Raw genomic sequence first — 115,343 nt, 5'->3', positions numbered from 1 at the left:
CGATAGCCTGTCTGTTTTTCGATAACCGGCAGTAATGATTTACGAACTTCAATTACCTGCGACATGTCAATTTCACTTGTTAGCGTGACATGCGGAATACTCTGCGTACTTTCCAGCATCTTGTCTGCAACAGCTTTACGCAAGCCTTTCAGCTTAACGCGTTCAGGCTCTTCAGTTGGTTCCGTTTGAGCAGCAGCATATCCTGTGACATCTGCTTTTTCTATCTTCCCACGAGCTCCAGATCCTTGTACCTGAGTAAGATCCACACCTTTGTCAGCAGCTATTTTTTCAGCAAGCGGTGTAGCACGGTTTGTATTGATCGCTTTAACAACATCTTGTTCGTGTACACGGCTCTTAGGACCTGAACACGATACACTGGACAATTCAATATTATTTTCCCGGGCAACACGCCTTGCTGCTGGCGTAGCACGTACTTTATCAGTTGCAGATTCTTCTGGCTGTTCAGCTGCTGGCTGCTCAGCTTCCTTAGCAGATTCACCAGCATCAGAAGACTCTTCCTCATCTGCTAATTCTGGCGGTTCGTCCGGTACCTCTTCGTTTTCCTCACCAACATACCCAATAACCGCATTTACAGGTATCTCATCATCCACTTGATAATATTTTTTTAAAAAGACGCCTTCTTCATATGACTCAACTTCAATATTGATTTTGTCAGTCATGATTTCAAATAAAGGCTCACCGATTTCAACAGGATCGCCTTCTTCTTTCAACCATTGAAGCAACGTACCAACTTCCATCGTACTGCTTAGCTTTGGCATGAAAACTTCTTTAGCCATTACGATCCCCCCTTACGCATTATTTAACGTTTTCTTAACGGATTGAACAATGTCAGGAACCTGTGGAACCGATGCTTTTTCCAAATCTGGATTATATGGAACTGGCACAGGTAGTGCGCCCAGGCGCTGAATTGGTGCATCAAGATAATCGAATGCATCACTTTCCGCTATCATACTGGCGATCTCACCGCCGACTCCACCGCGTTTAACTGCCTCATGGACAACAACAACGCGTCCTGTTTTTGAGACGGATTGGACAATTGTTTCTTCATCTAATGGCACGATTGTTCGCGGATCTACCACTTCGACACTAATGCCCTCTTTTTCAAGTTCTTCAGCTGCCTCTAAAGCACGATGCACCATAACCGCTGTAGCAACGATTGTCACATCAGTACCTTCACGTTTCACATCTGCTTTTCCTAAAGGAATGCTGTATTGATCCTCAGGAACATCGGATTTTGTTTTGTATAATACTTTATGCTCGTAAAATACAACCGGGTTATCGTCATCCATCGCCGCTTTTAACAAGCCTTTTGCATCATAAGCTGTTGATGGCTGTACAACCTTTAGACCCGGAACGTGTGCCACCCAAGCTTCCAGACTTTGTGAGTGCTGTGCGGCTGCACCAGTTCCAGAACCACTTGGCGTACGCAATACCATCGGCACTGTAGCTTTACCGCCGTACATATAGCGCATTTTGGCTGCCTGGTTAACCATTTGGTCCATCGCGATGGTAATAAAATCGGAGAACTGCAATTCCAAAATCGGACGCATTCCGGTTAATGCTGAACCAACAGCCGCCCCGGAGATCCCTGACTCACTAATTGGTGTGTTTCTGACACGTTCAGGACCGAATTCCTCAATCATGCCGCGAGTTACACCAAAGGCACCGCCATATACTCCAATATCTTCACCAAGTATAAATACATCATCATTCTTTCTCATTTCCTGTTCCATTGCTTCACGAACTGCTTCTGAATAGGTTATCTCTCTCATGATTATTCCCTCCTATGCGTAAACGTCACTTAATAGGTCTTCGTTAGCTGGCATCGGTCCTTCTTTTGCGAAATCAACTGATTCCTCGACAGCTTGTTTTGCTTCACTTCTTAGTGATTTTGATTCTTCTTCGGTGAAAATTCCCGCTTCAATCAATACACCAGCAAAACGTTTGATTGGATCTTTATCTTTCCATTCTTTCTCTTCTTCACGTGTACGATATTTCTTCGCATCACTCTTTGAATGACCTTTCCAGCGGTATGTTTTCGCTTCGATTAACGTTGGGCCATTCCCGTTTCTGGCGTTTTCAACTGCTTCATGTGTTGTATTCATCATTTCAACAATGTCGTTTCCATCAACCGTAACACCAGGGAAACCGTATGACTGAGCACGCTCAGAAATGTCCTTTACATTGACCATATTTTTAATGGGGCCAGACATGCCGTATTGGTTATTCTCACAGATGAACACAATAGGCAGGTTCCAGATAGAAGCAAGGTTTAATGCTTCATGAAAGCTTCCCTCGTTTGATGCACCATCACCAAAGAAACACAGTGTCACATAATCCTGTTTTTTCATGTGGGCTGTTAATGCTGAACCGACTGCCAATGGAATACCACCACCAACAATCCCGTTTGCACCTAGATTCCCTCGTTCAACATCGGCAATATGCATTGATCCGCCTTTACCTTTGCAGTAACCGTTTTCACGACCAAACAGTTCCGCCATCATTTTGTTTACATCCGCACCTTTGGCGATACAATGTCCATGGCCGCGGTGAGTACTTGTAATTTTATCCTGGTCCTGTATAACAGCACATGCGCCGGACGCACTAGCTTCTTGCCCTACGCATAGATGTGTCGTTCCATGAATTTCACCTTTCGCAAAAAATTCATCAACCTTCTCTTCAAAAAAACGTATTGTCCACATTTGTTTATATAAATCTACCAATTTGTCCTTGCCAACATCAGGTACTAATTTTACGTTATTTAATTCCATTTATTTCACTCCTTTTACATTTGTTCATTATAATTACGTTTGTAACAATAATAAAATTTTCTGGCTCTTTCGTCAAGTGATTTGCTAGAAAATTTGGCTTATCGCCAAAGCTTTAGTTGCACTTATGCAGGTATTTATACTTGCTTAATTGTTAAAAAACCTCCCCACATGAAGAGTGAAGAGGTATTTATTTAATTAGGCTGTTTTAAAAGATTGTTGTTTTAATACAAAGATATAAACTGCAATACACTGAAAATTTCTTTTGTGAACTATGACACCGCTTCGGAAATACACTTCGCTTTCCGTGGGCAACGCTTCAGCTTCCTCGGAAGCAAAAAACCGCTTCCTGCGGGATCTTCAGCTGTTGCTTTTCCCACAGGAGTCTACTTGTATTTCCTACGCTGGATTTTGCTCACTAAATATTAACAAATGTATATTGCGTTAGATAAAAACAAATTTCAGACTATTTAAACCTGCAGTTGGAATATGCGAGACTCCTGTGGGACAGCGATCCTAAGAGACCCCACAGTGAGCGTTCTTTTCGAGCGGAGGCTCATGGTGAGCCCACGGCTAAGGAAGACACTGTGAAAGCTTCAGCTTGAGCAGATGTCGCCTTTGTACCCGGATCGGTGAAAGCGACTATATTCCAACTGCGTGGTTAGACAGCTATACTAAATACTTCGAACAGGTTACTCTTAATCTACATCGTAGTTCATTTCAACTAAAAGCAACAATAGTCTTTATCCCTTATCCTGCATTGAGCGCAGTTTCCAGATGGTAGATTCGTTCGTTTGCTCGATATCACCGTAAGTAATTATATCGCCTTTTTTAATCGCATTCTTCAGCTTCACGTTTTTATCAACCAACCCAATTGGCAGAGCACCTTGTTCTTTTGCCTCATCCGCTTTTAAAAGTTTCCCATAAACAGTAAATCCGCCGATACTATCGAGGAACTCACCTTCAGCCAAGTCTTTTTTAGCTACTGCAACAGTTTCTCCTTGTCCCCCGAAATATGGAGTGATCGTAGGCTCGTTGTCAAAGTAAGCTTTAGCAATCGATAATGGTGTCTCAAGACTTGTTAAGTGGTATGGACGATATAAGACATAGTTTGGTCCGTCTCCCATTTTCAAGTATTTCATTTCAGCATTTACCTCTTCTTTATCAGAGGTAATAATAGCAAATACTCCTGGGGCAACACCGTTAACAAAATCTACTATTCTTCTTCCATTAAGCTTTCCGCCTTGTGACTTATCTTTAAAAATATTCGGAAGATCTGCTACTGAGCCTTCAAATCCATGCATGCCTGGCTGATCTGGTGCAAAACCAATTGCATTAGCAACAGCGTTCATTTCAACCATTGTCTTGGTTCCATCCTGGAATGAGGCAAGCATTTTTGGGCTTGATCCTTTCGCTTTAGCTTCGTCTGCTGCTGTGTCAGGATTTGCTTCCAAATTCAGTGGGTTGTTCTTTCCTTTTCCGACTGCAACAATTTCAAAGCCCATTGCATCTGCAAAATCATATAATTCCATAATTGCACCTGGTTCGTCACCAGCAGTACCTGTATAAACAACACCAGCGGAATCCGCCATCTTCTTCAATAGTGGCCCAACAGTAACATCGGCTTCCACGTTAAGCATGACAATATGTTTCTTATTCAGAATGGTATCCCAGGCGATTTCAGCTCCAAGATTCGGAATGCCTGTAGCATCAACCACTACATCAACATCAGGTAACGATGTAACAAGTTTGACGTTTGTTGTGGCGACCACTTGATTCTGATTTATCGCTGATTCAGCTTTTGTTAAATCATCAGTAACAGCAATAGTTAAAGTACTGATTCCAGCATTTTTATAGGCATTTTCCACATTTTCTATTGCAAGGTCCGCGGTGGCAACTACACGCATTCCTTTCATTCCTTCAATCTGAGAAATCATGCCTCTTCCCATTTGTCCTGCACCTATAAGGCCTACCTTGATATAAGAACCTTCATTTTCTAATTTCTGCAGTTTTCTATTAATATTAAGCATTTGCTTCACTCCATTTCTGCGTTGTAATTATCTTCTGAATGATATAATCATTTTTTCATTTACTTCAGGTATTTGTTTTTGCTCCAAGCACACAGTCCCTGGTAATTCTGAATGTGAATCGCCATTAAAATTAAATGTAGCGTGACCAAGCTCTTTCATTGTTTCGTTAGCTTTTTTACCGACAAACAAAATTTTAAAAGGTTCATCGTTAATGACCATTTCGTCCCCTGCTTTTATATCCTGAGTCAATGAATCGCCATCATGAACAACTGAAATACTTTTCAAATCTGCTGGAACTGTATCATTAAAAAGAATCATCATTTTTTCTTCAAACATTAGTGGAGCATCTTCTCCAACTTCAACAACCTTTACTTCATAAAAAGAATTAGACATATCAATACATCTCCTCACCTGTGTTAAGATCATTTCTAAGATGAATGTTACACGAAACAAGTGTGATATTCAATTACTTTTTTACAATTGTAACAATTGATTACATTTGTAAAAACACAATCATTTTTATACCCTCCTTCACTGGAAAAGAGGGTATAAATTTGTGTCGTCTTAAATACTCTTAGCTGTATAGCCCAAAGCTTGCAAAGTATGCAATTACAACTGCAGCTGGTCCTGTAACTAATCTGGAAAAGAGTACTGCTGGTACACCGACTTCAATCGTTTCTGGCTCAGCCTCTCCAAGTGTTAAGCCAACAGGAACAAAGTCTGTCCCTACTTGTGGGTTGATGGCGAATAATGCCGGTAATGTCATCTGTGGCGGGATATTCCCCTTACCAACTTCAACCCCGATCAGAACACCTACAACCTGAGCAATTACAGCGCCTGGTGCAAGTAAAGGTGAAATGATTGGTATGGAACAAATAAGGGAGAGTATTAACATCCCCAGTAATGAAGTTGCCAATGGTGTTACGGTATTAGCGATGAAATCACCAATTCCTGTATAGTTGATAATCCCCATTAACACACTGACAAAGGCCATGAACGGTAGAATGTTCTTAATAACTGTATCAATTGTATCTCTACCAGCTTGGAAGAATGTGCTGACAACGTTCCCAACCTTATCACCGAGCACTTCAATTACTCGATTGATTATATTCTTCTTCTTGCCTTTTCTTTCCTCTTGTGCTGCAACTTTTCCTTTTGCTTCTTCTTTCTTCTGTTTTGCAACATTTTTATCCAATAACGATTCATCATTCCCTGATCCCTGGTGCTTACTTTCTTCTTGCTGGTTTCCTTCAGAAGAACCGTCAGCCTGGCCAATATTTTCTGTGGTAACACCTGAAACAAAATTTTCTTCATTGATGAATTTGGCAAGCGGACCTGAAGGTGAATTACTAAATACATTTATAGTCTTAATTCCCATTTTCGGGTACACACCACTTCTGGCTGTCCCTCCGCAGTTGATAACGGCGCAGACCATTTCTTCTTTTGCTACTGACTTTTGGAAGCCGTCAATCGCAATACCGCCTGTCCGATCTGCTATTTCCTGTGCAACTGGGTGAATCCCACCACCAGTTACGGATATAATATATTTTTTATCGTCAGACGGATGGATAATAAGTGGACCTCCCCATCCAGATGAACCTTTTGAAACTTTTACAGCTTGATATTCACTCATAGATTATCCTCCTCACCATTATTGCTATGCCGCAATATTTTCAGATTCCTGTTGTCTGTTTTTAATCATTCGATTCGTAATAAGCTCTGTAACAAAGCCTCTCAATAACATTACTACTATTCCGACAAGTAAAAACCGAAGTGCTAGTGGACCGGTAGATAGCCCTAGTTCTGTTATACCAGCTGCTATCCCTGTATAAACAAACAATTCAGCCGGATTCGCATGTGGAAATAAACCGGTAATTGGGTGAACAAATGAAACCGCAGAGTCATAAAAAGCTGGTTTTTGTTTTTCAGGCAAGAAACGACCGAACGTATAGCACATTGGATTTGTTAGGAAAAACACTGCTAAAAATGGAAAGATCGTATACCGTAAAATAAAATACTTCGTACAATATTGAGCGAATTTAAATACCCTTTCTTCCCCGATAAATTTAATTAAAGCGTTTACAGCTGTAATCAAAACAATTAACAATGGAATGATGCCCGTTACAAGGCCCATAAATGTATCTCCGCCAGCCTGAAACATTCCAATAAAGCCTTCTGCAAGCGTGATTAAGAAATCCATGCTTTATTCTCCTTTCCTTTGTTTAATTCTTTTTTAATCATATCAACGGCATTGGAAAGAGCGTGATATTCTTTTTTTGATAAGAAATCTACAAATCTCGTCTCCTCCAACTTCATACCTACTAATTGTTTAATATCATTGAATCTAGCAAAAACTGTTATACCTTTCATAACTTTTGCATCAATAATATGTGACTTTTCATCACAGACAAGTACAATGATTGCGCCATTACCTAATCTTTTCTTGTAATAGCCTGTTCCTAAATATCCAGAGTCTCTTCTGCTCAGTTTTTTAATTTCAGACTTATAATGCTTGACCTGAAAATGAGTCATCAAAAACTGTAATCCCCAAATAAAAGCAAATATGAAAATAAAAGTTCCCCACATTGTATCGGCCCCCTTTTCTTTACATTTGTATTCATGTGAAACTTTTGTAAATACAATAGTAAAACGCTTTCATCTTCATGTCAATATATTTTTTAATTTTTTTGTTTTTTCATAATACTAATCGTATTCCAGCAATGATTCCGCGGTTTTGTCATCTGTTACCAGTACATCCAAGTATTTACTTTTTAGGGCTACATGAAGACCTTCAGCCTTATAAGCTCCTTCAGCAATAGCTAAAACTTCAGGTATTTCTTTTATTTCTTCCAAATCTAATCCTATTACTCTATCATTTATTGGATGCTGGACAAGTTGACCATCCCTATTATAAAAACATGAATTAATATCGCCAACTGCCCCTGAGTCTTTTAATGTCCTTACATCCTGTTCATTTAAATAGCCCATTCCAACCATTGTTGATTCACACGAAGGGCTACTAACACCAACGATTGCTATATCGACTTTTCTTCCCTCTTCCAGCACAGCAGCTACATCCTTAGAATTTTTAATAGCGTGTTTCAAATCAGCAGTTTCAGCCACTGCGGGAGCATACAAATAGGAAGAACTAGTATTTAACTGTTGAGCAAGCTGAAACGATAAATGATTGGAGTGATATTGCACAAACCCCTGCCCCATTCCTCCGATCAATGGGACTAAATGAATATGACTCTGCTGCTGACTTTGAAATTCTTCTACAAAAGTAGATACAGATTTACCCCAGGAAACCCCTATTGTGTTAAGTTGATTTATTTTTTTAGATAGATAGGCAGTTGCCGCTTGACCCAAACGACGTCTCACCATTTCCGGACCCTTATTAGAGACGGAAACTACTACCGCTTCATGCAGACCATACTTTTTTTCCAGCTTTCGTTCCAGTTCTACGGTATGAACCGTTTCATCCTTCATATAAACTTCTACAATATTTTTCTCTCTAGCTTGCTGAAGTATTTTAGAAATAATAGGTCTGGACAAGCCTACTTTCTTGCAAATTTCGTTTTGCGTCCATCCTTCTAAATAATATAATTTTGAGACCTTCGCAATTAAATTCCGCTCTTTTGCATCCAATCTATAATCCCCCTTGTTACATTCGTAAAATTCGATGTCTTTAATATTAACAACAAATCAAGAAATCAGAAAGCGATTTCATACCCTTATTGACTAAGGATAATAAAAAAGATATACTAAATTCAAATAAATTTACAATTGAAAATATAAAGAACATATGTAAAAAAACAGCTTAATTGGAGGACCTACTATGAGCACTAAAACTTTTTCTGCATTGGACCGGAATTCTACCATTAAACAAATGGAGAACGAGCATTTTGATTTGTTGGTTATTGGTGGAGGCATAACGGGAAGTGGTATCGTATTAGATGCAGTAAACCGTGGGTTAAAGGTTGGATTGATTGAAAGAAATGATTTTGCGTCAGGAACAAGCAGCCGCTCAGGTAAATTGATACACGGAGGTCTAAAATATTTACAGAAATTGGACTTCAACGTTATCAAAGAAATCGGAAGCGAACGTGATATTGTCTACAATAATGCTCGTCATTTAGTCTATCCGATTAAGATGAATTTTCCATTGATTAAAAGGGAATCTTATAATCTATTAACATTAAAAGCTGGACTTTCATTATATGATCGACTGGCTGGCGTAAAGAAGGACGAACGTCATACCATTTACGGTAAGAAAAAAACATTGCAATACGAGCCATTATTTAATGAGAAAACCGTTACTGGAAGCGGGGCGTATGTTGAGTATCGTACAGATGACAGCCGTCTAACATTAGAAGTGGCAAAAACAGCATCTGAGAAAGGTGCAACTGTCCTGAATTACGCTGAGATGACAGACTTTCTTCAAGATGAGAACAATCATGTCAAAGGTGTAATAGCTAAGGACCTTATCCAAGGTCAGAACATCCGAGTCACTGCAACACATGTCGTTAATGCGGCAGGCCCATGGGTCGATGAGGTTCGAAAAAAAGATCGCCCAATAACAGGAAAATACATGGTACTTGCTAAAGGCATTCACATTGTTTTTGACCATCAATCACTGCCAGTCAAATCTTCAATCTATTTTCAGCATAAAGGGCGCATGATTGCAGTAATACCACGAGGTAACCGCACCTATGTTGGATCAACTGAATCTATCTACAAACAGGATATGGATGATATTCACGTTAAATCCTCAGAAGTAGACTATTTAATTGACTGTCTGCATGCTATATTCCCATCGCTGGACTTAGGAAAAAATGATGTCGTCTCAAGCTGGGCAGGGATTCGCCCGCTTATCGGAGAAGATGGAAATTCACCTTCTGAGTTATCAAGACACGATGAAATTTTCGAATCGGATACTGGACTGATTACGATTGCAGGCGGAAAGCTAACAGGCTACCGAAAAATGGCAGAACGGGTATTACAGCATATTGAGAAAAAAGACAGTTCAATCAAATCCAAAAAAACAACTGACCAACTTAAATTATCTGGCGGGCATTTTAATTCTCAGGAAGCAATTACTGCACATGTCCCGTATTTACACGGCAAATTCAAACATTTGAATCTATCCATTGATGAGGTTAACGACTATGTTTTCCGGTATGGCTCAAACACTGAAAACCTGCTTAAACTAATTGACCGGTATGATGACCGTTTTGAGGATAAAGAACTTAGAAATATCGCAGCGGAAGTGAGATATACGGTTGAACATGAAATGGCAGCATCATTAGCTGATTTCTATGATCGCCGTACAAGCTATCTTTTATTTGACCTTGATAAAGTAATACGCACACTGACTATTGTTGCAGAGGAAATGGCGCAATTACTGGAATGGACGGAGGCAAGAACGGCTGATGAAATAGAAAAAATGAATTACGAGATAAAAAAAGCATTAACATTTGTTGAATAACAAGGAGGAACCAATATGTATTCAGTTGCTCTTACTGATAAACAAACATTGGAATTACTGGAACGGAAATATCCTCAGATTACTAGTGATGAAGTATTACTCAAGGTTCATGCGATTGGCGTATGCGGATCAGACCTTCGAGTATACCAGCATGGTGATGCCAGGGTTGACTTCCCACGCGTTATCGGACATGAAATTGCCGGTGAAGTGGTCGAATCAGGCAGCAATCTTTCCAGGTTTCAAACCGGCGACAGAGTAACCCTCGGCGCGCATATCCCATGTGGCGAATGTGTTTTTTGCCAAAAAAATGAGGGACATCAATGCGTAGAAGGAAAATCAATGGGATATCACGTTGATGGCGGATTTGCTGAATATGTTGTTTTGCCAAAGAAATTTGTTGAAAATGGCTCCATTCAAAAAATAGCTGATACAACCTCATATGAATTAGCCAGTTTGTCCGAACCTTTTTCATGCGTATTAAGTGGTTTATATGAAGTCGATGTAAAACCTGGAGAGAATGTAGTAGTTTACGGGGCTGGAGCGATTGGGTGCATGTATATTGCTGCATTAAAAAAAATGGGTGCTGCCAAGGTAATTGCTGTGCAAAGATCTGCACCAAGACGACAAAAAGCATTAGAATGCGGCGCCGACATTGTCATTGATCCTAATTCAGCAGACACCGCACTTGAAATTAGTGACGCAACACGAGGACTAGGCGCTGACACTGTCATTGTCACGGCACCTTCAACCGAAGTGCAGAAGGAAGCATTGGAAGTTGTGAAGAAAACAGGGAAAGTACTATTCTTTGCCGGTATAAAAAATGTTACCGAAGTTCCGATTAATACAAATCACTTCATCTACAAACAGTTGAAGGTCGTTGGTACGCACGGTGCACCACGTCATCTGCATATCGAGGCGGTAAAATGGATTGATGAAGGACTGCTTGATTTTTCATCCTTTATAACCCATACCTTTCCGCTAAAAGAAACGGACAAGGCCTTTGAAACAGCGGTAAGTAAAGAAGGACTCAAATGTGTTGTGAAGCCAACTGAATAAAAATTAGAAAACTTGGCATTCGCCCAAGCTTTAATGGCGGAATGCCTTAGTTGCTCTTATGCAGTAAGAAAGTATTTACACTTTCTTAACTGCCAAAAAAGGAATGAAATTGGTTTTGCGGCCAACTTCATTCCTTTTATTATTCTTCAAGTAATTCCTGAGCAGTTCGGTCATCGGTAATTAATACGTTTAAATACCCACCTTTTAGCGCAGCCTCAATACTCTCCAGTTTGTATGAGCCTTCGACAATTCCTATTACTTCAGGAATATTTCTGATCTCATCTAAATTCAGCCCAATTACCCGATTATTTAATGGGTGATCAACTTCTTTTCCAACCGCATCAAAAAAACGTGAGCTAATGTCGCCAACAGCACCGGCCTTGCGGAGAGATGCTAAATCACTTTCCTCCAAATAACCTATCGTCTCCATTGTTGAACTTTTAAACGGATTCCCTAGCCCAACTAAAGCCATGTCCACATTGCGCCCTCGTTCTAAAACATGTGCAATATCCTTTGAGTTTACAAGCCGCTCCTTCAGCTCATCACTCTCAACCATTGCTGGCGCATAAAGATATGAACAGGATGTATTCATTTTCTGAGCCAGATTAAATGCAAGCTGATTGGAATGAAGGTGAACATAATCGCTCCCCATCCCCCCAACAATTGGAACAATATTAATATCATCCCTACGTTCATAAGGATATTCTTCAATCAAGGAAAGGAGCGTCGTACCCCAGGAAATCCCAAGACTTTTGATACCTTTTAAATTCTTAGCTATATACGAAGCTGCCGTCTTGCCAAGCTGCCGCTTAGCCATATCCGGCGCAAATCCAGCAGTCGAAACAACAATAACCTCGCTCAATCCATATTTCTTTTCAAGCGTTTGCTCCAGTTCAACCGTTTGAACTGTCTCATCTTTAATATATATCTCAACAATTCCTTCTTTTTTGGCATTGTTTAACAGCTTAGAGATAACCGGCCGGGAGACATTATTTCGTGCCGCAATCTGGGCCTGTGTCCAACCCTCAAAATAATACAACTTGGCCACCTTTACCATCAAGCGGCGTTCTTCCCAATTCAACATAATATCGCTCTTTTCCTCTTAATTTCTATTCTAAGTATAACATTATATTCGAGTACGCGCGCGTGTCGTTACATCCGTTCCAAATAATTACCCTTGTAACGAGTTTAATGGGGATGATGCGTTGTGTCAAGCGTATTGTAAGTGGGGTGCTGATTGATTTAAGGGGAGGCTCGCTCGAGTTTGCGCGCTATTCGCTCGAGTTTGGGCGCTGCTCGCTCGAGTTTGGGCGCTGCTCGCTCGAGTTTAAGGGCTGCTCGCTCGAGTTTGAGCGCTACTCGCTCGAGTTTGAGCGCTGCTCGCTCGAGTTTGGATGCTGCTCGCTCGAGTTTGGGTGCTACTCGCTCGAGTTTGGGTGCTACTCGCTCGAGTTTAAGGGCTGCTCGCTCGAGTTTGAGCGCTACTCGCTCGAGTTTAAGGGCCGCTCGCTCGAGTTTGAGCGCTGCTCGCTCGAGTTTGGGGGCTACTCGCTCGAGTTTAGGCGCTGCTCGCTCGAAACCCAGTCCCGCTCACTAGATCCCAAACCATAAAAAGGAGTAAGCAACATAAAATTGCTTACTCTTCCATAAAACATTATTCCTCTAAGAACGATTCTTTTATCAATGCTATGTTACTCTCAAGCAAACTCTTTAACTCTTCCTCGACACTGCTATTCTCTAGGTGCTTCAGGAAATCTTCTAGATGCTTGATTGCTTGGTCTTTATCCTCGTTTTCATAATGATGGTTGGCTTGTGCTAGGCGATTTATAAGCTATTGGGCTACTGAATGTTCAACATCTCCTGCTTCTTCAAGTGACTGCACTTGTTCTGTAAGAGATACAGTTGTGGCTTGAACAGTAATCTTATCTTTATTGGAAGCGATGGTATCACCGTTATAGGAAACTTTCGCCTGTATCTCAGTACTTCCTGCATTTTTGACAGTAATTTTTCCATTTTCTATTGTTGCCACTTGTGGAGCACTGTTCGTCCATTCTACGTCTGCTCCAGCTAAGTCAACGGTATTGCCGTTAGCCAGTGTGACAGTAAGATTTGCACTTGTTTCTTCGCCCTGAACGATCCGTCACCTCTTCAGCAGTTACGGAAGCCGTTTCTAATGGAACAGGTAATTTAAATAGATTTTCTCCATTGGCATAGTAGATGTTACCTTCACTATCCAATTCAGTTAAGTGCACATTGTTTCCGATAAGTTGTTTGCTCTTCTGTATCTGCACTATAGGCAAACACCTTTGCTTCTTGGGCGGTCGGTTCAAGTTCAAGTCCGCCAGCGTTGGATGAACCTCCATAAACCATTCCGTTTAGATATGTTAGTCCGATAATACTTTAATTCTGTATTATATTGCGAATACTATTCCATTCCGCTTTTCTGGGTCTATCTCGTAAATGCGGGCACCACCATAAGTTTCCATATATACATTTCCATTACAAAAAATATTTAACTGTGAAAAAAATTCAAATTAACGATTCTTGGTCTATCTATACCTGGAATTCCATCCCATCATACGCTACATCAATTCCAAATGGGACTAGCAATTTTTCTAAATCATCATGCAACAATCCGCAATTATGGGAAAAATGTGTTGCTACAACCCTGGATTTCTCATGAAGTACACCTAATTCAGCAAATTTTGCTTTCGTATCCTTAACTGCTTCTATATTCATGTGGATTGTCTTTCTATCTATTAACCCATTTGTGCAATCAAGTATAGCAATATCTATGACACGTTGAGCTAACCAATTAAAGGTTTCTTCAGGGAATACTCCTGTATCATGACCATACAGACAAGTCTTTCCTTCTTTTTCTATAAAATAAATAAAACTATTTTCGTCCGGTTTATGGTCTGCCGGCAAAGGTGTTATTAACTTGCCACCTATTTCATTTGTTGTAAAAGCCTGGACCGGCGCAATATTAAAATACTCCTTCTCATTCTCAAGTGTTTCATGACAACGTTGAACGACGTTCTCATTTCCGTAAATATTAAGAACATCCCCGAAATCTTTAGCAAAATCGGGGGTACGCATTCTTATATCTTCCGGGTAAAAGTGATCATGATGTGTATGGGTAATGATTAAATGTTCAAAATCAGAGATCATATCTCCGTCACGCAATACATGCATGAAAGTATCAGGTGGAAAATCAATCTTTAAATTATCATCTACTAATGCTGACGTTCTCGTTCGAATGTCTTTCCCACCAAGCTCCTTTGCCTTTTGACAAAGCTCACACCGGCAAAAGATTGCTGGAATACCTTCAGCTGCAGCACTGCCTAGCAAGCGAATTTTCATTTTATATCACCTCATTGGAAAATTTGATTATATTTTGTTCATACATAGTACAATCCTTCTGTACTAGGTATTGGAATAGGAAACAATGTCTTTAAATTACCTAGTTCAACATTAACCTGAAAATCAAATAACACCTTTACCAAATCTGCCGGTAGCAATGTGACTTGTGATTCGTTATACTGCAGGGTTACATTCCCGTCTTTTGAAGTTATCGTCAACTTCTCAACCACAGCAAGATTTTTCTCCATTAAATACGGCATTACCTGCTCTATTAATCTCTCAGCATTAACAATATGTACGGTGCCACCATTTTGCTCAACCTTAAATGGAAGATCACTTAACTTATCATGAAGCGAATCCTGCCAAGGGACAGTTAAATCTATTTTTGGAACAACATTGTTGGCCAATAACTCCGTTAATATCCCGCGGATTGCTTCTGGATTACCACCCCAGTCCGTTACAATAGCAGATTCATTCTCCGGTACTCCAATTACCACATATGCTTCGATTGTCCCGTGATTCTCAGCAACATATAACGCTTGTTTCTGCTTAAAAATACTTGCATAACCGCCTGCATCAAGAAGCATTGCCCACTCCCATATATTAGTTTCATAGCGAACTTCTTTTGCTTTTATTAAATCATCAACTTGAAAGAGATCTGTCGCAGAACCTTTCCTTACCGATCCTTTATAATTTTGTTCGTCAGGAATATTATCGATTTTATAATTGTACACTTTTCCAAAATGATAACAGTCATTTCGCCTATACAATCCGCGATCACCAGACACAAACAACAGTGACGCTCCGGCCTGATTAATGAATTCATATACTTTTTTTAGAATAGCAGTTGATATGCCCTGCCCCTGGTAATCAGAATGAGTACAAACAGACCCAATCGAAAAAGTATTTAATGCAGCATTTCCAATAATCATTTTCGATGGAACTAATCCAATAAAACTCACCAATTGATCACCATCAAAGGCAGCGAATGACTGGTTTAATTGCTTAGAGAAAACCTGCGGGAATGCATCTCCCATTGACGTATGATCCTTTTCTCGAAACGTTTGATTGGATAATTCTATCGCCTGTTCAAATTCCTGTTCTTTTAAATGGCGAATATCCATTTATCATGCACCTCCAGAGTAAACTGTTTCCCCATTAACAATTGTTTTCTCAACAGTTAAATTGTTGTCTAAAATCATGATGTCTGCTTTATATCCTGAAGCAATTCTACCTCTATTTTCTCCTTGAGCTATTGTATTCAGTGGTGTCTGTGTTGCCATGTAAACAGCTTTTTCCAATGGAATATTGCACTCTTCCACAACATACTTAATCCCTTTATCCAAGGTAATTGCGCTTCCTGCTAATTGACCGTTATCCAATGTTACTTTATTGCCGGTCTTTATAAGGTTCTTTTCCCGGAAAAAATATTCTCCATCAGCTAACTCATTATATCCTGTACAATCAGATATCATAACCATTCGTTCACTTCCCTTCACCTTATATAAAAGCTCAATCATTCTGGGATGTATATGAATACCATCTGTAATAATTTCGCATGTTAGGTTATCATAATACAAAGAAGCAGCAGCGGTCCCGGGTGTTCGATGGTGCACGGGACTCATCGCATTGAATGTATGCGTTATTTGTGTCAGCCCAGACTCTATTGCTAATCCGATTTCCTCAATTGTTGCGTTTGTATGTCCAGCTGAAACGTATATGCCGTTTGTATGTAAGTGATTTAGTATCACATAATCTTCCATTTCCTCTGGAGCCAATGTAATAATAGAAATGGTATCTAAAAAAGGATCCAAAACATTATCGACATCATTCCAGGTGAGCTGCCTTATATAGGACTTACTTTGTGCTCCACTATACTTCGGACTAATCCAAGGTCCTTCCAGATGAACGCCAAGGCAGTTAGCACCAACAGCCGGATTATCCTGATACGACTTGGCACCCTCAAGAAACTTCTTCACATCGGTAACTGTACCTGTTCTGGAAGTAGCTAAAAAAGATGTTACCCCGTAACACGGCAGGCATTTTGAGATTTCAGCAAATGCTTCCTGATTGTCCATAAAATCAAACCCATTTACACCATGAATGTGAATATCTGTTAATCCAGGGCAGATAAAACCATTCACTTCATATACGGCACCATTATTAGCTGCTTTCTCGTTGCCAACGCAGGTTATTTCGCCATCCGTTATTTCAACAAAACAATCCTTTATCATACGCCCATCCGTGATGACATCACCTTTTAAATAGTACATTTTAATCCCTCACTTACCTTGTTTGACTAACGAACTGGCTCCAATCATGCTTGCATTATTTTTTAGATGTGCCTGCTGTAATACTATCGGAACAGATGCTGTTGCTGCCATTTTTTCTTCCAATTCACTCCACCAATACTTGCTGGAATCAATCACACCACCACCAATTACAATCATTTCCGGATCAAATAAATATTGCAGGTTAATAAGTCCAATTGACAGGTATTCTAAATATTGATCAACAACGCTTTTACAGGATGCATCTTTCGTATAGTTTTTAAATACATCTTCTGGCTGATAATTTTTCGAAGCTAAATCAGATTCAATTGAAATCATTCTTTCCAATGCTTTGCCTGATGCGTATGCCTCCCAACAGCCTTTACGCCCACATCCACAAACCAATCCATCTGGAACAATTGTCATGTGACCAACTTCGCCGCCGTACCCGCTATTTCCATGAACCAATTCATTATTAAGGATTATTCCACCACCGATACCTGTTCCTAGTGTGACACAAATATAACTGCTGACGGCTCTTGCCGCCCCTGCAGTTCCTTCTGCCAAAGCTGCGCAATTCGCATCATTTCCCACTACAACCGAAACATGAAAGGCATCTTCCAGCATATCCTGTATTGGAACATTTGCTAAGGCATGTAAATTAGGACAGCTTTTTATTACGCCATTATGAAAATCAACTATCCCAGCTGAAGCAACCCCAATACCTTGAATTTTTTCATCCTGGACAAGTTCTTTTAGCGCATCAATCATATTTTCAACAATTGCTTCCTTAGGCGTTTTTATTTGATTCTCTTTAACAAGTTGACTATTTCCATCAAACATGCCGAATTTAATTTTGGTACCGCCGATATCAATTCCAATCGTGTACACTGGCTGTTACCTCCTTCTTATAAAAGTGGACACCTTATACAGGTGCCCGCAATGTTTATAAATTTACTGCTGATTTCTTTTCACTCGATTTATACGCTGCTAAAGCAACTTCCAGCGCCTTTAAACCGTCCCTTCCCGTTATGGATGGTTTTCTTCCCTCTTCTACACAGTTAACAAAATCTCGAATTAGGCCAAGATCCATATCATTTCCATAGAAAACATGACTTAGCGATTTGGATCCGCTTGTAAACATTCTAAAATGTTCTTTAAATGCATCAGCCTTCACTGTCTTCTTTGTGCCGACGACTTCAATTGTTGCATCACCCCAGATTGGATATTCTGTAAATCTTGACCAACTCGCGTCATGTGAAGCAACAACACCATTTTCAAATTCCAATGTGAGCAGCCCTGCATCATCAATAGCGATGTCATGAAAATAAGAGTCTACAATCGCATGTACTTCGGTAATTTCCTTTCCTAAATACCAGCGCATAATGTCAACCATATGTACTGTATGATCTAATACAGCACCTCCACCAGATTGCTCTTTATCGATAAACCAGCCACCGGGATTTTGACCTCTGTTTGTGGTACGAAAAGCAACAATGTCACCAAGTTCTCCATCATCAATCATATTCTTTAGCTTACGCATCGGGGAGCTGAATCTTACCGGAAATGCTGTTTGTAAAACTACGTCATTCTTGTCACAAACGTTAATCATTTCTTGTGCATCTTCTACTGTTGTGGCAATTGGCTTTTCGCATAAAATATGTTTATTGGCTTTGGCAGCATTTATGACCATTTCTTTATGGCGGAAGTTTTCACTGCAAATAATGACAGCATCCATATCCATCGCAAGAAACGATTCCTGATCGTTGAAATGCTTTGTTAGATACTTTTCAGCCACTTCTTTTCCTCTATCTGAATCATCATCAAAGATTCCAACTAATTCAACATTGGGCAGTTTCATCAAACCGTCCGCATAACTGTGTGCATGCATATGCGCGAAACTCATCATTCCAATTTTCATTAATTAGCACCTCCATTTACAAGCTGACTGAAATTGTTCAAACGTTTGATCAATCTTTGATCTGCTGTATGAGCAGACTCAATGATGGAGTCTACTGAATAAACTAACGATGGGTCAGTTGGATTCATCGTTTCACTATTGAATTCCAGGATAGTTTTTATCCCGCTCCACTCGAGTTCAATGCTTTCATCCTGATCAGAAAATGTATATTCCAAATGTGCCATTGTTCCACCGCCAAAATTGACAGTAACGATCACATGGTAAGGAGGAACTGTCTGATTTGTATGCTTCACTTGAATATCCTGCGTTTCACCTAACAGTGAGGAAAGAACATATAAATCACCAGCAATCAGCTCATTGCTTTCATCATTACCATTGATTCTTCTTAAACGAAAAACACCCTTTGGCTTATTTTCTTTTTCAATAACCTCTTTTATTTTTTGGAAAAACGGATAGTTTTCCAAATCAAAATAAACATTTACCCCTTCTGCAGCGTTATCCAGTAAGGTCGACGGAATAAATATGTTATTATTTTCGTGTAAAACAGCATCCAGTTTAGTCTTGCTTAAAGATAATAATGCCGTTTCATCTTGTTCTGCCTGTCGTTCAACCGACTCTACGATGGTTCGTAATGTAGCTTGATAATCGATTTTATCTAACCTTGCAAATACAATATTCCCCATTCTTCTCCCTCCTACTGAAGTAAATTCCTTAGACGATTGACCGCTTCTTCATTGGCATCCTTAGCATCGTCCTTACCTTCGTATTCGATTGAAAGCCATCCTTGATAATCCATTTCTTTTAGACCTTGAACAATGTAAGCTAAATCCACCTGTCCATCTCCAGGAATGGTACCAATCAATTCCGTACCTTGTGTTGAGCGGAATCCTTTGATATCTTCACTGGCTTCTTTTTCCCGGAAATCCTTAAAGTGGACATGGACAATTTTATCTTTCAGTCGATCAAAAGCATTTTGAGGTTTCTCATGTACTAATAAAAAGTTACCTGTATCAAATGTGGATTTCACATACGGGCTATTGACTTTTTCAATGATTTCTTCAACCTGCTCACTCTTTCCAGCTAATAGACCATGGTTTTCAATTGCTAAATAAATCTGCTCTTTTTCAGCTGCTTCAGCACATTGCCTCAAGCCATCAACTATCCAGCCCTGACCATCCTCATATGTTAAGTCATCATGTATGTCCCCGCAAAACACACGGATTATATTTGTATTTAACTGCTTAGCTACTTGAATAGCATCTATTACTTTAGTGACTTCCTTTGCACGTTCTTCACTTGATTCTTTTACAAAATTATTCGTGACGTCATAGGCGGAAACCTTTAAATTATGTTTCTTCAGTGCTTTTGTCACTTGCTCGAGTTCGTTGCTAATATCGTCTTTATTTTGCCAAAAAATATCAAGCAGCTCGACGCCGTCCAATGAAATATGATTGGCATAATCAATGAAATCTACAGTAGACCAATTTTCCTTTTTGACGGTTGAAATTAAACTGTACATGCTGACACTAATATTCATATTCATAATTATCCTCCTTGTATTTAGGTACTTTATATTGGGCTTTAAGTTCTTTTTTCGTAAAGGCTCTTTTCGTAAGTTGTGGCTTATTAAGCTTTGCAGTTGATATAAACTACGACACTGGAGTATGTTTATTTCCGCTTCGGGCAGTCGCTTTCCGCGGGCAACGCTTCAGCTTTCTCGGAAGCAAAAACCGCTTCCTGCGGGATCTTCAGCTGTTGCTATTCCCGCAGGAGTCGACAGCCCTACGCTCCAATAAACTGCCATGCTAGCGAAGAAAATACACGAAGACTCCTGCGGGACAGTGAGACAGCCGAGACCCCACAGCCAGTGAACAATGAACAGGCGAGTAGGCTTGGCACGAGCCCGCGGAAAGCGAAGTGTATATCCTGAGCGGTGTCATAGCACTCAAATTGCTTTTTATATTGATATAGCTCAGTTACGTCCCAGTAATTGTACCTTACAAATCAAACAGTTCTTGTTTATTTATTCCTGGTATGTCATGGTGCTTATTTTCTAATTGTCTGCTCAAGAATTCGAGCTTTTTTTCATCATGAAATGGGTTAAGCTCATGGGTGAATTGTGGATATATCTCGATTTTTTTGTTGGCTGACTGAATATGGTTAAAGGCTGCAAATACTGTTGATGGTGGTGTAATTGCATCCTCTAATCCTGCTGCCAATAAAGTTGGGCAGTTAATAGATTCACAGAAATGAACACTATCAATATAGCCCAATGTCTCAGCAACCTGATCGTAAGTATTGTACTGTGGGTCATTCCACTTAAAATAGTTTACAATTTCCATGTAGGGACCAGACAAAGCAATATCTAATGCCCTTTCAAAATGTGCAAGAAATGGCCAATCAGCTAACACAAAGTCCATTTCTCCATCTAATCCTGCAACACTAAGTGCCAGCCCGCCACCCTGCGAAGAGCCCATAACCCCCAGTTTCGTTGGCGTAATGGGAGACTCCTCAGACCTGATCCACCTTAATTGTATTAAAATATCACGGTATACGTTGGTAAAATAATAGTTTTCAGGCTCATAAATCCCAAGTAACATCCAGCCAGGAATTCTGCTTCCATTATGATATTTCCCATAGTCAGGTGATGATCCTTGCCCACGAACATCAAATGCATAGACCGCAAATCCAAGTGATACCCATTTCAGGTAATCAACAACCAACCCGCAACTTCCTGTATACCCTGGAAAGCATACAATTACCGGACATTCCTCCCTGGACTTTGGCTTTACCAGCATTCCATTCAGCGGCGTATCATCCCAGCTTTTAAAGACAATATCCAATACCTCTATAGATGGAACAGGATATTTTCTTAAATCTGTTTCAACCTGTGAATGCTTATTTTTTAATTTATTCTTTTGCTCAGTCCAAAATCCGTCAAAATCGTGTGGTTTATTCCCTAATGCCGGACGGTAATCACGAAGCTTTTCGAGTGGAAAGTCCCCAACTTGCCTTCCCATAACAGCTCACCTCATTACTCTTTATAAAATTCATCAGGCCATTCAAGCTCAAACCCGCTTTCCCTTAACTCATCCTGAAATGCTGCTAACAAATTATCGTTTTTACGGACTGTTTTTGGATTTGTATCATTGTTAATACAGAATCCAGCCAATGCACCGCATGCCTCACCAATATTCCATTCCACCGGGTGTAGACGGTAGCAGCCATTCGTAATATGAGTCGTACCGAGGTTTTTACACCCGGCCAAAACGTTATCTGCATCTTTTGGAATAAGTGCGCCCAACGGTATATGAAAAGGAAGCGCTTTAATATCAAGATAGGTTTTTCCTGCCATACTAGGATGTAAGTCAATACTATATGATCCGACCCCGACACTATCTTTGTATCGTTTACCAGCCTGACCGTTGTTAAAATTTGGCGACACATCCTGCTCGGTAACGGTATATTCTGCCTTTATCCTTCTTGATTCTCTGATATAGGCAGCTTTTGCCAACCCATCTTCTGTTGCAAAAATGTCTTTTCGAAGCTTTAATCCTGGATATCCCTGGGCCCCATCAGATCTTGGTGCCTCGGTTTGCAGCCAGTACAATAGTGAAAGACTCAGTTGTTTTGCCTGATATAGATGCTTTGCTTTTTCTGACTCTGAAACATCATATATATTCCCTAAAAAGTAATCATTTTGCGGCCAATTCATTAATGAGACATCGCCTGCCTTAGAAGGAATGTCGTATTGGTCCTTATCGAATATCCGGCGATACTCCCATAAAGGAAATCCTGTTTCTTCACGAAATAATGTATATTCACGCTTTTCTTTTGTAATAGGATGTGGTGCAAAGAAACTTAATAGTCTATCTGGCCAAATAGCTGGTTGGAACTCCTTCCAGAATTCATACATCTCAGGCTTTGGGATGGTATGGTCTTCTCCTTCTCGATACTCCATACCTAAAACATAAGTGAACGCTTGAATATCATCCGGATCAGCAGCATCTAATGCGTGTGGTTCACCAGTATCCTTCTTTGCTTCTGCTCCTGTTATATATTCCATTTTAGCTAAAGGCAGTACGTCTCCCGCTTCGGTTGCATCGATAAAATATGGTGCAGTAACCTGTTTCTCAGCACCTGTTTGCACATGTTCAAACGTCATGGATCGAACCGTTTTTCCGGCTTTTTTTACAGAAGTGACCTTTGTGTTTAAGTCGAGTGTTAGCTGATTCGTCAGTACATAAGTCATTAACATTTCATTTAACACATGCAGTGTCACACGCGGATCATGGCAAATGTTGCTCACTAACCCGTTTCCAGGATTTAAGATGGCTTCACCTGACTTTACCGTCATATTACACGAATAGGTTTCTCTTACTTTATTACGGTAATCACGATATCTCTTTGTTGAACCAAACTCCTCTATCCACTTATGTTCATCGGGAGGAACCCCTTGTGATGTCACCTGGCCGCCTATCCATTCTGTTTCTTCTGTTAACATAACGTTTAGTCCACTTTCGCAGGCGGAGAGTGCTGCTGCACAGCCACCCAATCCGCCTCCAACAATTACAAGCTCTGCATTCGTACTATTCATCTACAAGTAAACCTCTTTGCCGTTTTCTGCTGACTCATAAACAGCATTGAGCATTTTCATCACCTGGACACCATCTGCAACAGGCGCGATTGTTTCTTTTCCATCTTTACAGCACGTAACAAAATGGTTGATCTCATTCACGAATGCTTTATGAACATCAAATTTAAGTGTATCCAGCTGTGGGGTAACATTTAAAATGGTATTATGCTTCTCCGTAACTAAAGATAGCTCGGGTTCAATTTCCGCTCCGCCCTTATCGCCATATAGCTTAACATTTACTTCATCTTTTTTTGCTTGCAAGGTAAAGCTAACATCTACTAAAAGGGATGCACCATTTTCAAAACGGATTAATGCATTTGTTAAATCTTCTACATCATTCAACGTCGGATCGTAATCAGCAGCCTGGTAGAATGATAGATTCTCAATGTGACTGCGATTTCCTAATTTTGAATACGTATTTCCGCTTACTGATACCGGGCGCGGTTTCCCCATCATGTACCAGCAAATATCAATCATATGAACACCTAAGTCGATTAATGGACCGCCACCAGATTTTGAAATGTCGCTAAACCAGCCTCCAGGATTGCCAAGTCTTCTTAAGCATGAGGCTTTGGCATAATAAATTTCACCTAACTCATCATTATCAATAAATGTTTTTAATAGTTTTGCATTATCGCCATGCCGTCTAACAAAACCAACCTGCAATACCTTTCCTGACTTTTTGGCTGCCGCTTCGATTGCTAATGCTTCCTCGGTTGTCATGCTTAACGGCTTTTCCACCAATACATGCTTGCCAGCTTCCAATGCTGCGATAGCAATTCTTGCATGGGTGTTATTCCATGTACAAATACTGACAGCGTCAATTTCGTCATTGTGCAATAACTGCTGATAGTCACTGTACAACTGGGTCACTCCATACAATTCACCTTTTTCATTCAGACGGTTTTGATTGCTGTCACATAGCGCAACTAAATCCGCTTCCTCGCTTTCAAGATACGGCTTAATATGAAATTCAGATATCGACCCTACCCCAATAACTCCAACTTTCAACATTTAGACAAGCCCCTTTCTTTTATTAAAAAAATTAATCGAAACTGACTTCCTTATTCTGATCTGATGAATCATAAATTCCATGAATCATTTTCAAAATTTCATACCCATCATTTCCATCAATTAATGGAGTTGTGTTTGTTTGCACACATTCAATAAAATGCTCGATTTCAGCTTTAAATGGTATGCTGCTCTCGTATAATGGACTTGACTTGCTGAGCAACCCGTTCTCTTCCTTAAAAATAGTAAGTGGTGATAAGGTTGCACCACCTTTATTGCCAAATAATTCAATATCAATATTACCGTCCTGCTCCCCATTCACGGCCCAAGCGATCTCAAGTGATAAAACTGAGCCGTTTTTAAAGCGGATCCAGGCAGAACTGAAATCCTCTACATCAAATACATGTTCTGCATTTAATTTTTTGTTTTTCGATTCCCAGCTTGAGGTGTACTTTGTTTGATAATTCCCCAATCCGTTAAGCGTTTTTCCTGTAATCGAATGAACCTGTGGATTTCCCATAAGCCACCATGCCAAATCAAGTGCATGGACGCCTATATCCATCATCGCACCACCGCCAGCTAACGCTTTATTGGTAAACCAGCCCTTTGGTGTCCCGCGGCGTCTGAACAGTTTTGCTTTTGCATAGTAAACATCTCCAAATGCTTGCTGTTCTGCATATTCTTTTAAAATACCCGTATCACGACGAAAACGATGGGTCATTCCAACCATCGTCAATACTTTCTTTGCTTTAGCTAATTCCAAATAGTCGTTTACATCCTGTAAATCAGTACCGATTGGTTTTTCCATAAATACATGTATTCCCTTTTGGGCCGCCAGTGTAGCAATCGGAATATGGGTTTGGTTTGGTGTACAGATAATAACTGCATCGATTGCAACCTGTTTAAACATCTCTTCAGCTTCTTGAAAAGAATGTGGGATTTGAAATTTTTCAGCTATTTCCTGCGCCTTATTGATATCCAAATCCGCAACAGCAGCTATCGTTACATTTTCAGAGTCGTTTAAATGCAGGATATGGCTCGTTTCCGCAATTGCACCAAGTCCAATTATCCCTATGTTGACATTTTCCACTTTTGATCATCACCTTATTTTGAGAAATTTATTACCTTTGTTAACGTGGTTGATTTTTTATCTACTAGTTCATCAAAGGCAGCAGATACATCGCTGAAGTTAATTTCTTCTTTAATGAAAGAGCTTACATTAATTCGTTTTTCACTTACTAGTCTGATATATTCTTCTATATTTCTTCCTTCTGTCCAGCGAACAAATCCATATGGATAGTCATTGGCCCCTGCTTCGTAAGTCTTGTCGTACCTGCCTGGGCCTCCCGCTCTGGAAATAAGAATTTGCGCTTCTTTGCTGAACATCCGGTTTCTTGGGAAATCAGGCTCGATGTCACCGACAATAACAACTTTCCCTTTATTTCTTATCCATTCAAGACTTTGTGCTGTTAGTGGCGATTTCTTACCACCCGCACATAGAAGTACAGCATCTGCACCATTCCCGTTGGTATCATTTTTTATCGTATTTTCCATTGCGTTAACAGCAGAAAATGACTTGATATTCGTTTCTTCCTGCAGCATTGATGCTCGTTCTTCATGAAAGTCATAAGCAATAACATTGTAGGCTGCAGCGTCTGCAATTTTAGCAATCATTTGACCGAGTAATCCTAATCCTACTACAGATACTGTTTCACCAAATTGAAGATTTGCAACCCGCAGTGCATGAATAGCAATCGCACCAATACCAGCAAGCGCCGCCTCCTTTGGTTTAACATTCGAAGGAACTTTAGCATAAAGAGTTTTCGGAACTAATAAGTACTCGGAATGCTGGACATACGGAGCGCCATAAACCGCAACCAAATCCCCGGGCTTCACATCTGTAATATCACTTCCGCACTCCTCGACTACTCCCATCGCGCTGTAGCCTAACGTAATTTGTTTATCAGTACTATTTTCGATAATTGTTAATTCAGTACCTGGTGAAATAATCGAGTACATTGTCTTTATTAATAAGTGGGAAGGTTTTACTGCAGGTGAATCATCCTCAACTATTTCAACCTGTTTGTTGTTGGCAATAATTTTTTGCATTTTTCCTTTACTCCTTCCATAAAACTCTTACATTACTAGCTGAACCACTTTGAAAGATTCTTTTTCACGAATTCATCATCATGTAAATGCGGGTATGCTGCATATACACGATTTATTTCTTCCATTTGATTAGGTCCTAATTCTTCTTTTTCCAGTAGGCACCATCTTCCTTGAAGCAGGCCTTGTCTGGCTAACACTTCATTAATCCCGGCAATACTCCCTTTAAATTGATTTTTAGCATCAAAGAAGGCAGCATTTGCATCTGTGATCTCCTGTGCTGATGTTAACAACTTACTTGGGATATGATCGTTATGCTGTAACTTTTTTATGTCATCAAATACTTCTACTGCTTTCTTTGTCCATACTGACCAATGCCCCAGTAAACCTCCGACAATCTTCTTTTCTACCTTTTCCCCATCGACATCTACATTGTAAGTAGTCAATAGGTCATTAACGATATTGTCATCATTCCCGGTATATAAAGCAATGTCCTCATTTCTTCGGGAGTTGCATACTGCCCTTACCACATCAAGCGAAAGATAGCGGTTAAACGGAGCAATCTTAATCGCATGCACATTAGGAATATCCGCAAATTTTCTCCAGAAATCATACGAAAATACTCTTCCACCAACAGCTGGCTGCAGGTAAAACCCGAAAACAGGGATAATTTCAGCTACCTTTTTTGTTCTATCAAGTAATTCTTCCTCTGTATGAGACTGTAAACCTCCCATACTTAATAATCCAAGATCATAACCGATTTCTTTAGCAAATTCTGCTTCTTTAACTGCTTGATCTTGAGGTCCACAAATCCCAGCAATCTTAATAAATGAATCTGGTACCTGGGCCTTTTCCATCTCTTCAATCGCAAGTGCTAACACCTTTTCAAACAAATTAAACGCAGGATCACGGATCTCAAACTGGGTTGTATGGACCCCAACTGCCAGCCCCCCTACTCCCGCATCAATATAATATCGGGTAAGTGCTCGCTGACTTCGCTCGTCAAGTTCTCTTTCTTCTGTTAAGGCTAATGGATGTGCTGGAATAAACGCGCCTTCATGCAAATAATTTTTTACTGGACTTTTTAACATTTAAAATGCCCCTTGCCGTTCTTGGAAATGAGTTGGTTTGTCGTATGTAGAGCCATCATTCTTCAGCCATTCTGCCGTCATGTCAATCATTTGCTGTATCGTTACTTTTGGATATCCAAATAATTTATGTGCTTGAGAAGCATTATTTAATAGGGCAGTAGGGTTTTCCTCGTTATAAAAGTTGACATCTTTATCAAATCGTTTAGCAAATTCCTCAGCAAGCCAGCGAACGGATACTGTTTCTGGGCCAGTGGCATTTAATATCTTGGGTGGGGCTTCCGTATATAATAAGGAGCGAACAGCATATTCATTTGCATCACCTTGCCAAATGACATTGACATTTCCCATTTCAAGATCAATAGACTGATCATTATATACTTGTTTGGCAATTTCCAGTAACACACCATATCGGAGATCAATTGCATAATTTAATCTGAATAGCAGCATCGGTGTTTTATTTTTATGTGAGAAATGGGTGAGTACACGTTCCCTTCCTAAACAGGATTGTGCATACTCTCCAACTGGACTAACAGGTGTGTCCTCAGAGCAATTGCTGCTTAATACATTTACAAGGGGGTATACATTCCCAGTTGAGAAAGCGACCATACGTGAATCAGCAAATTTTTCAGCAAGCCTACCTGGTAAATACGCATTCATAGCCCAGGTGAAATGCTCATTTCCAACAGTTCCGAACTTATTCCCAGCCATATAAATGACATTTTTAGCAGTTGGAAGTGATTGGAGGTCGGACTCATTTAGCAAATCAGCTGAGATTGTTTCAATACCAAAGTCCTCCAATTCTTTTTTTAACGTTCCGGAAGAAAACCTTGATACACCAATTACCTTTTTATTCAGGCCACCATCATCTATAGCTCTTTTCGTTAATTTTGCCATTGAAGGTCCCATTTTCCCGCCAATACCTAATATCATAATATCACCTTCCAATTTTGAAAGGTCTTCAATTAATTCTTCAGATGGTTCTGTCATAAACTTTTCTAACTCTGAGATCGTTTTCATTTAACCACTCCTACTTATTTTATGTTTTTTCTCTTTTCGATTGAAATTTCAGATAATATACTTATTATTCTATGAACAATTCCATTAAAAGACAAGTCTTGAATGTGTCTTTATTAGATAGACTCTGGAAATTCATCAAGGTATTGAATTTTGACAATTCTAATTATAAAAAGTATTATAAATATAATGATGACTAAAAGACATGTCTATACATTTGTCTTTCTAAGGGAGATGATTTTATGCAAATTAATAAACGAGTTGATGATAGTTCAGAAATTAATATTGGCATTATCGGATCAAAGTCCCTCCTAGACCAAACAAAAGAAACGTTAAAATCTTTTCCAAACTTTAAACCAGTCTTTGGTGTTGTTGAAGCTGACACTGCAATTACAGATTTAGCAATAGAGTTAATGCATGATGTTGATGTTCTAGTGTTTACAGAGTTCCATTTATACAATCTCGCCAAGCAATCGTTAGATTTCTCAATCCCTGTTCATCATGTTCCATTAATGGGTACCGGACTGTACAGGTCACTATTTCTTATTAAAAGCAACTATGGTTTAAAACGTTTATCAGTCGATACGATTGAAGAAAAATATGTCGAAAAAATACTCGTCGAATTAGGTGAAGAAAACTATGAGTTTAAAGTATTTCCTAACCACTCCAAACCAAAATTGATTGAAGACATTATGAATTTCCACATTGAAAACTATAAGTCTGATGGATCAATTGTACTTACAGGAATACAGGAGGTTTCTATTAGATTGTCAGAAATGAATATTCCAAACGAGTGGGTAACACCTACACAACAGGACATGATTGTTTCCTTAGAACGTGCTTTACTTGCAACAAATACCCGCCGGAACAAAGAATCACAAATTGTTTTTGGGTTAATAAACGTTGATGACTTTAAAAGAGTCACTGAAAAATATAAATCAGAACATGATATACAATTACTAAAATTAAACATCCAGCAAATTCTCCTCGATTACATAAAACAGCTTGATGGACATTTAATAAATCTCGGCGGAGAAGAATATTCATTCATCACTACACGCGGCATTTTTGAACGTGAAACCAGAGGATATAAGTTCATACCCTTACTTCAAGATACAAATAATGCTATTGGAATCACGCTAAGTATTGGTGTCGGCTTTGGAAGTTCTGCTGCCGAGGCAGGCACTCACGCACGGTTAGCATTACGTCAGTCAAAAGAACTGGGCGGCGATGTTTGTTATATTGTCCGCGAAGATAAAAGTGTCTTAGGCCCGGTCGATATTACTACCAACACACAATACGAAAGATATGATTTAGCTATTACGGATGCACAACTGCTGGAGCGAGCTGAAAAAGCTGGTATGTCTGCATCCTATATGACAAAGCTAATGGCACGTGTTGCCCGCTACGGAATCATCGATTATACTGCACAAGAACTGGCTACAACTCTTAAAATAACGATTAGAAGTGCACACCGGATCTTGTTAAAATGGATGGATGCTGAACTAGTCGAGATTATTGGTGAGGAAAAAGTAACCTATAAAGGCAGACCCCGCCGAATCTATCGTCTTACTTTTATAATGGATGAACAGCTGAAATAAGTCCTTTTAATGTATGTTGTCGCTCGAGTTTGAAGCGCTGTCGCTCGAGTTTGCGCGCTGTTCGCTCGAGTTTGAGTGCTCCTCGTTCGAGTTTGAGTGCTCCTCGTTCGAGTTTGAGTGCTCCTCGTTCGAGTTTGGCGCGCTGTCGCTCGAGTTTGATGCGCTCCTCGCTCGAGTTTGCGCGCTGTTCGCTCGACTTTGGCCTACTGTCGCTCGAGTTTGGGTGCTGCTCGCTCGAGTTTGATGCGCTGTCGCTCGAGTTTGCGCGCTGTTCGCTCGAGTTTGATGCGCTGTCGCTCGACTTTGGGCGCTGCTCGCTCGAGTTTGCGCGCTGCTCGCTCGAGTTTGGCGCGTTGTCGCTCGAGTTTGCGCGCTCCTTGCCCGAGTTTGGGCGCTGCTCGCTCGAGTTCAACGCACAGTCGCTCGAGTTCAGCATGCTCTCGCTCGGCTAAGCCACTTTCTCCCAACTCTAGTACACTGCTATACTGATAGCCTCTCTAGCTTAGCAGTATCAACTTCCCATCCTATTCCAAATCCATCAGGCAGTGTAACTTCGCCATGTTCAATCTCAGCTTTTACCTTAGAGGGATCATCTGCTAAAAATAGTGGGCCGTTCAGATCGACTGGTGATGTAATCCCTAACGCCTGAAACAGCTGTGCACTCGCATAGAGTCCTAATGATGATTCCGTTAACCCTCCACCGATTAATTCCATTCCAGCAGCTTGAGCAATTTCACCACATTGTTTCGCTCGTGAGAGGCCACTCATTTTCGTCACTTTAATGACAATAGCGTCACATGCCTCTAATCGGACAGCTCGAACGACGTCTTCAGGCGTCCATATACTCTCATCTAAAGCGATAGGAATGGTTGTAAATCCCCGAAGCTTTGCATGTCCTAGTAAATCGCCAGCCTCTAATGGCTGCTCAAATACATTGACTCCAATCTTCTCCATTTCCCTGCTTAAACGCATCGCCTCTTTTAACCGGTAAGCTTGATTAGCATCTACACGAAAATAAGCTTCAGGTATTACTTCCTTTACAGCTTTTATTATTTCAATATCTTTTTCAGGGTTTAATCCTATTTTTACGTCAACACCTGTATATCCCTGGTCCTTCGCAATTCGTGCCTTTTTTGCAGCATCTTCAACGTTTGTGACACTAATTAAATAGGAAAGGGCAATTTTCCTTTGCTGTGGTGACAGCCATACATGCGCAAGTGGTTGTTTGGAACTTTTTCCGACAGCATCCATAACAGCCATGTCAATTGCCGCCTTCGCTATCGGCTGACCGCGTGTTATTCCTGATGATATCTGCTGATCCATTACACTGTGAATTTCCTCCAGATCAACTAATTCCATACCCATTAATGACTCAGCAAAATAGTTTTGAATCGTACTTACCACTGTTTCCAATGTTTCATAACTCCAGCGATGACTTGGCCGTGCTTCTCCCCAGCCTTCCGTGCCGTCATCAGTCGTTATACGTACATAAACATGTGGCGCACCAGCATTCTTGCTCCCAACCTGCCCACCAGAAATGGAGAAGTTTTGCAGCATCGGTAAATTTAAAGGAAAAACATCGATAGCTGTTATTCGCATAAATTGATTACTCCTTCAAAAGTTGACATTATGATCCAACCATTTATCTAAAAACTGATATGCAGATTCTCGTATGTGCGGTGGGAAATCATGTCCTTCAGCACCAAGCAACGATGTAAAGCGGTCATGATAACCCAGCTTTTCATATAACTGGTACACATTATGCAATCCGCTGGCAATCGATTTCCAATGCGGAAAAATTGGATCACTTTGTCCGCTCCAATTAAACATTGGCTTCGGTGCAACAAGAGCCAAAATCTCGTGAAACTCAAAAGGGATATCCCCTTCTGCTATCATTGGTGTTAATTTTGGAAAATGTGTATACCAATCGCGGTCAGCCCAGCGTTGCGGGCGATAATCCCCAGTGAACATAGAAAATCCGCAGCTGGTCACAACAGCCTTAACCCTGGCATCTATTCCAGCCAAGTAATAAGCATTATAGCCACCGAATGAATGACCAATAGCTCCGATACGATTCCTGTCAACAAACCGATGGGATTCGAGTAAATCTATTCCATGCCGATGATCGGTAAGATTCTTGGCAGTAATCGATGAATACTGCGGGAAATCACGATAAAAATAAGCATTATGAAACGGTTTTTCACCTGTTTTAATCCGTTCTCCCGCAGTTAAAGCGTCTGGAGCTAATACGACATAGCCTCTTTTGACCAGTTCAGTCGCATAATTTTTAAAATGTTTGGCATTATTTGTACTTATCGAATCCTTCCCCATTTCATCTGTTCCATGCAACGCAAGTAATGCTGGCAGCTCTTTCCCTTCTGCTCCCTTTGGAATCAGTAAGTATGCCGTAACAGTATCAGCGTCAGCTGTGTTGTATGTGACATGCTGTCTGATAAAGCCATCTTCTTTTATCTCTGCATGTATTGTAAAATCTAACGGAACCCTCTCAGGAAGTTTGCCTATCATATCCTGCCACCGCTTAAAGATATCTGACCTTTTTTTCAGCCAATCTTTTGGACTGTCAACACCATTAATAAGAGAAGGTATACCTTGCTCATTTAACATATGCAGCTTGTAAGTCAATCAAATACCTCCTTACGTTTTAAAAGGGTGGAAATCCGAAAGCACTACTTCACGACCTGAGCGAGCTGATTCATATATTGCCAAAATAATTTCAACTGATTTCCTTGCTTCAATCCCAGATATCATAGGCTCACGGTTCTCTAAAATAGCTTCAATCATGTCACCAACAATAATGGAGTGTCCGTCATGATCATCCTGAGGCAATTGTGGCTCCTCAAGCTCTCTATCATTGTTCATGAATTCCCAAATGTCCACAGTAGTATCGGAAACTTTTACTGTTCCTTTGTCACCATTGACTTCAATGGATGTCTGCTGTTCCGGAAATACGGAAGTCGCACCTTGAATTGTCCCGAATCCACCATGTTTAAACTTCACCACAGCAACTGCAGTATCCTCGACTTCAATATTTGTGCGAGCTAATGTATCATTATAAGCAAACACACTTTCAATCTCTCCGCCAATCCACTGTAAAAGGTCAATGCCATGAACACCCTGATTCATCAGTGCTCCGCCGCCATCAAGTTCCCATTTACCACGCCAGCCAGCACTTGCATAATAATCATCATCACGAAAATATTTTAAGTATGCATGGATCATCATCATGTTTCCTAACAATCCGTTTTCTTTAGCATCCCTGGCAGCGATAAAATGTGGCAATGTCCTCCTTTGGAAAACAGCACCTAATTTTACATCTACTTGGTTACACGCATGAATCATCTGATCCATCTGCTGGAAGCTGATATCTAAAGGCTTTTCGCATAAAATATGCTTTCCTTTTGCGGCACACGCAAGTGCAAACTTCGCGTGCATACCGCTTGGCACACATAGACAGACAACATCAATCTGTTCTTGAAGCATCTCGTGGTAATTGGTAAACGTTTTTGCTACGCCAAATTCCTCAGCTAAAACAGCGGCCTTTTGTTCATCAATATCCGATATCGCCACAAGTTCAGCCTGGGGATTTGATACAATTGCTTTGGCATGCAAAGGCGCTAATACACCAGCACCTATGATGCCAAATTTTATTGAGGTCATATTTTCACCTGCTCCTAAATTAAAACCTGTTTTCCAGTAGTTCTACTTTCGTTCGCCGCTTCAATAAATCGAATTACCTCTTTTGTTTCGGCTAACGAAACTCTAGGGATTCCATCTTGAAAGAAATCCATTATCTGATCTAATAAGCTGGCATAATAAGGCTTCGCACTGGTGTTTATATCGACATATTCGGTACCCTGTTCAAAGTGAATTGCTGCTCCAAATTGCTTGTTACCTTTACGGTTACCCCGAACAGTTCCAAAAAGCCCATCCTGCCGCTGTCCAACAATAACATCATGTTCATTGTTTGTTGTGGTGGTTACTGACTGGAAGCCTTCACCTAAAATCGCAAACAGCATTTCAATCGAATGGATTCCATACCAAAAAAAGCCCGGTTGCTTCTCCTGCAGTTCCATTGGGCCAAAGCAATCAGCACCTATTATTTCTCCTTTATCAGACATTGATAATACTTCTACCAATGCATCTGCATAACGAAGAGCAGACGTACTCATAACTGGAGTCTGGTAAACTGAAGCAAGTTCAACCATTTCAGCAGCCTTTTCTGACTGCAGGCTAAACGGTTTGTCGACGAAAATTGGTTTCTTATAGGAAATAATTCTTCGCAACTGCTCCAAATGGACTCTTCCATCTACTGATTCTAATAAAATTGCATCACTTTCTTCTGCTACAAGTTCAATAGAGTCAGTAATTTTAACATCATATTTACGCTGAAGTTCCTTTGTAAAACCCTCTACACGAGAGATACTAAGGTCAAAATCAGGGGAACCACCAGGAAAAGCTATCACAACTTTTCCACCAGGTACATGATATGTTTCCAAAGGGTCATTAAGTAATTTTGTAAAGGCTACAGCATGCGATGTATCTAACCCAATGATGCCGACCTTCAAGTTGTCTGACATATTTTGCCGCCTTTCAGTTAGCGATAATACCTTTTATTTTAGCCCTGACATCTGAATTCCTTCTGTGAAATAACGCTGGAAGAACAGGAATATAATGAAGGTCGGAACAAATGAAAGTGTCGACCCGGCCATTTCAATACCGAAATCCCCTTCTTTACCAAGCAACGATGCTAAACCAACTGTCACAGGAAACATCTCTTCTTTTGTCATATATATCAAAGGCTGGAATAGGTCATTCCAATTTGATATAAACGAGAAAGTCCCCACTGTTGCAACTACTGGTATTGATAAGGGCAAGATAACTTTAAAGAATACTTTAATATCATTAGCACCATCAATACGTGCAGCCTCTTCCAGATCATTCGGGATATTTTGCAGGAATTGCCGTACTAAAAATACTCCCATAATACCCCAAAGTTCAGGAATAATTAAAGCCCAATACGTATTAATCCAGCCGAAATCTGCAAACATAATATATTTTGGAATAATTAACAGCTGCTGCGGAATCATTATTACGCCCATAAATATCCAAAATATTAATTCTCTGCCGGGGAATTTTTTCTTGGCAAAAATATACCCCAATATTGCACAAAATAACATCTGACTGAAGACAGGAATGATGGTAATAACCAATGAGTTAAAAATCCACCTAAGAAAAATTCCGTCATTAAAAAGGTATATATAGTTACTGAGAGTAGGATCTTCTGGTATCCAAAAAAGCGGGTCCAGCAAAGCATATTTCATATCTTTAAACGATCCCAGGGCCATAATGATAAACGGCAGGAGGAAACTAAAGGCTAATAGAAACAATAAGGTATATGTGATCGTTTTTTTCAATTTTCTAATCTCCCTTCCAGAAAGACCTGATGATTAATAATGATTCGACTCTTGTCCCAAATACTTTCTTTGGATTAGTGAAATAACCAAAATTATAAAGAACAATACATAGGACAGAACAGCAGCATAGCTTAAGTTAAGCCCTGCAAACCCTTGTTGGTATAAGTAAAATACAATTGTCGTTGTTGAGTAGTTTGGTCCTCCACCTGTAAGTAAAAATGTGGAATCGAAAATCTGGAACGATCCTATCGTTGTAATGATTGCCACGTAAAAATGAATCGGCTTTAGCAGCGGAAAGGTTATAGTCCAAAATATCCGTAAAGGAGATGCCCCGTCAATCCGTGCTGCTTCATACAATTGTTTATCTACTGATTGAAGCCCTGCAAAATAATAAATCATTGTACTTCCGGCAACCTTAAATATACTTAACCCAGCCAACACCATTAGCGCCTGATCAGAGTCTGCTAAAAATAATTGTGTATCTATTCCAAAAAAACTTAACACATAGTTCACCATACCTGATTCTGTACCTCGGAATAACCATCCCCAGATACCAGCTATAATTACAAAGGATGTGACTACTGGTAAGAAAAAGATTCCTTTAAACAACCCTGATGCTTTAACGCCTGAGTTAATGATTAACGCTAAGATCAGCCCAAGTGACATAGTAGGTACGATATAATAAATGGAAAATAGAACTGTATTCCAAATTGCTTTCCAAGCTAATCCATCATTCATAAACGCTATCCAATGCTTAAGCCCTACAAATTCCGGATCCCCGATTACTTTCCAATCCAAAAATGTCAGAACAAAGCTGAATGCAAATGGGAACACCTGAAAAACTATAAAGTGAAGTAATGTAGGCACAAGAAAAATATACACAATTGCATTTCGATCCCATTGCTTTTTCACTCTTTCTTTAAGTGGCAGTTTTGGCTTATTGGAATTAGAGTTATTACCTTTATTTCGCTTTATCCGATCTTTTAAAGGGATTTTCCCTTTATTATGGGATTCTATTTCTTCGTTGATCTTGTCTGCATTATTCAGTGTAATCACCTTATTTCATATGTAAGTTAGTAACAGAGAATTTGGCTAAAAGTGTCAGCCAAACTCCCTGTTCTATCTAGACTTTATTATTTGGCAATTTCAGCCTCTATAGCTTCTGCTGCTGCATCTGCAGCCTCTTGTGGAGTTTTTTCGCCTTCCATCATTGTTTGAACTTCAGCCTGAATCATTGGCATTATATTACGTCCCTTTGGATGAATTACTCCTGGTAACGCATATTGTGTGTATTGTGAAAGCTGCTTCAAATACTTCTGATCATCAAAGATATCCTTTGCAGATTCCCTTGCCGGAATATACTGAGTTACTGTATTAAATCTTCTTTGATTTTCTGCACTGGTAACTGTCTTCACAAACTCTGCTGCTGCATTTGGATTATCACTATTTGATGGAACAACGAACATCCCTGTTGTACCATATGTTCTTTGCTCTTTATTTTTAAGCGGTGGCGCAATAACGAAATCCAAACCACTTTCCTGTAAATTTGTTAATGAAATCCCCGAACCTTGTACGGCTAACATCTCATCCGCATTCCAGATTGCGTCATGATTCATAGCAGTAATTGAATCTTCAGGAACCCATCCTTTTTCATACATTTTATTGATGAACTCAAAAGCTTCTACACCTTCAGCATTATTTATCATCACTTCGTCATCCTGTGTTATAACTTTTCCACCCGCTTGCCAAAGGAAAGGATATAACGTTCCATTCATTGATCCTCCGCCTTGATAGCTATATGCATAGTATCCTTCTTCTTTTGCTGCTTTTGCCCATTCTTCAAATTCGCTCCACGTTGACGGTAAATTTTCAGGATCTTTACCAATTGCCTCAACTACTTCGACATTATAGAAAAGCGTATATGCTTCCTGCAAAATTGGAAGACCATATGTTTTATCCTGCCATTTTGTTGAAACCAAAGCAGTGTCTACGAAATCATCCATATTGTTATCCTCTAAATATGGGTCAAGCTCCAATAACATACCCTCATCTGCATACTGTGGCATTTGATCCGGAATAGCATAAAATACGTCTGGACCATTATTAGCCGCTAGAGCCGTAAGTATCTTTTGATCTCGGTTACCCCACGGAATTGTTTCAATTGTTACTGTTGCATCAAACTTTTCTTCATAAGATGCTACGATTTCATCCCACATCGCTTCTTCTTCATTCGCGTCAGATGTATATGGATGAACCCATACCGTTATTTCCCCGGATACTTCTCCATCAGTTGCAGCGGCATCTTCATCTGAATTACAAGCTGCTAATACAGTTCCCAAGAGAATTAGTAGTAAAAAAATGCTTAGTTTCTTCATCTTAATTAAACCCCTCTCTACTTAAGTAATTTGTTACATAACAATCTAAGACACTATAACAAAATGAACAGACACCCCCTTAGAATTCCTGCATATTATTTTTGAAGCATACAAACCGCTTTAATATAGAAAGCGCTGTCATATATGTACAATTAGAATGAATGGGATGCAGGAAATTATTTTTTTGCAGTTAAGAATTACTGCATAAGTGCAACTAGGCTTTTCGCTTTTAAGGCTTGGCGAGAAAGCCATGTTTTCTAAAAATAATTTAATTATCAAAATATTCATTGCCTTGCTATTATTCTATGTTTTTTTCCGTCTAGAGACAAGTCACTAAAGTGTCTTTAATAAAACTAAATTTCCTGCCAGGATAAAATCGTATTTTTTCAACTGTGTTGACATGATTTTTGGACACCCATATAATGAATTAAAATATTAGAAATTTTGTGGATAAACAATAATGATATAACTGCATGCTTAATCGAAGGGGGAACAACATGACATTCGGTGGTTGGGAAAAGTTTAATACGGCTGCTTTTTGGATGATCAAATTAGCTTACATAAATTTACTTTGGATTTTATTTACAATAGGAGGACTAGTGATTTTCGGATTGTTTCCAGCAACCGTGGCAATGTTTACAGTTGTCCGCAAATGGATGCGCAAAGAAAGTAACTTTAAGATCTTCCCAGCATTCTGGACAGTTTTTCGCACTGATTTTATAAAGGCAAATGGCTTAGGTTTATTATTTATTACTGTCGGTTCATCCTTTATTACGACTTTACTTTTCTGCAGCTGAACGATGGTAAATTAGCCTATCTGCTTCCAGTATTAATTTTTATTCTTATTTCATATGCCGTGACCTTGTTATTTTTCTTTCCTGTGTTCGTTCATTTTGACTTGAAATTCTTTCAATATATTAAACAATCTTTTTTAGTTGCAATAACCTCCCCAATCGAAACCATACTAAGTGCTGTTTCGATTGTATTACTATACTTTGCAATCACACTTTTGCCAGGAATAATTCCGTTATTTAGTGGGAGTCTTTTGGCAATTGCGATGACATGGACTAGTTTTAGAGCTTTCAGGAAAATTGAGCGCAGGAAAGGATTAACTTAAACAGGTATAGAGTGATATTAAAGGAAAGGTTTAACCTCAAGGGTTAGACCTTTTTTTTAGTTGCAGTTAGTTTCACATAGTACATTTGTCCTAATTAACATAAGGACTCTTAAAAGACTTGTTATAGGTCGGTACTTGTCTAAAAATATTAACTATAGAGAAAATTGAAAACGCTTTCTATGTGAAGGCAATCATTCGTAATAGGAAAACCGAATAATTGGAGGTGAATCCGGACTAGGGTTTAACTTTTAACAATTCACAATGGAAAGGATGAGTTATTAAGATGCGTAAAGTAATATTTCTATTGGCATTACCTTTGCTATTCACTATTTATTTAGGTGTTGTTGAAAACAAAAGTACAGAAGCAGCAGAAAGTAACGTACGCGAAATTGGAACTGCTTTAAATGCTGTTTCAATTCCTGGAGCTGCCTATGGTAAAAGCCCAGATGGTGAAGAAGATTGGATTTATGCAGTCTCCGGAGGGTCGCCTGCTGTTTTTAATGTTGTGAATGCTGAATCCGGTGAACTGATTAATAGCTTTTCTTTGGAAGGCGCTAGTAACAGCTGGGCACTTACAGTAGACCCAGACGGAAATGTTTATATGGGGACCTACTCAAACGGCACGCTATACCGTTATGTACCAGGCAGCGATCAAATTGAAAACCTTGGAAAGCCCCTTGCAGGTGAATCATTCATATGGCGCATTAGCTCCGATGAGGACGGTAACATTTATGGCGGGACATATCCTAGCGGTAAAGTATTTCAATATAATCCCGAAACGGACGAGTTCCGTGATTATGGTCAAATGGTTGAAGGGCAGCAATACGTTAGAAGTATAGATATTTATAAAGACAAGGCATATGCCGGGGTTGGAACCAATGGGGCAAATCTTGTCGAGTTAGATACAGAGACAGGAGAAACCAAGCAAATACCACTGCCTGACAAGTTTTCAGGGGCAACAAATGTATACGATATTAACGTTGTCCGCAATAAACTATTTGCCAGAGTCACTGGCGCTAGCACTATTCTTGTATACGACTTGAAAACAATGGAAGTTATTGACGAGATTGAAGATGCGAATGGAATAGATGTCTCCCAAGCGGGGCCAAAGAACAACATTTATTTAATCAGAAATGAACAGCTCTATTCTTATAATTTAAATACGCTTGAGTTAAAAGCGACAGGATTTGACGACCTCTTTTCGGCAAGAGGATTTGGCTGGATTAATCTCGGCACAAAGGAATTTCCAGGTAAGACATTAGCAACCATATCGTGGAACGGGGAAATCCGAAAATATAACCCGATAACCGGTAACACTGAAATCACACCTGGACAGATCAAGGGGGAACCGGTTGATATTCAATCCCTAACTCAAGGACCTAACGGAAATATATTTGTAGGTGGTTATTTTTCCGGCGGGCTTGCTGAGTTCGATTATCAAGCAGATCAACTTACAGAGTATAAAGGTTTGGGGCAAATTGAAGGTATGGTAACGCATAATAACAGATTGTATATGGGCATTTATACAGGAGCAGAGCTTTTTTCATACAATCCTGATAACCCATATGAGCTAGGTAAAAATCCAGTAGAGCACTTCAGCTTGAAGGATAAAGAACAAGATCGACCTTTTGCACTAGTTTCTGCTGGCGATAAACTGGCGGTCGGTACTGTGCCTGATTACGGAAAACTAGGCGGAGCATTAACTATCTTTGATCCCACTACAAATGAATACTCCTTCCATCGAAACGTCGTGGAAAACCAAAGTGTAATCTCACTTGCTTATAAAGACGGATTAGTATATGGAGGAACTTCGGTTTGGGGAGGACTAGGAATCCAACCAACTGAAGACGAAGCAAAATTATTCATCTGGGATATGGAGAATGAACAAAAAGTATTAGAGACCGTTCCAGTACCTGGTGAAAAAGCAATTTCAGCACTAACCCTTGATGATGAAGGAAACCTATGGGGATTAACATCAGGTGTTCTGTTTAAATATGACACACAGTCCAACCAAATCGTTCGGCACGAAGAGTTATATTCATTGAATTGGGATAGAGTTGGTCACCTATGGCGCGGAGGAGCGTTAACATTTGATGATGATGGGAACCTTTATGGTCAGACACATAATGAACTTTTCAAAGTAAATCCGGAAACATGGGAAAAAGAAACGCTAGCTGAAAATGCAACTTTATTCGCACAAGATGCTAATGGAAACTTCTACTTCGCCAGAGACCATAAACTTTATCAATATCAACGATAATAAATGAGGAGAGATATTAATGAAAGGAAAGCCTATTTCAAACAAATGGTCCTATTTATTAGCAGGATTGTTAGTACTTGTCTTAGCCGGACTTCCATCGCTCACACAAGCAAACTCGGGTCAGGAATCAACAGAACTTGCTAACACCACTTACGGGGAACCCGAAAAGGTATTAGCACCTCTCACTGGAACAGTTAGTATCTTCGATGGAGCAGTTGGAAAAGAAGATGGCAATAACGTCATGTATACTACCGCTAAGGGAATACCTGCCAAGCTTAATGTGGTAGACCTAGATAGTTATGAATTGCTGCGGACGATTACCCTTGAAGGTGCCGAGAGTACATGGGCACATGAGGTTACAGTCGATGGTGACTTGTATATAGCTACTATTGGCGGGGGCGCAAAGCTTTGGAAATATTCTCCTGAAACGAAGGATGCCAAGGTTGTCGCTACCTTCCCAGGGCAAACATTTCCTTATTCGATAACATCGGACCCTGAAGGAAATGTATATGTTGGAACCTATCCAGGCGGAAAAGTGTATAAATTTAATCCGGAAAGTGAAGAAGTTACAGATTATGGAAAAATGATTGATGAGTCTTCAAGGCAATATATTCGATCAATCGCTTACATTGAGGGAAACATTTATGCCGGAACTGCTAAAGATAAAATAATCAAATACAATATTGCAACAGGAGAGAAATCAAACATTGCATCATCTTTGGATGAGACAGGCACCGTATACGACATGGATAGAGTGGATAATCGCTATTTGTTTATCAGGTATAATGACACCAACAATGGCTACATTTACGATACAGAAACGCAAGAGTGGCTTGATGTTGTCGTTCCAAACGTTAGAGGATTGCATGTAGAACAAGAATCATACAATGGATTAGTGTATTACATGACACCAGATGATAAATTCATGTCGATCGATTTAAACACACTGGAGATAAATGACACAGGTATGAGATATGGCAGTGGCCTGCGAGGAGCGGATTGGGTTGAACTAAGCGACCCGGATCTACCTGGTAAAAGTCTCGTTACCATTAACTGGAGTGGCAGTGTAACAATTTTTAATATCGAGACAAACCAGGTTATAGAGCGCCCTTCTTTAGTAGAAGGGGCCCCAGCGATTATGAGTAAAGTAAAGAATGGTCCCGATGGAAACATATATATTACTGGTACACAAGCCACAGAAGGAGCTATCTTTAATCCGGTTGATAACTCGACTGTCTCTTTTAATCTAGGACAGGGAGATAGCATGCATGCCGTTGGAGATAAAATGCTATTTGGCGTTTATCCTGGGGCAAGAATTTTTGAATATGACACAAAGAAAGAACCAACAGAAAACAATCCTAAGCAGCTGTTTCAAATTGGGAAAGAACAAGATAGAATCAGTGATATAACCAGCGGAGATGGAAAAACGTTTATCGGAAGTATTCCCGATTATGGTAAGCTAGGTGGTGCTTTGACGCTATATGACCAGACAGGAGAACAAACAGTCTACCGTAATATAGTAGAAAATCAAAGCATTGCTAGCTTAGCCTATAAGGATGGTATTGTTTATGGCACAACCACCATTAACGGCGGTCTGGGGATAGACCCAGTTGCTGAACAGGCCAAAATCTTCAAGTGGGATGTAGAAAATGAACAGAAAATAGAAGAAATATCACTATCAATTGAAGGTTTAGACAGCCCACAGACAATTGGCGACTTATCCTTTGGTAAAAATGGTTTGTTATGGGGTGCTGCAAATAACATTATTTTTGCATTGGATCCCGACACGTTAAATGTAGTAAAAAGCAAAAAGATTTATCCTGATGGAGCTCTTTATTACGCTGACTGGCAAACAATTGATCTTGAATGGTCAAACAATATATTGTATGCAAAATTTGATAATAATCTAACTGCAATAGACCCTGAAACATTTGTCAGTCATAAGATCACCGATGCAAAATCTTTTACAATAGGGGACGATGGAAACATATACTACTCGCTTCCATCTAACCGTACACTTCTATATAAGGTTGAGGTAACAAGCGCTGGCCTTATACAGGAAATTCTTGACGGTTATCACACCTCAGAAGACATTGCGGAACCAGTCTATTCTCAATTGACTAATAAGTTGGAACAAGCAAAACACCATCTAAATAAGGATGATACAAGCCAGGCTGTTAAGCATCTGAATGATCTGCTTAAACTTCTGAACAACGATTCTATGAAAGAATTTATTTCAGATGATGCAAAGGATATATTGAATTCTAAAGTCGAGAACCTTATCACAACCTTATCATCTGGAGAAGATGAACCACCAGTGAATTCCATACAACTAATAAATCCTGGCTTTGAGGAACCTTTGACAGATGAGGCTATACCTGGGTGGACTTCTGCATTTCAAGAAGGTGAAAACCATTACTATGAAGTTACGGATGAACGCAGTTTTAGTGGAAACAATAGTTTAAAGATTGATGATAATGTAAGATCTGCATCTGTTGCACTGTACAGTGATAAAATTGATGTTGAACCTGGCGTTGAGTATATGGCTTCAACCCAAGCTTTTACTGAAGAAGGTTCAGCAAGCTTTCTGTTACGCTTTTACGATAAAGATGGTAACCAAGTCGCTAACTATGCTAACCATTTTGAGACCATGCTTGGCCAATGGGAGGAAGTTAACACGCAAGGTGTCGCACCTGATAATGCTGCATATGTACGGATCTATGCATATATAACAAGCTATCAAATTGGAACCGTTTATTTTGATGATATCAATCTATGGACAAATCAGAACTAACTAAAAAGGTCAATGTATTGTGTATTCAATACATTGACCTTTTTTATTTTCCAAACGTATTTTTCATTCGTTCGAGTGGGTCATCTTCTATTGTAGGATCCCATTGGTCGGCATTATAAAGTTCTTTTTTAAGTTCATTATAGTCTATGTTTTGCACGCATGTTTTATTTTTAAAAGCAAGACCAGCAGCTGCTCCTGCTGATTGACCAATAATCATAAATACTGGTTCCATGCGGATTGACCCGTAGGCTATATGGGAACTTGATAAACAGACTGGAACTAATAAATTCGTACATTCATCTGCACGAGGACGAATGGAACGATAGGAAATCGGATACGGTGAAATGGGAACTTCAACATCCCCCTCATTGACACATTCTCCATCCAGCACAACTCGTCTAACATGATGTGAATCCATTTGATAGGAAGCAAGTCCAATCGAATCATCAACACGCGTTTTTCCTAGACAATTATTATCTGTCATTACGTAATCTGATATCATTCTTCTGCTTTCGCGAATATATAATTGCGGTGGCCAGTGCCCGGTATTTTCAAATTCATCTTTTGGCAACCCCCACTGTGAAACCTCCTCACGAATATGCAATGGAACTCGCGTGTCATTGGACAAAAAATATAACATTCCTAAGTTATAATTCACATGATCCTGAAAAATCTCTTCGCGAGTATGATAACTACCTTCTGGCCATTGATAGTTCATTCCAATATTATCAGTTGATACAGCCCCATAGTTATTCAAATCAGACTTCCCATTAGGAAGCATTATATGAAGATTCATAGCATCCCATACACCTGCAGTGATATAACGTAATAAAAGGAAATATCTATTTGGATCATACTTTGGGGGTTCTGGAAACGGAACGCGGTTTTCAGGAACTCTTGTTAGGCAAATACGAAAATTATAGGATTGAATACGGTGATCCCCGTCTCCCTGAGATACCTGGGGCGTGGAATCCTCGGTCACTCCAGGCAAGAGTCCGCTTTCCTTATCACCTTCTATGATATATGCATCAACTGGCTCTTCGAACTTATGATTTGGCTCACCAAAACGAACACCATTATATGTTTCGTCATATGTTGCATTTGACTCGCGCCCCACCGTGTAGGAAATGTTCGATTTTGCCATCAAATCTCCTTCATAACTAGCATCTACATAATATGCTCCCTTAAATGTATTGCCGTTTTCCATCACAATTTCATTGACCTCTTTATCTTTCATCTCAACTTCTTTAAGATGTTGGCCATAATAGATTGGTATATTATACTCTTCTATCCAACTCTTAAATACATGCTTGGCAGCTTTTGGCTCAAATGTCCATTGCTCTTCTTTACCATAATACTTCCCAATTTTTTTATAGAATTCTCTTGAAAGACCACCAATCGCATCCTTTGCGCCTAAATCAGTTGCACCAAGTCCACTAGCAGTAATCCCACCGATATGATAACCAAATTCAGCGATAGCAACCGTCAGTCCCATTGTTTTTGCCTGAATAGAAGCCGTGATTCCTGCTGGTGTTGCACCATATACAATTAAATCTTTTAAGATTGTTTGCGGGTTATTAGAAACTTTTGATGGCACATAGTAGTTAAGGTTACTAAAATCCATTTATTTCCCCCCGTTCTGTGCTTTCGCTAACCATGCCCCTAAGAAACTAATACATTGTTAATCATTATAGTATTAATATTAAGTCCTTAATAGGTCTTTAAACATTCCGGGGAACCAGAAGCTGCGCGTACCCCTTTGCTACTATTACAATCGATACCCGCGTGAAAAAAGTGGCATCAGGGTTAAATAAATATTTTTTCGATGCAGATGCCACTTTTCATGCTTTGGAAACGATAGTACTTATGAGAAAGGTATTTTCTGCTTTAGCAGAAAATGACCTATTGAAATTTAGTAGAGGATTTTCGGCCTGCGCCGAAAATCTACATCCTTGGAAAGTTCTAGCGCTCGAGTTTGGGGGCGGCTCGCTCGAGTTTGAGGGTGGCTCGCTCGAGTTCGAGGGCCGCTCGCTCGAGTTTAAGGGTTGCTCGCTCGAGTTTGAGGGCTGCTCGCTCGAGTTTGGGGTTGCTCGCTCGAGTTTGAGGGCTGCTCGCTCGAGTTTGGGGCGGCTCGCTCGAGTTTGGGTGCTGCTCGCTCGAATTTGGGGGTTGCTCGATCGAGTTTGAGGGTTGCTCGATCGAGTTTGAGGGTTGCTCGCTCGAGTTTGAGGGCTGCTCGTTCGAGTTTGGGTGTGGCTCGCTCGAGTTTGGGTGTGGCTCGCTCTAGTTTGGCGGCTGCTCGCTCGCAATTGGACATTAAAAAAAGCACCCCAATGAGGTGCCCCAAAGCTTACTTCCTTTTATGATCGCTATACAAAGTCTGCATGAGATTAATTTTCTGGACATAATTCAAATCTTTACTTTCAAACAACTTAGATACATCTTTTTCCTTGAGCGCTGGACCTATTACATCCATACCACTTGAATATTCACTCATAGCTTGTTCCCATTCCGCGCTATTCATAACTGTCGACCATTCCGTCCAGGGACCCTGGTTACCTCTAATCAATCCGGTTCTTTTACCTATTCCCTCGTTTATCCAGCTTGTAAATTGAACAAAGCTGTTAATGTACCATGGGTAATACGGTAACCTCCCATCAACATGAAACAGCCACTTTGTGGGCTTTAACAATGGCTTGGTTGCCTTTTGAAACAGTCTCCTGTTAAGCTTCCATTTTTGTGGAACTGCAGCACTTATTTTCACAGCATCTTTAGCCATGAAGGGTTCATAGGTCCGAAATAGCCTGCGATTAGAATGAAGGTTGGGTATATTAATATTCATAGAAATTGGCCAAAGCTGAAACCATTCTTCTGCGGATTCACTCCGAAAACGTTTAATACAATCTAGATGAGCTTGGCGTCGTTTTGTTAATTCTGAAAGTACGTCAGCCATAAAAGTATTGTTTTTTAAATGCATATCGACTGAATGATCATTTCTTTTAATATGAGGTACAAATGGAAAGCGTCCTGAACCACCGAATTTTTTAACACATGCACCCTTTAAGGAAACATCTGAGAATAGACCTCCAAAAACAGCGGGATACTCGTCCAACTTACAGCTTTTGTGAAAACCGTAAGTATGTGCGTGAAAATACTGTGAACCACCACCAACCAATTTTGTGCTAAGAGGCAGTATTTCAAGATAATGCAACTTGCCCCGTTTCGCCAAGTTGAAATTGGCACCATAAGCATTAGCAGCTCGTTTAGCCACTTTTCCTTCCCTGTTCATATCATCAAGGAAAATAAAGGCATCTCGGGTAGTATCCTTAGGTAACAGGCCAGAAATTGTACGAGAGTCTTCTCCACCACTAATAAACTGCGCAATATGAGACATTTCATTTGTAATAAGGTCCACATATTTTTGTATACCATTTCTAAGATCGTCAGCTGCTTTATCTATTGATTGATACATGTTTTTTTCTTCCGGCAGCCAATATGTGTTACTTTGGAATTCGGAGGTACTACTTATGAGAGAATATTCCGTTGCTGGTTTTATCTGGCGGATAGCATTGTACATTGTAAATGGAAAAGTTACCACACCATGAAGAATAAAATCGACTTTTGATATGACATCTATATTAGCTTGTTGATCGGCTACATTTGCCAGTAAATCGACGTGAGTTGACAGCATAATACTTGATTTCTGGTATGAAAAAACCGGGATAAATGACATTAAATCTGTTTTACAAGTTACTTCTGATGATTGCTTATTAATAATCAATATAGCAAAAGGACCACTCAAATCTTCATCCCATTGCATAACACCCTCACGCCAGCGGTCATAAATAGCTTTAGTACCTGCTACGCCTGAATTATTATTTAAAAACTTGTTATCCCGAAAATATAGTACAGGCCCGCCAATTACAACACAAATATGCTCAGAATTTTCATAAGGCTGAAATCCATTATACAGATTTTGGCTCACAGCTAGAGAACCCCACTCCCCATGAAATTCTTCAACTGATGGTCCATCCTGTTGATATATAGACTGAACTTCCTGTATTAGTTTTCCCTTTTTAATAGACTCTTTAGAATATATGAAATCACTCATAACCTATCGCCATCCGATTGTTTATTTTCATAGTTTTTACTTATTTGAAGCGTTATTAAAATTAAACTAATATTAAGTATTGCACCTGACACTCCAAACAAGGCAATCGCCACTAAATCACTCATAAATACATAATAACCAATTGCTAAAGCAGCAATTCTTGTTATTAACATAAATACCGTGAATTTCAAATGGAAAGCTTGCGCTGCCAAAACAGGCAGTGCCACAACACTGGGTCTATTGATAAATCCAAAAAAGGTCCAAAGTGCAATCCATCGTGCATATTCTCCTGCTGTCACCCATTCTGCACCAAACACAAAACTAAAAAGCCAGGGTCCAAAGATGATAACAGTTGCAAAAGGAAGTATCCCTACTGCTCCAAGCGCTATCGTTGCCTTTTTAATCAAATTTGTGAGGTTTTCACCATTGTTGGCAGCTTCAGATATTCGTGGATAAAAAACATCGCCTACCGATTTACTAATCAGCTGCGTTGGCAATCGAAGGACCATCCTTCCAATTGAATAAAAGCCTACAGAAGCTGGACCAAAAAAACTCGTTAGCAATAAAATTGGCAGGCCTTGTGATGCTGCATCCAGGAAGACTTCTGGTGCTCTATAGTATGGAAAGTCCCTATATTTAGTAGCAATTTCTTTCATAGATACCTTTTCTGTATGTAAATCTGTTTGCTTGTAGTCAGTTTTTCTAGCAAATATGACCATCATCAAGGCTCTCAAACCATTACCTAATGCCGATAGAATAATAAGAACAGCTGCTACCGGATAAATAAATCCAATTCCTACCTTACTTCCTTGTATAATTAAGGAATGAAGAAATGCCACTTTGGCTGTAATCGCAAATTGCTTTGTTCGAATTAACCATTGCTCTGCAACTTGCATGAAACCTGAAAATAGAACAACGATAGGAATTAAATACAAAAATGGAGCGATATCTCCCAGGTTAAATAATCTAACAACTGGCTGATGAAACACCAACAAGATAATAGCCGTAATAACTGCAATTCCGGTTGAAATACACAATGAAAGTAGAATTATTCCCTTAGCATCCCGATCACTCTTAGGAAGTACAATTGCTATTGGATAGGTCAACGCTGCAACGGGAGCAATAATGCCAACCACTGCCATAAATACACCCATTAAACCAAAGGCTTCAGGTCCATACAATCGAGTGATAAAGGGAGAAAGTGCCATCGTTACTAATTGAGCTGCAGCTGTTCCAGATGCCATTATTATGACATTGCGTACAAATGGCTTTTTAGTTAACTTCAAAATTTTACGCTTCATTCAATACCCCTCTTAAATATTGAATTTATAATAGTAGAAAGTTATATATATGTTTTGGCACCATGTAACTCAAATCCCTTGTTATTGATCTGACACTTTTGGCCTTACAAACTTCATCATATATCCGAAGTTTACGCCTCAGGATTATCTTACGACGATTTAAGACCACGAGCACGGTGTCTCTGATTATTTCTGAGAATAATTCTTCTTTAAACGGTTTATTACGCCTATTATGCTCCACCATTTTTGTTAGTAACCTTGGTAAGTGATCTAGCGTACTATCGCTAATCTCACTTTGATAGTTATCATTGAAAAATTCATTAAATACCCTCAATTCTACTTCTGTTAAATCAAAGTTATAGAAGTCTAAAATGTCTCGATGAATAGAATCGTTTATTTTTTTCCGTTGAATGATCTTACTGGACTTTGATTTTTTTGTAACATTAGTGTGCCCCGTCCGATACTTAAGTAATACCTCAGGTAGAATGGACAACTCACCCACTTTGGAAAGTTGAATCCACATATCATAATCCTGGGCTACAAAGTACTCAGGATTATACCTGAGCTCATATTTGTTAATAGTCTCTAAACGAAGGAAAGAAGTTGGATTAGCAATACGGTTAAGAAATAGTAATCCTGCCTTGATCTCTTCAGAGGTAATGTTCTTCGGCTTCATTACTTTTTTAAACCTGCCACCGAATATCTCATAATAAGTTCCTATACCGTCTATATTTGGATTGTTTTCCATATAATTAACTTGCTTCTCTATCCTTGTTAAATATGCAATATCATCCGAATCTATAATAGCCATATATTTGCCTTGTGATTCTTGGAGACCTAAGTTCCTAGTGTATGGTATACCTCTGTTAATTTCATTTTTTATTAACCGGATGCGAGGATCTGTATAGGAATTCACTATATTTACCGAATTATCCGTTGAACCATCATCTATGATTACTATTTCTATATTAGAATATGACTGGTTAATGACGCTCTCTAATGCTTCACTAATATATTCCTCGCAGTTATATAATGGTATAAATACGGTAACTAAAGGTTGCTTCATATGTGTAGCTCCTTAAACTTGTTTCTAAAACCATTAAACTAGTATGGACATAAATAATTATTTTTATAAAAAAAGATCCTTGCCTGATAAGACAAGGACCACTTACTATATTAATTACTTATTTAAAAGAGTATTGATAATACCAATCACTCGTTCCTGCTCTTTCTCACTCATATTCGATCCAGATGGTAAACACAATCCGTATTCAAACAAATAATCAGAAACACTGTTTCTCTCTTCGTGTGGGTAATAAGCTACACCATCGAATAAAGGCTGTAAATGCATTGGCTTCCATACTGGCCGCGCTTCGATATTATCTTCAGCAAGTCTATCTATAATATCGTGACGGGAAATTCCAGTTTGATTGGGGTCAATTGTTAATGCTGTTAACCAGCGATTAGATTTTGTGTCTGGTAACTCTGGTTGAAATTTAATACCAGGGATACTGGAGAAAGCTTCATGATACCTTTTAAAAACTGATCTCCTTTGTTCTACTCGCTTATCCAACACTTCCAGTTGGGCACGTCCAATTCCAGCAACAATGTTACTCATACGATAATTGTAACCAATTTCACTGTGCTGGTAATGTACTGCCGAATCACGCGCTTGTGTTGCTAGAAATCTTGCTTTATTTAGAATTTCCTCTTCATTGGATACAAGTGCGCCACCACCCGATGTAGTAATGATCTTGTTTCCATTAAATGAAAAAATACCATACATTCCAAATGTCCCACTTTTTCTGCCTTTGTATTCGCTACCTAAGGATTCAGCTGCATCCTCAATAACCGGAACCCCATAGGAATCACAAATATTCATTAACTCTTCTATACGTGCGCTTTGCCCATATAAGTTGACGATGATAACTGCTTTTGGTAACTTCCCATTAGTCTTCGCATCTTCTAACGCACGACTTAACGCATTAGGTGACATATTCCATGTATCCATTTCAGAGTCAATTAATATCGGATTAGCACCTTGATATAAAATTGGATTTGCACTAGCAACAAACGTCAACGATGAACAAAGTACTGTATCGCCTGACTCGACATTTAAATGTCTTAATGCTAAATGAATTGCTGCGGTCCCAGATGTAACAACTGCAGCTCCATTAACAGAATTATAGCTTGCTATTTCTTGTTCAAATCCATCAACATTATTACCTAATGGTGCAACCCAATTTAAATCAAAAGCTTCCTGTATATATTTTTGTTCGTTTCCACTCATATGTGGAGATGATAAAAACAAACGTCCCATTTAATATTTCCTACTTTCAGCCAAAAACCATCCATTTTTCAGATTCTCACGATTATAATAAAAACGTTCATTATCCTCATGTCTAATTACTTTCCCACCAGATGCTTCAACAATTGCTTGTCCAGCCCCTGTATCCCATTCCATCGTTGGTGCATAACGCGGATAGTAATCAGCTTTTCCTTCTGCCACTAAGCAGAATTTAAGTGAACTACCAGCCGAGACTACATCCACCTCACGATCCTCGCGTAATCCTTCAATAAATTCTTCCGTTTCTGCTGACATATGGGAACGACTTGCTACAACATTAACCACATCAGCATCAGCAACTTCTGGCAAACTAATACTTTCAGAAACTAACGCTTCATCACCTGTGATATCCTTTTTAGATGCATCTTCCAATTTAAAAGCACCTACGCCTTTACGACCAAAATAAAATGTATCCAGGACAGGTGCATAGATTACTCCCAATGTAGGGTACTTTCCTTCGATCAGTGCAATATTTACTGTGAATTCACCATTTTTCTTAATAAACTCTTTTGTTCCATCCAGTGGATCCACTAAGAAAAATTGGGTCCAATCTTTACGTTCCTCATAAGGGATATCCGTGCCTTCTTCACTTAGCACAGGAATATCTGAATACGCAGTTTGCAAGCCATTCATAATAGCCTGATGTGAACGTTGGTCAGCCTGTGTTAATGGTGAGTCGTCTTCCTTCGTTTCAACTTCAATATCTTTTTCGTACACATCAAAAATTTCGCGTCCAGCTTCCAATGAAACATCGAGTAATTTTTTTATGCTCACATCTGCCATTATTCCAAGTATCCTTTCTCTTTCAAATACGATACAATTTTTTGTACAGATTCCTCAAGAGTTAGTTTATCGGTATCGATTGTTACTTCTGGATTCTTAGGCTCTTCATATGGAGCGTCGATTCCAGTGAATCCTTTGATCTCTCCAGCTCGGGCTTTTTTGTACAAGCCTTTTGGATCACGTGATTCACATGTTTCAACACTCGCATCAACAAATACTTCAATAAATTCGCCATCTTCTACAAGCTCACGGACTTCATCACGATCTTCACGATATGGTGAAATAAATGCTGATAATGTAAACAACCCAGCATCAACCATCAACTTCGAAACTTCCCCGATTCGGCGAATATTCTCTTTGCGGTCTTCTGGACTAAATCCTAGGTTTTTATTTAGGCCGTGACGAACATTATCGCCATCCAGACGGTATGTGCGTACCCCTTGAGAATAGAGTTCTTTTTCCAATTCAACTGATACGGTTGATTTTCCTGAACCTGATAAACCTGTAAACCAAATTACTGCACTTTTATGTTTGTTTAATCCACGTCTATCTTCTTTCGTTACCTTCGAATCGTGCCATACGATGTTTTCTGATTTTGCCATGTTATATTCCTCCTAAAACCATACATTATATATTATTGAAACAGATGTAATCATTACTAAAATGCTAAGTGGCGTACCAACCTTTATATAATCTTTAAACGTATATCCGCCGGGGCCGAATACGATAAGGTTTGTTTGGTAACCTATCGGTGTAATAAAGCTTGCTGAAGCAGCGATTGCAACAGTTACCGCAAAACCCATTGGGGACACATTAAGCTGGGTTGAAAGTTCAAGAACAATTGGAATCATCAAGACAGCTGCTGCGGTGTTCGTAATTAATTCCGTAAATAAATTTGTCAAAAAGTAAACCATAAATAAGATAACTAATAGCCCTAATGGTTCACCAAAGCTGACAAGTCCCTTTGCCAGCCATTCAGCCAATCCTGTTTCTGTCATGGCCGCTCCGATCCCAAGCGCACTTGCTATTAACAACAATACATCAAACTGAACATATTGTTTCGCTTCTCCTGGAGTGAGAACTTTTGTGCCCAGCAATATGAGAACTGCTAATGCCATAGCCTTAAACATAGTAAACACACCGGCTGTAACTAGTGCAATCATGACGACTAACAGTGCGATTGAGAACCAGCCTTTTGCCGGATTCTGTTTAAGGGTTTTTGGTGTATCCAATGAAGATACAACATAAAAATCATTTGATTGGTAATGTTTTTCCAAAAAGTCAGCACCTGCTAATAACAATAGTGTATCCCCAGGACGTAAGACAATTTCCCCAACCTTGCTTTTAATCCGTTCATTGTTACGATGAACGGCGATAACGCCAGCATCATATTTCGAACGGAACTGGGCTTCTTTAATAGACCTTGACGTTAAAGAGGACTGGTGGGATACAACAACCTCAATCAAATTGGATGTACCATTTTTCAAATCATTTAATCCAATATTTGTACCTGTCTCAAGTGTCAGTCCTTTAATTTTTTCAAGCTCAGCTATGGTTGTTATCAAACCTGTAAAGATCAATCGGTCGCCTTGCTTAATAACCGTTCTCGATTTCACAGGTGAGATATGCTCTTTCCCCCGGATGATTTCAACCAAGTAAAGACCTTTCAGATCCCTGAGCCCAGCATCTTTAACGTTTTTGCCAACATGCTGAAATGACTCCGTTACATGCATTTCTGCGATATATTCCTTGGAATTTTCTTGAACCCGCTGACTGAATCCTTTGTTATCTGGAAGCAGCCGGTGGCCAATTGTAAATAAATAAATTAGACCGACAATGGCAATTGGAATACCAACTACTGCTAGGCTAAACAACGAAAATCCACTAAAACCATAATCTACCAGCATTCCGTGAACTACTAAGTTAGTAGACGTTCCGATTAATGTAATCGTTCCACCTAAAATAGTGACATACGATAATGGAATTAGATACTTAGAAGGGGCAATCCCACGATCCTCACACCATTTTTTAATGATTGGCGTAAATGTTACTACAATCGGTGTATTGTTTAAGAATGCTGAAAAAAATGAGGTAGGTAGAAAGAATCGCAGCATGGAACCGGTTTGTGTCTTACTGTTCTTCAGCCAGCCTTCCATCATCCGATCAATCAGTCCACTTTTTTGCACTGCCCCTGCAACGATGAACAGCAAAGCAATCGTAAGCATTCCTTGATTCGAAAATCCACTCAATGCTTGGTCCGGTGTTAATATACCAGTTACTAATAAAATAACCAATACTGAAAAAATAACCATATCAGGCCGAGCTACTTCAAAAAGTAACCCGGCTAACATGGCTATAATCATGATCAGAACAAAAATCATCTCAAATGACATGGGAGTCAATCCCCTTTTTAGTTTTGTTGCATCCCTTTAATAAGAATGTCAGCAACTTCCGGACGTGAAAATTCCTTTGGAGGACGTTCCCCATTGCGTAATTTTTCTCGTACTTTTGTTCCACTTAAATGTACATGGTATTCTTTATCGTGCGGGCATGTCTTGGCTGTACCCATATTACCACATTCTGTGCAGAAGAAAGCATGTTCAAATTTAAATATTTGAATACCTAACTCCTCTTCAAACTGTGATATAAACTCTTGCGCTTCGTAAGTTCCATAATAATCACCCACACCAGCATGGTCACGGCCGACAATGAAGTGTGTGCAACCAAAGTTTTTACGAACAATCGCATGCAATACAGATTCTTTTGGCCCAGCATAACGCATAGCTGCTGGATAAATCGCAAGACGAGTACGTTCAGCAGGATAGTAGTGTTTAAGGATCGCTTGATAGCTTTCCATGCGGATATCTGCTGGAATGTCATCTGATTTTGTTTCACCGACTAAAGGATTTAAAAGTAATCCATCAACAGCTTCTAGCGCACATTTTTGAATATACTCATGTGCACGGTGTACTGGGTTTCGTGTTTGGAATCCGACAATCGTTTTCCAGCCTAAATCAGCAAACATTTTGCGTGTTTGATTCGGGTCCATATAGAATTCGTTAAATACGCCATGATCAGGACGGTTCAATAACGTAATTGGTCCACCTAAATATACATTTCCACGGTCATAAAGTTTTTTAACACCTGGATGTGCTTCTTCTGTAGTCCCATAAACGTTCTGTGCCTCAAGCTTTTGATCATACGTATATTTTTCTTCTAGCTTAATCGTTCCATAAATGATTCCGTCTTCACCTTTAAGTGCGATTTCCTCACCTATTTTATACTGTTCTGCTTCATTCTCTGTAACAGACAATGTAATGGGTACTGTCCATACTGTACCATCAGCTAAATGATTGTTTTTTACAACATTCTCATAATCAGCTTGTCCCATGAAACCAGTAAGTGGACTAAAGCCACCAATACCGATTAGTTCAATATCTGAAATCACCCAAGGGTTTGCTTGAATTGTCTTTAATGATTCAGCATTTGATACTGCTTGTTCTCTTTCTTGTCCTTCTAGTTCGCGGTTCACTAGTGTACCGCCGTGTGGTTGATTCGACATATTGTTACCTCCATATGTATATGTTGTTTAGATAAAATCTTATAGCGAATGTAAATATAATAAAACACACTTATATATTTTAACATAAAAGCTTGTATCTTTGAAAACTATGTCAAAAAAGTATGTGTCAAGTTTTTCACAACATTGGTTGAATACCAATATTTCGAGCACTCTATCTTTCTACACTTTTCATCGGTTACCACCGCGCTTTCGCTTGCTGGCCTGGATTTTCTGTCAGATTCTACAAACCAAGAACCTGACAGAAAATCCAGAGTATTAACGGAATGTCTTCATTAGTTTTCCCACTCCTGGTGTATGAGCAAGATACAGACTAACATATCCTTGCTTTACTCCGATTGATGGACGTATAGGTTGACTGCCATCCTTCATGAATAATGGCATGACGGACCTCATGGCTTTTTTTCTTCTTTGTAGAATGTACAAATATAAATAATCTACTTCTTCTTTTCCCTGTGGCTATGTTGTGGTTTCTTCCAGCTCAGCGACCATTTCCACTTCAGCTTGTACTCACACACACGCTTCACGATGCTTCCAACTGTATATGACTCATGGTTACTGCTGTCCACTCCCGCAGTGTTTGCGCTGATGCCGATACGTTCTTTCACTTGCCAAGGGTGAGTTGAAAACAGAAGTTCTGAATGTGAGACCTTTTCTATTCTTCACGTTATACCTTCCAAGAAATGTTCCTGTTTCTTAGCATTAATCATTTTTTTGATCTGTGAGAACACCTCCCCCATTTGAGAAGCAATTAAATTATACATATAAAGCCGAACGCTTTCTTCCAAAACAAACTAAAACCTAAAGTGAAAGATATCAGATCACATGAGTAATGTGCCTTCCCATCTCACCAGCTCCATTTTAATATGGCTTAGATTCAATAAATAAGTAATATCCTGGCGTAATAGAGTAACAGAAGAGGAGCTAACACCTAAGTTATTAGAGGGTACTACTACAACCAATATTTACAAAGTCATCATATAAGCAGTGTATTAAAACTCTTCCATAATGTTATAAGTATTTAAATAAAATTCTATTAGCAATATATGTCTTAGGATTCTCTCCTCTCGCAAATTTAAGCATACTTTTATTTTCAATTGTTCTATAGCCATATCGGTTTAAGGTATATTTAAATAATTTATTTACCAAGTTCACCTCTGTTGGTTCTATTTCAGAGGTCCATCTAGATAGTCCTTCGCTAGACAGTCCTTTAAATTTAACATTTGTAGTACTATTCCCTTCCCAATTTTCACCTTTCACTGTTGGTACATAAGTAATTTCTTCATCTGATATTCCAGTAAATTCTACAATTTGTTTAATCTTTTGTTCCGGCTTCATAACTAAGTCTTCATACTTAACTACTAAATAATCTTTATCTAATGTTACTTGATTTTTCTCTAAGTAATAATAATTGTTGTAAAGAGATTGAATAATTGGCCTTAAATTAGGATAACCATTCTTAGATTTAAACTTCCTAATTGAAACTATATTTGAATATGGATTTCTAATAATATGAATAAACTTTGCATTTGGATATATCTTTTTTAAAATATTTGCAAATTCGGCATTTTCTACTGATTTTTCAATTACTCTTAGGTTATTAGCTAACTTCTTACTAGTTAGTGAATGATACATAGCATGAATATAGTTTTCAATTGATGTTTTCAGGCTCATGTAATCAGAATATCTTCTTATTTCTTCAGTAAATTTTTCAAAGCTCCAAAAACCTTTAGTGTCACTATCGGCATACTGATCTGACAAAGTATTAACATATTTTATCCAATTCATATAATTTTCTATTATTTCACTCTCACTTATTGTATTAGGAAATTTCCTTCGAATTCCATAATCAATCCAATACCCATTATGCTTAAAAAAATGAGCTTCTATAGGAATAACGAAAAGCTCACTATGGCCATCAAACAAATTTCTTAATAAACTAGTCCCTGATTTGTGTGCACCCATAATAAAAATTGGCTCTTGATTCAATTTCTCTCACCACCTGTTTTAAGCTAATATCAGTCTTAATCCCATTTAAAGTTACGTTGTAGTAATGAATTTAATTTCTCATTATGTGGTCTAAAGTAATTTTGCAAATATTCTCTAGTATCTCCCTTAAGTCTTTCAGAGTACCCTGTCTTGTTTTGCGCTTTAAGGTTAAGTTTAATGTCTTTCTTGAATTCTAATCCTAAAAAATTAAAAACTTCATTTAAGTAAGATTCAGTATTCTTATAGAAATCTTCAGATTCAATAAATAGGAACTGCTCTTTTGGATAGTACTCCAACCATTTTCTTAGTTGTTCATAATAATGTCCTCTTTTTAAATAAGACCTATACTTGTAATTGTAAGTAAATTCTTCTGTTATAGTTTGATGTTGATCTTCTTTAATTGCCTCCTCAAAAGATAAAGGGTTGTACGCTTTTGTTTTATTAGAATTGCGTTGGAAATTATATTGAGAGTAAGCCCTATCAATTGGATTTCTTAAAAGCACAATAATCTTTAAATCAGGATAATTTTCGTAAATTCTCTTAGCACATTTATGGTAATACAAGTAATCAGGTGTCGCTTCCCCGGTCTTATAGCCCTTTTTAGTTCTCAAAGGAAATTGAGCTTTATACCATGGGATCCCTTTATGATATTTTTCACTAAAAAAGTGTAATTCTTTTGTTTTTGGCGAAATAAAGTTTTGCGCATACTCATTGATATAATTGAACAGAGATGTTGTCCCTGCCTTTTGAGCACCGATAATAAGAAAGTCGGGGTGATTCCCTAAACCGAAATTGCAAGCCATCCTTTTTGTGTTAAACGAGATAGTCTTAATATACTTGCTGATTGAATTCATTGAAGATCCTCATTCCTTCATTTTTTTATTTTTTTAATCACAGAATTTAAAATTACATTGTCTTCTTTTGAAAAACCAAAATAATAATATATAAAGCAAAACATTAGTATAAAAACAATTGATAATCCAATTAGTTGATTAAACCAAATGAGGCTTAACCAACTGTTTAGTAAGTAGATAATTACAAATGAGATAATAAATGTCATAATCAATTTTAAGAAGCTAGCATCATAAGGATGAATTTTATGTATCTTATAAACTAATATTAACCTTAATATGTTAACAATAAGTACTGAAATTAACGAGGCAAAAGCCGCGCCTTCAATTCCATATATTGGTATTAGAAAGAAGTTTAAAGTAATATTGAGAATAACCGTTATAAAATTAATGTACATCACATAAAGGGTATTACCAGTCATAATAAGTATAAAACCCGCGGACCCTACACCTGCATTCATAACCTGCCCAACTGCTATTAATATCAATGCTGTCGAACCCGCAATAAACTCACTACCAAAAACTCTCATGATTTCTTCACTGAAAAGTAGGATTAGGGCAAAAGCAATTAAGTTTACGCCGACTACCCATTTTGTTATAACCTTATACATGTTTGCCAATGTATCAATATCACTCTTATTATACAGAGAGGATATTGTGGGAGCGAACATAGTATTAAATGCTACAAGAATGAAACTACTTAGAGTTCCAATTCTTAAAGCTATATTATATATACCTACCTGGTCTTCACTAAGAAAATAACCAATCATCATGATATCAGTCTTTTGACTAATTAGCCCTAAATAACCAGTAAGTAATAATGGGAGAGAGAATTTAAACAATTCTTTATATCGACTTGATTCCCCCAACCTAATTCTACTAAATAGACCTTGTTTATAAATTCCAGTTAACAAATATATAGTACCAACGATAGTCCCTACATGAAATGCTACAGCTAAACTATATGTTCTGAACCCAATCAAAACAGTAATTAAAAGTACTAGAATTTTTAGTACGGGGATTAATATATCACGATTAATAACAAAATATTTTATCCTCTTTATACCCTGGAAAGCACCTTTTGAAAGCTGGATAAGAGTTGTAAATATTATTAAAGGGGACATTAACTTAATTAGATTACTTAAATCTGGTTTATTTAAGAGATTTTCCGCAATAAAATCACTATTGATAAATATTAATAGAGACATTGTTAAACTTATTAAAAATACAAGAAGAAAGCTAAAAGTAACTATACTATTACGTTTATCCATTTCTTTGTTCTCATTAAATTTAGGAATAAAATAAACTAACCCTTGTTGTAAGCCCATCATAGCTAACAATGGAAAAAAACCTATAAAGGCAAGAATATACATGAATTCCCCATAGACTTCTGCTCCTAAAAATCGGGCAGCAACAAAATTAAAAAGCAAACCAAAAATAAGACTAATTAGCTTCCCAGTAAAAACTATACCCGATTGTTTTGTAACGTTTGTTAATTCTTTATTCATATTAAACTTCCTTGTTATTCATTATCTAATCATTTGGTAGAGATTTATATGTTTCAATTTCAAAATCAGTTATATGATCCCAACTGAACTTTCTTTTGACTCGTTCTCTGTACTGCTCTTGAGTTAAGCTGTCTCCTTCTAGAATTTCAACAACTCTATTAGCCATATTATGTGTAAAATCGTTATCCATATTTATAATATTCTTGGTGTATTCAATTGCTTCTGGAAGACCTCCAACATTGGAGCCGACTACAGGGACACCACAAGAGTTTGCTTCGAGAACGACCATACCAAACCCTTCATTTCTACTTGGAACGACTAAAACATCAAGTTGATTCATAGTGATTGGAACTTCATCAGGATTGATTCCTCCGGTAAATTTCACATTTACATCTGTGGCCTTTTTCTTAAATTCCTCTTCCAGACATTGTGATAAGCTTCCATCACCAACGATTACGAATTCAACACTATGTTTCTTTTTATCTATCCCTCTATAAATATCAACTAAATAGTCGGCACCTTTCTTTTCCTCAAGTGAGCCGACATATCCTACTACTTTTTTTCCAGAATCTTTACAATGATCATTGATTCGAAACATGTCTAAGTCAACACCATTGTAAGTAATAGCTTTGTTATATCCGGTATATCCAATTTTCAAAGCGTTAGCGTACAATTCTTCGCTTACAAAAAAGCATTTATTTGCATTCTCCATAACAGTAATCATTTTCTTTTTGCTTTTTTCTTTCAAATAATTAATATCGCTACCATGGAATGTAATATAGTAAGGGATTGAATATTTATTACTTAACTTATACGCTACATAACCGTTTGGCCATCCCCAATGAGCATGAATCGCATCTGAACTTTTAAGGTAATTATCAAACCGGGCGACATACTTTTTAACTATTTGATCTTCTAGGGATTGTTTTAAAAAGTGTCTTTTAAAGTAGCTAAATACATCAAGTTTTAAATTAAGGTTGTGTATATCAATACCATTATACTCACATTTCTTAATATCTGGATTTTTGTTAATTTTTTTACTAAAAATGAACTTCCCTATTAATCTTACGAGTGTACTGTGACCAACATTACAGTTAGTAATTATTACTTGTCTCAATTTTTTATTGTGCATTTTCATACGCTCATACGTCGCATTAAATAAGCCACCTTTATTGTTATCAACATTCATGTTTGTTATAAAAAAAACCTTCATGTAATCACCTTTTCAATTCAACATAATTATTCCCATTACTACTTCTAATCCTTCAACAAGTGTTTGAGAAAAATCTCGTTTCGTATTTGCATTTTCTTTATCAAACTTGATTTACTCTTGTGTAATGTGCTATTTATATATGCTAACAACCATTACCTAATACTTCTCCCAAAAGCCTATATAGGACATATACACGATTTCTGAAAGAATTACATCTTGAAATCCCCCGTATGTGCACTTAACACATACATTAATGTTATGGGGGACTGATCCTTTTGTAAAAGACTGGTTTTAAACCATTCCTAATGATTTCATTTGTCGTAGATGCAAAAGTAAATGGAGTAGTAATCACTTCTCCTGTAAGCTATAAGGACCTATAAAATATAGTCCCATGCAAGCAAGGGAATCATATATTGTTTTTTCTGATGTATTGGTTGATCAATAAGAAGTCATTTCTAATGAAACAAGTTGGCTTGCCAGAAATCATGGTGAAAACATGTCACATCTTATATAAATTTTTTTAAGAAGTTAATAAGTTTATCCGGGACGTATTTGGAGTAATAAGAAAAAGATTAAACGCTTTTTATGGAGCGGTTATGTGCATTTTCAAACATCTTCAAACATCCTAATAAAGAAAATTGCCAATTAACCAAAGGGATTTTAGACTTAAAGGCATGATAAACATGTTCATATTATTCCTTCAAGTCATTATTTTGGTCGATTAGAAAAATTAAAAGGTTAACGGTTCCAATGAAGCCTCTATATTTTCATATTTTAAGAAACCTAGTCTGGGTATATGCCTATTTTTAATGCAACAAATACTGACTAATGGGTTCTCAAGTCGACTTTCCAGTTTTGAATGATTTCGTTTTCAGTTAGAAGGTTTCTCATAATATGCCTCGCCCACATTAAAATTATTTTTTTGTATAATAAAATGCTTTTGTATGTGACCATCTAAATAAAAAGGGCAAATTCAGTTATTTTTATAATTATCAATTGTTTCCTTCATAACCTCTAAATAATACATAGCTAATTGTTCTTGAGTCTGGTTTTTAGCAGTTTCCAAGGCATTATTGGTTATTTTCTCACGCTCTGTTTTGTCCAAGCGTAGCACCTTTAATAAAGTTAATTTTAGATCATGAATATTTCCTGGTTCACTAAGAAATCCATTTTCACCATTTATTATTGTACCATCAATTCCTTCACCTTTAGATCCTATTGTTATACAACCATTGCCCATGGCTTCGACGTACACAAGCCCAAATGTTTCAGGTGAACTAACCATTACATAAATATCACTTTTTTCCATATGTTCCATAACCGCTTCTCTAGGAATATAGCCCAAAAACTCTATATTTTCTTGAGCATTTGACTTTTTAGCTAAGCCAAGTAGCTTTTCTCTTTCCGGTCCATCACCAGCAATCCTTAATTTTATATTGTGCTTTTTTGAAATTTCATCAAAGGCTTTAATCACAACATCAATATTTTTTAATGGAATCATACTGGATGCTATAAAAATAATTTTAGGTGGTGACATAATTTTTTGCCTTATTTTTTCTATTGATATTATATCTTTTCTGTTTATTCCTGAATTTATTATAAATGCATCCTTCAACAAATTATTGTTGAGAATTGGTAGTGTTCCAAATTCCTTATATAGTTTATGTGATCTAAATCCAATTCTATCTATAAATTGCTCAGCATGTCTATATTTATTTAATCTTTTTTTCATACTCTGAAGCTGAGAAATATCCGAATGATGCATAACTAACATAAGAGGTTTGTTTAATTCCTCTTTTAATAGAGATGCTATATATAATGAAGGATTAATCATGTGGCAAACAATCACATCAGGTATAAAATCATTTTTGATATTTTTTGTTATATAATTATACACTTCTTGAATATCTTTAGATAAATAATCAATTTTAGGGTATTTATTTATAATCTGCCTGTTTACACTTACACCGTCAAGATTAAACTCTGCTTCATTTCCATATTCATCTGCCTGTTTCCCTTTATTTGTAAATGAGAATAGTTTAGAGTACTTGGGCCATAGTCTTATAACATTGACTTCATGACCTGATTTAACCCAGTCTTTTGCAAAATAATGTAATGCGTAAGAAGTTTTCTGTCTTGATTGTTCTTTGTATCCAGGGTATAAAGTTGTTATAAATAAGATTTTCATGATAAGACCCTTTCTTCAATTTCAGATGATGTATACTTTAATTTATAATAATAACCAATTACAAAAAATAAAAATGTTGTAACATCCGGTTGCATATTTATTGTTCCTGCAAAATCTGAAATCAATATAACTGTAATAGATATAAAAACAAAGATACTCATGTTATTTCTAGGCCTCTTAATAAATAAGAATATCAATTTAGACACCATACCTAGATACAGTAATAAACCGATTAACCCATATTGCATGACTATTTTTAAATAGTAATTATCAACAGCTTTACCAATATCTCTTACAAAGTGGGTCCCATGACCAAACAAAGTGTTAATATTAATCGGATACAAGTAAGTATTTATATACGTTTTCCATATTTCAACCCTACTTCCTACAGTAAGTAAGTCCCCAACAGAAAATCTTCTCGTAATAAATGGAAGACTCGCCACAATAACAAAACCAATTATGCCCCCAATTACTAAAGTAAGTAATTTTAACAATAAATTCATTTTACTGAATAAAAAAGATAACAGTAAGCCTAATGCAAATAATATATAAGCAGTTCTAGATTGAGTTAGTATAACTGCATAGCTTGACATCAATAGAGTTATTATTAACAATATCAAAACATATAGTTTTTCTTTATACCTTGGAATTAATATATTTATAATAAACATTATAAAAACAACAATAAAAACCCCATAAGTATTTGGGTTTCCAATTGTTCCAACTATTCTTCCTACACTCCATGTTTCAAAATTATGATTATATTTTTCAAAGAAAGCATAATTACTAAGTGTTATTATTCTAAACTTTTCTGAATAAACCTGAAGAATTCCTACTATCACTTGTAATATACCAACCATCCATATTACTTTTTCAAAATAAGATTTTTGTACATTTTCACTAAAAGAAGTTCCCAACATAAAAGCAACTAAGGGTATTAATGCATAAATAAATGTTCTTAAAAGAAGAATATACGAAGATGGGTATGCAAACAAGCTAACCAAATCTATTATAATCGTAACAAATATATATATAAATATAACAAATGTCGCTTTATTTATACGTAATTTTTCATAATAAATAATTAGTATAAATACCATGTATAAAATTATTATTCCAAAATAATCACGTCCATTAATATTAGGAGCAAAAAAAACCGTCAACATCATTAGTACTAGAAGGAATTTTTTAAGTTTTACGGATAAATTCATATTACTATAATCAATATTTTGTAGTTGCATCATAAATTCTTCTCCTAGCTCCAAAATTGATTTATCTGGGAATTAAATGAATCAAACCAAGCATTATTGTCAGAAAATTAATAATAGATTTGACGAAATATCTAAAGGACTAATTTTTTCAAATTGATCATCTTTGATTTACATCCAGTACACCTAAATAGCAACTTGTGTTAAGAAAAACACTAAAAGAACTAGATGTATTCATAATTAAATCTCCTCATAAATAGAATCCTACTCATTTTAAATCTTTTTTTCTTCATATACTTCTCTATACTTATTTTCAATATTACTCCAACTAAATTTATCTATTCTACGAATACAATTACCAGAAATACTGTTATAAGAATACATAATATCTAAAATTCTTGCACTGATTTCTTCGTAAGAAGTACTCGTAACAGCAAATCCTACTTCTCCATCTTCAAATTGTCTATCAAACCCTTGACCTTTTGAGTAAATTACAGGCAGTCCTTGGCTCATTGCTTCAGCATACACCAATCCGAATGTTTCAGTTTTTGATGGCATTACAAAAATATCATTGGCACGATATATATCTATAAGTTCTTTTTTGGTTTTTGGTGATACATAATTCACATAAGATAATTTTTTAATTTGCTGATATACTAATCTATCACCTATACTACCTACTATAGTAAACTCAACATTCCATCCGTTCTTTTGAAGTGTATCGATTGCGTTTATAGTTATAGTAAGATTTTTATTTTTATTAATAACACCTACATATATCAATCTTAGACTTTTTTGTTTTGGACATTCTTTTGGTTTCCCTTTATTCTCAAACCAAAAATCATCTATACCATTGGGGATAACCACTGCTTTATTCATAATTTCTGTTTTAAGGTTGACAGGAACATATTTTTCAATAACCTTCTTTCTATAAGGTTCTGATAAAAATATTATCTTGTCTGATTCTTTTAATATCTGAACGCCAAGCTTTCTTAAATAAACCATATATTTAAAAAAAGTGTTAACATCAGTATTTCTCACTGCAACGACAAAAGGTATACCAAAATCTTGTTTCAGCTTCATTGCAATATATCCATTTGAAAACAGCGAATGAGCATGGATAATTGAATAATTTTGTATATCATAATGCTGTATAATGTTTTTATATATTTTATTATGCTTTAGGTGGAAAAGAACTCTGTCATATTTTCCATGATTTGCACTTATCGTTGTATAATCACCAAGCCTAAAATCTGAACTTTCATGTGATGAAGGAACTGGAACAAACACATCGATATCTAAACCACTTTTTATTTGCTCGTCATACAAATTTTTATAAAAGCTACTTCCACTAAAATATGAATTAATGTGCAATACCTTCATTCGCTAACTCCTCATCATACAAACTTATCTTCTCTCAAATTAAATTATAATCTCCAATAACTGTACCCTTTTTCCTTTATCTCCGATAAATCCAATGTACTTTTGGTATCAATTAGAACCTTTTCATTATTACTATAATCTCCAAACAAAGAATCTACATCTCCCCAACTCATCCTCTTAAATACATCATGAGCAACTGCTAGTACCAAACAATCAGCATCTTGAACTTCTCTTATATCAACTAAATCTATGCCATGCTCATATTTTACCTCTGCAGCATCAGCTTCAGGATCCACCACAACTGGTTCAATGCCATACTCTCTTAAGTTGTCAATAATGTCTACCACTTTTGAATTTCTTGTATCTGGTGTATTTTCTTTAAAAGTGATACCAAGAATAATCACCCTTGATTGCTTAACCACCTTATTAGCTAGAATAAGTTTCTTTATAATTGCATCAGCGACAAATTTACCCATTCCATCATTGATTTTTCTTCCAGATAAAACTATTTGGCTATGATACCCTAATTTCTCAGCTTCATAAACAAAATAATAGGGATCAACTCCTATACAGTGTCCTCCAACAAGACCTGGATAGAAATTAAGCGCATTCCATTTTGTATTCATTGCTTCAATAACATCTTTAGTATCTATATTCATACGATCAAAAACCATAGCAAGCTCATTCATAAAAGCAATGTTAATATCTCGCTGGCTATTTTCTACTACTTTAGCAGCTTCAGCCACTTTTATTGAGCTAGCTTTATGCACACCTGCTTCTATAACTACTTCATATACTTTTGCAATTTCTTCTAAACTCTCGTTGTCTATACCTGAAACAATTTTAATTATTTTTTCAAGTGTATTAACTTTATCACCAGGATTAATACGCTCTGGAGAATAACCAACCTTAAAATCAATCCCACATTTCAAACCGGATTCTTTTTCAAGAATAGGAATACAAATATCTTCTGTAACCCCCGGATAAACTGTAGATTCATAAACTACTATTGAATCTTTAGTGAGATTACGACCAACTATAGTACTAGCACCTTCCACTGGCGCAAGATCCGGTGTTTTGTCTGAGTTGATTGGAGTAGGAACTGCAATAATATGAAACTTTGCATCCTTAAGCTTAGATTCATCAGAAGTAAATCCTAATGTAGTTTCCTTAATTGTTTCATTGCCTACTTCATTTGTAGGGTCAATACCAGACTTATACAATTGTATTTTCTTTTCATTCAAGTCAAAACCGATGACATCGACTTTGTTTGTAAAAGCAACTGCTAATGGCATACCAACATAACCAAGACCAATTACTGAAATCTTTTCTTGCTTATTTATTAAACGTTCGTATAATTTCATAAAAATCTCCCTCAATATTAAAAAATAGTAAGATTAAATAGCCTATTAAAATATATTTTTCATAAATTATATTCTAGCATTTACTCTTACCTAGTACTCTCAGCCTTGTCCCAGAATGGCTTTACCTTCCCTGTCAACATATTATATACCCCAACCCACTGTGCAATTATTGTGACACAATAATAATATATTATATTTAAATACTTGTTATCCACTTTCGAAACAGCTTTCAGCACTGCTAGAAAATAGAACAAAACCTGACCCACAAAAGTGAACAAATAAAACCAAGTATCTACTATTAGAAAAGCATTTGACATAAACAATAGAATGTGCGATATCCACAATAAATACCTACATGTTCTATGACCAAAATAAAAATAGCTGTACCATTTATATTTAAAAATATTTAAAATTCTTATATCTGGTAAAATATTTTTCAAGATCCTTCTATTCATTCTCACCTTTCTTTTAAATTCATCATTAATTACTTCCCCAGCTTTTTCATATGCTATGGCATCATGATTGCAAATTGCTTTTTTCCCTTTCAATGCATAATACCTTGGCATATTACTATCATGAGATTTTAATGGTTCAAAATCATAGTATTCCGAGTTGCGACATGCATATATTGCTCCGTTCCCTGCAGTTATTGTTTGAATCTTGGATTCTATTTCTCGTATCCTTAAATCTTTTGACCAATAGCTTGATTCACTTTTACTAACAGATCCTTCTTTTTCATTTACAATAGCTAATCTTCCTGTAACATAACAAATGTCTTCAGAAGTAAAGGATGCCATCAGTTCTTTAACTGAATTATAATCTAGCATAGAATTTGCGTCGGTCATTACCAAATAATCTGTATTAACAAGTTTCTGTGCTTCATTTTGAGCATTTGTTTTACCCATTCTTTTTTTAACTCTGTATAGTTTGATGTTTTCATCAGGATTCTCTAATATAAAGTTTTCTACTATTTCATTGGTTTTATCGGTACTATTGTCTGAGGCTACAATGAATTTGATTTTATCTTTTGGATAAACTAATCTGACAATATTATTTAATTTTTCATAAATAACCTTCTCTTCATTATGTGCTACTACCATAATGGTCACTGAAGGTTCGTAATTATAGTCTTTTGATGTTTTTCTATATTTATATAACCTTCCTAGTACTTTTATTGAGAGCGAATAACCGATCATTCCCCAAAAGATAATAAACAAGCTTATATAAAAAAAGATGTAGTGAAATAATTCCATATTTTATCTCCCAATATATTTAAATTTCTTCAATTCTTATATCTATAAGCTGGAAAGAAGTTGGCATCACTATCAAAAACAGCTTCTTTCATTCTAATATTTAACAGTTCTCCATACTTTTCTTTATCGAAAATTTTTTTACCAATTGCAAAGTTTGTGTTCGAATTTCTATTAAAAGCTTTTTTAAATCTAAATAGACTATCTTCTTTCCCACCTAATCCACCACCTAAGTGGAAAAATTCAAATCCATTTTCAGAACCCCAACATGCAGCTTCATATAATAATAAGTTTGTTGGAGCGTAACTTAAATATTCTCTATTGGATGCCGATAAATGATAATGCATCTTTTGGTTTGAAAACAGGATCATCGACATTGCTATAATCTTCTCTTCTAGAACTGCATAAAACATCAAAGAATTATATTTTAAGTCATTAAGTATGCTTTTATAGAAACCTTCATTAAAGTAATAATAATTCTCTGCATCATCCTTATCCATTGTGGCCTTATACATTTCAATAAACTTTTCAAACAAATCTGGATTGCGGCCCCAGTAGATTTCAACTCCAGCTTTCTGGGCTTTTCTAATCACATTTCTATTTTTACCTTTTAAGTCATTCCAAATTTGATTCCTTGATTCTAACCTCATTGTTATTGTTTGCCCTAAGTTAATAACATTATCGTATACATATTTCATGCCATTAACATTATTTAATACTGGGTGAAATCTGACAAATTCACTTAAAATATTATTTTTTTTACAGTAATCCCTATATTCTAATTCTAGTTTGACAAGGGTACTTTCTGTAGGATGACCATCTACTATAAACCCACCATAACCATAAGGCGTAGTTATATCATAATATGTGTTTAAGGGGATTTTTCCATTGAAACCCGGAACTTCACTGATATCTCTTAGCATAACAACATTTATTGCTCTAATATCTTCCTCTTCATAGTAAAAAAGAATTGGCTTTCCATCTCCATGAATTTCGAATGCTCGGATGTAATCTGAAAGATAATATACATCGTAATTCTCGAAATTTTTAACTATCTCATCCCATTTTTCTGAACTATCTATTCCGATAACTGATAACAAATGCCCACACCCTTAATTTCTTACATTTTACTGTTCAAAATTTGCTTACTTAATTTAAATGAACTGCTCAAAATCAGTTCCTTTAATATCTTGATAAATTATATCAACAATGCTCTGTGGTAGATTTCCCTTCCATTTATCAAAGGTTATATCCTTTTTATATACACTATACGGATCTTCATCTTTTTTGCTTTTTGAAGAATTAATAAATTCTAGGGTTTGTACATCAATTTCTAAGTTGCAAAATTGATACATCTCTTTAGTGATTTCTTCAGTATTTGTTACTAAGTCTTCATATTTAATTATCATCACTTTTTCAGGGTATGTTTCTTTCGCCCATAAAAACAGCTTTGTTGCTTCTTTCCATTTTTCATAACCAAAGTATTCCTCTGGTTTGAATATATTTCGATTTTGAGCGAATCGCCACTCTTGTTCGAAATCTAACTCAGGCGGAAACTCCTTTGGTGCATTCCTCCAAGAGCTTAAAGTTGCAAATGGGTTCCTAACAATAGCAATGATTTTTAGGTTTTCAACTTCTTCTAATAGTTTTGGAGCCATGTAATGGTATCTAACCATCTTTGTTACTAACGTGTCTGGCGAATCACTCTTTTTGTTGAATTTTGGATAGTGACCACTTTCAATTTGTTTAGTTTGATTTAAAAATTCATCATTTGTATTGTATAATCTTTCATAATAATTTAAGATCTCTGCCTTACTACTTCTTACATTTATCGCATCTTTAAAGGCGTATGAAAACAAAGGTTGAAATTTGTACTTGGTATTAGTAGAACTATTAAATATTTGCCCTAACCATGATGTGCCTGATCTTGGAACCCCATGTATTGAGATGATTTGCCTAGACATATATTTTTACTCCCTCACTATCTACAATTCTTTAAATTCTTTAGAAACTTCTTCTTTATGAACTGCTTCTTGGTTAAATACAACAAACACTGTCTTTAACAATATTTTAATGTCTACCAGAAAGGTAAGCGTTTCAACGTAAATTAAATCATATTTAACTTTCTCAGACCAACTTAGTGATTGTCTTCCGTTAACTTGTGCTAAGCCAGTAACTCCTGGCCTAACCATGTGACGTTTTCGATTTTCTTTTGGAAGCTGGTCTACAACTTTTTCTACAGTCGGTCTAGGTCCAACGATGCTCATATCACCTTTCAATATATTTAAAAGTTGAGGAATCTCATCTAAACTAGTTTTTCTTAAAATGTTACCAATTTTAGTTACCCTAACGTCATTTTTGCTTGTTTTTAATCCAGTACCTAAACGGTCCGCGTTATTAACCATTGTCCTAAACTTATAAATGTTAAACTTTAAATTATTTTTCCCAACTCTCTCTTGAATAAAAAGTATCGGCCCTTTAGAATCAAGTTTTATAATAATAGCAATTGCTATTAAGAGTGGACTACAAACTATTGTTGCTACCAATGACAAAATAAAATCTACTGGCCTTTTTATAAATCTTCTATAGATGTCAAATTTGGAATTTATCATTTCTCTAAACACAGCCCTTTTATAACCCCAACAACTCTACTTAAGTCTATATCTTTCATTTCCGTATCACTAGGCAAACAAACACCGTTCTCAAGCAATTCACTGACATTCTTACTTAAGGCAGCAATCCAGTTCGTATCAAATGGTTCTTTAACGTATTCTTTTTCATAATCCTCAACACTCATATGTGGTGACGAGAGAAATATTTTATTTCCCATTATCAAAGACTTCCTTCCGTAGTAAAGTACATATACATTTAAAATCTTCTTAGTTGTTTAGTACTTAACTGGAATTACAATTCATTATCTCTATCCAACCAACTACTAACCTACTAAAAACTAATCAGCATAGTAGTGTGCCTCCGTTCGCTACAGTAAGGAGGCATCACCTCTTATATTTATTTAACTTTCTTATAATATATAGTCTTTCTTCTTCATATCAGTAGGCCTCCCCACCGAATGATACTCAATTCCAACTTCCTTCATCTTGTCTAGTGAGAAGCAATTCCTACCATCAATAACCAATGGATATTTCATTGACCTAAAAACTTCCAAATTAACATGTTTAATCTCATCCCACTCGGTAATAATTAACGTAGCGTCACTACCTTCAACCGCTGCTTCCACACTACCCTCATAAACCATTTTATCACTCAATAATGTTTTTGCATTATCTGTCGCAATTGGGTCATAACCAAAAACTTCCGCACCTTGTTCGATAAGATTATTTGTTATCACAATCGAAGCAGCTTCTCTCATATCATCTGTATTCGGTTTAAAAGCTAATCCCAGTACAGCAATCCGCTTACCTTCCAATGAATCAAAACGCTCATTTAACTTATCTAATAATAGAGCTTGCTGTTTTTGATTAACTTTTACGACACCTTTTAATAGTTCGAAGTCATATTCAACATTACCAGCAATCTGGATTAAAGCCTTTGTATCTTTTGGGAAACAAGATCCACCATAACCAATGCCGGCTTTCAGGAATTTATCACCAATACGCTTATCCATTCCCATACCTTTAGCGACATCTTCTACATTTGCATTCACACGGTCGCAGATATTAGCAATCTCATTGATAAAACTTATCTTCGTTGCTAAGAAAGCGTTAGAGGCATACTTTATCATTTCCGCACTCCTTATGTCCGTTTTATAAATTGGAACACCAAAGCCTTTATTCACTTCTTCAATAAGATTCGCAGCATATTCACTATCAGATCCAAGAACAATTCGGTCTCCATTAAATGAATCTTCAATTGCAGAGCCTTCTTTTAGGAATTCAGGATTGGAAACGACGTCAATTCTTACGTTGTTAACTAGGTTTGCTTGAATCACTTCTTTAATTTTATCATTCGTACCAACTGGAACCGTACTCTTTGTAACGACTACTGTATCTTTTGATACATCTATTGCTATATCTATTGCAACTTGTTTTACAAACTTCATATCTGCAGAGCCATCTTCTTTTTCTGGTGTGCCTACTGCGATATATACAGCATCAGCATTATAAAATCCATTTGCATGGTCCGTTGTGAAGAATAAACGGTCTTTTTCTATATTCTTAGTCATTAATTCTGACAGACCTGGTTCATAAATAGGGGAAATCCCATTATTCATTTTTTCCACTTTTGCTTCATCGATGTCAATACAAGTAACACGGTGTCCTATTTCCGAAAGACAAACACCTGTTACCAACCCAACATAACCTGTACCAACGACAGAAATATTCATTCTACCTCACCTATCCTGCAGTTATAGTTTCGATTTTTCCATTAATAGATCTTTAAGCATTTGTTCAACTTCCTCACCAAACTCTTGGTTTTGTAGTGCAAATTCAAGATTTGTTCGGATAAACCCTAACTTCTCACCAACATCATACCGCTTACCTTCAAAATTATAAGCATAAACCTTCTGCAACTCATTTAACTTCTGAATTGCATCTGTTAGCTGAATTTCTCCACCTGCACCGATTTCATGCTTATCCAGGAAACTCATGATTTCAGGATTAAAAATGTAACGTCCCATAATAGCAAGATTGGAAGGAACTGAACCGTGTTTAGGTTTTTCGACAAAATTATTCACTTGATAACGTCTGCCTTCAATGGTATTTGGATCCACTATCCCGTAACGATGTGTTTGATCATCGGGGACCTGTTGCACACCTACAATGGAACTTTGTGTTTCTTCGTACTGTTGAATCAACTGTCTTAGCCCAGGTGTTTCTGCTTGAACAATATCATCACCTAAAAGTACTGCAAATGGCTCATTACCAATAAACTTACGTGCACACCATATGGCATGCCCTAGTCCTTTTGGCTCTTTCTGCCTAATGAAATGAAGGTCAACATTAGATGCGTAGTTTATTTTATCTAATAGCTCAAACTTTTCTTTTTTCATAAGGTTATCTTCTAACTCAAAATTATGATCAAAGTGATCTTCAATAGCACGTTTACCTTTACCTGTAACAATGATAATATCTTCAATGCCTGATTCAATTGCCTCTTCTACGATATATTGAATGGTAGGCTTATCTACAATTGGAAGCATTTCTTTTGGCATTGCTTTTGTTGCTGGTAAGAATCTAGTACCAAGTCCAGCTGCTGGAATAATAGCTTTTTTAACTGTTTTCACTTCGATGACCTCCTTCCAGCAAATTAGTTATTAATATCTTTACGAGCCTCCTGCTTAAAATATTCACGAACAAAAACAACAAACACACCGACCATTAATCCTAATACTAACGAAATAGCCAAATTCAACATCTTATTAGGTGAAATTGAACCTTTAGGCACAAATGTAGCTGACAACACGTTCGTACTTATGTCCACAATGTTCATTGTACTGATGCTTCTTACTTCATCATATTTATTGCTATAAAAATTATATAAAGAAGTTAAGTCATCTATCTCTCTATTAATCTTTTTATATTTAACTTGCTTGGCTTTATTTAAGTTATTAAGTTCATTTAGAAGATCTTTATTTGCTTCCAACACATACTCACTACCTGAAGCATTTTGTTGGAATAAGATTAATGTAGGCAAGTCTTCACCCGCACCAAGATTATTATATTCTTCTACGGCTTTCGTGATTTGCTTATCTTCCTCCTTCATCTTAGACTGATATTCTTCCTCTAGTAAAGTTAGTCTCGCCTGAATATTCTTACCTAATTCATCTCTCGTTAATGAAATTGCAGTATCTATAATTGCTTTGATATCTTCTCTATTTGTACCTTCCATAGAAATCGAGATGAATGAATTTGATACTTCACCCTCCGCATTAGGTAGTTCAACATTAATTTTGTCTTGCAATTGGCCAATTGTTGAATCCAAATTTTCTTTTTTAACAAGTTTTTCTAAAACTATAGTTGATTTCATCGTCTGCTCAAAAACTTCTGGCTTAGTCATTTCATTTATATACGGTTGAACTGTTTCAGGTACTGAAGCAACATTATGTACTGTTACTTTCGCATTCCCTTTGTATACTGGATTGGCAATAAAAAAACTATAAACAAAACTTATTAATAACGCCACAATTGTTATACCAACAATAATCCATTTACCTCTCCATAATTTCTCTATTATCTCTCTCAAGCTGATTTCTTCTTCCAACTAATTCACCCCTGAATTGCACGTTAATAAAATTAATGAGCATCTTATTTTTCAAACATTTTGACCTTTTATATAGAAAAGTGCTTTATTAACTAACAAAGCTAGTATCAACCAACTTAAAACGGAAATCACTGAAAAACTATATATTAACTGCCTCTCAAAAACCTGAAGAATTAATATACCTATAAAGAATGATACTAATGTTTTAAGTCTATGATCAGTAGATACATTTTTCGTTCCTTTATTAGCGACATAATGATCCACAACACACACGAATAACAGTAATCCAACTAAACCACCTTGATAGAAAAGCTGCACATATAAACTGTGTAAATAACCATTTAGTAATTCAAACTGGACATTATTCCCAAGTCCCAATAAGACCTTATCGGAATCTACTACGTTGTTAATGGCTCCCTCCCATAGTCTCTGTCTTCCACTGAAAAGGGATTAGTCAGTATACTTTAAACTAACCTCATTTAAAAATGTCCCAATTTCAGTTCCTTTAATTTTTATACAAAGAAAGTAATTAATATACTTAATGTAACCATTGCATTTATTACTAGTTTTATATAATTAACAGTTTAATTCCAAAAAGAGTACATAAATAGCATTGGATATATTATAAATGTTTCCTTAATTATACTGATAAATATAAACATAAAATAAGTAACTGTTAAATATAGTAAGTATTGTACATTTATTTCGAAGTTTCCATTTACGTTAACAATATAGTAAAAAAAGAACAAAGTCGTCATACTCACTAATAAGACGGTGTATTTGGAAATATGTAATTGCTTAACAAAAAAGAAATAATAAATGGACCTATTAAAGAAAGACTTTTCTTTGATTTCATATCCCACATTTTCCCCAACTCATTAATTACTAACTATTTCTTTAATGTTGTTTTTTTGATTTGCTATTAGTAACAATTCTTCTTTCAACCCGTTATTGGATAGGTATTTAAATTCACTAGTAATTGTTTTAACGACATCTGTATTAACCCTATTCGTCTTACCAATATAAATTTTATCAAACACTTGTTTAGGATAAACTTCATCTATACTTAAAAGTTCTTCAAACATTTTCTCCCCTGGTCGTTTCCCTGTATAGTTTATCGTGACTTCCTCTTCCGTGAAACCGGATAATTTGATAAGATTTTTGGCTAAATCGACAATTTTTACCGGTTCACCCATATCCAAAACAAATATTTCTCCTCCTCGCGCTAGTGTTCCTGCTTGGATAACCAAGCGTGACGCCTCTGGTATTGTCATGAAATAGCGTGTCATTTCTGGGTGAGTAACTGTAACAGGACCACCTTTTTCAATCTGCTTTTTAAATAATGGGATAACACTACCACTACTTCCTAATACATTCCCAAATCTAACCGCAACGAATTTGGTTTTGCTTTGGAAACTCAAATCCTGGATAACCATCTCGGCGATTCGTTTTGTAGCTCCCATCACATTGGTGGGGTTGACCGCTTTATCAGAAGAAACAAGAACAAACGTTTCTACGCAAAATGCATCAGCTGATTCTGCGACATTTTTCGTGCCAAGAACATTGTTTTTCACAGCTTCATGTGGGTTATACTCCATTAGTGGCACATGTTTGTGTGCTGCTGCATGATAGATCGTTGTCGGTTTATGTTCTTTCACTATTTCAAATATGCGGTTCCGATCTTGTACATCACCAATAATAGGCACAATTTCTATTCCCAAATTGCCAAACTTTTCACGAAGCTCCATTTCAATGGTATAAATGCTAAATTCGCCATGTCCCACAAGTACTATTTTGCTAGGTGTGAACCTCATAAGCTGTCTGCAAATTTCTGAGCCAATCGATCCGCCTGCACCTGTAACAAGAATGGTTGTATTCGTTACATTTTCAGATATCGCATCAATATCTAATTCAACCGGCTCCCGTCCTAGAAGGTCCTCAACCTCAACATTTTTCAACTGACTGACTGAAACCTTCCCGGTCATAATATCTTCAATTTTGGGAATCATTTGAGTTTTAGCATTTGTTTTATTGCACTCCACAATAATTTTATTTAACGCACCATTACGTAAAGATGGAATGGCTATTACAATATGTTCAATGCTCTTCTTCTCAACTATCTTTGCTATATCCTTAACCCGTCCCATAACTGGCAAATTATAAAGCTGCATCTTCTGTTTTGAAAAATCATCATCGACAAATGCAACAGGTTGTAACTCAGATGTATTATTGTTGTTCTTTAATTGACGAACAATCATAGCTCCTGCTGATCCAGCTCCGACTATAAGTGTGCGCTTTTTATTTGTTCCTTCAGTAATGTATCGGTCACGAACAATTCTCCATAAAAACCGGGATCCTCCAATTAATATAACGTGTAGCATCCAAGTTACTACTAGCGCTCTCCTGTAAATGGCAAAATCATTCACAATGTATTGAATGACTCCAGCAGATACAATAGATAATGTAATTGCTTGAACAATTGCAATCAATTCTCCAACACTAGCATATGCCCAAACCTTATTATATAATTTATAAATAAAAGCCCAAAGGTGATGGAAAAATAAGAGTGCAATTGAACTAATTAATAAAGCAGGCATTGCAAATACTGATATATCCGGATAAACAATCCATGATGCGACAAATATTGCTAAACTAACAATTAGCGAATCTAGCAATATTAACAAAGACATCCTTTTACGATATGTCAAACTAGCCTCTCCTTTCGGTATTTCTTGATGTAGTTGAAGTATATATTATTATTATATTTAAATGATTAAGCTATAGTTTTTGTCGAAATTAGTCTTAAATATTATAACACTTTTAGACATACAAAAAAACAGACCCAGTTTAATTCATATCGGTTGCCAAACTCCTCGTAAACTATAACTATCTATGTATGCAATACTAAAGACCCATTTTTGAGTCAAAATCTGCCTTTTAGTATACTCCCATGTATAAAGATAGGCAAGAACAAGTTACAATTATATAATAATAAAAAAGCTATACAAATATATGTATAACTTTTTAAAGCAGACCTAGAATTTTCTTCTTTTTTATATATGTTGGTTGACTTCTATTTACGGTTTTTCCTTCAATTAAGAGTTGACTGTTTTCCATAAACTGATAGAATGTCTCAGACCCATACTCATTACGTAGCATTTGATATGCTTCATATAAATGAAAATCCCTTGTTGTCGTGTTATGTGCGTCAGATGCTATAAAGTGGGTCAGGTTAGCATCAATCAATTTATGAGATAGTTTTTGTACATTTTTTCCGAGGTTGCCGACAAAACTGGCTGCAGTAATTTGTGTTAACGCTCCAGTACGAACAAAGTCATATAAAATAGAGGGATGTTCAATAATTCTTTTGTTTCGTTCCGGATGTACAATGATTGGGATATATTCTGCCATTTGGATATCGAATAGTAATTGCCTCGTATATCGAGGTACCTCTGAAGTAGGTAATTCGACAAATATATATTTTGTATTTCTGTTTAATGGAAGAATATCTTCACTAGTGAGATCATTTAATAGATCTCCGTTTATTCGTGGCTCTTGCCCTGGTAAGATTGTTAAAGGGATATCAACTTCCAATAGTTTGTTATTTAAGTGCTCAATATTGCGCAATATACTTTCTTTATTATTTGTATATCTGCCATTTTTGTGATGCGGTGTGGCGATAATGGTGTGTATACCTTGATCAACTGCCTGTTTAGCCATTTCAATACTTTGTGGTAATGTTGAAGGTCCGTCATCAACGTTAGGCAATATGTGACAATGTATGTCAATCATTTATATCACACCTCTCTGTTATTAGTTTATACCATAATAATAGTAGTTCTGTGATTCCTTTTGTTCACGATCATTCAAAATAGTACCAAGTAATTTTGCTTTGCCAGGACTTAGTAATTCTACAGCTTTTCTTGCTGCCTCATTTTCCGTATGTTTACTACGTACTACTAGAATTGCCCCCTGACAAATATTTGTTATAATCTGCGCATCAGTAACTGCTAATACTGGGGGGGTATCAAATAATATAATGTCATATAGTTGAGACGCCTCATTGAGCATTTGCTTCATTTTTTTCGATGCTAGTAATTCGGATGGGTTAGGTGGAATCGGGCCACATGAAATAATATCAAGGTTATTGATTTCACTTGTTGAAATTGCCTCCTCCAGCGATATATCACCGACTAACATATTGCTTAATCCCCTTAGATTATCTAGTCGAAATGTATAATGCACCGTGGGCTTCCTTAAATCTGCATCTATCAACAATACTTTCTTTCCTTGCTGTGAATAAACAACAGCTAAATTTGCCACTGTTACCGATTTCCCCTCACCTGGACCGGAGGACGTTACCATTATGGACTTTAATTCCTCATCAACCGATGTGAATTGAAGATTCGTGCGAATAGTTCTATACTGCTCAGAAACTGGTGATCTGGGATTTTGGTTTGTAATTAGGTTTCTTATTTTATTATTACTACCCCTTTTTCGAGCCATACAGTTGCCTCCTATCTGAGCGGTTTAGTGTTGGTTTAAAACGTTTCTGTTGTACATCCCCATCATTTATATGTGTAATCACTCCAAGTACCGGGAGATCTAATGTATTTTCAACATCTTCTTCTGACTTTATAGTGTTATCTAGATACTCTAGTAGAAAAGCCGTTCCAACACCTATCATTCCTCCTAATACTACTGCGATAGCGATGTTGAGCATAGGCCTTGGACTAACAGGGGAAGGGTTCTCCTTCATTTCTGCTTCCGATAAGGTGTGAACATTGTCTACGTTCATCAAATCAGGAATTTTGGTCTGGAAAATCTGAACAGTAGTATTCGCTATCTGTGTTGCTAGATTTGAATTTGTATCTGTTACAGTAACTGTAACAACTTGTGAATTTTCCTCGTTTATAACATTTATTTTATTTTGTAGTTGTGTAACTGAGTAGGAAAGGTTTAATTCTTTAACAACCTCCTCAAGAATAGCAGGGCTTTTAATAATGATATTATATGTATTAATAAGTTCAACATTTGAACGAATATCTTTAACATTATAATTAGCGCTTCTATCCTGTTCGCTTTGATTTACAATGAACTGGGAACTTGATTCGTATGTTGGTGTGAGAAAAACATAACTTATGATTGTACTTATAATAGCTGCCCCAATAATGAATGATAGAATTAATAGAAACTTCTTTTTGATTACATCGAATATTTCTTTAAGAGATATAGTTTCTTCCATGGTGTTCCTCCAGATATATAATTTGCTTGTTAGTTTTAAGTACCCTGCTTTAGGGATAAATAATCATTTACTTTAAGAGCATTTCGAAATAATGAAGTTCTTTTTGGGTGTGGAATATATTTCCTCTAACAAACAGGCTACTACTTTACCTTGGCAAACTAGACAAAAACGTGACACGTAATTAAAATATAATTTTAAAAATGTTAAAATTTTACTACACATTTTCATGAAGAAAATGTAAAATAGGTTATATGTACTTTGTATAAGGATTTTGACCTAAGTTTAAGAGAAAATGGCTTTTATATTGTGGCGTTGTTATTACATATTTTGTTGAATCAGTCAGTCTAGAAGGTCATGGTGAAATTACGGACGATGGTCTGTGGTATTATGCAGTGGATGATAAAAGTATTAACAGTGTGCAAATCGAATTACGTGATAATCTGAATTTATAATCAAATGTAGATGGTTTTGCTGAGTATGATAAGCTAAGAGAGATATATTAAAAAGCTAGTGTGTGCCACTAGCTTTTTCTGAACATTATACGAACCATAAATTCAAACACTTTCAAAATACGCTTTACCCGAAATGGTTGTTTCAACAATCGGTAAAGCCATTCAAGATTAAGTTTGATCCATATTTCAGGTGCGCGGTTAACCTCACCAGCAAGAACATCAAGACTGCCTCCCACTCCCATAAATATTCCCTTTTGAAATCGTACACTATGCCTAGCAATCCAGAGTTCCTGTCTCGGAAGACCTAAAGCTACAAAAACGATATCAGCATTAGCGTTTTGAACCTTCTCTACAAGTTCTTGGTCATCCAATTTAAAGAAACCGTGGTGACGTCCAGCAATATTTATATTGGGAAATCGTTTTTCCACTTCCAATACAGCTTTTTCGTTAACCTCTTCTTTTGCTCCTAAGAAGAAACAACTTAATCTTTTTTCATTGGCGAATTCGAGCAAATCTAGCATTAAGTCGTAGCCAGCTATTCGTTCCTGAAGTGGTAGTTTCATATATTTAGCTGCTATTAAAATACCTGCACCATCTGGTACCACATAATCTGCTGACTGGACCGCTTGTTCATACTGTTCATTTTCACGTGTCTTCATAACAATTTCTGGATTCGCTGTAACGATAAATTGTTTATGTTCATTCATTAAGCTTGGATAGATATGATTTTTTAAGAAAATATCTTTTGTTGCGTTTATAAAATTAACGTTCATTATTTTTACTGTTTTCAATTGATTAGTCATATTTTGCAACCTTTCCTGCTCTCATTCGTCTAATATATATGGATTTTTAATTTCAATCTGAAATATTCTTCTAATAAGAATGTAATAAAAAAAGAATTTACTAAAAAGCCTATTCATAGTAAAATAAAGAATAGTTTTTCGTTAAGCGATTGTAAAGTTTTTAAAGACTTTTGGATTATGATATCATTAAATGTTTTATTTTCCTAATAAACATATACTATATATAAATTACGTACAAGAGGGGAATTTTTTATGTCTGAAAAATCAAGACTTATAAGGAGAAATAAGAAGCGTAAACTTCGAAAACGAGCTTATTTTATACTAATACCAGTTATCATAGCATTTATCGGCCTGTCATATGGAGCGTATTTGTACGTGAAAGCTGATACTGTATTATCTGATTCCTACAAGGAGGATGGCAGAGACAAATCAGACCTGCGTGAAAAGGAAGTTGATCCTAGTGAGGACAATGTTTCTATTCTGATTGCAGGTGTTGATGCTAGTGATGTCCGCAGTAATTCGAACAGCTCTAGAACGGACACACTAATGCTGGCAACTTTGAACAAGGAAGATAAAAGTGTGAAAATGCTCAGTATCCCAAGAGATTCATTCGTTTATATTCCGGAAGTTGGTTATGAGACAAAAATTAACCATGCTCATGCCTACGGTGGAATGGATGCAACAGTTAAAACAGTAGAAAACCTAATGGATATTCCGGTTGATTATTATGTGAAACTTAATTTCGAAGCTTTCATCGATGTTGTGGATGCGGTAAATGGCATTACAGTTGATGTTCCTTATGAACTATATGAGCAAAACTCAAGCGATGTTGAAGGAGCCGTTCATCTGTTACCAGGGGAGCAGGATTTAAATGGCGAAGAAGCACTTGCCCTTGCTCGAACAAGGAAGTATGATAACGATATTGAACGCGGTAAACGACAACAAGAGATTATTAAATCCGTGATTAAAAAAGCAGTTTCAATAGATTCCATCTTAAAATATGACAATATAATTGAGGCTGTCGGTAAGAATATGGCGACAAACATGACATTCAGCGAAATGAAAAGTTTTATTTCTTACGGGACAGGTGGAGGAAACCTTGACTTTGAAACCTATACGCTTGAAGGTCGTGACTATCAACCAGGCGATACGTATTACTGGCAATTGGATGATGTTGCATTAACTGAAACAAAAGAAATGTTTAAACAGCATTTGGAAATTGACAGCTCGGCAACCGCTTCTGACTCAGATGAGACTTCTACAGCGACTGGTGATTCATCCGATAATTCATATTAATACAAAAGCTGCTAGCCAATGGCTAGCAGCTTTTATATTATGATTTTTGCCTTATACCTTTTATGAAGTTCGTTAATGGTTTAAATTCGCTATTAATCATCTCAAGATTTTCAATTAAAATTTGGATTGCTAATAATGAAATAGAAAAGATTAAAATGGATCCCCATACTGTTGTCATCGAAAATAGTATCGCCGATAAACTGAACATAGTACTAAGCGCATAAATGAATAATACTGTTTGTTTATGGGTGAATCCAGACTTCACCAGACTATGATGCAAATGTGAACTATCTGGGCGGGATAACGGCTGCTTATTTATGTATCGTCGCACGATAGCAATTAACGTGTCTGATATTGGTACACCTAGAATAAAAATTGGTATAATAAATGAAATAATAGTTACATTTTTGAACCCTAATAAGGCTAACACTGAAATCATGTACCCGAGGAAAAGCGCACCTGTATCACCCATAAAGATTTTTGCCGGATAAAAATTATAACGCAAAAACCCTACCGTACTGAAAAATAAAATAAGAGCCATTGTCGCTACATAAACGTTTCCCATAATAACTGCCATTCCAGCAATCGTAAAAAGCGCAATAGCTGATACACCTGCAGCTAATCCATCTAATCCATCAATTAAGTTAATCGCATTTGTAATTCCTACAATCCACAGAAGCGTTACGATTGAGCTCAAAAAACCAAACTCGATCTGTCCACCAAACGGCAGGTTAATAAATTCAACTTGTAGTCCTCCCCAAAAGACAACTAATGATGCCACAGCTAGTTGAACTATAAACTTAATTCTCGGCGATAAATTATAAACATCATCAAAGAAGCCAAGCAAAATTATTATAAGAGCACCACTAATAATGGGGAGGTGATACTCACTTGCTGGCTGAAGTATAAGTAACCCAATTAAAAAACTAATAAAAATAGCTAAACCACCCAATGTCGGTATCGGGGCCGTATGCATTTTTCTGTGATTTGGTTTATCTGTAGCATTCATTTTTAATGCAAATCTTATAAACATCGGCGTGATGATTAATGAAACAAGCATCAATAAAAAGGCTAATATTACAATCTTTACCATTTAGCCCACCTCAATTTTTATCTCTTACCTTTATAGACGATTAATTGGAGAATTTGTTTCACACTAAATATTTATTATAAACTACATAAAGAAAACTTGCTACCCAAAACAGAAGATGAAGTGATACTTACAATCTCTTGTAATATACCCCCTTCATGAAAAAATAATGCGTATTCTATGGAAAGAAATATAAAAAATAAAAAGAACAATTAACCTTGCTATTATGTTATTATTTACTCAGAAAAGATAAGGAGTGTACTCAACTTGATTCTAAATTTCGCCCACCGTGGCTCATTGACTGAAGCACCAGAAAATACATTACCGGCTTTTCACAAGGCTATTAACAATGGCGCTAAGGCTTTAGAATTAGATGTACAGCTTTCTAAAGATAATCACCTTGTCGTATGTCATGACTACAAATTTTTCCGATTTAATAAAGGTGTAGAAGGACAGATTAACGATTATACGTTTGAAGAAATAAAACAGATTGATGTAGGAAAAACATTTGGTGAGGAATTTAAAGGCGTCACTCTTCCTGCACTTGAAGAGGTTCTAGAAATATGCCCAGCAGATTTATTGTTAAATATTGAAATAAAAAATATACCTGTAATTTATGAGGGTATTGAGCAAATTCTACTTAACACACTTACTGAGTATCACAGACTCAATAATCTGATTATCTCTTCATTTGATCACGCAGCATTAAAGAGGGTTCAAGAAATTAACTCAGAAATACCACTCGGCATGCTGTTCTACTATCGCATACTAAATCCATGGAACTATGCCAAAACTAGTGGCTTGAATATCAGGAGCATTCATCCCAATCATGTGTATGTTGATCAGACGTTTGTTCATGAATGCAAACGAAATGGATATTCAGTTTATCCGTTCACGGTTAGTGATATGGAAAGGTATGAACAATTGTTAGAATATGGAGTGGATGGTGTATTTTCGAATAACCCCAAGATATTTGGGGAGTAAGTAAGTATTTTTAAAAGTGACTAACCATAATATGATTAGTCACTTTTTTACTGTTTAGCGTACTATAAAATTTAAGTGCTGTTGATAACTGGACTTCCGAATCAGCGACGTCCAGCTCCAGCGCCTAGCGCCTAGTGGACTTCCCTCCCCGTGTCTACGATAAGAACTAAAGGATGTTCGACTAAAACCACCACATCCTGTGGCAACGTCGAACTACCCCACGTCCTGTGGGGCAGCTTACGCTCTTCGTGTATCCTTTATCTCAGGGAAAAGGAAGATCGACTAAGACCGCCGCTTTGCGCGGCAACGTCGACCCACCCGCGATGCGCGGGCGCAGTCCATACGGCGCTGAACAGGCGCTTGCGCTTTTGTTCCTACTTATGGAATTTCACTGAAACTATACCCAAATGCATTAATTTCCTTCTCATATTTTTCGGCAATATTATTTCTTTTTTCTTGGGATAACTCCATCCATTGTTCTTGATATTTACTATTGGTATTTGGCTTAATTGGTAAAGATGGTTCAATTGAGTCCACACCAATAAAATCAGAAATTGTGCTTAATACATTATCGGAGTCAGCCACTAGATCTTCATATTTAATCTCCATAGCTCTATCAAGCAATGGAAGGTCCCTTTCCACCTGCTTTTGTGACACTAGCCAGTGTTCAATTAACTTTTCTAAATCTACTGTTTTCTTAGAAAACGCATTGGTAGCAAAAGATACCGCAATAGGATGTCTTTTAATTACAATAAAGTAGGAATTCGAAAACATTTCTTGAAAAAAACGTGTCCTAATAATACTTGGAGGTGACTTTTCTATCAAAATTGGTTTAGATAAATCCCAATATTTAGACCACTCATCATATAACTTTTCTTTGTTTTCAGGTGTAATTAACGCAGACTTCTCAGTTAAATAAGCGTCTTTGTCAAATGCGAACAAGCCAGGACCACCATGTTTCTTGGCTGGGGTGAAAACTGTCTGAAGATGCTGCCCCTCATCTCTCGGAACCCCTGTATTTTGGAAACCGCTAATTTGATTATGCTCTCTAAGTAATCGAAATAATAATGTTGTTCCGCTACGATGCAACCCACATATAAACACAAATTTTTTTGAGTCCACGTTATCCCTCCACAAGATTAAAATATATACCTTTATATTCTATGAAAACATATTTAGTGTGTCAATTTCTTTTGACACATAAAATAGTCCTTCCAAGCAATCAAAATATTTCTTAATTATTCATAGCCATTAGGGTTCATTTCTTGCCAATTCCATGCATCTCTGCACATATCATGTATATCTTTTTCAGCTTTCCATCCAAGTTGATTAAAAGCTTTTGACGAATCAGCGTATGATGTACTGATATCTCCTGGTCTGCGATCCACAATACTATATTTAATTTGTTTCCCCGATGCCTTTTCAAAGGCATCAATAACTTGCTTTACACTATATCCGTGACCTGTACCTAAATTATAGATTTCCATTCCATTATTAGCATCAATTTTTTCAATCGCTTTTAAATGCCCTTTAGCCAAATCAACAACATGAATATAATCCCTAACGCCTGTTCCATCTATTGTATTATAATTATCCCCAAAAATTTTTAATTCTTTTAACTTACCAACAGCTACTTGTGTAATATACGGCATTAGGTTATTAGGTATACCATTTGGATCTTCACCTATTTTGCCACTTTTGTGTGCTCCTACTGGGTTAAAATAACGCAGGAGTGAAATATTCCATTTATCATTGGAGCTTGATAGATCAGTTAATATTTCTTCAATCATAAGTTTACTTCTGCCATATGGATTATATGCCTTGGTAGAAAACGATTCTTTTATTGGAAAACTATCCGGTTTGCCATAAACTGTTGCCGAGGAACTAAAAATAAGGTTATACACCCCATTATTCTCCATAACTTCACAGAGATTTAATGTACTCTCTAAGTTATTCTTATAATATTTTAAAGGTTTTTCAACTGATTCTCCTACAGCCTTATACCCTGCAAAGTGTATAACTGCATCAATTTTATTTTGTTTAAAAACTTGATCTAAATCTTCTTTGTTTACTAAATCGATGAAATATGGAGTAACTTGATTCTCTGTAATCTCTTCGATACGATTAATCACAGTTTTACTACTGTTGCTCAGGTTATCAGCAATTAAAACTTTGTGACCCTTATTTAGTAATTCGACTACAGTGTGACTTCCAATATACCCGGTACCACCAGTAACCAGAACCTCCATAATGTTTCTCCTTTGTCTTCTGACTTATTGTTTAGGACATTTGTTTCTGATTTTGACTTTTTAAGGCTCTTCTTTTATATCTTAGACGTTGTTTTCTCGACATTTTCTTGAAGTCTTTTAAAAATGCCTCATATTTAGGCATAACTTCTTCAACAGGTCCATATTCTTTCACCATTCCATATTCTAGCCAAAGAATTTTTTCACAAAATTTCTTCATCTGTCCAATCGAGTGACTCACAAAAATCATGGTTTTTCCCATTTCTTTAAATTCCATCATTTTATCTAGGCTCTTTTCTGAAAAAGCTTTATCACCAACAGACAATGCTTCATCAATTATTAATATATCTGGATCAACATTTACAGAAATTGCAAAACCAAGACGTGACTTCATGCCACTTGAATACGATTTAACCGGTTGGTCTATAAATTTTTCTAGTTCAGAAAACTCGATAATTTCTGGTTCGAGTTCTTTGATCTCTTTTTTATTTAAACCGAGCATTAAGCATTTAAGTTCAATATTGTCACGTCCAGTTAAGTCACCTTTCAATCCAGATGCAACTGCTATTAGAGATGCTTGACCATTCACCTGGACACTACCCGATGTTTCAGGAACAATTCCTGCAACAATATTGGATAAGGTTGACTTTCCCGATCCATTTATACCAATAAACCCAACAACATCACCTTTATCAGCTTCGAAATTCACATCTTTTAAGGCATAAAAATCTTCCCCATAGTCTTTTGGAGTAATTAAATCTAATAAACGTTCCTTTGTTCCATTATATAGTTTATATTTTTTTGTAATGTTTTTTACAATTATCGATTTTTCCATTGTAATCCCAAACCTTTATAAGTAGTCAATAAAGTGTCTCCTAAATTTCAAATGTAATATAGAGCCAAATATGAAAAATACGATTACTATTGCCCAAAAGTATAACGTATATTCCCAATTAACAATAAAATACCACTCTGTACCAAACAAAGCCGCCCTATATCCTTCAATTAAATAGTACAATGGGTTTAGCATCATAATATCCGTTATAATAGATGGAAATCTATCCAAAATCGCTAACGGCCATAATACTCCAGAAAAATATAAACCCATTCGTAGCGTAGAACTTAAAAACATGTGTACATCTCTTATTATCGTTGAAACTGTTGATATTATAAGGGTTACAGCAAATATGAAACTAAATGTTGCGAAAATAAAGTAGATCAGCTGTAAATAGTAAATATTTATAAAGAAACCGGCAATTTGAAAAATTATTATCGTTATGCCGAGCATTAATAAATGAACGTAAAAATGAGAGAAAATCACAAAATTAGGGATTATACTCATTGGAAAATTCATCTTAGACAACAATCGTAATCTGCTGTAGATTGACTTTGAACCATCGATAGTGGACTTGAAGAAGAATATCCATAAAATAAACCCTGCCAATAGCCAATAAAAGAATTTCACTTCCACTCCAGGGTAAACCTCTACCGGGGCTCGATTTCTGAGTGTACCAAAAACAAACCAGTATATCAGAACTTGTATACTGGGATTTATAACTTCCCAAACCATTCCCAAATAATTATTTCTATTTTTACTTTTCATTTCATATAATGAAAGTCTTTTTATCAAATAGAAATTCATAAATTGTTCTTTTAAAACTGTTATTGCAGCTTTCATAAAACGCGACCTCTCAAACTCATTTAATAGGACTTCTTAAATTCATTCATGCATTACTAAATTATACAATTTACAATTACAAAAGACAATATTAAAAAGACTCATGCTTATGCAAAGCCATAAGTCTTTTTAATCATTTCTGAAATACTTTCTCTACAACCCTCTTACTAGCATGCCCATCTTCTAGATAACAAAATTTTTTATAGAAAGCATCAGTTGTTTCTGATGGTTTAAAACCATTATAATCAATCTCCTTAATGGCAGAAATTGCCTCTTCCGTTGTTCTAACCAAGGGGCCTGGTGCTTTTTCTTCAAAGTCAAAGTAAAAACCGCGTAAATTATCACGATAATCTTCAATATCATAAACATAAAACAATATTGGTCGTTTTAGGTTTGCATAATCAAAGAACACTGATGAATAATCAGTAATTAATAGATCAGAAATCAGATATAACTCTCTAATATCCTCGTGATGTGACAAATCATATACAAACCCTTCGAATCCTGAAAGGTCCAAGTTCTCTGCTACTAAATAATGTAGACGCAAAACGATAATATATTCATCCTCAAATTCTTGCTTCAATCGTTCTAAATCAAGCTCTAAATTAAACTTATATTTTCCTCTTGCATAAAACTGATTATCTCGCCAAGTCGGGGCATATAGAATAACTTTTTTATCCCCTGGTAGGTTTATTGACTTTTTAATTTTCGAGATTGTTTCGCTATTATTCGAATTTATCAAAAAGTCGTTTCTAGGATATCCGGATTCAATCATTTGTTTATCAAATTGAAACGCCCGTTTAAAGATCTCTGTTGAGTATGCGTTAGGGGAAACTAAATAATCCCATTTACTCGATTCCTTAAGAAAATTTTGTTTGTATTTAATAGTATTTGTTCCTGGCATATGAACTTCATCCATATCAGCAGCTAGACGCTTTAAAGGGGTTCCGTGCCATGTCTGTAAATATTTTGTATGTTTTGGTTTCGGTATCCATAATGGTAATCGACTATTAGACACCCAATAACCCGCTCTAGCCATCAAAAATAACCACTTTATAGAAAAGCGACGAACATATTTAACGTTCTTATCTTCAAAAAACTTCAATTGTCTGCGGTCAACACTCCAATACATTTCATAAGAAGGCTTGTGTTGTAACAAGTATTCGTAAATAGCTCTCGGACTGTCACTATACTGTTTCCCTAAAAAGCTTTCAAACATAATAAGGTTTTGTTTCACTGGTAATTTACCTAACACAACAAAAGCATATTTATACAACTCTTGTAGCGCGTTACTTCTCCTGAGTCTTATCCATCCTGATTTTAGCTTTCGAAATACTTCTTTCTTTATTTTGTAATCGGAAATTTGCAAGGAAAGATATTTCGACTTCTTGGTTGGCTTTACTTTAACTTTAAACTTTCTTTCGTTATAGTTTACGATTTTCTTCTGAGCAGAATTAGCAAAGTGGTCTATTCGAACTCTTGTACTACGAATAGAATGTATGGCACCATCTTTTTCATAAGTTAATTCTACATAAAACTTATAGTATTTATTCTGATTGAGAATTACATACGGTAAAAAATTGAACTCACCTTTAAAACCCGCATATTTTAACATCTCATTACCATTATATTTATCATAAAGATCATCCCTGAGATTCTGCTGAATTGATACTTCAATTTCTTGTTCGTCGATATTATTTGTAACAATAACTTTTACATCTTTCACTACATATTCATGGCTGTGAAATAATGGAGGATAGTTATAATTCCCAGAAAATATAAGCTTATTTGTCTCTAGATAAACTTCTTCAAACGTACCAAACATTTGGTACTCATTAATTCTAAATGAAACATTCCCCTCTTTTGTTGTAAAAGGGTAAAATATTTTTTCTTTTTCTTCTAAAATAATGGTGTTAAATCGTAAATTATCATAATTGCTTTCTACTCTTAATTTCAATAACTCATCATTTTTTTCCTTAAATAAATTTAAATCCCAGATCTCATTTTTTAAAAATAATTCAATGTTATCTTCAAATGAAAAAGATACGTTAATAATTGTATAATCACCTTGTTTCGACTGAATGGACGATGAACACTCAATCAACTCTTCTCCATATCTATGAGTTAAAGCGAAATAGTAGATCTCAGATTTATTCACATAATCATTATGCAAGGGCACATGGATAACATATGAATTATTTAAAACACTTATATTGGTTATTCTTTTATTACTTAACTCATTAGCTGACATGATTAGAATTACTCCTCTCGATGCTAAATTGTATAATCTATATTATATATACGTGAATATTGTTTTACAAATATACATTAAAGCACCTTTTATAGTACACTAATTATACATCACTACTGTTAGTTAGTATAACTTCAATTTATAGCAGAAAACATTCAAAATAAAGCGAGGTATTATTCAAATGAAACCAACTATGTTTTTCTTAATGAATTCTATTGAAATTGATAGAGGCGGTTTAACGAAAGCGTCTTTAACTCAAGCTTCACTTTTTGCAGAAATGGGTTATAAGGTATATATGGTCACATTTAATTTCAATCCTAAGTATCCATTAATACGAAAGAAATTAGTAGAAATGGGAAAGCTTCATAAAAACGTTATTGTTCTAAATATGTTTGAAGAATTAGAAGGTAATAAAAATCCCATAAAAGCAAATAAGCCTGCTCATAAATTATCACTAAAAAAGCTTGCAAAAAATTATACACTACATAAAAAGAAGGGACACAATATATACCGTGCCTATGATAATGGCATGTATGTGAAATATTATTCTCTACGTAAAAATGGTTCATTAGATTTCATAGACTTCTTTAACGAAAATAGATACCGTACTAAACGTGAACAATATGACCCATGGGGTAACTTGAGGAAGATTGAATTTATGGACTTTCAATTAAACAAACCTAGACAAGTGCTTTATTATGATCTAAAAGGCAGGGTTTATTTTTCACAGTGGAATGATCCGGAAAGCAATAAAGTTCAACGAATTCAAACCTTTAAAAAGACTGGTGATATTAAAAACGTATATATAAACGATAATATATCCCATAAAAAAGAGTGGTTAAAATCAATTATTAATAAACATGGCAGCTCCCCTTCAGTAATGATTTCTGACACAAGGAGTACTGATGCAGTTCTCGCGGCATTTCACCATCCGCAAGTAGCGAAAATGTGGAGGTTGCACAGCAGTCATTGTAATACACAGGATGTTATGAATGATGAAATAGCTGGAAAAGTAAAAACCGGCATTGATAACCTTCATAAATACGATGTTGCATTATTCTTAACAGAAGAACAAAAAGAAGATGTTATTAAAAGACTAGGTAATAAAACGAGTTATTATGTACTCCCAAATTACTATGAACCCAAAAAAACGTCGAATTTTAATGCTGTTAGTTCGGAGAAAAAAGACCTGAAACTAGCAGTTATTGTAAGTCGGTTATCTACCTTGAAAAGAATTGATCATTCTATAAAAGCTTTTCGAACAGTTGTAGATAACATACCGGATGCAAAACTTGAAATATGGGGAAGCGGAGATCAAGAAGAAAAACTAAAAAAATTAATAAAAGATAGTGATCTCGAAAAAAATGTATTTCTAAAAGGGTTTACTCACGACCCTGATAAAGTATACAGACGAGGTTTGTTTTCAACTTCAACTTCAAAAAGAGAAGGATTTCCATTTTCAATTTTAGAAAGCATGGTCAATGGTACACCCGTGATAAGTTATGACATCAAATACGGTCCAAACGATATGATTGAACCAAGTGAAAATGGATTTATAATTGAAAATAATAATATAGATTTTCTTGCTGATAAAATGTTGTACATGTTCGAAAATCCTGACATTGCTATTCAAATGGGTGAAAAAGCAAATAAATATATTGAGAAGCATTTTAGTAAAGACGCTTATACTCATAAATGGATAGAAGCAATTGATTTAGCAATTAAACAAAAGTCGAAAGGATAATGAATTGATGTTTTTTCCTTTTAGAAAAAATAAAAATAGAAGTAAAAAGACATCTAATGATGATGTCAAGATTTCTGCTATTTATTTCACAGAAGAAAAGTTAATTATTATTCTCTCTGGGAATCATATATCAAATGATTCCCACTTAATCATAAGAGATATGAACGATCCGAAAGAATCATACAAATTCTCTTCCCTATTTACTCAAAACGATGGTCTTACTGAGGAATTAATTACAGAAATAAGCATAAAAGATATACCATTCATTAAGATAGAAGGAAAATGGAGTTTGTATTATAAAAATAATAATGACGAAATACGACTCGCTCCCACCCAGGCTCTTATTGAAAGTATTACTAATTGTAAAAGATTTTATCATAATGAATTACTCACTGAACCGTATATCACTATTAAAGAGAATATCAGTTTTCGAACTATTAAAAATCCAAATAAATCCGTAGAAAAACAAATCAATAGTTTTGTTTATGAAATTAACTATATTAATAATGTATTATGGATTACGGGAAAAATAAGTGAAAATAGCAACGATATAAACAACGCAAGATTATTGATTCAGAAGAGAAACTCTTCACTATCATACGATTTTCCCATTCAATGGATAGAACAAGGAAAATGGCGTTCAAGTATAGATTTTAAACATAATGCATTTCCCAAAGGCACATGGGATTATTATATTCAATATAATCAAAACCAAAAAATTCGTATCTCAATTAATGACCAACATTTGTCACCTGAACAAAAACCAATATTATATAAGCATAATAATGAAGTTATTGATGTGACTCATTACCAAACAATTAAAGGGTCGTTTTCAACAAAACATAAAACTGCTACTATTCAACTTTCTAACATAGCTGGTTCAATTGAAGACGGCAAACGTGTTAAAATATCTGGTTATATTGAAAACAACGCGTTGCTTAAAGATGTATCACTAAATGATATTAAGTTTACAATCATAGAAAATGATTCTGAATTAAAATATGAGACAGATACTACTGTTATTAGCAATGATAAAGTTATGGTCGAAATGAATTTAGATTATAACCAAATCTTCCCGTTCAATCAAACTGAAAAAAAGAAATGGGATATATATTTAAACCTAAAGATTCATGAAACAGAACTTTTAGTACGCGTAAAAACTGAACAAAATACTCTGCAAAAAGATACATTAGCACACTTTTATGAACCAGAAGTGCGGCAACTATATTTTTATTCTACAGTAAATAATTATTTATCTGTATATCTTACTAAACCAATAATGCAAAAAAATCTTGATGAATTTATTTTATTAAATGGAAAATTAATATTAAAGGGATACGCTTATTTTAATGGAATTGACTTTACTAACGAAAATACAATTAAACGTAATATTATTATTCGAAAAAGAAATTCGGATAAGGAAATTCATATTCCAGTATCAAGTATCGAAAATGAAAAGTTAAACAATGAGTATCATGACTATCGATATGCTGGCTTCAATGTCGAAATACCTTTGAAAGAGATGTTCTCAATACACGATTCTCTTAAGGAAGTATATGATTTTTATATATGTTTAACATATATTAATTATTCAAGTGAAAAAAGACTCGGCTGTAATAATTATATATATATTGTAGATGAACCTATTGATAAAGTAACCCAAAAGTATAACAGTGATTACATGCTGAACTATTTACTTTTAACCCCTGGCGGAAATATAAAGCTAGAATCATACAATTATTCAATGGAAAAAATAAATTATATTACGGGTACACAAAAGGAAAATAAGCTAACTTCTCCAAATGTATGGCTAATTGGCGAACGTCCTGATACTGCGCAGGATACTGGGTACCATTTCTTTAAGTATTGCAGGGAAAACTATCCTGAAAAAGAAATCTATTATGTAATTGAGAAAACATCTAAAGACCTTAAAAACATAGAACATTTGGGGAACGTGATATTTTTTGGATCAACAGAACATTTCAGAGTAACATCCATTGCTTCTACATTTATAGGATCACATGACTTAGAATATATCCTGCCAACCAGAGCCGTTGACTGGCCTAGTTATCAAGAAGGTAACCGCGTGTTTTTACAGCATGGAATTTTGGGCAGAAAAAAAGTTGACTACTATAAAAAGTTCTATAAGTATCCTTTCCATATATTTTGCGTGAGTTCAGAATCTGAATATAACCTTGTGAATAATGAAATGGGGTATACCGATGAAGAAATTAAAATAACTGGTTTATCTCGATTTGATAACTTACTAACAAATCATCATGAAGATAAGTCAATTGCAGTTATTCCAACATGGAGAGATTGGTTGAATGAAAGTAACTTTATTGAATCTAATTATTATGAGCATTATAAACAATTATTAACTGATAATAAACTTATGGAATTATTAAAATCTACTAACATTAAACTAAAATTTTATCCACATTATCGTATGCAGCATTTCTTTAACCATTTCAAGGAATTAGAGTCAGAATATGTTGAGATAATAAAATTAGGTCAGATTGATGTACAACAAATTTTAAAGAAAAATAAATTATTAATTACGGATTACTCTACGGTTTCTTTTGATTTTAACTATATGAGCAAACCAGTAATATTTTATCACTTTGATTTTAATAAGTTCTTTCAAAACGGAATATTAAGACCTAAGGAAGAAACATTTTTAGGAGATATTCATGAGACTAAAACTCAAGTAGTAAAAGAAATTGAAAATTATATTGATAATGGATTTGAAGAAAAGCATGAATTCAATAATAAAAAACACCTAAACTTTTCTTATATTGATAGAAATAATAATAAAAGAATTTTTGATGAAATTAACAGGTTAGTAAAAGAAGGACAGCCCAATGATTAAAGGTGCTGTCCTTCTTCTCTTTTTGTATCATCACTAAAGCTTATGCCAATTGTAATTATTAACCATTGCAGAAACGCAATTGAATAATTGTTCTGAAATAATGTCAATTCAAAGTTTTCATATACTAATATTCCTAAAAAGAAACATGCTGACCATTTTGCGGCAAAACTGTCCAGTCTACTAATTAACAGTTTCCAAATACAGAATAACAAGAATACAAAAATAGCAAAGCCTACTAATCCTACTTCCAAAAACGTTTGTAAGTATTGGTTATGCGCAGTTAATTTTATCCCAGTAACATCATTAGCGTTAATTCCGACACCGTATCCCATAATTGGCTTTTCAATACCGGCCTGCATTATACCTTCCCATAAGCTACTTCTTCCTGAAAAGAAGGACTTACCAAAGATTTGTACGCTAATTTTATCGAGAAGCCGACCAAAATTTGTGCTTTTTATTCCCACATACAAAATTATAAATACCACATTTAGTGTAATTACTATATGGAATAAAAATGGATACATACGAGTGAATTGTTTCATAAATATCCACGCTATAAGAATTACCACCATAGCAACCACTACTGACCTTGCATTTGTGTTATAGATTAGAATTAGATTCAACAAAATTAACAAGGAGAAATACAGGCGTTCAAAATTGCTCCCAAACTTAATAGCAATAATTTTAAAATAAAGCATGCAAAATAAAAAAACAGCTAGATAATTAGGGTTTGTAAAAATACTTTTGAATTTATGATTTGGAAAATCTAGCTTAACCCAGTGTAAAAATATAAAGATTAGAACAATCCCTAATAAATAAGCTATCGCCTTTATATGAGCAGGCTTCCACTTGATTCGTATCGATCCCAGTATAAATAGAAATAAAAGCATTAATTTTATAAAATACCAATTCCCAGCCTGTTCACTAATTACAAAACTAATAGTATAAATTAAGATCAGCAAGAAGATTGCAATATTTATCTTTAATAATTTTGTATCGAAGGTTCTTCTCTCCATAATACTTTTTACGAGAAACATTAACATAAAAGCCAATGTAAGATTTATACTAATATCCCCTATGTCCTTTAGAACATTATACTGTGCTCGTACCATGGTACTTAAAATTAATAATATAAATAACTGTATTAAAAAAATAGAATCACTTATAGATTGTTTACCACTTATCATATCTCGTGTTACTCCTTATATTTAATAATTACATTATAATACTATCAAACTAGTAATATTTAAAAAAGACTTTTTAATTACATAAATCTTAAAAAAATAGTGAAAAAGTACGATTTCTGGATATCTTTGTCATTATTTTGCAACTAACTCTTAACTTTTTCGACATTTCTTGCGATAATATAAACATTCGGTAGATTGAAAGTAAAATACTTTCTACTGATATCAGTTTACTAGATATTAAGAAAAATATGAGAGGAGGAAAAATATTAAGTGAGAAAATTTCATCTAAGTAAGGCTATAATTGTAAGTTGTTTCTTAGCATTAGTGTTGTCTTTAATAACAATTCCAATGAACAACAATACTGCTCATGCCTCTACAGTTCATGAAGGTATCGCATTAAAAGATCCCACAAATATATATACTACTACATCAAGGTCTAATGTATTAAAGTCCTATAAAAAAGGTTCTATACTCTTGTATATGCCACATTCTTCAAATTGGTACAAGGCTGTAGTTTTTGTAAATGGAAAAAGACACACTGGATATATTAACAAATCCGATGTTGAAACCTCTGTAAAAGATCAGGAAGTAATAAAAGGGGTTGGGATGCAAGACCCTACTGCAATCTATTCTGAGGCAGCAACAAATTCACGTAAACTTAAAACCTATGATCAAGGTTCTATTCTTTATTATAAAACCTATACTAGTAGTTGGTATGAAGCTATAGTTTATGTTAATGGCAAAAGACATTCTGGCTATATTCATAAATCACATGTCGAAAATATAATAGACGATCAAAAAGCTTTAAAAGGTATTGGATTGAAAAGTCCAACTGCTGTTTATTCAAAGGCTTCCACCAGTTCTAGTAAACTGAAATCGTATGGTCAGGGTTCTGTTCTTTATTTTAAAACCTTTACCAACAGCTGGTATGAAGCACTTATTTATATTAACGGTAATGCTACAACCGGGTATATTCATAAGTCACATGTGGAAGAAATCGTTAAGGATCAAGAAGGGTTAAAAGGAATTGGGTTAAAGCGCCCAACTGCTATTTACTCAAAAGCTTCCACCAGTTCTAGTAAACTGAAATCGTATAGTCAAGGTTCGGTCCTTTATTATAAGACCTTTACTAATAATTGGTATGAAGCACTGGTTTATATAAACGGCAGTCCTACAACTGGATATATTCATACAAACCATGTTGAAGGTATTTATGATACACAAGAAGCATTAAAAGGACGTGCAACAGCTAAGCCAACTAAAATGTACGCCAAGGCTTCTAGAAATTCAAGAGTTGTAAAAAGCTATAGTGAAGGTAGTTTGCTATACTTTGATACTTTCTCTCCGAATTGGCATCAAGGTTTCGTATTCGTAAATGGCAAACGCAAAACAGTTTATATTCATCGTAAAGATGTCACCACAGGTGATGTCTATAAGGATACAAATTATGACACTAGTTATCGTGATGTAGTTGATACACAAATGAGCCGAGCACCTCAAGTATGGAGTTCAGGCGGATGGGTTGATGCTTCCAGAGAACAAGTTGCTTATTATGTAAATTCATCCAACTTCCATAAAGGAGATAATAGCTTTTTCCAGTTTCTGAATTTATCAGAACCAGCTGGTGTAAATGCTAAGGAAATCAATGAAAATATCCTTAAAAATAAGGGGACACTTTCAGGCGAGGCTCAAGCTTTTATCAGCGCTGCAAACACACATAACATTAACGAAATATATTTAATGGCACATGCATTGCATGAAACTGGTAATGGCAGTTCAGATTTAGCAGCTGGAGTTCCAGTGGATGATAATGGAAATGTAGTTGATAAGAATAAAGCTACGAATACCGTTTATAACATGTATGGGATTAAAGCTTTTGATTCTTGTCCTATAGATTGTGGAGCAAAACATGCATTCGAACAGGGTTGGTTCACACCTGAAAAAGCTATCATTGGTGGGGCAGCATTTATAGGAAATAACTATATCAATGCTGGTCAAAATACATTGTATAAAATGCGTTGGGATCCTGATTCACCTGGTAAGCATCAATATGCAACAGATGTAGCTTGGGCTTTTAATCAAACATCAAATATAAGTAATCTATATAATTCAATAGACAACTATGTCTTAATATTTGATATACCTGTTTATGAAGGTCAACCTGATAGTTCAGGAGATCCAAATGCATATGCAACTGCAGATGTTACAAAGTATCCAAGTGGAGTATATGGAATTACCGATTCCGGTAATGATCCATTAAACTTTAGGGATGGACCTAATGGTAATGATAAAGGAAATATACCAGATGGAACAAAACTAGATGTCATTGGCTATAATGGATCATGGCTAAATGTTAATTATAATAACGAAAACGGTTGGGTTCACGGTGACTATGTAAATCTATTGAATTTAGTCAAAGTCACTGCTACAAACTTAAATGTTCGTGAAACGCCGGGTGGAAACAGCTTAGGAAAAGTAAGTAATATATTCATGAGAGCTGTTATAGACAATAATAACAATTATGTAACTAATAATGAATGGTACCAAGTGTACTATAACGGCCAAAAAGCCTGGGTAAGTGATGGTAGTGATGGAAGCTTTATTCAGGAAATTAAATAGTCAACTTGATTATTTTCACCAAATGCTAGATTACTAGCATTTGGTGTTTTTTATAAAACGATTAAAATAATATTTATTCATTCTTGTTTTAAAAAGTTTTTTGAGTTGTTTAGGATAGCTTGGAAATAATATATTTACTAAAGGTACCCCTAAATATAGAATTATTATTCGAATATTTTCTTGCAATGCCCTTTAAGTCAATTTATGATATAGTTGACAACAGTACGAACATAAGGTAATTTTTATAATTATTTCATCTTAGGAGGAATTTTAATAAATGGCGCTCTTTAATAAATTCACCAGAAAACCACAACAAACTAAAAACAAAGCAGTTACAATATTAGGATCCGGAAGATGCGGGACATCTATGGCATCCCGTTCTATTAATTTAATGGGAGTCGACCTAGGAGAAGGCTTTGTAAAACCTAATAAAACAAATCCAAAAGGCTTCTGGGAAAATAAGAAAATTGTCGATGTTCACAAAGAAATTAAAAATGTATTGGGTAGTATGCCTTTTCGTAGAGGATGGCAGGATTTAGGTAAGATTAAACCCTTAAAAGAGAAAATGGAATCTATAGTTCAAGAGCAGTTTTCTGATAAACCATTATGGGGATGGAAAGACCCTCGTACAAGTGAATGTATAGAAATGTGGAAAGAAATCTTGGCAGATATGGATGTAGAAGGAAACTACCTTGTTATGATTCGTAATCCGGTTGATGTAGCTGCTTCGTTTAGAAGAGCGTATAATCGGAACGAAAAGGCTGCGTTGAAGCAGTGGCAAATCCGGACACTCGTCGCTTTGCGAGGTACTCGAAATGAAAATCGTATAATTGTTGACTATGATGACTTTATTGAGGATAGTTTTAGTACTGTAAAGAACATTGCAAAAACATTTAATGTGACATTACCAAGCGATAAAAATGAACTTAAACAAGAACTCGATTCTTTTATCGATCCAACATTAAGACACAGCAGAACTGGTCTTAAAAAACTTTCTAAGAGTAAAGAAATTGAAGAAGATATGAAAGAATTATACCGTATTTGTCTAAAAGCGGCACATTCAAAAGAATATTTAAACTCGAAAAAGTTTCAAAAACAAATTGATAACCTTTACGTATCTTTTTTAAAGAGTCACTTTTGATGAAAATATTTCGTTTGTAGTTTTAAAATAGTATTATCAGGGCTTCTGTTAAAGCAGATCACTCTGATAATACTTTTTTATTTAACGTTTCTTACATTCCGTTTAATATCACTCTTCACTCCAAGAACAATTTGTTTAGCAGAAAATACTAGTTTCTATTTAATGAAATACATAGTATAATATGTATTAATGTTTTTAACTAAATGAAAACTGTTTGTTAAGTCTTTGTAAAATTAATAATGTATGATATATATAAAGCATCATTAGATGGAGGCTATTATAAAAATGAAAAAAGTAATCACTTATGGAACATTCGATTTACTTCATACTGGGCATATCAACATTCTACGCCGTGCAAAGGAATTCGGCGACTATTTAATTGTTGCCATTTCAGCAGATGTCTTTAATAAAATAAAAGGTAAAAAAGCATATTATAGCTTTGAACAACGCAAAGCAATTCTAGAAGCTATTCGATATGTAGACGAAGTTATTCCTGAGTACAATTGGGAACAAAAAGTAGAAGATGTGCAAAAGCATGACGTTGATGTCTTTGTAATGGGAGACGACTGGACCGGTGAATTCGACTTCTTAAAAGAGCATTGTGAAGTTGTGTATTTACCAAGAACAGTTGGGATATCAACTACTAAAATTAAATCCGATTTGAACAATACTAACAATGGTTAGAGAACTGGCCATTACGTTGTACCTTTCTGTTTTTCGTACACTCTTTCAGATCTTAAAAATGTTTCCCCAGAAGAAGAAAACAACATTTGTTGCTTCATTTGGGGATAATATTTTGTATACTGTTAATGAGCTTGAAAAACAGACTGATGATCAGGTTGTTATTCTCAAAACCTCCCATTGTAAGATTAGTATTAATGATTTGTCGAATAGAAAAATTCTAGACTTTGAGAGTATTAATATTATAGATTGGATTCTGTCCATCTACCATCTGGCAACCTCGGAAAAGGTTATTGCTGACAATTATTATGGTTTTTTAGCAGTGACCGAGTTTAAGCCCAATGTTCAATGTATCCAACTTTGGCATGCTGCAGGTGCAATCAAACAGTTTGGATTAAAGGATCCATCGATTCAAAATCGATCTCCACGAGCGTTCGAGCGTTTCCAAAAGGTTTATCACCGATTTGATTATGTTGTAGTTGGTTCCGAGCGCATGGCGTCTATTTTCCGAAAAAGCTTTAATATATCAAACGACCAAATATTACGCACAGGAATACCAAGAAGCGATTTCTTTTTTGATGCTGTGGCTAAAAATGAAGCAGAAAATTCATTAAAACAGGATTTCCCAGTTATTAATGGGAAGAAAGTTATTTTATATGCACCGACATACCGTGACAATGATTTAAATGCAACGGATTTACATTTAAACATTGAAAAAATGTATCGTGAGTTCAAGGATGACTATGTATTATTTTTGCGTCTTCACCCAGCAATTGATGGAGAATATCAGAATAAATTTCCCGGTTTTGTTGTCAATGTATCAAGCTATCATAATATGAATCATTTATTAGTGATCTCGGATATTTTAATCTCTGATTACTCCTCTATTCCGTTTGAATATTCATTACTGAACAAACCAATGGTATTCTATGCATATGACTTGGAAGATTACGCTAAGATAAGAGGATTCTGGGAAGTTTATGATGAATTAGTTCCTGGGCCTGTCGTGAAATCTACAGAAGATTTAATTGATGTGATTAAAAGCGGAAGTTTTAATATGAATCGAGTTAGCATATTTGCTAATCAATGGAATCAATATTCAAATGGATATTCAAGTGAAAATTTGGTTAAAGCTATTTACACCGAAGAAGAGCAATCGAAAGTTGCAGACCAAGTCTGATACCCAGAGAACAGTTATACTGTATCTCTGGGTTTTTAGTATGATTATCTTTTTATTAATAATGCATACTATTACTACTATAAACCTTATTATAAAGTGGAGGTTTTACTATGAAAAAGGTAATCACATACGGAACTTTTGATATTCTACACACTGGCCATATCAATTTATTACGTCGCGCTAAAGAATATGGCGACTATTTGATTGTTGCTATTTCATCTGATTCGTTTAATGCGTTAAAAAGTAAAGCAGCATATTATACTTTTGAGCAACGTAAAGCGATCCTGGAAGCTGTCCGTTATGTAGATGAAGTGATTCCAGAGGATACATGGGAACAGAAACTGGAAGATGTGAAAAAGCATAATATCGATGTATTTATTATGGGAGATGACTGGAAAGGTGATTTTGACTTTTTAAAGGAACATTGCGAAGTTGTTTATTTACCTAGAACTGTTGGAATATCATCAACAAAAATTAAGACAGATTTGAATAAAAATGGTTAGAGAATTAGTAATTTCCATATACCTATACGTTTTGCGTACATTCTTTAATTTATTTAAGTTATTTCCCCGAAAGCATAAAACAACGTTTGTTGCCTCTTTTGGCATTAATATTATATATACGATAAACGAGTTGGAGAAACAAACAGATCACCAAGTCGTTATTCTTAAGACACCTCAATGCAAAAACACTTATGAAGATAGCCCGCGTAGAACGATATTGAAGTTCGGAAGTCTTAATATAATTGACTGGGTTCGATCAATTTATCATTTAGCTACCTCTAAAATAGTTTTTGTAGACAATTACTATGGTTTTTTATCTATGACCAAATTTAGACCGAACACCCAATGTATCCAGTTATGGCATGCAGCTGGGGCGATTAAGCGGTTTGGGTTGATGGATCGATCTATTGAAAACCGCCACCCTAGAGCCTGTGTACGATTCAAGAATGTTTATAAACGGTTTGATTACGTTGTTGCTGGTTCGGAAAAGATGACTGCTATTTTTGGTGTGGCCTTTGATTTGTCGGAAAAGCAAATCTTGCGTACTGGGATACCAAGAACCGATTTCTTTTTCGATACGATGGCAATAAATAAGGCAGAACAATCATTACTAAGTAAATTTCCAATCATAAATGAAAAGAAAGTTATCCTATATGCCCCAACCTATCGTGCCAATGACCTTGATTCATCAGAACTTAAATTGGATATTGAAAGATTGTACAATGCGCTAAAAAATGAATATGTGTTGTTTCTAAGTCTTCACCCTAAAGTAAAGTCAAAACTCCAAAATGACTACCCTTATTTTGTTTTCGATATTTCCAGCTATCGATATTTAAATCATTTACTGGTAATTAGTGATATTTTAATTACAGATTACTCATCGATCCCATTTGAATTTTCATTACTGAGTAAGCCGATGGTATTTTTTGCATATGACTTGGAGGAGTATGCGCATGAGAAAGGTTTTTGGGAGAATTATGAAGAACTTGTTCCAGGACCTGTTGTTAAACATACGGACGCTTTGATTGATGTATTGAAGGCTGGTGAGTTTGATATGGAAAGGGTTCGGGCATTTGCCGATGAATGGAATCAGTATTCGAGAGGTGAATCGAGTGAGCGTTTGATTAAAGCTTTATATAAGCAATAGCTGATTATACTTCATTGATGAAATTCTCGATCAATTGATAAATCTGTTCCCTGCCAGAACGAAAAGGCTTTGGTTGAAATGTCTCGGCTTTTTGAATAACCTCCTCCAGCATTGTACCATCTTCCCAGCTTAAAATATGTCCTTGGTTAACCAAGGCTGATACAATCTGTAACTGATGATCATCATTATGTTCTCCATATTTTTTCAAGCGGGCGCAGGCAATTACGCTTTTCCCTTTTTTTAGACCTGCAATAATTGATCCTGTACCTGCATGCGTGATAATGAGACGAGCCTGTTCACATAATAGGTCCATTTCTTTATAACTGACAAATTGTTTGATGGTTAATTTATTACTATTATATTTTGTATGACCAGACTGGACGATAATATCGTCTTCAATTATATTCTCGCTCTTTAATCGCTCTGCTTCCTTTAATAGTCTGGTGAAAGGCAACTCATGGGTACCTAAAACAACTAAAATCAATAGATAGACCCTCCATTTACTGCTTTTGGATAAATCTTTTTCATTGTTTCCCATTGAACGATAAACAAGTCCGCTATTGGATATACCAATCTACCTGATAATGTTGGACTGGTTGTTTTTGCAAAGCTTTCAATAAAGATTACTTTTTTTCTAAAAAGCTTGGCAATATAGCACATTGGGACTGCGGTGTGTGCCCCTGTCGTGATTATTACATCCGGTCGTTTATTCAGAAAAATAAAGAATGCTTTGAACATGTTGAATGAAAACTTAAATATGTACCGAAATAGATAATTTCTGGCACCATAAACAAGCAAAGATATTGGGTATTTATCTTTTAAATTCATTGTTATTGCACATTTCTCAGTAACAATATGATATTGATAATTTTTAAATAGGGGTTCAAGCTGTAATAACTGTGTTAAATGTCCGCCTACAGACGAAATAAGAAGTACTTTTTTTGGGTTCAACTTTATTTCGCTCCTATTCTTGGTGATATAGTTCAAGCAGTTGTTCAATCTGCTTTTCTTGGTCGTACTTCTGAGCTTTCTCTTCCCCATTTGCAATAAGCTCTTTGTGAAAATTATCATTCTTTAGTATAGATTTAATCCCTATCCTTAATGATTCTTTGTTTTTTGGCTCTACCAAAACCCCGGCATTATTGGCGAGTAAATAACGCAATCCACCAACATTTGTTCCAACTACTGGGGTATGACAGGACATTGCCTCCAATGCAACAAGACCAAAACCTTCCATATGTGATGGGATTACGAAAACATCGGCTGCAGCTTGCCATCTTGCTATATCTCTTTGCTTCATAGGTGGATGGATTTTGATATCCTGTGTGTTCTCGTTTGAGATTTTACCTTTAAGCCATCTAACATATGGCGGCTCTTTCTGGGCTCCAATTAAATGAAGTTCCAGATTAGGATACTCATCTTTCAAGTCGCTGTATGCTTCTACAAGTTCTGTCATTCCTTTAGCTGCAATAATATTGCCTACAAATAAAATTGTTTTGGATGAAGGGGCTATATCTAATAAATGCTTAGCTTGCTCCTGGTCCATTGGTGTAAAAACCTGTCTATTGACACCCATGTTTAGAAGGGTGATTTTCTCTTCCTTTACCTTAAAGGCTGTCACCATGTCAGTTTTTAACTTTTCTCCAACAGCAATAACATGATCTGCTTCATGTAATACCTGTTCTGTTTGTCTGAAAAAGAAAGACCCTATTCTCGACATCTTGTCCAAGTCTCCGCCATGTGCAGTAACGATTACCCTGGTACCGAAAGTTTTTTGAAATAATAGGGCTAGCCAGCCACTTGGAAAAACGTAGTGGGCGTGTATGATGTCATAGCTTCTACCTCTCGTAAGTAAGATATAGATGATTCGAATAATCCATAAGAGGTATTTTTTTAATACAAATAATTTCCCCATACGTGGATCCTTGATTGCAGCAACATCTACTTGGATTCCTCGTTTCTTAAGTTCTTCCACCTGATTTTTAACAAAGATTCCAAAGGTAGGATTCGCTTTACTCGGATACATCGTACTTATTACTAATATTCTCTCCAATTTTTTAGTCATCTTATACATATCCTTTTATTTTTTGATGTATGATGATCGTTGTTGTTTCGTTAATGCATATAAATAAGCGATAAATATGCCCAAGTATATACTTGAAGCTGGTGATGAAAGAACATGACCTGCTATCATAGAGCTGCCCAGACCTAAACTGACAGATAATCCTACAAGCACAATGGCTAAATTGATTTTCTTCAGGTGATAGCTGAAAATATTAAACAGGATATGATATCCAAAATAAATCAATGGCAGCATTAACAGTACAAAACCTAATAAACCAAAGTTAAAATACCAGTCTAAAAAATCCATTTCGATTAACTTGGGTGACACGACATAATTGCCACCAACCCCCATACCAAATAGCTTCTGTGATAAGGGAGCTTCCCTGTATTGCTCCTTAATATTGTTTAAAAAATAACTTCTGCCACTTAACAAATTCTGATGAAGTTGTCCTTTACTTCCATGGTCCTCCTCCATATTAGAAGGTCGATTTTCCTGATTGGTAAAGTCTATACCAAAGGAGAAACTTAGATTGTTGCCAATTGAGGTGCTTGGCGTTATTAAAATCGTCGCTGCTAGTAATGCTGAAAGCGTGATTACGTTAAACCAATCTTTCCTATTTCGTACAATCTTAGGAATGAGTACTAAGATAGATATACTTAGTACAATTATTATTGACCCAAAACTAACTTTAGTACCAACTGTTAGCATCGCCCAAATAACCAGGCCGATAAATGGCAATAACCTTGCCTTCTTTAGTCGGGATTTTTGATTAATCATGTATAAAACCATCATACTAAATCCCATTCCTAAAATGACGCTCAGCTCATTTCCTGAAAAAAACCATCCAGAATGACCTTCCTTAGCTAGTGCTCCATAGCTTCTTTTAGCTGTATCCGAAAGTCCTGCCAACAGCATTACTGCAGCAATACTTACCATATTGATAAAAATACAGAGCTGTATAATCCTTTGCCAGTTTTCCTTTAAAGAAAATGAACGAATTACAAATACATAGACTATAAGTAATTCAACAAAGAAAACGGATTTTATTATATACGTTATTTCAAGCGACATCATAAACTGGTTCTTGACCATTAAATTATTGGTGAAGTTAATTACCATAAAAATACCAAGCATAATGATATATATAAGAGCTATCTTTCTCTCTTTATCACCTGGAAGTATTAAAATATATATAAATCCCATTCCCATAACTACAACTCTCAAGATAATTGAGATAGGAATATTGAAATAAGCTAACACATCTAAGGCTGGCTGTAAGAGAATAAAATAGATAAATAAAATTTCCACACTGTTCCTATGCCTTTGCAAATCTAAATTCATTAGGGGGTTCCCCTTTCAATATAAACCCCCGTACAGGAGTAAACGCTATTTTGTTACATAAATTGTCTTTACTATTATTTGACATTCTATCTAGTTTTAAACAAAAGAAAAGATGCCCAACGAGGCACCTTTAGTTTTGTCTATTTATTGATGGTCGACCAATGGAATGGTATTCGATGCCACTTCCATTAAATTTTTCTAATGAAAAGCAGTTTCTTCCGTCAAAAACAATCGGGTATGATAAGTATTGTCTAAAAAGGCTAATCGGATATTCCTTTATTTCTTTCCAGTCGGTTAGAATTACTGCACAGTTTGCATGGTTCAAAGCTTCTTCGATTGTCTTCACATAATTTACTTCTTTCGGCAGAACGCTCTTGGCATTTTCAACGGCTACTGGATCATAGGCATTAATTTTAGCACCAGCATCTATTATTCTATGTGCTACCTGTACAGATGGCGCGCCCCTCATATCATCTGTATTTGCCTTGAAAGCCAACCCCAGTAATGCAATTGTTATATCCTCGATATTGCCGCTAAATCGTTTAATAATTTTATCGACCAATAAATCTGTTTGTTTTTCATTAACATATTGAACACTTTCTAGAATAAACATTGGATAATCCACGCGGTTTCCTAAGGCAATTATGGCATTTGTATCTTTTGGAAAACATGAACCTCCATATCCAATACCCGCTTTCAAAAATCGTCCACCGATACGACTATCCATTCCAATTCCGTTTGCTACATCGTCCACGTTTGCACCAACATGCTCACATAGGTTGGCTATCTCATTTATAAAGCTGATTTTGGTTGCTAGAAAGGTATTCGATGCATACTTAATCATTTCGGCACTTCTAAGGTCTGTTTTTACAATTGGGATATTATATGGTTTATAGATTTCCTCCATAATGTCCATCGCTTCTTCATTTTCACAACCTATCACGATACGGTCACCGTTAAACGTATCGTGTACAGCTGTTCCCTGACGCAAAAATTCAGGATTGGAGACTACTCTGACGGTAAGGTTAGTTACTGCATTTTGTTCAATACTCGTTTTAATATTTTCATTCGTACCTATAGGGACGGTACTTTTGGTTACTATTACAACATCGTTATGTAGGTATTTCACTATATCGCTACAAACTGTATTTAAGAATGTTAAATCTGCCGAACCATCTGCCCCCTGAGGTGTTCCTACAGCTAAAAATATTACCTCTTTAGCAGCTATCCCTTCTTCATAATTGGAAGTGAAGTGCAATCTTTCTCTCTGAATATTTGTCTGTAATAGTTCCTCTAAACCTTCTTCATAAATGGGAGACTTGCCGCTCCTTAATGTCTTCACTTTCTCCTCATCAATATCAATACATGTAACATTGTTGCCGATTTCAGATAAACAAACACCTGTGACAAGACCTACATAACCGGTACCGATTACAGCAATATTCACTATGGCATGCCTCCTTTTTTTGATTAAACTTCTAACTAATACTTATGTATCGAAAAGCTGTTTTAGTAATTTTTATACTTTATTAGAAGGTGCATACAGGTTCAAAGCTATGGCAATGATGTATGTGTTTATACTTTTAAGTTTGATGCATATGGAGGATTCCAGAATAACTATGAAGACTATCAGCAACGTCACTATAATAATTCCTGCCTTTAATCCAGACGAGAAATTACTTAATTAGCTAAATCAGAGAAATGCCCTATTCTTAAACATGCAGTAAACCTAGGTAACGGCAGAGAATTAAAAACAGCCTTTAATCACTTTTTAAATAATCATAACGAATCGATAGGGATAGTAAATGTAGACGCGGATGGGTAGCATTCTGTAGAAGATATCAAAAAAGTTGCAATGAAATTAAACCAGCACTCTAACAGTCTGATCTTAGACGTGAGGGATTTTTCTGAGGATAACATTCCTTTGAGAAGCCGATTTGGAAATGAGATGAAAAAATCCGATTATATTATCGTTTTGGATACGGATGAGAATTTTAAAACATTCTTCTCAACCTATATAGACTCCAATAATTTGGGGGGAGTTTATAAGGTTAATAATAGTAATAATGGATTAACAATTGTGCCTGTACATTAAGAAACCCCGGAGCAGATATCCAATCCGCTCCGGGGCTTTTATTTTTGTCTAGGAAACTATAAAATTTAAGTTCTGTGAATAACTGGACTCCCGAATCAGCCACGTCCAGCTCCAGCGCCTAGCGCCTAGTGGACTTCCCTCCCCGTGTCTACGATAAGTCAACATCGAATCGCTACGCTCTTCGTGTATCCTTTATCTCAGGGAAAAGGAAGATCGACTAAGACCGCCGCTTTGCGCGGCAACGTCGACCCACCCGCGATGCACGGGCGCAGTCCATACGGCGCTGAACAGGCGCTTACGCTTTTGTTCACTCTCTGTTCTTCGCTTCTATTTTCTTATTACCTAATATTAGGTAGTTCAGTTCCTCTTTTGGAATTTTATTGAATTCAGTTCGCTTGGCTAGATAGAATATTACGCCTAATATGATCCATGAGATCAGTGCGATTCTGGATTCAATTCCCAGGAATGCTGGTGAAGCTGGGATAAGCAATAAGCTCAAGAACGTCAGGCTGGCTAACATTCCTACTCCTGCAATTGTCTTTTTCATTGGTGCTACAACATGTTTCTTATGATTAAAGTCTTTGTCTTTTGACCATTTAAAAAGTGAAAATGCTGTAAAACATGTATAGAAATATGCAATTGTTACACCAATTGATGACATGTCTACTACCCAGATAAGAGCCTCACGCCCAAACCATGGTGCAAACATAGATACAATTACCGTGAAAATGATACCAACATACGGTGTTTTGTATTTAGGATGAAGCCTTGAAAATGCTTCAGGGATTATTTTCGCACGTGACATAGCGAATAGTAAACGGCTTGATGAGATAATAAAACCATTTAAGCCTGTGAAAACACCCATTGTAAGTGCGACAACCAGAATTACGAGTCCCATCGTGCCTACCGTATCCTGAATAGCCGCTCCTGTTCCCCATTGCTGACCTTCAGCAACAAGTCCTTGCCAAGGCTGTGTCATAGCAGTTGCAATAATCATTAAGCTATATAATACAGCCGCGAAGAATATTGCCAGAATAATTAATGTGAATGCTTTTTTAGATGAAAAACGAAATTCTTCTGCTGCCTGTGGTATGTTATCAAAGCCAACGTAAGCCCATGGTGCAATTGCTACGATTGAAATAATTGCAGCAAATGCTGTTGTTCCTGTTGGGAATGCTGGTGATATATTCGATAAGCCTGCACCCGGCTGTCCGCCAACTAAAAATGTTATGGCGAGGACACCTAAGATCATAATAGTACAAAAGATAAATTGCATGCGGCCAGTTAAGCCAGTTCCTCGTATATTTAAAAAGCCAAACAATCCTAATGCTGCTGATGCAATAATGATTTCCATTCCATAAACATCCCACCCAGCTATTTGGTAAAGATGCAGGTTCTCAATTAATGCAGGAAAAACATATTTAAACATTAATGCAAAAGCTGAGGCGTTCAATGCAACGATACAAATATACCCAAGCGTTAAAAACCACCCGCTTATAAATGCGTGTGTACGACCTAAACTAATAAATGCATAGGCAAATTCCCCTCCTGATACTGGGAAACTTTTTATTAAAAATCCATAGCTCACGGCGATCAACATCATTAGTAATGCGCCAATACCGAAACCTGCAATTACTCCTAATGGACCAGCCTGGGACATCCAGTTCGTTGGCTGTACGAAAGCACCCCAACCAATTGATGAGCCTAGGGCAATCGCCCATACCCAATGTGGCTTTAGTGATTTTTTTAGCGTCTGTCGTTCTTCCATGCTTCGTCTCCTTTTAACCTCTTTTTTTTGATACTACCCCGTTATACCAAAATTCGACTATTTTCGCAAAATTTCTAGTACTAGCATATGCGAGGTATGGGAAATTATTTTGGCGTTATATGCCCCTTATATTCTGTGGCAAAGAATTTTGGGATTATATGAAGAGATTTGGGATATTTTCCGACCGGGGATGTGGTGCCTTCCGCTGGATGTGGTTCCTGTCACTTCCCGTAATTTGTCGAATAGCTTTCCAGCGATATGCTCCTTTTTATACTGTTTCCAGTTTTAAGTTGTTGTATCCCGATATACAGCAAATGTGCCACAATAAAGACTGTAGGCGTGAAGAGTATATTTTCTTGAACAATTGAAATGTTGTCCCACACAAAGAAACACAGCTGCTACGCTGTGTCAGAACTTCTCTCTTGTGTGGATTATTACAGTTATTTTAGGTTAGTTTTTTGTCCACTTAAAGTCGTATTTAATTCATTCAAATAGTTCATTAACGGTTCTCTTAAATCATCTCGGGTTAGTGCCATTTCTATCGTAGTTTGGATAAATCCTAATTGTTCACCAACGTCATAACGTGCTCCTTCAATTTCCAAAGCAAAAACGCGTTGAATTTTATTCAATTCTTGTATTGCATCTGTTAATTGAATTTCTCCACCGGCACCAACATGTTGTTTTTCCAGAAAATCAAAAATCTCTGGTGTTAATATATATCTTCCAATAATCGCCATGTTGGATGGAGCTGTTCCTTGCTTAGGTTTCTCGACGAAACTTTTTACCTGATGGGAGTTACCTAGCTTCTTCAACGGATCAATTATGCCGTATCGATGTGTGTCTTCTACTGGAACGTTTTTCACCCCGATTACGGAGGATTTCTTCAGCTCATATTCATTTATAAGTTGATGTAAACCAGGGTTCTCACTATGAATAATATCGTCACCAAGTAAAACTGCAAAAGGATCATTGCCGATAAATTTTCTGGCACACCAAATAGCATGTCCAAGACCTTTTGGTTCCTTTTGTCTTATGTAATGGATATCAACATTTGCAGACTTCCTGATTTTCTCAAGCAACTCAAATTTTTCCTTCTTCATCAAGTTCTCTTCTAATTCGAAAGCACTGTCGAAATGATCCTCGATAGCTCGCTTTCCTTTTCCTGTGACTATGATAATATCCTCGATTCCTGAATCTATTGCTTCATCAACGATATATTCTATCGTGGGCTTATCAACAATAGGCAGCATTTCCTTAGGCATTGCTTTTGTAGCGGGTAGGAATCTTGTCCCCAGTCCGGCAGCAGGTATTATTGCTTTCTTAATACTTTTCATATAGAACCTCCTCAAAACATTATTAAATTAAAATGTGTTTTAATCCTTGGAATACTATTTAATTTTTAATTTCCTCTTATTTCATTGGCCTTTTTCCCGTATTTTAAACACTCTCTTCAGTGTATCGATAATTGGCTTTTTTCCACCCATGACCAAACCACTAAGTTCGGCAATAATGTGCAACAACGCGAGCACTATAAACGTGATGATGAGCGATGTTGTTAATGTTGCATTGGAGAATAGAATTGCCATTGCTCCGAAAAGTGTACTAAATGCATAGATGATAAGAACTGTTTTTCGATGGGTGAATCCAGACGCAAGCAGTTGGTAATGAATATGCTTATTGTCCGGCATCATGATATTTTCCTTATTGTAAGCACGGCGGACAATGGCAAAAAGTGTGTCGAAAATCGGTACAGCTAGAACGATAATTGGAATAATAAAGCTGAACAATGCGATATTTTTAAACAAACCTAGCATGGATACGACGGCAATCGCATAGCCGAGAAAATTTGAGCCGGTATCGCCCATATAAATTTTCGCAGGGTAAAAGTTATGATATAAGAAGCCCAAATTAGCACCTATCAGGACAATGCATAGGTATGCGGCCATGATTTGTACATCAATCAGCGCCATAATGAACATACTTGTTAACGCAATTGTCGTGACCCCTGTGGCGAGCCCGTCCAGACCGTCAATGAGATTGATTGCATTTGTTATGCCGACAACCCAAAGTACAGTAACAAGAACGCTCACAAATCCGAGATCGATCATCCCGATAATTGGCAGTGTGATTTTGTCGATGATTAACCCTGATGAAAGGAGGAAAGATGCTGCTATTAACTGACCACCGAGTTTGATAACAGGGCGAATATTGTAACGATCATCGAGGGCACCGGTTATTAGAATCACTACAGCTCCAAGGATGATTTCGGGTAGGTGTTCATGTTGCGGCTGTAAATAAAGCGCGCCTAAAAACACCCCAAGGAAGATGGCTAGACCACCTAATCTCGGCGTTACTTTTGTATGTATTTTGCGATGGTTTGGCAGATCAACGACACCTATTTTTATTGCGAGTTTTTTAACAGGGTAGGTTAATAGGAATGTTGCGATAAGCGCAATAAAAAAGGCTATCGCCAAGTCGGTATAATTTATCATAGAACTTCTCCTAAAATTTGCTTGATGTTGGACCTTGATGCGTAATTGATTTAAATTATATCGAATAGGTGTAGTGTTAAGCAAATTATAGTTAGGTTGGAAGTCGCTGTTCACCTTTTTACATATACTAAGAGGACTTTCTGATTTATTGAAAGTCCTCCTCCCATCTACTTCGAACAACAAGATTCCTCTGTAACCTCGCTGATTTTCACGTCACAGCAATCGTTGTCCTCGTTATTCTTTGAAAAGATTTTTTCGATAAGCTTCTTCACTTGGGCTCACCTCCCTTCATTAAACCAAGTAGAAGATAAATCCTGATACGGTAGCCATTGAAATGACTGAGGCGACAAATGCGATCACAAGCTGTTTTTTGAAAATGGATTTCAGTAATATTAGTTCCGGCAAGCTTGCACCAGCTGAGCTGATCATCATTGCCATTACAGGTCCAAGTGCCATTCCTTTCATGATGAATACATGGGAAATAGGTATCATACTTGATAATCGGATGTACAAAGGTATTCCGATCACTGCCGCAATTGGCACGATCCACCATGTTTCTTTTCCAAGCCATTGGGCTATCCATTCAGTTGGGACTAATCCATGGATGACTGCACCGATTGCTGCTCCAATGATTAAATATGGGTAAACGCTTTTCATGAGTGCTATTGTTTCGTCCCATGCTCCTCTCCAGTTAAATTGTTTGGCTTCTTCCTCATAACCTGTCATCACCACGTTTTTTACATAACGCTCGAATTTCAGCTTGCTTAACGTGAGGCCGATAATTACTGAGGCGATGGCAGTCACGACG

The 115,343-nt window shown here is 36.4% G+C and carries 99 protein-coding genes and 2 pseudogenes (2 of these 101 cut by a window edge); 19 read left to right on the top strand and 82 right to left on the bottom strand.

The genetic code is table 11. From position 1 onward, the window contains the following. The 9 genes from BMY13_RS03280 to BMY13_RS03240 all read right to left on the bottom strand — a co-directional run. Nucleotides 1-797, bottom strand: the 5' portion of a protein-coding gene (locus BMY13_RS03280) for a dihydrolipoamide acetyltransferase family protein (RefSeq protein ID WP_092502509.1). The gene continues 520 nt to the left of window position 1, outside the view; only the first 797 of its 1,317 coding nucleotides appear in the window; its start codon is at nucleotides 795-797; its stop codon lies beyond the left edge, outside the window. Nucleotides 798-809: 12 nt separating this feature from the next. After that, nucleotides 810-1,793: an alpha-ketoacid dehydrogenase subunit beta gene (locus tag BMY13_RS03275; protein ID WP_092502507.1), complete on the bottom strand. Its 984-nt coding sequence runs from the start codon at nucleotides 1,791-1,793 to the stop codon at nucleotides 810-812. A gap of 12 nt (nucleotides 1,794-1,805) precedes the next feature. Continuing rightward, a complete protein-coding gene (locus tag BMY13_RS03270; protein WP_092502505.1) occupies nucleotides 1,806-2,792 on the bottom strand; it encodes a thiamine pyrophosphate-dependent dehydrogenase E1 component subunit alpha in 987 nt (328 codons plus the stop codon). Between the two features lie 740 nt (nucleotides 2,793-3,532). Next, entirely contained in the window at nucleotides 3,533-4,819 is a 1,287-nt protein-coding gene (locus BMY13_RS03265; protein WP_092502503.1) for an NAD(P)H-dependent oxidoreductase, read from the bottom strand. Nucleotides 4,820-4,846: 27 nt separating this feature from the next. Beyond that, nucleotides 4,847-5,212: a PTS glucitol/sorbitol transporter subunit IIA gene (locus BMY13_RS03260; RefSeq protein WP_092502501.1), complete on the bottom strand. Its 366-nt coding sequence runs from the start codon at nucleotides 5,210-5,212 to the stop codon at nucleotides 4,847-4,849. A 181-nt stretch (nucleotides 5,213-5,393) separates the two neighbouring features. Then, nucleotides 5,394-6,452 carry a PTS glucitol/sorbitol transporter subunit IIB gene (gene srlE, locus BMY13_RS03255; protein WP_092502499.1) on the bottom strand — a complete coding sequence of 353 codons (1,059 nt, stop codon included), beginning with the start codon at nucleotides 6,450-6,452 and terminating at the stop codon, nucleotides 5,394-5,396. Between the two features lie 24 nt (nucleotides 6,453-6,476). Then, complete coding sequence (gene srlA, locus BMY13_RS03250) at nucleotides 6,477-7,019, bottom strand: PTS glucitol/sorbitol transporter subunit IIC (RefSeq protein ID WP_092491581.1); 543 nt, start codon at nucleotides 7,017-7,019, stop codon at nucleotides 6,477-6,479. Further along, nucleotides 7,007-7,405 (bottom strand): transcriptional regulator GutM, encoded by a 399-nt coding sequence (locus tag BMY13_RS03245; RefSeq protein WP_092502497.1) that lies wholly within the window; start codon nucleotides 7,403-7,405, stop codon nucleotides 7,007-7,009. The genes srlA and BMY13_RS03245 overlap by 13 nt, the downstream gene beginning before the upstream one ends. A 117-nt stretch (nucleotides 7,406-7,522) precedes the next feature. Beyond that, entirely contained in the window at nucleotides 7,523-8,467 is a 945-nt protein-coding gene (locus tag BMY13_RS03240; protein ID WP_092502495.1) for a sugar-binding transcriptional regulator, read from the bottom strand. 190 nt (nucleotides 8,468-8,657) lie between these two features. Here BMY13_RS03240 and BMY13_RS03235 point away from each other — a divergent pair, with 190 nt between their 5' ends. Both BMY13_RS03235 and BMY13_RS03230 read left to right on the top strand, forming a co-directional pair. Next, a complete protein-coding gene (locus tag BMY13_RS03235; protein WP_092502493.1) occupies nucleotides 8,658-10,307 on the top strand; it encodes a glycerol-3-phosphate dehydrogenase/oxidase in 1,650 nt (549 codons plus the stop codon). 15 nt (nucleotides 10,308-10,322) lie between these two features. Continuing rightward, entirely contained in the window at nucleotides 10,323-11,363 is a 1,041-nt protein-coding gene (locus BMY13_RS03230; protein WP_092502490.1) for a zinc-dependent alcohol dehydrogenase, read from the top strand. Between the two features lie 139 nt (nucleotides 11,364-11,502). Here BMY13_RS03230 and BMY13_RS03225 read toward each other — a convergent pair whose 3' ends face one another. Then, nucleotides 11,503-12,447, bottom strand: coding sequence for a sugar-binding transcriptional regulator (locus BMY13_RS03225; RefSeq protein WP_092491576.1), 945 nt, complete (start codon nucleotides 12,445-12,447; stop codon nucleotides 11,503-11,505). 113 nt (nucleotides 12,448-12,560) lie between these two features. Between BMY13_RS03225 and BMY13_RS19170 the strand changes: the two genes are divergently transcribed. After that, nucleotides 12,561-12,974, top strand: a complete 414-nt coding sequence (locus BMY13_RS19170; protein WP_139184791.1) for a hypothetical protein — start codon at nucleotides 12,561-12,563, stop codon at nucleotides 12,972-12,974. Nucleotides 12,975-13,017: 43 nt separating this feature from the next. On the opposite strand, the gene BMY13_RS20030 is transcribed toward BMY13_RS19170, so the two are convergent. From BMY13_RS20030 to BMY13_RS03140, 17 genes are all read right to left on the bottom strand, one after another. Next, the gene (locus BMY13_RS20030) at nucleotides 13,018-13,191 is read right to left on the bottom strand and encodes an FIMAH domain-containing protein (RefSeq protein ID WP_425445141.1); all 174 of its coding nucleotides are present in this window, start codon (nucleotides 13,189-13,191) and stop codon (nucleotides 13,018-13,020) included. A gap of 3 nt (nucleotides 13,192-13,194) precedes the next feature. After that, a complete protein-coding gene (locus BMY13_RS03220; RefSeq protein ID WP_092502488.1) occupies nucleotides 13,195-13,392 on the bottom strand; it encodes a hypothetical protein in 198 nt (65 codons plus the stop codon). Nucleotides 13,393-13,450: 58 nt separating this feature from the next. After that, nucleotides 13,451-13,654: a hypothetical protein gene (locus BMY13_RS03215; protein ID WP_092502486.1), complete on the bottom strand. Its 204-nt coding sequence runs from the start codon at nucleotides 13,652-13,654 to the stop codon at nucleotides 13,451-13,453. 262 nt (nucleotides 13,655-13,916) lie between these two features. Continuing rightward, nucleotides 13,917-14,726 carry an MBL fold metallo-hydrolase gene (locus BMY13_RS03210; protein WP_092502484.1) on the bottom strand — a complete coding sequence of 270 codons (810 nt, stop codon included), beginning with the start codon at nucleotides 14,724-14,726 and terminating at the stop codon, nucleotides 13,917-13,919. Nucleotides 14,727-14,764: 38 nt separating this feature from the next. Beyond that, nucleotides 14,765-15,850 carry a GNAT family N-acetyltransferase gene (locus tag BMY13_RS03205; RefSeq protein WP_092502482.1) on the bottom strand — a complete coding sequence of 362 codons (1,086 nt, stop codon included), beginning with the start codon at nucleotides 15,848-15,850 and terminating at the stop codon, nucleotides 14,765-14,767. 3 nt (nucleotides 15,851-15,853) lie between these two features. Continuing rightward, a complete protein-coding gene (gene nagA, locus BMY13_RS03200) occupies nucleotides 15,854-16,999 on the bottom strand; it encodes an N-acetylglucosamine-6-phosphate deacetylase (RefSeq protein WP_092502480.1) in 1,146 nt (381 codons plus the stop codon). 9 nt (nucleotides 17,000-17,008) lie between these two features. Beyond that, a complete protein-coding gene (locus tag BMY13_RS03195; RefSeq protein WP_092502478.1) occupies nucleotides 17,009-17,887 on the bottom strand; it encodes an ROK family protein in 879 nt (292 codons plus the stop codon). Between the two features lie 55 nt (nucleotides 17,888-17,942). Continuing rightward, nucleotides 17,943-18,917: a Gfo/Idh/MocA family protein gene (locus BMY13_RS03190; protein WP_092502476.1), complete on the bottom strand. Its 975-nt coding sequence runs from the start codon at nucleotides 18,915-18,917 to the stop codon at nucleotides 17,943-17,945. After that, complete coding sequence (locus tag BMY13_RS03185) at nucleotides 18,917-19,600, bottom strand: hypothetical protein (protein ID WP_092502473.1); 684 nt, start codon at nucleotides 19,598-19,600, stop codon at nucleotides 18,917-18,919. Before BMY13_RS03185 ends, BMY13_RS03190 begins: the two co-directional genes overlap by 1 nt. 11 nt (nucleotides 19,601-19,611) lie before the next feature. After that, the gene (locus BMY13_RS03180) at nucleotides 19,612-20,460 is read right to left on the bottom strand and encodes a sugar phosphate isomerase/epimerase family protein (RefSeq protein WP_245735991.1); all 849 of its coding nucleotides are present in this window, start codon (nucleotides 20,458-20,460) and stop codon (nucleotides 19,612-19,614) included. A gap of 454 nt (nucleotides 20,461-20,914) precedes the next feature. Further along, nucleotides 20,915-21,937, bottom strand: a complete 1,023-nt coding sequence (locus BMY13_RS03170; protein WP_092502471.1) for an acetylxylan esterase — start codon at nucleotides 21,935-21,937, stop codon at nucleotides 20,915-20,917. Nucleotides 21,938-21,951: 14 nt separating this feature from the next. Further along, nucleotides 21,952-23,514 carry an FAD-dependent oxidoreductase gene (locus BMY13_RS03165; protein WP_092502469.1) on the bottom strand — a complete coding sequence of 521 codons (1,563 nt, stop codon included), beginning with the start codon at nucleotides 23,512-23,514 and terminating at the stop codon, nucleotides 21,952-21,954. Beyond that, a complete protein-coding gene (locus tag BMY13_RS03160; protein ID WP_092502467.1) occupies nucleotides 23,515-24,567 on the bottom strand; it encodes a Gfo/Idh/MocA family protein in 1,053 nt (350 codons plus the stop codon). Nucleotides 24,568-24,598: 31 nt separating this feature from the next. Then, entirely contained in the window at nucleotides 24,599-25,654 is a 1,056-nt protein-coding gene (locus tag BMY13_RS03155) for a Gfo/Idh/MocA family protein (RefSeq protein ID WP_092502465.1), read from the bottom strand. 14 nt (nucleotides 25,655-25,668) lie between these two features. Then, nucleotides 25,669-26,673: a zinc-dependent alcohol dehydrogenase gene (locus BMY13_RS03150; RefSeq protein ID WP_092502463.1), complete on the bottom strand. Its 1,005-nt coding sequence runs from the start codon at nucleotides 26,671-26,673 to the stop codon at nucleotides 25,669-25,671. Nucleotides 26,674-26,708: 35 nt separating this feature from the next. Continuing rightward, nucleotides 26,709-27,761, bottom strand: a complete 1,053-nt coding sequence (locus BMY13_RS03145; protein WP_092502461.1) for a dihydrodipicolinate synthase family protein — start codon at nucleotides 27,759-27,761, stop codon at nucleotides 26,709-26,711. Beyond that, nucleotides 27,762-28,778 carry an NAD-dependent epimerase/dehydratase family protein gene (locus BMY13_RS03140; protein ID WP_092491561.1) on the bottom strand — a complete coding sequence of 339 codons (1,017 nt, stop codon included), beginning with the start codon at nucleotides 28,776-28,778 and terminating at the stop codon, nucleotides 27,762-27,764. A gap of 239 nt (nucleotides 28,779-29,017) precedes the next feature. Between BMY13_RS03140 and BMY13_RS03135 the strand changes: the two genes are divergently transcribed. Both BMY13_RS03135 and BMY13_RS19165 read left to right on the top strand, forming a co-directional pair. Then, on the top strand, nucleotides 29,018-30,376 hold the full coding sequence (locus BMY13_RS03135) for a GGDEF domain-containing protein (RefSeq protein ID WP_092491560.1): 1,359 nt from the start codon (nucleotides 29,018-29,020) through the stop codon (nucleotides 30,374-30,376). 155 nt (nucleotides 30,377-30,531) lie between these two features. Next, the gene (locus BMY13_RS19165) at nucleotides 30,532-30,828 is read left to right on the top strand and encodes a hypothetical protein (RefSeq protein WP_175476694.1); all 297 of its coding nucleotides are present in this window, start codon (nucleotides 30,532-30,534) and stop codon (nucleotides 30,826-30,828) included. 28 nt (nucleotides 30,829-30,856) lie between these two features. Here BMY13_RS19165 and BMY13_RS03125 read toward each other — a convergent pair whose 3' ends face one another. From BMY13_RS03125 to BMY13_RS03095, 7 genes are all read right to left on the bottom strand, one after another. Beyond that, nucleotides 30,857-31,975 carry a mandelate racemase/muconate lactonizing enzyme family protein gene (locus BMY13_RS03125; protein WP_092502457.1) on the bottom strand — a complete coding sequence of 373 codons (1,119 nt, stop codon included), beginning with the start codon at nucleotides 31,973-31,975 and terminating at the stop codon, nucleotides 30,857-30,859. Between the two features lie 15 nt (nucleotides 31,976-31,990). Continuing rightward, nucleotides 31,991-33,019 carry an alpha/beta hydrolase family protein gene (locus BMY13_RS03120; RefSeq protein ID WP_092502455.1) on the bottom strand — a complete coding sequence of 343 codons (1,029 nt, stop codon included), beginning with the start codon at nucleotides 33,017-33,019 and terminating at the stop codon, nucleotides 31,991-31,993. A gap of 12 nt (nucleotides 33,020-33,031) precedes the next feature. Beyond that, nucleotides 33,032-34,054, bottom strand: a complete 1,023-nt coding sequence (locus tag BMY13_RS03115) for a Gfo/Idh/MocA family protein (protein ID WP_092502453.1) — start codon at nucleotides 34,052-34,054, stop codon at nucleotides 33,032-33,034. Nucleotides 34,055-34,068: 14 nt separating this feature from the next. Continuing rightward, entirely contained in the window at nucleotides 34,069-34,974 is a 906-nt protein-coding gene (locus tag BMY13_RS03110) for a Gfo/Idh/MocA family protein (protein WP_092502451.1), read from the bottom strand. Between the two features lie 33 nt (nucleotides 34,975-35,007). Next, nucleotides 35,008-35,811: a carbohydrate ABC transporter permease gene (locus BMY13_RS03105; protein ID WP_092502449.1), complete on the bottom strand. Its 804-nt coding sequence runs from the start codon at nucleotides 35,809-35,811 to the stop codon at nucleotides 35,008-35,010. Between the two features lie 33 nt (nucleotides 35,812-35,844). Beyond that, nucleotides 35,845-36,741 (bottom strand): carbohydrate ABC transporter permease, encoded by an 897-nt coding sequence (locus BMY13_RS03100; RefSeq protein ID WP_092503414.1) that lies wholly within the window; start codon nucleotides 36,739-36,741, stop codon nucleotides 35,845-35,847. 203 nt (nucleotides 36,742-36,944) lie between these two features. Next, nucleotides 36,945-38,186, bottom strand: a complete 1,242-nt coding sequence (locus BMY13_RS03095; protein ID WP_092502447.1) for a sugar ABC transporter substrate-binding protein — start codon at nucleotides 38,184-38,186, stop codon at nucleotides 36,945-36,947. Between the two features lie 497 nt (nucleotides 38,187-38,683). Here BMY13_RS03095 and BMY13_RS19665 point away from each other — a divergent pair, with 497 nt between their 5' ends. From BMY13_RS19665 to BMY13_RS03080, 3 genes are all read left to right on the top strand, one after another. Continuing rightward, on the top strand, nucleotides 38,684-38,983 hold the full coding sequence (locus tag BMY13_RS19665) for a YesL family protein (RefSeq protein WP_245735989.1): 300 nt from the start codon (nucleotides 38,684-38,686) through the stop codon (nucleotides 38,981-38,983). A gap of 603 nt (nucleotides 38,984-39,586) precedes the next feature. Beyond that, complete coding sequence (locus BMY13_RS03085) at nucleotides 39,587-41,563, top strand: ligand-binding sensor domain-containing protein (protein ID WP_092502445.1); 1,977 nt, start codon at nucleotides 39,587-39,589, stop codon at nucleotides 41,561-41,563. A gap of 19 nt (nucleotides 41,564-41,582) precedes the next feature. Then, nucleotides 41,583-44,357, top strand: a complete 2,775-nt coding sequence (locus BMY13_RS03080; RefSeq protein ID WP_092502443.1) for an FIMAH domain-containing protein — start codon at nucleotides 41,583-41,585, stop codon at nucleotides 44,355-44,357. A gap of 43 nt (nucleotides 44,358-44,400) precedes the next feature. Here the strand turns inward: BMY13_RS03080 and BMY13_RS03075 are convergent, their stop codons facing one another. Further along, on the bottom strand, nucleotides 44,401-45,981 hold the full coding sequence (locus BMY13_RS03075) for an FAD-dependent oxidoreductase (RefSeq protein ID WP_092502441.1): 1,581 nt from the start codon (nucleotides 45,979-45,981) through the stop codon (nucleotides 44,401-44,403). A 170-nt stretch (nucleotides 45,982-46,151) separates the two neighbouring features. Here BMY13_RS03075 and BMY13_RS19400 point away from each other — a divergent pair, with 170 nt between their 5' ends. Beyond that, complete coding sequence (locus BMY13_RS19400) at nucleotides 46,152-46,544, top strand: hypothetical protein (protein WP_175476693.1); 393 nt, start codon at nucleotides 46,152-46,154, stop codon at nucleotides 46,542-46,544. Nucleotides 46,545-46,707: 163 nt separating this feature from the next. Here the strand turns inward: BMY13_RS19400 and BMY13_RS03065 are convergent, their stop codons facing one another. The 31 genes and pseudogenes from BMY13_RS03065 to BMY13_RS02920 all read right to left on the bottom strand — a co-directional run bounded on the left by BMY13_RS03065 (nucleotide 46,708) and on the right by BMY13_RS02920 (nucleotide 82,155). Beyond that, nucleotides 46,708-48,468, bottom strand: coding sequence for an asparagine synthetase B family protein (locus tag BMY13_RS03065; RefSeq protein ID WP_092502437.1), 1,761 nt, complete (start codon nucleotides 48,466-48,468; stop codon nucleotides 46,708-46,710). Continuing rightward, on the bottom strand, nucleotides 48,465-49,769 hold the full coding sequence (locus BMY13_RS03060) for a lipopolysaccharide biosynthesis protein (RefSeq protein WP_092502435.1): 1,305 nt from the start codon (nucleotides 49,767-49,769) through the stop codon (nucleotides 48,465-48,467). Before BMY13_RS03060 ends, BMY13_RS03065 begins: the two co-directional genes overlap by 4 nt. Before the next feature lie 25 nt (nucleotides 49,770-49,794). Next, a complete protein-coding gene (locus BMY13_RS03055; RefSeq protein WP_092502433.1) occupies nucleotides 49,795-50,835 on the bottom strand; it encodes a glycosyltransferase family 2 protein in 1,041 nt (346 codons plus the stop codon). Between the two features lie 114 nt (nucleotides 50,836-50,949). Then, entirely contained in the window at nucleotides 50,950-52,089 is a 1,140-nt protein-coding gene (locus BMY13_RS03050; protein ID WP_139184789.1) for a DegT/DnrJ/EryC1/StrS family aminotransferase, read from the bottom strand. Continuing rightward, entirely contained in the window at nucleotides 52,090-52,899 is an 810-nt protein-coding gene (gene cysQ, locus BMY13_RS03045; protein ID WP_092502431.1) for a 3'(2'),5'-bisphosphate nucleotidase CysQ, read from the bottom strand. Further along, nucleotides 52,899-53,501 carry an adenylyl-sulfate kinase gene (gene cysC, locus BMY13_RS03040; protein WP_092502429.1) on the bottom strand — a complete coding sequence of 201 codons (603 nt, stop codon included), beginning with the start codon at nucleotides 53,499-53,501 and terminating at the stop codon, nucleotides 52,899-52,901. The genes cysQ and cysC overlap by 1 nt, the downstream gene beginning before the upstream one ends. 12 nt (nucleotides 53,502-53,513) lie before the next feature. Next, nucleotides 53,514-55,292 (bottom strand): SLC13 family permease, encoded by a 1,779-nt coding sequence (locus tag BMY13_RS03035; protein ID WP_092502427.1) that lies wholly within the window; start codon nucleotides 55,290-55,292, stop codon nucleotides 53,514-53,516. 17 nt (nucleotides 55,293-55,309) lie between these two features. Further along, complete coding sequence (gene sat / locus BMY13_RS03030; protein WP_092502425.1) at nucleotides 55,310-56,461, bottom strand: sulfate adenylyltransferase; 1,152 nt, start codon at nucleotides 56,459-56,461, stop codon at nucleotides 55,310-55,312. Nucleotides 56,462-56,737: 276 nt separating this feature from the next. After that, nucleotides 56,738-56,863, bottom strand: coding sequence for a hypothetical protein (locus BMY13_RS19875; protein WP_281243643.1), 126 nt, complete (start codon nucleotides 56,861-56,863; stop codon nucleotides 56,738-56,740). A 627-nt stretch (nucleotides 56,864-57,490) separates the two neighbouring features. Beyond that, the gene (locus tag BMY13_RS03025; protein WP_092502423.1) at nucleotides 57,491-58,468 is read right to left on the bottom strand and encodes a sulfotransferase family protein; all 978 of its coding nucleotides are present in this window, start codon (nucleotides 58,466-58,468) and stop codon (nucleotides 57,491-57,493) included. A 35-nt stretch (nucleotides 58,469-58,503) separates the two neighbouring features. After that, nucleotides 58,504-59,322, bottom strand: coding sequence for a sulfotransferase domain-containing protein (locus BMY13_RS03020; RefSeq protein ID WP_092502421.1), 819 nt, complete (start codon nucleotides 59,320-59,322; stop codon nucleotides 58,504-58,506). A gap of 17 nt (nucleotides 59,323-59,339) precedes the next feature. Further along, nucleotides 59,340-60,827: a flippase gene (locus tag BMY13_RS03015; RefSeq protein ID WP_092502419.1), complete on the bottom strand. Its 1,488-nt coding sequence runs from the start codon at nucleotides 60,825-60,827 to the stop codon at nucleotides 59,340-59,342. Between the two features lie 25 nt (nucleotides 60,828-60,852). Beyond that, complete coding sequence (locus BMY13_RS03010; protein WP_092502417.1) at nucleotides 60,853-62,040, bottom strand: glycosyltransferase; 1,188 nt, start codon at nucleotides 62,038-62,040, stop codon at nucleotides 60,853-60,855. A 280-nt stretch (nucleotides 62,041-62,320) separates the two neighbouring features. Next, nucleotides 62,321-62,404, bottom strand: a pseudogene (locus tag BMY13_RS19160) (DegT/DnrJ/EryC1/StrS family aminotransferase); the annotation flags it as partial. 609 nt (nucleotides 62,405-63,013) lie between these two features. Then, the gene (locus BMY13_RS03005) at nucleotides 63,014-64,228 is read right to left on the bottom strand and encodes a glycosyltransferase family 4 protein (RefSeq protein ID WP_092502415.1); all 1,215 of its coding nucleotides are present in this window, start codon (nucleotides 64,226-64,228) and stop codon (nucleotides 63,014-63,016) included. After that, nucleotides 64,225-65,472: an O-antigen ligase family protein gene (locus tag BMY13_RS03000; protein WP_092502413.1), complete on the bottom strand. Its 1,248-nt coding sequence runs from the start codon at nucleotides 65,470-65,472 to the stop codon at nucleotides 64,225-64,227. The genes BMY13_RS03005 and BMY13_RS03000 overlap by 4 nt, the downstream gene beginning before the upstream one ends. Nucleotides 65,473-65,709: 237 nt before the next feature. Beyond that, the gene (locus tag BMY13_RS02995; protein WP_092502411.1) at nucleotides 65,710-66,819 is read right to left on the bottom strand and encodes a glycosyltransferase family 4 protein; all 1,110 of its coding nucleotides are present in this window, start codon (nucleotides 66,817-66,819) and stop codon (nucleotides 65,710-65,712) included. Nucleotides 66,820-66,863: 44 nt separating this feature from the next. Further along, on the bottom strand, nucleotides 66,864-68,183 hold the full coding sequence (locus BMY13_RS02990; protein ID WP_092502409.1) for a nucleotide sugar dehydrogenase: 1,320 nt from the start codon (nucleotides 68,181-68,183) through the stop codon (nucleotides 66,864-66,866). Nucleotides 68,184-68,269: 86 nt separating this feature from the next. After that, a complete protein-coding gene (locus BMY13_RS02985; protein ID WP_092502407.1) occupies nucleotides 68,270-69,436 on the bottom strand; it encodes a glycosyltransferase family 2 protein in 1,167 nt (388 codons plus the stop codon). Between the two features lie 29 nt (nucleotides 69,437-69,465). Beyond that, nucleotides 69,466-70,533 carry a lipid II:glycine glycyltransferase FemX gene (locus BMY13_RS02980; protein WP_092502405.1) on the bottom strand — a complete coding sequence of 356 codons (1,068 nt, stop codon included), beginning with the start codon at nucleotides 70,531-70,533 and terminating at the stop codon, nucleotides 69,466-69,468. 54 nt (nucleotides 70,534-70,587) lie between these two features. Next, a complete protein-coding gene (locus BMY13_RS02975; protein WP_092502403.1) occupies nucleotides 70,588-71,397 on the bottom strand; it encodes a sulfotransferase domain-containing protein in 810 nt (269 codons plus the stop codon). 21 nt (nucleotides 71,398-71,418) lie between these two features. Continuing rightward, the gene (locus BMY13_RS02970; protein WP_245735987.1) at nucleotides 71,419-72,057 is read right to left on the bottom strand and encodes a sugar transferase; all 639 of its coding nucleotides are present in this window, start codon (nucleotides 72,055-72,057) and stop codon (nucleotides 71,419-71,421) included. 89 nt (nucleotides 72,058-72,146) lie between these two features. Further along, nucleotides 72,147-72,263: pseudogene (locus tag BMY13_RS19155) on the bottom strand (aminotransferase DegT); the annotation flags it as partial. A 192-nt stretch (nucleotides 72,264-72,455) separates the two neighbouring features. After that, entirely contained in the window at nucleotides 72,456-73,778 is a 1,323-nt protein-coding gene (locus BMY13_RS02960; RefSeq protein ID WP_092502399.1) for a UDP-glucose dehydrogenase family protein, read from the bottom strand. A gap of 21 nt (nucleotides 73,779-73,799) precedes the next feature. Then, a complete protein-coding gene (gene galU, locus BMY13_RS02955; protein WP_092502397.1) occupies nucleotides 73,800-74,678 on the bottom strand; it encodes a UTP--glucose-1-phosphate uridylyltransferase GalU in 879 nt (292 codons plus the stop codon). A gap of 23 nt (nucleotides 74,679-74,701) precedes the next feature. Next, nucleotides 74,702-75,655 (bottom strand): Wzz/FepE/Etk N-terminal domain-containing protein, encoded by a 954-nt coding sequence (locus BMY13_RS02950; RefSeq protein WP_092502394.1) that lies wholly within the window; start codon nucleotides 75,653-75,655, stop codon nucleotides 74,702-74,704. An 878-nt stretch (nucleotides 75,656-76,533) separates the two neighbouring features. After that, nucleotides 76,534-78,363 carry a polysaccharide biosynthesis protein gene (locus BMY13_RS02940; protein ID WP_092502390.1) on the bottom strand — a complete coding sequence of 610 codons (1,830 nt, stop codon included), beginning with the start codon at nucleotides 78,361-78,363 and terminating at the stop codon, nucleotides 76,534-76,536. A gap of 316 nt (nucleotides 78,364-78,679) precedes the next feature. Further along, nucleotides 78,680-79,447 carry a tyrosine-protein phosphatase gene (locus tag BMY13_RS02935; protein ID WP_092502388.1) on the bottom strand — a complete coding sequence of 256 codons (768 nt, stop codon included), beginning with the start codon at nucleotides 79,445-79,447 and terminating at the stop codon, nucleotides 78,680-78,682. 21 nt (nucleotides 79,448-79,468) lie between these two features. Next, nucleotides 79,469-80,161: a CpsD/CapB family tyrosine-protein kinase gene (locus BMY13_RS02930; protein ID WP_092502385.1), complete on the bottom strand. Its 693-nt coding sequence runs from the start codon at nucleotides 80,159-80,161 to the stop codon at nucleotides 79,469-79,471. Next, nucleotides 80,142-80,900 (bottom strand): YveK family protein, encoded by a 759-nt coding sequence (locus tag BMY13_RS02925; RefSeq protein WP_092502383.1) that lies wholly within the window; start codon nucleotides 80,898-80,900, stop codon nucleotides 80,142-80,144. The genes BMY13_RS02930 and BMY13_RS02925 overlap by 20 nt, the downstream gene beginning before the upstream one ends. A gap of 520 nt (nucleotides 80,901-81,420) precedes the next feature. Further along, the gene (locus BMY13_RS02920; RefSeq protein WP_092502381.1) at nucleotides 81,421-82,155 is read right to left on the bottom strand and encodes a WecB/TagA/CpsF family glycosyltransferase; all 735 of its coding nucleotides are present in this window, start codon (nucleotides 82,153-82,155) and stop codon (nucleotides 81,421-81,423) included. Between the two features lie 252 nt (nucleotides 82,156-82,407). Between BMY13_RS02920 and BMY13_RS02915 the strand changes: the two genes are divergently transcribed. After that, entirely contained in the window at nucleotides 82,408-83,451 is a 1,044-nt protein-coding gene (locus BMY13_RS02915; RefSeq protein ID WP_092502378.1) for an LCP family protein, read from the top strand. A gap of 37 nt (nucleotides 83,452-83,488) precedes the next feature. On the opposite strand, the gene BMY13_RS02910 is transcribed toward BMY13_RS02915, so the two are convergent. Then, the gene (locus BMY13_RS02910) at nucleotides 83,489-84,511 is read right to left on the bottom strand and encodes a glycosyltransferase family 4 protein (protein WP_425445140.1); all 1,023 of its coding nucleotides are present in this window, start codon (nucleotides 84,509-84,511) and stop codon (nucleotides 83,489-83,491) included. A 297-nt stretch (nucleotides 84,512-84,808) separates the two neighbouring features. On the opposite strand from BMY13_RS02910, the gene BMY13_RS02905 reads away from it, so the two are divergent. Continuing rightward, entirely contained in the window at nucleotides 84,809-85,525 is a 717-nt protein-coding gene (locus BMY13_RS02905) for a glycerophosphodiester phosphodiesterase (RefSeq protein WP_175476692.1), read from the top strand. A 378-nt stretch (nucleotides 85,526-85,903) separates the two neighbouring features. Here BMY13_RS02905 and BMY13_RS02900 read toward each other — a convergent pair whose 3' ends face one another. The 5 genes from BMY13_RS02900 to BMY13_RS02880 form a co-directional block, all read right to left on the bottom strand. After that, a complete protein-coding gene (locus BMY13_RS02900) occupies nucleotides 85,904-86,647 on the bottom strand; it encodes a sulfotransferase family protein (protein ID WP_175476691.1) in 744 nt (247 codons plus the stop codon). A gap of 116 nt (nucleotides 86,648-86,763) precedes the next feature. Next, the gene (gene galE / locus BMY13_RS02895) at nucleotides 86,764-87,774 is read right to left on the bottom strand and encodes a UDP-glucose 4-epimerase GalE (RefSeq protein ID WP_092502370.1); all 1,011 of its coding nucleotides are present in this window, start codon (nucleotides 87,772-87,774) and stop codon (nucleotides 86,764-86,766) included. A 31-nt stretch (nucleotides 87,775-87,805) separates the two neighbouring features. After that, the gene (gene tagH, locus BMY13_RS02890) at nucleotides 87,806-88,606 is read right to left on the bottom strand and encodes a teichoic acids export ABC transporter ATP-binding subunit TagH (RefSeq protein ID WP_092502368.1); all 801 of its coding nucleotides are present in this window, start codon (nucleotides 88,604-88,606) and stop codon (nucleotides 87,806-87,808) included. Nucleotides 88,607-88,621: 15 nt separating this feature from the next. Next, nucleotides 88,622-89,449 (bottom strand): ABC transporter permease, encoded by an 828-nt coding sequence (locus tag BMY13_RS02885; protein ID WP_092502366.1) that lies wholly within the window; start codon nucleotides 89,447-89,449, stop codon nucleotides 88,622-88,624. 133 nt (nucleotides 89,450-89,582) lie between these two features. Next, on the bottom strand, nucleotides 89,583-91,700 hold the full coding sequence (locus tag BMY13_RS02880) for a CDP-glycerol glycerophosphotransferase family protein (protein ID WP_092502363.1): 2,118 nt from the start codon (nucleotides 91,698-91,700) through the stop codon (nucleotides 89,583-89,585). A 181-nt stretch (nucleotides 91,701-91,881) separates the two neighbouring features. Between BMY13_RS02880 and BMY13_RS02875 the strand changes: the two genes are divergently transcribed. Together BMY13_RS02875 and BMY13_RS02870 are read left to right on the top strand one after the other, a co-directional pair. Then, the gene (locus BMY13_RS02875) at nucleotides 91,882-93,444 is read left to right on the top strand and encodes a glycosyltransferase (protein WP_092502361.1); all 1,563 of its coding nucleotides are present in this window, start codon (nucleotides 91,882-91,884) and stop codon (nucleotides 93,442-93,444) included. A 7-nt stretch (nucleotides 93,445-93,451) separates the two neighbouring features. Further along, nucleotides 93,452-96,316 carry a CDP-glycerol glycerophosphotransferase family protein gene (locus tag BMY13_RS02870; protein ID WP_092502359.1) on the top strand — a complete coding sequence of 955 codons (2,865 nt, stop codon included), beginning with the start codon at nucleotides 93,452-93,454 and terminating at the stop codon, nucleotides 96,314-96,316. Here the strand turns inward: BMY13_RS02870 and BMY13_RS02865 are convergent. Then, entirely contained in the window at nucleotides 96,313-97,503 is a 1,191-nt protein-coding gene (locus BMY13_RS02865; protein WP_092502358.1) for an O-antigen ligase family protein, read from the bottom strand. The genes BMY13_RS02870 and BMY13_RS02865 overlap by 4 nt on opposite strands. A gap of 270 nt (nucleotides 97,504-97,773) precedes the next feature. On the opposite strand from BMY13_RS02865, the gene BMY13_RS02860 reads away from it, so the two are divergent. From BMY13_RS02860 to BMY13_RS02835, 6 genes are all read left to right on the top strand, one after another. Beyond that, nucleotides 97,774-100,122: an SH3 domain-containing protein gene (locus BMY13_RS02860; protein ID WP_092502356.1), complete on the top strand. Its 2,349-nt coding sequence runs from the start codon at nucleotides 97,774-97,776 to the stop codon at nucleotides 100,120-100,122. A gap of 277 nt (nucleotides 100,123-100,399) precedes the next feature. Beyond that, nucleotides 100,400-101,263, top strand: coding sequence for a sulfotransferase family protein (locus BMY13_RS02855; RefSeq protein WP_092502354.1), 864 nt, complete (start codon nucleotides 100,400-100,402; stop codon nucleotides 101,261-101,263). A 285-nt stretch (nucleotides 101,264-101,548) separates the two neighbouring features. Beyond that, entirely contained in the window at nucleotides 101,549-101,947 is a 399-nt protein-coding gene (tagD, locus tag BMY13_RS02850; RefSeq protein ID WP_092502352.1) for a glycerol-3-phosphate cytidylyltransferase, read from the top strand. A gap of 112 nt (nucleotides 101,948-102,059) precedes the next feature. Then, entirely contained in the window at nucleotides 102,060-103,124 is a 1,065-nt protein-coding gene (locus BMY13_RS02845; RefSeq protein WP_092503408.1) for a CDP-glycerol glycerophosphotransferase family protein, read from the top strand. 110 nt (nucleotides 103,125-103,234) lie between these two features. Then, on the top strand, nucleotides 103,235-103,627 hold the full coding sequence (tagD, locus tag BMY13_RS02840; RefSeq protein ID WP_092502350.1) for a glycerol-3-phosphate cytidylyltransferase: 393 nt from the start codon (nucleotides 103,235-103,237) through the stop codon (nucleotides 103,625-103,627). Then, nucleotides 103,620-104,774: a CDP-glycerol glycerophosphotransferase family protein gene (locus tag BMY13_RS02835; RefSeq protein ID WP_092502348.1), complete on the top strand. Its 1,155-nt coding sequence runs from the start codon at nucleotides 103,620-103,622 to the stop codon at nucleotides 104,772-104,774. Before tagD (BMY13_RS02840) ends, BMY13_RS02835 begins: the two co-directional genes overlap by 8 nt. 4 nt (nucleotides 104,775-104,778) lie before the next feature. Here BMY13_RS02835 and pssE read toward each other — a convergent pair whose 3' ends face one another. The 9 genes from pssE to BMY13_RS02790 form a co-directional block, all read right to left on the bottom strand. Continuing rightward, nucleotides 104,779-105,258 (bottom strand): PssE/Cps14G family polysaccharide biosynthesis glycosyltransferase, encoded by a 480-nt coding sequence (gene pssE / locus BMY13_RS02830; protein WP_092502346.1) that lies wholly within the window; start codon nucleotides 105,256-105,258, stop codon nucleotides 104,779-104,781. Further along, entirely contained in the window at nucleotides 105,255-105,725 is a 471-nt protein-coding gene (pssD, locus tag BMY13_RS02825; RefSeq protein WP_245735985.1) for a PssD/Cps14F family polysaccharide biosynthesis glycosyltransferase, read from the bottom strand. Before pssD ends, pssE begins: the two co-directional genes overlap by 4 nt. Nucleotides 105,726-105,738: 13 nt before the next feature. Then, entirely contained in the window at nucleotides 105,739-106,839 is a 1,101-nt protein-coding gene (locus BMY13_RS02820) for a glycosyltransferase (protein ID WP_245735984.1), read from the bottom strand. Nucleotides 106,840-106,854: 15 nt separating this feature from the next. Then, nucleotides 106,855-108,180: an O-antigen ligase family protein gene (locus BMY13_RS02815; RefSeq protein ID WP_092502342.1), complete on the bottom strand. Its 1,326-nt coding sequence runs from the start codon at nucleotides 108,178-108,180 to the stop codon at nucleotides 106,855-106,857. Nucleotides 108,181-108,310: 130 nt separating this feature from the next. Then, nucleotides 108,311-109,627: a UDP-glucose dehydrogenase family protein gene (locus tag BMY13_RS02810; RefSeq protein WP_092502340.1), complete on the bottom strand. Its 1,317-nt coding sequence runs from the start codon at nucleotides 109,625-109,627 to the stop codon at nucleotides 108,311-108,313. Between the two features lie 955 nt (nucleotides 109,628-110,582). Beyond that, complete coding sequence (locus BMY13_RS02805) at nucleotides 110,583-112,043, bottom strand: APC family permease (RefSeq protein ID WP_092502337.1); 1,461 nt, start codon at nucleotides 112,041-112,043, stop codon at nucleotides 110,583-110,585. A gap of 440 nt (nucleotides 112,044-112,483) precedes the next feature. Then, complete coding sequence (gene galU / locus BMY13_RS02800; RefSeq protein ID WP_092491500.1) at nucleotides 112,484-113,377, bottom strand: UTP--glucose-1-phosphate uridylyltransferase GalU; 894 nt, start codon at nucleotides 113,375-113,377, stop codon at nucleotides 112,484-112,486. An 81-nt stretch (nucleotides 113,378-113,458) separates the two neighbouring features. Continuing rightward, the gene (locus tag BMY13_RS02795; RefSeq protein WP_092502335.1) at nucleotides 113,459-114,535 is read right to left on the bottom strand and encodes a glycosyltransferase family 4 protein; all 1,077 of its coding nucleotides are present in this window, start codon (nucleotides 114,533-114,535) and stop codon (nucleotides 113,459-113,461) included. Nucleotides 114,536-114,826: 291 nt separating this feature from the next. Next, on the bottom strand, nucleotides 114,827-115,343 hold the 3' portion of the coding sequence (locus BMY13_RS02790; RefSeq protein WP_092491498.1) for a permease. Its footprint extends 344 nt past the window's final position; 517 of the gene's 861 nt are visible here — the last part of the coding sequence; the start codon falls outside the window, past its right edge; its stop codon occupies nucleotides 114,827-114,829.

It is taken from the genome of Virgibacillus subterraneus, from assembly GCF_900110695.1.
Taxonomy (GTDB): domain Bacteria; phylum Bacillota; class Bacilli; order Bacillales; family Amphibacillaceae; genus Lentibacillus; species Lentibacillus subterraneus.
Note: the sequence above shows the minus strand (reverse complement) of the source record. Positions and strands in the feature narration are given on the sequence as shown.

What these genes read in the sequence shown, in the direction of transcription:
- BMY13_RS03095 (WP_092502447.1), bottom strand. Translation starts at nt 38,186, where the DNA reads ATGAAGAAACTAAGCATTTTTTTACTACTAATTCTCTTGGGAACTGTA.
- BMY13_RS03115 (WP_092502453.1), bottom strand. Translation starts at nt 34,054, where the DNA reads ATGACCTCAATAAAATTTGGCATCATAGGTGCTGGTGTATTAGCGCCT.
- BMY13_RS02885 (WP_092502366.1), bottom strand. Translation starts at nt 89,449, where the DNA reads ATGAAAGCTGCAATAACAGTTTTAAAAGAACAATTTATGAATTTCTAT.
- BMY13_RS03260 (WP_092502501.1), bottom strand. Translation starts at nt 5,212, where the DNA reads ATGTCTAATTCTTTTTATGAAGTAAAGGTTGTTGAAGTTGGAGAAGAT.
- BMY13_RS03150 (WP_092502463.1), bottom strand. Translation starts at nt 26,673, where the DNA reads ATGCAAAAAATTATTGCCAACAACAAACAGGTTGAAATAGTTGAGGAT.
- BMY13_RS19170 (WP_139184791.1), top strand. Translation starts at nt 12,561, where the DNA reads ATGATGCGTTGTGTCAAGCGTATTGTAAGTGGGGTGCTGATTGATTTA.
- BMY13_RS03265 (WP_092502503.1), bottom strand. Translation starts at nt 4,819, where the DNA reads ATGCTTAATATTAATAGAAAACTGCAGAAATTAGAAAATGAAGGTTCT.
- BMY13_RS03165 (WP_092502469.1), bottom strand. Translation starts at nt 23,514, where the DNA reads ATGAATAGTACGAATGCAGAGCTTGTAATTGTTGGAGGCGGATTGGGT.
- srlE (WP_092502499.1), bottom strand. Translation starts at nt 6,452, where the DNA reads ATGAGTGAATATCAAGCTGTAAAAGTTTCAAAAGGTTCATCTGGATGG.
- BMY13_RS02930 (WP_092502385.1), bottom strand. Translation starts at nt 80,161, where the DNA reads ATGGCTCGAAAAAGGGGTAGTAATAATAAAATAAGAAACCTAATTACA.
- galU (WP_092491500.1), bottom strand. Translation starts at nt 113,377, where the DNA reads ATGAAAAGTATTAAGAAAGCAATAATACCTGCTGCCGGACTGGGGACA.
- BMY13_RS03060 (WP_092502435.1), bottom strand. Translation starts at nt 49,769, where the DNA reads ATGAAGCGTAAAATTTTGAAGTTAACTAAAAAGCCATTTGTACGCAAT.
- BMY13_RS03225 (WP_092491576.1), bottom strand. Translation starts at nt 12,447, where the DNA reads ATGTTGAATTGGGAAGAACGCCGCTTGATGGTAAAGGTGGCCAAGTTG.
- BMY13_RS03230 (WP_092502490.1), top strand. Translation starts at nt 10,323, where the DNA reads ATGTATTCAGTTGCTCTTACTGATAAACAAACATTGGAATTACTGGAA.
- tagD (WP_092502350.1), top strand. Translation starts at nt 103,235, where the DNA reads ATGAAAAAGGTAATCACATACGGAACTTTTGATATTCTACACACTGGC.
- BMY13_RS02815 (WP_092502342.1), bottom strand. Translation starts at nt 108,180, where the DNA reads ATGAATTTAGATTTGCAAAGGCATAGGAACAGTGTGGAAATTTTATTT.
- BMY13_RS03270 (WP_092502505.1), bottom strand. Translation starts at nt 2,792, where the DNA reads ATGGAATTAAATAACGTAAAATTAGTACCTGATGTTGGCAAGGACAAA.
- BMY13_RS02960 (WP_092502399.1), bottom strand. Translation starts at nt 73,778, where the DNA reads ATGAATATTTCTGTCGTTGGTACAGGTTATGTTGGGTTGGTAACAGGT.
- nagA (WP_092502480.1), bottom strand. Translation starts at nt 16,999, where the DNA reads ATGTACTATTTAAAAGGTGATGTCATCACGGATGGGCGTATGATAAAG.
- BMY13_RS02985 (WP_092502407.1), bottom strand. Translation starts at nt 69,436, where the DNA reads ATGGAATTATTTCACTACATCTTTTTTTATATAAGCTTGTTTATTATC.
- BMY13_RS02875 (WP_092502361.1), top strand. Translation starts at nt 91,882, where the DNA reads ATGAAACCAACTATGTTTTTCTTAATGAATTCTATTGAAATTGATAGA.
- BMY13_RS03015 (WP_092502419.1), bottom strand. Translation starts at nt 60,827, where the DNA reads ATGAATAAAGAATTAACAAACGTTACAAAACAATCGGGTATAGTTTTT.
- BMY13_RS03035 (WP_092502427.1), bottom strand. Translation starts at nt 55,292, where the DNA reads ATGTCATTTGAGATGATTTTTGTTCTGATCATGATTATAGCCATGTTA.
- BMY13_RS02820 (WP_245735984.1), bottom strand. Translation starts at nt 106,839, where the DNA reads ATGACTAAAAAATTGGAGAGAATATTAGTAATAAGTACGATGTATCCG.
- BMY13_RS03110 (WP_092502451.1), bottom strand. Translation starts at nt 34,974, where the DNA reads ATGTCAGACAACTTGAAGGTCGGCATCATTGGGTTAGATACATCGCAT.
- BMY13_RS03135 (WP_092491560.1), top strand. Translation starts at nt 29,018, where the DNA reads ATGCAAATTAATAAACGAGTTGATGATAGTTCAGAAATTAATATTGGC.
- BMY13_RS03245 (WP_092502497.1), bottom strand. Translation starts at nt 7,405, where the DNA reads ATGTGGGGAACTTTTATTTTCATATTTGCTTTTATTTGGGGATTACAG.
- BMY13_RS03010 (WP_092502417.1), bottom strand. Translation starts at nt 62,040, where the DNA reads ATGAAGGTTTTTTTTATAACAAACATGAATGTTGATAACAATAAAGGT.
- BMY13_RS03275 (WP_092502507.1), bottom strand. Translation starts at nt 1,793, where the DNA reads ATGAGAGAGATAACCTATTCAGAAGCAGTTCGTGAAGCAATGGAACAG.
- BMY13_RS02855 (WP_092502354.1), top strand. Translation starts at nt 100,400, where the DNA reads ATGGCGCTCTTTAATAAATTCACCAGAAAACCACAACAAACTAAAAAC.
- BMY13_RS02910 (WP_425445140.1), bottom strand. Translation starts at nt 84,511, where the DNA reads ATGCTTGTTTCATTAATCATCACGCCGATGTTTATAAGATTTGCATTA.
- BMY13_RS03065 (WP_092502437.1), bottom strand. Translation starts at nt 48,468, where the DNA reads ATGAGTGATTTCATATATTCTAAAGAGTCTATTAAAAAGGGAAAACTA.
- BMY13_RS02935 (WP_092502388.1), bottom strand. Translation starts at nt 79,447, where the DNA reads ATGATTGACATACATTGTCACATATTGCCTAACGTTGATGACGGACCT.
- BMY13_RS19875 (WP_281243643.1), bottom strand. Translation starts at nt 56,863, where the DNA reads ATGCCATTATTCATGAAGGATGGCAGTCAACCTATACGTCCATCAATC.
- cysC (WP_092502429.1), bottom strand. Translation starts at nt 53,501, where the DNA reads ATGGCAAAATCAGAAAACATCGTATGGCACGATTCGAAGGTAACGAAA.
- BMY13_RS02835 (WP_092502348.1), top strand. Translation starts at nt 103,620, where the DNA reads ATGGTTAGAGAATTAGTAATTTCCATATACCTATACGTTTTGCGTACA.
- BMY13_RS02870 (WP_092502359.1), top strand. Translation starts at nt 93,452, where the DNA reads ATGTTTTTTCCTTTTAGAAAAAATAAAAATAGAAGTAAAAAGACATCT.
- BMY13_RS03160 (WP_092502467.1), bottom strand. Translation starts at nt 24,567, where the DNA reads ATGTTGAAAGTTGGAGTTATTGGGGTAGGGTCGATATCTGAATTTCAT.
- BMY13_RS03005 (WP_092502415.1), bottom strand. Translation starts at nt 64,228, where the DNA reads ATGAAAATCTTATTTATAACAACTTTATACCCTGGATACAAAGAACAA.
- srlA (WP_092491581.1), bottom strand. Translation starts at nt 7,019, where the DNA reads ATGGATTTCTTAATCACGCTTGCAGAAGGCTTTATTGGAATGTTTCAG.
- BMY13_RS03190 (WP_092502476.1), bottom strand. Translation starts at nt 18,917, where the DNA reads ATGAAAATTGGAATGATGAGTTTCGCGCATATGCATGCACACAGTTAT.
- BMY13_RS03055 (WP_092502433.1), bottom strand. Translation starts at nt 50,835, where the DNA reads ATGAAGCAACCTTTAGTTACCGTATTTATACCATTATATAACTGCGAG.
- BMY13_RS02925 (WP_092502383.1), bottom strand. Translation starts at nt 80,900, where the DNA reads ATGGAAGAAACTATATCTCTTAAAGAAATATTCGATGTAATCAAAAAG.
- BMY13_RS03145 (WP_092502461.1), bottom strand. Translation starts at nt 27,761, where the DNA reads ATGTTAAAAAGTCCAGTAAAAAATTATTTGCATGAAGGCGCGTTTATT.
- tagH (WP_092502368.1), bottom strand. Translation starts at nt 88,606, where the DNA reads ATGGAAAAATCGATAATTGTAAAAAACATTACAAAAAAATATAAACTA.
- BMY13_RS03085 (WP_092502445.1), top strand. Translation starts at nt 39,587, where the DNA reads ATGCGTAAAGTAATATTTCTATTGGCATTACCTTTGCTATTCACTATT.
- BMY13_RS03050 (WP_139184789.1), bottom strand. Translation starts at nt 52,089, where the DNA reads ATGGGACGTTTGTTTTTATCATCTCCACATATGAGTGGAAACGAACAA.
- BMY13_RS03080 (WP_092502443.1), top strand. Translation starts at nt 41,583, where the DNA reads ATGAAAGGAAAGCCTATTTCAAACAAATGGTCCTATTTATTAGCAGGA.
- BMY13_RS02915 (WP_092502378.1), top strand. Translation starts at nt 82,408, where the DNA reads ATGTCTGAAAAATCAAGACTTATAAGGAGAAATAAGAAGCGTAAACTT.
- cysQ (WP_092502431.1), bottom strand. Translation starts at nt 52,899, where the DNA reads ATGGCAGATGTGAGCATAAAAAAATTACTCGATGTTTCATTGGAAGCT.
- BMY13_RS02920 (WP_092502381.1), bottom strand. Translation starts at nt 82,155, where the DNA reads ATGACTAATCAATTGAAAACAGTAAAAATAATGAACGTTAATTTTATA.
- BMY13_RS03020 (WP_092502421.1), bottom strand. Translation starts at nt 59,322, where the DNA reads ATGAATTCAATCAGCAAGTATATTAAGACTATCTCGTTTAACACAAAA.
- galE (WP_092502370.1), bottom strand. Translation starts at nt 87,774, where the DNA reads ATGGAGGTTCTGGTTACTGGTGGTACCGGGTATATTGGAAGTCACACT.
- BMY13_RS03140 (WP_092491561.1), bottom strand. Translation starts at nt 28,778, where the DNA reads ATGAAAACGATCTCAGAGTTAGAAAAGTTTATGACAGAACCATCTGAA.
- BMY13_RS03170 (WP_092502471.1), bottom strand. Translation starts at nt 21,937, where the DNA reads ATGGGAAGGCAAGTTGGGGACTTTCCACTCGAAAAGCTTCGTGATTAC.
- BMY13_RS03125 (WP_092502457.1), bottom strand. Translation starts at nt 31,975, where the DNA reads ATGCGAATAACAGCTATCGATGTTTTTCCTTTAAATTTACCGATGCTG.
- BMY13_RS03075 (WP_092502441.1), bottom strand. Translation starts at nt 45,981, where the DNA reads ATGGATTTTAGTAACCTTAACTACTATGTGCCATCAAAAGTTTCTAAT.
- BMY13_RS02805 (WP_092502337.1), bottom strand. Translation starts at nt 112,043, where the DNA reads ATGGAAGAACGACAGACGCTAAAAAAATCACTAAAGCCACATTGGGTA.
- BMY13_RS03210 (WP_092502484.1), bottom strand. Translation starts at nt 14,726, where the DNA reads ATGAAAATTCGCTTGCTAGGCAGTGCTGCAGCTGAAGGTATTCCAGCA.
- BMY13_RS02990 (WP_092502409.1), bottom strand. Translation starts at nt 68,183, where the DNA reads ATGAAATTATACGAACGTTTAATAAATAAGCAAGAAAAGATTTCAGTA.
- BMY13_RS03000 (WP_092502413.1), bottom strand. Translation starts at nt 65,472, where the DNA reads ATGATGCAACTACAAAATATTGATTATAGTAATATGAATTTATCCGTA.
- BMY13_RS19665 (WP_245735989.1), top strand. Translation starts at nt 38,684, where the DNA reads ATGACATTCGGTGGTTGGGAAAAGTTTAATACGGCTGCTTTTTGGATG.
- sat (WP_092502425.1), bottom strand. Translation starts at nt 56,461, where the DNA reads ATGTCGAATCAACCACACGGCGGTACACTAGTGAACCGCGAACTAGAA.
- BMY13_RS03185 (WP_092502473.1), bottom strand. Translation starts at nt 19,600, where the DNA reads ATGGGGAATATTGTATTTGCAAGGTTAGATAAAATCGATTATCAAGCT.
- BMY13_RS02795 (WP_092502335.1), bottom strand. Translation starts at nt 114,535, where the DNA reads ATGATAAATTATACCGACTTGGCGATAGCCTTTTTTATTGCGCTTATC.
- BMY13_RS02975 (WP_092502403.1), bottom strand. Translation starts at nt 71,397, where the DNA reads ATGTCTAGGCAAATCATCTCAATACATGGGGTTCCAAGATCAGGCACA.
- BMY13_RS03235 (WP_092502493.1), top strand. Translation starts at nt 8,658, where the DNA reads ATGAGCACTAAAACTTTTTCTGCATTGGACCGGAATTCTACCATTAAA.
- BMY13_RS02995 (WP_092502411.1), bottom strand. Translation starts at nt 66,819, where the DNA reads ATGAAGGTATTGCACATTAATTCATATTTTAGTGGAAGTAGCTTTTAT.
- BMY13_RS02865 (WP_092502358.1), bottom strand. Translation starts at nt 97,503, where the DNA reads ATGATAAGTGGTAAACAATCTATAAGTGATTCTATTTTTTTAATACAG.
- BMY13_RS02880 (WP_092502363.1), bottom strand. Translation starts at nt 91,700, where the DNA reads ATGTCAGCTAATGAGTTAAGTAATAAAAGAATAACCAATATAAGTGTT.
- BMY13_RS03205 (WP_092502482.1), bottom strand. Translation starts at nt 15,850, where the DNA reads ATGGATATTCGCCATTTAAAAGAACAGGAATTTGAACAGGCGATAGAA.
- tagD (WP_092502352.1), top strand. Translation starts at nt 101,549, where the DNA reads ATGAAAAAAGTAATCACTTATGGAACATTCGATTTACTTCATACTGGG.
- BMY13_RS03180 (WP_245735991.1), bottom strand. Translation starts at nt 20,460, where the DNA reads ATGAATATGAATATTAGTGTCAGCATGTACAGTTTAATTTCAACCGTC.